The organism is Pontibacillus salicampi (genome assembly GCF_042434395.1).
In the GTDB taxonomy this organism is placed as follows: Bacteria; Bacillota; Bacilli; order Bacillales; family BH030062; genus Pontibacillus; species Pontibacillus salicampi.
Window position 1 is genome coordinate 1 of sequence record NZ_JBHLTP010000024.1, and the last position, 115,343, is coordinate 115,343.

Genomic DNA, 115,343 nt, shown 5'->3' on the forward strand with positions numbered 1-115,343 from the left:
ATCAAACTCTCCATAAGAGTTCGCCTAACATCATGTGAACATGATTACTGGCTAATGTTAAAAAATTAACAGGTTGTTTACAAGTTGTTTTGTTCAGTTTTCAAAGATCAAAAGCGTTTCAGCTTTTGCCGCTTAAATTAGCGACTTAATTATCTTATCATTTCTTTTTGTTAGCGTCAATGATTTTTTCTTGTTCATTTCGGCTCGGAAATGATGTCGTCTTTTGAAGCGACAAATACTAATATATCATCCCTGCCGTGTATCGTCAATAACTTTTTGTTATCTTTTTGGCTGAGTGTTATTTAGTGTGTCGCGTCTCTTAAAGCGACAATTAATAATTTACCATGTGCGGAAATCTTATGCAATACTTTTATTGAAATTTGTCGAGAAAAATTAAATATGGTACGCAAATTCACCTCTACAACCTATGTATATGACTAAGGAATGGTGCTGACCAGCAAACAAAAAGCCAGGCTATTTGTCAGCCAGGCTTTGCTTTATCATTATGAAACCACAAACAATTGAATCGCTACTAGCGCAGCTAGTCCTGGTATCCCTAATATCCCGGATACGATAGCTGTATAAGCGTTTATAGGAATATGCAGCCCTAGGGAAGCACCAAATACATTGAAGAAAAATAAGAATAAGACTCCGATCACCACTTTAATGGCACCGTTGGCTACAAATCGCATCGGTTTCATTGGTGCACCCGCAATTAACAAAAAGCTGATCAAGATTGTAATACCAATTATGACTGCAATAGAGACCACAGAAAAACCCCCTTTCATTTGCTTGTCCTTCTACTTCATTTATATGAACAAACAAACGGGGGCATACCTTTTTAATGGCTTAATATTGAACTTTAATGTTTCTCGCTCTAGCTTCCTTTAATAGGTAGAAATATTTCGCCTTTGCAATGGCTAAATCCCTCTGACCTGTCTCAGTCGTTTCAACACTGTGGTCCATGATTTTCTGCAGGGACATCCAATCTCTTTTTAATTGATAGATGTGATCGATTAGCTCTTGGTCATGGTAGAAATGTTTTTTCTTCTTTTTTTTATTCCTAAACATAAGAGGCTCCTTCTTTTACAAGTCTCTTCTTCCTTCTAAAGCCTTGGACAAGGTTACTTCATCGGCATACTCTAGATCTCCTCCAACCGGTAATCCGTGAGCAATTCTAGAAACTTTAATCCCAGCAGGCTTCACAAGGCGTGAAATATACATAGCTGTTGCTTCCCCTTCAATGTTTGGGTTAGTCGCTACGATCAATTCCTCTACCCCTTCATCCTTCAATCTATTTATCAGGCTGGATATGTTGATATCCTCAGGTCCAATTCCATCCATTGGGGATATGGCACCATGCAGGACATGATATTTTCCACTGAATTCTTTCATTTTCTCCATAGCGATCACGTCTTTCGGATCCTGTACCACACAAATCAAGGTGCTGTCCCGCTGATCATCCTGACAAATAGCACATGGATCCTGGTCGGTAATATGACCGCACACCGAGCAATGGGTTAATTCACGCTTAGCATTCACTAGCGATTTCGCAAAATCAAGAACATCATCTTCTTGCATTTCTAATACAAAAAACGCCAGGCGGGCCGCCGTTTTCGGGCCAATCCCTGGCAGTTTAGTAAAACTGTCAATCAATTTGGATATTGGTTCCGGGTAATACATGTTGTCTCCTCCTAAAAGAAAAGCAGCCTATAATCAAGGTGGCTTACAAGAATCGTCATTCACGCTTGTAAGCCACCTTTTATCATAAGTCATAGCTTCTCCGCATGAGGGAGAAGCATTGCAATTGTTTTATTTAAAACATTCCAGGCATGTTTAGCCCTTTCGTGAATTCACCCATCGTATCGTTTGTCTTGTCATCAATTTGCTTCAACACATCGTTGGTAGCCGCGATAATTAAATCTTGCAGCATATCCACATCATCAGGGTCTACTACATCCTCTTGTATTTCTACATCCGTAATTTCTTTTTTTCCATTCGCCACAACCTTGACCATGCCTCCGCCAGCTGTAGCTTCAAATGACATTTCATGTAATTCTTCTTGTGCTTTCGCCATCTTCTTTTGCATTTTCTGCATTTGCTTCATCATATTATTCATATTACCTTTCATGATAAAACTCCTCCTTTAATCTTCTTGTATTTCTAATAGGTCGTCGCCTACTAATTTACGTGCTTCCGCTATTAAAGGGTCTTCCTGGGGAGCTTCCTCCCCTTTTTCCCCCTCTTCATCCTGCTGCCGCTGCTTCACAAACTCTTCACGTAATTCTTGCCACTTATCTTCAGGGATTGGAATGATGGTAATATCCCTGCCCATAAATTCCGCTAATAGCTGTTGGATAATATGTTGATTTTCTAGAGCAAGCGAACAATGGATTTCGTATTTAAACGAAAGGACGATTGAGTTTTGAGAGGCAGCTCTCGGCTTACTATTCATTAGTCTGGCATGAGCCGGCGGGCTGGATTGTCGCAAGGAATCCATAAAATTCGCCCATTGGGACTGAATTTGCTTCAAATCCTGCTTGGACGCTTCGTCCATTACCCTTCTGATACGTTCATATGGAATTTTGTATTGATTCCGCCGCCCTGAACGTTGCGGCTTTTTCTGTTCAGTAGAGGAGGAACTGGGTTGAGCTGCCGGAGCTTGCTGAAGTTGGGTCAGCTTCTTCTCCAATTCCTCTACTTTATTCTTTAATTCCCGCACCGCTTCCGGTTCTATTTGGACGCTGGAGGGTGCTGCCGTTGCCTGTATATCACAAATGTTAAGCATAGCTATTTCAATGAACACCTTCGGGCTGTTGGTCCACTTCATTTCCTGCTGACATTGATTCAGAGTGGCAATAGTCTGCTGAATCCAGTCGGCAGTCAACTCCTGGCTCAACGCTTTAAAGGTATCATCGGGAATAGCCCGCTCCAGGATATCTTCAAGACCTGGAGCACTTTGATACAGTAGTAAATCCCGTAAGTAATAAATCAAGTCAAATATAAATCTACCTGGGTCTTTACCTTCTTGTATGAGCTCATCAACAAAACGAAGGGCTTGCTTGACTTCATTGTCGCGCAGTGCTTGAATAACATCTGCTAGCTTTTGTTGAGAGACAGAGCCTGTCACAGCCAGCACATCCTCAATCGTTACTTCCTCTTCGCTGTAGGAGATGGCTTGATCCAGCAGGCTTAAGGCATCACGCATTCCACCCTCTGCTGCTAGCGCTACTGCTTCTAACGCTTCGGTTGTCACGGACAGCTCTTCTCTTTCTATTATATATTGCATTCTTTCCACTAAAGAGCTTTGATTAATTCGCTTGAAGTCGAAGCGCTGACAACGGGAAATGATGGTTAATGGTATCTTGTGTGGTTCTGTTGTCGCTAATATAAAGATGACATGTTGCGGCGGTTCCTCCAACGTCTTTAACAGCGCATTAAAGGCACCAATAGACAGCATGTGTACTTCATCGACTATATATACTTTATACGATACAGCACTTGGTGCGTACTTCACCTTGTCTCGAATATCACGTATTTGCTCTACACCGTTGTTCGATGCTGCATCAATTTCAATCACGTCAGAGATCGACCCATCCTGAATGCCGAGACAAGCATCACACTCATTACACGGTTCTTTCACAGGTCTTCTTTCGCAGTTAACAGCCTTGGCAAATATCTTGGCCGCACTGGTTTTCCCTGTACCTCTTGGACCCGAGAACAAATAGGCATGCGAAAATTTATCTTGAACAATCGCATTCTGTAATGTACGGGTGATATGTGATTGTCCAACAACATCCGTGAAATTCCTTGGACGCCATACTCTATACAATGCCTGATAGCTCATTGTCCTCGTTCTCCTTTTTGGTTTCTTCCTCATTATACCTAAACAAAGATAGGGTTTTCAATGTAAAAAGCAAACGGATAGCTTCTATATTAGCACATGCATTATGAAATGGATTCGCATATAAAAAAACTCACCTTATAATAGATGAGTTTGTGTTTATGTAGTACGCCGTGCACCCGACTTCGATGAAATGGCCCCAAGCGTTACCCAATTTCATGGCTCGACCCAGGCTATCCCGCAACACATGGGGATGACCGCTTACTGCTGCTTCCTTCCGGACCTGACAGGGTTCGCGGGTCCTCATTGTGCGGGACCCGGGTGTCAACACCAATCCTTTGGGGCAGACCTTGAAACCACTTCACCTTGGCCGGGGATTCGGCCTCGCTATAGCGGATTGCGAGTACAGGGCACCGCTACCTCCCCGCTTAGCACGGCAAATTTGTTATCAAATTGTTATCACATAAGCTTGTACTGCTTTTTTAATGTGACATACTCTAGTATAGCGATTATATCGCTAAAATGCAATGGCAAATGACTGTAAATATATTACAACTATTATTTGTTTCGTTTCTTCTTTTCCCTCAACTGCTGGAAAAAGCTCGTGAGCATCGTAGAACAGCGTTCGTGCAGCACTTCAGGGATTACCTCCGCGCGATGATTAAAACGAGAATCCGTAAGCAGATTCATCAACGTTCCTGTGCAGCCAGCCTTTGGATCGTAGGCTCCGAATACAACCGTTGGAATACGGGATTGCAATATAGCACCGGCACACATGGGACATGGCTCTAACGTTACATACAAGACACAATCCTCCAAACGCCAGCTGCCAACGGCTTCATTGGCACGCTCAATAGCAATAAACTCTGCATGAGAGGACGCCTTTTGGGTGTGCTCTCTTTCATTATACCCTCTCGCTATAACCTTGTCTTCTTTTACGATTACAGCCCCAATAGGAACCTCTCCAATGGACTCTGCTTTCTTTGCTTCTTCTATAGCAAGACTCATGTAATATTCATGATTCATACGCCAACAACCCTTTTTCGAATGGAATGAACATGTTTAGAAAAACTAAACGAAGAAAGGAGGTCCTTCCATGCTACATCCTAAACACACTGCCATTATTATCGTTGATATTATAAATGATTTCAACTTTCCTCACGGAGAGATGCTCAAACAGCACACACAGCGCATCCTCCCAAATATCCTTCAGTTGAAGCAATATGCGAGGATTCATCATTTCCCTATCATTTACGTCAACGACCATTATGAGCTGTGGCAAGCCGATTTACAACGAATTTATCACAAATGCTGCAGTCCTTCCAACGAAGAGCTATTAAAGCCAATGATGCCAGACGTAGAAGCAAATGATTATTTTCTCATTAAACCGAAGCATTCCGGATTTCACCAAACAGCACTCCAGGCTTTATTAGCACACCTGCAGATCGAGCATGTCATTATCACAGGTATTGCTGGTAATATTTGCGTGCTATTTACCGCAAACGATGCATACATGCGGGAATACACCATCTCTGTTCCAGAAGACGGTATTGCCTCTAATAACGAGCAGGATAATGCGTATGCATTGAGGATGATGAACAACGTACTTAAAGCAGATATCACCCCTATCCAGTCGTTTTAAAACATACTTTCCTCCTTCTCCTCATATGTCTGTAGTAGTCAGGCATTTTTGAGAGGAGGGTTTGTCTTGCAAATTCATGTTGTACAGTCCGGAGAAAGCCTATATAGTATCGCCAATCAGTATAGTGTCCCTATGGACCAGCTAATAAGAGCAAATGAACTGGACGCCCCTAATAACCTAGTGGTTGGTCAGGCACTCGTTATCCCTATTGACGGACAATACTACTTCGTTCAGCAAGGGGACAGTCTTTATTCCATCGCTGGTTCATTTAATATCTCTACTCAGGAACTAGCGAACATTAACCAAATTTCGATGCAGCAAATGCTCCCAATAGGATTACGAATCTATATTCCACCAAAACCTAAAACCGAAGCTGCATTTAATGGATATGCAGAGTCCTATGGAGGAGAAGTATCCAAAGATTTAGAGGAGTATGTGACAGAGCATGCCCCTTCCCTTACGTACCTTGGACCATTTAGTTACCAAATAAATAATGACGGATCCTTAAAGCCTCCACCCCTTAATAATTATTTCACCATTGCTAAAGAGAACAATGTAGCCATGATGCTCGTTGTGACAAACATTAAAGGGGGAAGTTTCGACAAAGAACTAGGCAGGAAAGTAGTGACAGATGAAAAATTCCAGAACACCCTACTAAAGAACATTATCCAGACCGCCAAAGATAAAGGCTATACGGATGTTCATTTTGATTTTGAATTTCTCCCACAGGAAACGAGACAGAACTACAACCGATTCCTTAAGAAGGCAAAGAAGCAATTATCGGCTGCCGGGTTTCAGATGTCTACTGCATTAGCGCCAAAGAAAAGCGCTCAACAAAAGGGAGCCTGGTACACTGCACACGATTACAAAACCCATGGCGAGACAGCTGATTTCGTTGTACTGATGACCTATGAATGGGGATATAGTGGTGGCCCGCCAATGCCAGTATCTCCAATCGGACCGGTTCGGGACGTGGTCAATTACGCCTTGAGTGTCATGCCTGCCGATAAAATCTTCTTAGGACAGAACTTATATGGCTATGATTGGACACTGCCATATAAGAAAGGGGGAGACCCTGCAGAAGCCATTAGTCCGCAGACAGCTATAAAGCGTGCCCGAAAATATAATGTAGCTATTCAATATGACGAAGAAGCGGAAGCTCCGTTTTATACTTATACAGATGAAAAGGGGAAGAAGCATGAGGTATGGTTTGAAGATGCCCGCTCCATACAAGCCAAATTCGATCTAGTGAAGGAGCTTGGGCTAAAAGGAATCAGTTATTGGAAGCTTGGATTAAACTTCCCGCAAAACTGGGAGTTGTTAGAAAGTCAATTCAATGTGAATAAGCTGGTGTAATGATGCTCGCCCACTATCCACATCTCAGATAGTGGGTTTTTCCATGGCTATACATGTTTTCAGCTAAGAAGGAGAACGATAGGGGAAAAGGAAGTAGGAGGTTACGTGACATGAATGTAGTTTGGGAATCAGTGGTGATGGTGTTAACTGGCGTTTTCTTATTGAGAGTTGCTGGCCGAAAATCCATTTCCCAAATGTCTCTCGCGCAAACCGTTATTATGATATCAATCGGCTCCATCATCATCCAGCCAATCATCGAATCAAGCCTATGGAAAACCATGACAGCAGCATCTGTATTCATCCTGGTTCTGGTTATAATAGAGGGACTACAGTTGAAATTCAATGCGATCGAGGCGTTTATCACGGGCAAGGCTCGAATTGTAGTGGAAAATGGTGTCGTCAATCAAAAGGAGCTGGCTAAATTGCGCTTATCTGTAGATCAATTAGAAATGTTTCTACGGCAGCAGGGAATTACTTCCTTTGCTGATATTAAAACTGCCACAATCGAGCCGAACGGACAATTAGGCTATGAATTAGTAGACGATGCAAAGCCACTCACGCTTAGGGATCTAAAACGTATCCTGCACCCATCTGTAGTCAAGCAGGTTCCAGATCCTACACCTTCAGAGAAGGACGAGAACCTCTTTCGAGAAATAAACGAAATAGATTCCAACCCTTCCTCTACTTTAAAATAGCTAGGCGGGTACAAGAGATACTGTACGAATATGTGAGGGAGCTCCCTTCCACGCTTCCTCCCACCCTATCTCATTTATAGTTGATAGCATTACCAAACGATACGGTATGTGTAGTGTGACGGACTGCTGTAGCGGAAATGGGGATATACTCACCTTCTCCTCCTGTATATAATGAGCTATTAATCCTTCTGGCGCTTCTGGAAAAGCTTGACGAAACCCATTTTTAAACCACGATAACTCCCTATCTTTTGTCACTCCCGGTTGGTTCATGCAACAGTATAGAGACAAATCATCACAAAACTGAAGCATTTGAAAATGATAGTCTATCGCTTCGTTTGTAATTCCAACATCAAGCTTCGCACGCAAACGAGCCTGACGCTCTGATTCGTTTTTTAGAAACGTTTTGCTGGCAGTATCACTTGGAGAGTTAGGAAAGAAGGAACAATAGTGCATACTGCACAATAACGCGCTGTAGTCATCCTTCTCCTCTACTGCATCTACTCCCTCCTGATATCGCTTGACCTTCTCTTCCATCGGATAATCCATAAACGAAAAAGGCTGTCCTTTTTCCTCATTCCATACTGGATGCTGATCAAGTGGAATCCAGCCTCGATCATGATTAGCAACAGCATACTCAACGGATTCCTTTTGTTGAGGCAATGGCAAGGAAGCCTCTCCCCAGTTTTTCCCGATCACACCTGATGCGAGAGCATGTAAGTGCTGATCAAATAAAAGCAAACGGTCCTCTTCCTTCACAACAATCATACGTGTACCTCCTCTCTCTTTAGTAGTTCTCGTTTGATCCCGATAATTCCTCTACATATGTAAAACCCAACTCTCAAAGGAGCTGGGTTTACCATTTGTCTAGTTTGAAAGTAATTGTAGTGATTTATCAATGAAGGCTGGGATGTCATCTGGCTGACGGCTAGTTACTAGCTGGTCGCCACAGACCACGACTTCCTCATCACGGAAATCTGCTTTCGCATATTTCATATCTTCAGCGATAGAATGATAGCCTGTTGCCGTTCTACCCTCCAGGCGGTGAGCAGTAAGAAGCAATTGAGGACCATGACAAATAGCAAACACTGGCTTATTCTCATCCATGAAGTGTCTTGCTAAATCTACAAAACGCTGATCACCGCGCAGTTGATCAGGGGAGAACCCTCCAGGAATAAACAGTGCGTCAAATTCCTTCGGCTTTACATCATCAATGCTGCGGTCAATCGTTACTTTATCTTCTCCTTGCTTGCCAACAACTGTCTTACCGGCTTCCTTCTCAATGGTAACAACCTCGTGGCCTGCCTCGGTAAATTCTTTATGAGGCTTTGTATATTCTACATCTTCAAATAGATCTGTTAAAACGCAAGCGATTTTACTCATTGTGTCCAACTCTCCTTTGTTGATGATTTACAGTTACTGTCATTCCCGTTCTATATTCTATTAAACATTGTCTACCGGCAGTCAGGACATTCGAAACTGCTGAAAAATAGTATTATCCCCTTCTGGGTACAGCCTTTCTCCAGCAATCGTATTAAGAATCTTCACGTTTCGGTTTACGGAAAGTCCAAGATTATTCGCCCCAGTTGCGTGAGCATGTTCAATATCGGTAGTGGTAAAAATACGGTGATGACGGTTATCATGAAAGCCTATTGCGCAATCTTTCCCAATCCTGTAATGCTCATTCCCTTCCCATATAACCTCATTGCTGAAGCGGCGGAAGAACCAATCTGGAATATTAGGCTTGTATCCAGTAGCGAGAATTACTTTTTCTGTTGGATAGGTAAACGTGTCATCCGCTTGCCACTGGTGCAAGGTGAGCTCATACTGCTCCCTATGTTCTTTAATAGCTTTAAGCTCCGTCAATGGCTGAATGGTTATATTTGCTTCTTTTCCGGCTACAGATTTATGGTACAGCCAATCATAAATAGTACTTAATGTAGAGGGATCGACCCCATTCTGGAGTTTATCTAATTTAGGTAGCGTGTTCATCCGCTGCTCATACGTTAAAGAATGAAAATAGTCCACATAATCAGGGGAAAAATACTCCTGCGGCAGCTTGGCAGTATCCAGCTGAAAAATGCCAGCTGAGCGTGTAAACCAACTAATATGAAAATCTCGATCCTTCTCCTGTTCTGCTAACAGGTCCGCCACAATTTCTGCAGCACTCTGGCCAGAGCCAATAACCGTCACATGGTTGGATTCCACAATACGATGCTTTTCATATAAGTATCTACTAGTATGGACAATATCCCGAGAAGAAAGCTCTTCTGTTCCAGGGAATACAGTCGGGACACTGCCCGTACTCATGACAATATGACGAGCGTAATACTCCTTCGTCTCTTCTGTCTGCACATCTTCTACAGATACCCGATAATAGTTCATTCCATTCGTATCTACTTCTTCCACATCCACTACGCGGCGTTCAAAATAGAGCGTGTCCAGGTGGTTGGCTACCCATTTTAAATAATCATTATACTCCGGGCGTGGCACCTCTAGTTTTTGAAAAAAGAAGAACGGATACATCCGATTTGTTTTATGCAAATAATTCATGAATGTATAGGGATTCGTCGGATCAGCGAAGGATACTAAATCAGCAAGAAAGGGCACCTGTAAATCTGTCCCTTCTATTAACATCCCGGGATGCCATTCCAGCTCCTTCGTCTGATCAAAGAAAATGCCGTCCACTTGTTGCTGCTGATCTGCTAGCGCTGCTAACCCTAAATTAAATGGTCCGATTCCAATTCCGATAAAGTCATATATCTCTTTCGCCATCCTAAGCACTTCCTTCTTTATTAGCTCTTACTATCCTTCCCTTTAGAAAGGTGGAATAAAACGTATAGACGCCATCAGCGCCTACTTAATCGTTAAGCGCTGAAGGGTAAAGGGTTACTAGTTCAAAGGAGGACAGGAGCCTGCATGAAACAGCAAGACAGAACCATTACCACCAAAACGGAAGAACTAAAAAAAGAGCAGCATTGTAAGCTGCTCTTCAGGCTGTCCAAAAAGTATGGAAGGCGGTTCTGTTACAAATATAATAATCAGCGGTGCGTTTATTAGCTCGCTTTTCGCGATAGACGCCAAGCTTCCTATGGGAACTCGCCGCGAACAGACCTAACGACAATAAAAGTCCCTGATTCTATTCCATGCAAACAAAGTCCGCTTTTTTTGCTCATGGCAGCAGAAGAGGTTCAAACTCATTATTCGAAAGGTGTTGGCGAAACGGCGAGACTCCTATGGGACCAAAGGACTGATGAGACCCTACAGCGACCGAAGGGAGCGAGGAGACTCAGCGGACGCCCATGGAAAGCGAGTCGTTTCGCCAACACCGCCTCGATACACATAGAAGAACCGACGGGACTTTCTCGACACTCTGAAGTGCAGCATTGTAAGCTGCTCTTTCTGCCATCTTGCCTATACTAGCAAGGGCGTATTCTGTTGATAATGTTTATGCCGCTATCGTCACTGCAACCAGGATTTGGGACACGAACTGCACTAACGGCGGTAAAAGGAAGACTTAACTATAGAAAGCAAATGAGGGAGTGATGTCTTCCGAAGTGACCACCATTAAGACTTGTTCTACTCCTGAAGGTAAGCGGAATTTCTAATCATGAACGAGGCACTCTACAAGCAGCAGCCTTTCGTTACCCTCCCAAATCAGTTCCTTCAAAGGAGAACATCCATCCCCATCCTTCTTACATAAATCCGCTAACAATCCGTTTTAGAAAAAAACACCGTGTACGCGTACGCGGCTTCAAGTTGGCCACGTACGTCTATGCCATCTCATTGAGATCTTGCCCTTGCAGCTTTGCCAGTTCTTCTGCTAATAAATCCTCCAAGGTATATCGGTCTAATTCAGTAAAGAATGAAAGCAGCGCTTGATCTAATGCGTTGCGTAATTGGTAGGATGGCATGATGACATGTTCACTCGTATTTTCATCAAAGTCATCAATTAAAGTAAAATCCTCCTCCATATCCCGGATAACTTCCCCTATATTAATAGACTCTGGCGCTTTGCGAAGACGAATACCTCCGTTCCTACCGCGTACTGTTTCAATGATGCCTAGTTTGCCAAGCTGATAGACGATCTTACTCAAATGGTTTTGAGATATATTAAACACAGTCGAAATTTCCTTAATGGATGCCAGTTCCCCTTTGTTCAATGACCCTGTGTATATGAGAACTCTCAGTGCATAGTCTGTATACTTTTTTAAACGCATTTTTCTCACGCTCCTTCAAGACGTCACCTGTACAAATACTTTATAATCATAACAAAAAATAGTATAGCATACGAATTTAAATTGTTAACTAAATCGGCACACATTCATTACATATGTTGCTGAAGCACCTGTATAAACTACATATCATTAAGGTGTAATACGCATACATGTTTTAAAATATAATATTGCTACCTTTTAGTAGCTTCCTAATACAATGACGAACAGACGAAATCCTGTCGTCCGAGCTGCTATACTCGCTTTTATCTATGCATAGACTTGTTGGGATGACCTCATGTTCTGAATCCATTAATCTACTGTTTATGCAGCTGCACAGCATATGGAGCACCTAGAAATCATATACCCTGTTATGAGAAAAATAGACCATAAACCTCGAAGTTTACATATAAAACCTGCACATCACCCAATGTTTGCAGTTTGAATGGAAAAAGGCGCGGCAATAAATTAGGTTTCAGATACGATTGGTACACTATACAGACCCCTCACATTCCAAACACAGGAGAGGATGTCACTCCCGAAATTCACTATACAAATCACCTTCCCTCTATCATTACCTGAACTAACAAAAAAAGCTGCTGAGCAGCACTCAACAGCTTTAGTATATTATCTTATTCTTCTAGCGTAGAAACATCACCAGTCGGAAGGCCTAGCTCCCAGGATTTTAAGAGACGTCTCATGATTTTACCGCTACGCGTTTTTGGGATTTTATCTTTTACTTCTAGTTCACGTGGGGCTGCATGTGCGCTCAATCCTTTTTTCACGAACTGACGAATATCCTCTAGTAATTCTTCAGATTCCTCATAGCCTTCATTTAGTGTGATGAAAGCTTTAATAATTTCTCCACGCTCTGGATCTGGTTTCCCGATTACTCCCGCTTCTGCAACAGCAGCATGTTCGATTAGCTTACTCTCTACTTCGAACGGTCCTACTCGTTCCCCTGATGTGTTAATTACATCATCGAGTCGACCCTGGAACCAGAAATACCCTTCTTCATCGTAGTACGCACTGTCTCCAGAAATATACCAGCCATTCAAGAAATAGCTTTCAAATTTCTCTGGACGGTTCCAAATAGCACGCATCATAGAAGGCCATGGAGACTTAATAGCTAGATTCCCCATCTGGTTAGGCGGCAGTTCATTTCCTTCATTATCAATAATGGAAGCGACAATACCAGGGAACGGTTTCCCCATGGAGCCTGGCTTCATCTCCATTGCTGGATAGTTACAGATAAGCTGGGCACCTGTCTCTGTCATCCACCACGTATCATGAATACGCAGTTTAAAAGCGTCTAAGCCCCAGGCGATTACTTCTGGATTAAGCGGTTCTCCAACACTTGCAATATGACGCAGCTTGGAAATATCAAACGGCTCTACCGCTTCCTCCCCAGCACTCATTAGCTTCCGGAAGGCGGTTGGAGCGGAATACCAAACAGTCACTCCATAATCCTGCAATGCTTTATACCAATTCTCCGGGCTAAAACGACCGCCAACTATGACGTTCGTCACCCCATTGAGCCAGGGCCCAAAGATACCATAGCTAGTGCCTGTTACCCAGCCTGGATCTGCCGTGCACCAATACACATCATCCTGTTGTAAGTCCAGCACCCATTTAGATGTCTGATAGTGCTGAAGCATAGCGTTATGAACATGATAAACCCCTTTCGGCTTACCAGTTGATCCGGAGGTGTAGTGGAGAAGCATGCCATCCTCTAAGTCTACCCATTCCAAATCAAAGCTTTGGGAGGCTTGAGTCATCTCATTATGAAAATGGATAAAGCCTTCCTCTTGTACATCCGCATCGCCTACCAGGACAATTTGCTTTAATTGTGGTAACTCCTTATATGGTACTCTTTCTAAAAGCTCTGGAGTTGTCACAAGCATCGTTGCTTCACTATCCTCCAGACGGTCGCGTACTGCTTGCTCCATAAACGCTTCAAACAATGGACCAGCAATGGCACCAACCTTTAAAATACCAAAAAACGCGGCATAAAATTCAGGACTGCGCGGCATAAACAAGAAAACGCGGTCCCCTTTCTCAATACCTTTATCCTTTAACACATTAGCAAACTGATTACTGGATTGCTTCAAATCCGTAAATGTAATTCGTTCTTCTCGATCTGGAGATGTGAATAATAGTGCAGTTTGATCAGCTTTGTCCGGATTCTCTGCGTGGCGATCAATAGCCTCATACGCAATATTAACTTTACCTGTTTCAGACCAACTGAATGCCTGCTTCGCTTCCTCCCAGTCAAACTGTTGATAAGCTTTCTGGTAGTCCTGTAAATTAAAATTTCCTTCTCTGACTTCAATTTTCTGCATGTTCATTTGATCACCTCATCCCTAATTTGTAAACGATTACACCATTGCCGAAAAGAAAAGCTCCTATTTTTCTACACATGGAGCTTGCTGACTTTGACTTTAGGTAGCAGCTTGTCAGCTTCCTTTTTCTTATTAAAATATTTAAAAAATTTGGTTAATTACTATTGTAAGGTAGATTTATACATTTTTAAAGTGATAAGTATAGAGTTTCGGTTCAAATCCCTATATATCACATAAAGAAAAGGCGCTCCTATAGGCAGGAGCGCCGCTTTTGTTTATTGCTTATCTTTCTTGTATTCCATATACACTACTTGCGTAACAAGGAAATCCTCCATCCCATGCTTACCATCTGCACCACCTAGTCCAGACTTACGCATTCCTTGGTGATAGCCCTGAACTGCTTCAAAGTTTTCTCGGTTGATAAATGTTTCTCCAAATTTGAGTTCATTGACGATACGCATGGCCTCATTCATATCTTCCGTATAAACAGAGCTTGAAAGTCCATACTCTGTGTCGTTTCCTTTCTCAATAGCTTCATCCAGAGTTTTAAAAGTAGTAATAGGGATAACAGGGCCGAATATTTCTTCCTTAATGACCTTCATGTCATGGGTAACGCTAGATAGAATAGTAGGCTGATAGAAATAACCATTTTCCTTCTCTACTCGTTTCCCACCTGTAACAATGTTAGCTCCTTGCTGGACTGCTTCCTCTACCATCTGTTCTACTTCCTCGAGACGGTCTTGGCTAATAAGCGGACCGACATCTGCCTGCTGATTTTCCAGCGGATTATCGATTGTTAGACCTTCAAATTCCTGCTTAAGTCGATTAATGAGCTCCTCTTCTAAGTCTTCATGCACATACACCCGCTCCGCATTCGTACATGCCTGTCCATTGTTGGCGAGTCGAGATAGTTTTATGTTTTCTACCGCCGTCGCTAAATCGGCATTCTTTGTTACAATGGCAGGTGCTTTACCACCAAGCTCTAGATTAACCTTGGTAATGTTCTGCGCAGCTGCTTCCATTACTTTCGTACCAGCACCTACACTGCCTGTCATGGTAACCATATGAACCTTCTCATGAGAAGCCAGTGCGTTTCCTATCGTACCACCCGTACCTGTAATAAAGTTATAGACTCCGTTCGGGATATCCAAACTATCTATAATCTTCGTAAACTCTGCAGCAGTATTTGGAGTCTGCTGACTTGGCTTCAATACGATAGAGCATCCTGTTACAAGTGCTGTAGCAACTTTTCTAGCTAGTATAAAGACCGGGAAGTTCCATGGCACAATACCAGCGACTACCCCAATCGGCTTCTTATAAATAAAAATGTTCTCATTTGGGCGATCACTCGGCACAATTTCGCCCTCTATTCTACGTGCCCACTCTGACATGTAACGGAAATAATCTATTGCTAGATCTACCTCCCCGCTTGCCAGCTCATAATCCTTCCCTTGCTCTTCTTGAAGCAGCTGTATGAAGGTGTCCCTTTTTTCCTCTATTTTATCTCCCATAGCGCGTACAGCTTGCCCACGTTGAATATTCGGTACCTGCTCCCACTCCTTCTGTGCTTCAAAGGCAGCCTCAACCGCTTTGTTCACATCCTGCTCTGTTCCCTTTGGAGTGCGGGAAATGACCTGTTCTGTAGATGGGTTCACTATATCAATATATTCATTACCTGTTGATTCTACATATTCACCATTAATGTATAGCTTATGAGTTTCCATACGTTCTTCCTCCTTTGAATGGATCTCTTGCTTACGGTTACATCTGTTCCTCATTCGACAAATAGTGAAACGTACGAATAGGCTACACCTTACGTAAATTGACACATTATGTCGGCAGGACTATACTATGAAATGAAATATTAGCGTTGAACGTATCTGTACAACAAGAAAGGATGACGATAGATGGCAGGCCGTAACGAGGAAGACTTAAAGGATGTCACATTGCTAGGAAACCAAGGGACATCCTATAGCTTTGACTATGACCCAGACGTGTTAGAGACATTCGACAATCAGCATCCAAATCGCGATTATTTCGTTAAATTCAATTGCCCAGAATTTACGACATTATGCCCTAAGACGGGACAACCAGATTTTGCGACCATTTACATTAGCTACATCCCAGACGTGAAAATGGTCGAGAGTAAATCCCTTAAATTATACCTATTCAGCTTTCGTAACCACGGAGGCTTCCACGAGGACGCCGTGAACGTAATCATGAATGACCTCATTGAATTAATGGATCCACGTTATATCGAAGTATGGGGGAAATTCACTCCAAGAGGCGGCATTTCCATTGACCCGTGGTGTAACTACGGTAAGCCTGATACGAAATATGAACAAATGGCAGACCATCGCCTGATGAACCACGATTTATATCCTGAAAAAATCGATAATAGATAATAGAAAAGCGAAGCGCCACTTATCTGGCCTTCGCTTTTTGCTATACAAGGGACCCTCCCTTTTCACGATATTTCTTTATTCCCTCTGCTGCCCGATATGCTAATGCTCCGACTGTATCAGTAGGGTTAACACCGCCGTTATGAGCAAAGGCTGAAGCTCCCACTACAAAGAGATTTTCTGCCTGCCAATGCTGTAGATAATTGTTTACGACAGAATCCTCTGGGTCCTTCCCCATAATGGCGCCACCCGTATTATGAGTCGTTTGGTAGGGAACGATGCTGTAATCGCCAAGTGTTGGGGTTGGCACTGTCTTGGAAGCCCCCATTTTCTCCGATATTTCTGCTGTTTTCTTTGTCATGAATTGATGAAGCTTTCTGTCTTGATCTGTAAAATTGTAAGTCATCCGTAAAAGTGGTAATCCATAAGCATCTTTATAAGTAGGATCTAAATCGAGGAAATTTTCCCGATGGGGCAGAGAAGCACCTTGGGAGACTACAGTCAACGTCCGATTAAAATAGCGCAGGGAATTCCTCTTGAATTCCTTCCCCCATCTCGGAGAGTCAGGCGGCACCAGATTATTTGCAATGGGACGCTTCCCTGTTTGGGTCATCGAAATAACTCCTCCATGGAGAAAATCGACATTAGAATGGTCAAAATTATCACCATAATAATCATTAATCGAGGTGCCTAGCGCACCTGCTCCCATATAAGTATTAAATTGTTCCTCTTCGTAGAAGCCTGTCGATCCAGGGAGGATTTGATAGCAATAGCTGCGGCCGACGACACCTTTTCCAGTGTTCGGATTATAAGCCTCCCCAATTTGACTCATCAGCAAAAACTTCACATTGTTCATAACATAGGAGGTTAAAGCGACTACTTCAGCCGGCTGCACATATTCCTCCCTGCTCAGCACATCGACGTATTTCACACCCTTTACGCTTTCTCCGTCATACAATACCTCGGTGACATTAGCGTGGAATCGAATAGTGTACCTTTCTGTTTCTTGGGCAGCTGGTAGAACGGCCACTACAGGATCTGCCTTTGCTCCATACTCACAGCCAAACCGTTCACAATAAGCACAATACTGACATCCATTAATTTGCAAACCATACGGATTCTTATAAGGCTCTGATAAATTAGCTGAAGGAATACGATACGGCTTATATCCAAGCTCTTTAGTTGCCCTAGAAAACGTGTCTAACGCTTTCGTACTTTTCATTGGAGGAGTTGGATAAGGATTGCTTCTTTTCCCAGCGAGAGGATTCTCCTCCCCGGATATACCACAGGTCTTTTCAAATTGATCGTAATAAGGCTCTATCTCCTCATACGTCAGGCCCCAATCTTGGATAAAATAGCCTGGCTTAATTTTTTTCCTGCCGTATTTGTTTACGGTTTGGGTATATATTTCAAAATCATACGGAAAGAAGCGATACGTCTGCCCATTCCAATGGACACCCGCACCACCTACATTCTCTCCTAATAAGAACGAACCTAACTGACGCATAGGAAGGGCGCGCTGCTTCCGCGTATTACGAAACGTAATCGTCTCCTTCGACACATCCTGCATTAATTCATAACGAAAGGCGTAGCGTAATTCATCATGTCCATGCAAGTAATCTGCTGTCGAACGGTCCTTCCCTCGCTCTAATCCGACAACCTTCATTCCAGCCCGCGCCAGTTCAGCAGCTAAAATACCACCCGTCCAGCCGACACCAACTGTCACGACATCTACTTTCGGCAATGTTGTTACCATCTATCTCCCTCCCTATTTACTTGTTTAACATATTATGCAGACTCTGCGGCTCCATTTCGACAAAGGCTCGCTTATCAATATGCTTCCTATACGCCATTTGCGCACCAGGGTATTGCTTCATCCGCCAGCCTTCCATATCCCGATTACCTCCATATAACGGGTCAGCATAGGCACCCTCCAATGTTGCAGCCCGAAGCAGCTCAAAGAACTCCGCAGAGGAAGCACCCTTCATCGTCACCTTATTTCTCTCTAAGGCAAGTAATAGGTCGTCCTGCTGGTCTGCCGTCAAATCTTGAAAGCTACCGTTATAATCTTGCTGACTTATTTCTTTCATTATTCGAATACCCTGACGAAAAATCTCTCCTCGCGTCAATCGGGATTGAGCCCCTTGGGTTTGCTCTCCTTTATAAAAAGGACCCTGACGATACTCCCTGGCATTGTTCCCCCACGCCCCGGCAAGCTGATGATCGATAAAGAACGGAACGCCTAGCTTAATAGCACCTGGACCATGCTCATCCTCAGGAAAAATACGCTCCGTTCCCGCAGCAAGCACCCGAAAATCATCTCGATTCGTAAAGAACATAAAAGCATCGTGATAGCTGCCATCCAGTAGAGTGCCTTTCTTCCCCCTCTTTGGCTCCTCTAAAATCTGCATGGTAATGAGACTTGCTACCAAGCTGCCACCAACTACGCCACCTGCAGCATAGCCACTCTTTCTAAGAAACTCTCTTCTACTGAATGTTTCCTTCTCTACCATAATCGTCCCCTCCGGCCCTGTAGTTCCTACCATTATCTCCGATGCCAAAAACAGATATACCTGTTAGAGAAGGGAATAAAAAAAGCTCATGACGACTTTTCTCGTCATGAGCTTTCCAGATGTTGCGACAAATAACGACCCCGGCAGGATTCGAACCTGCGACACAAGGTTTAGGAAACCTATGCTCTATCCCCTGAGCTACGGGGCCACATTTTTTCACTTGCGATATATATTATAATAAAGCTTTCTCCTTTTGCAAAGTATAGAGATTAAAATAATTGTCCAAAACTGGAATTATTTACGGAGACGTTGAAATAATTTTCAGGATTTCTCCCAGTTACTTGGATCGGTCGATTATGATAGAATATAATTTGTCTGTCAGAACGTAGCACAATAGGACTGTTTATCATGAAGGAGGAGGAGAGATGGGACGAACGCCTTTTATTGCAGTAGAAGGACCAATCGGCGTAGGAAAAACATCCCTCGCAAAAAAATTAGCCTCCCAGTTTCAATATACGTTGTTAAAAGAAATTGTAGAAGAGAATCCTTTTCTCGGTAAGTTTTATGATGATATTGAAGAGTGGAGTTTTCAAACGGAAATGTTCTTCCTATGCAATCGCTATAAACAGTTACAAGATATAGATCAGAAATATCTTGCTAACGACCAAGCCGTTGTATCGGATTACCACATCTCCAAAAATTTAATTTTTGCTGAGCGTACTCTACAGGAAAAAGAGTACGAAAAGTACGTCCAGATTTATGATATTTTGACACAGGATATGCCAAGGCCTAATATGATTGTTTATCTACATGCAAGTCTCGATACTTTATTAGAGAGAATTCGCAAACGGGGCAGGGAAGTCGAACAAAATATTCAAGAGAGCTATCTGGAACAGCTCTCTCAGGACTATGAGCTCTTTATGAATAAATTCCAGCAGGATCACCCTGATATCCCAGTTATCCACTTTAATGGAGATCATTTAGACTTCATCAAACACCAAGACGACTTGGATTACATGATCCAAACGATACAGAATCACTTCGAAAAAGGGGAAGTTATCACATGAACCGACGAAACGAATATGGGATTCCAAATGATGCGGTCATTACTATCGCTGGAACAGTAGGAGTAGGGAAATCTACAATGACCAATGCTCTAGCGGATGCATTGAATTTCCGTACATCTCTCGAAAAAGTAGATAAAAACCCATATCTAGACAAATTCTATTACGATTTCGAGCGCTGGAGCTTCCATTTACAGGTTTATTTCCTTGCTGAGCGCTTTAAGGAACAAAAGAAAATCTTCGAATATGGCGGAGGGTTCATCCAAGACCGCTCTATATATGAGGATACAGGCATTTTCGCCAAGATGCATTACGAGAAAGGGACCATGAACGAAGTAGATTATAACACGTATAAGAGCTTATTCGACGCCATGGTTATGACCCCATATTTCCCTCATCCGGACCTGTTGATTTATCTAGAAGGCTCCTTCGATGACATTTATGGACGTATTAAAGAAAGAGGTCGCCCGATGGAGCAGCAGACTCCAATGGCTTATTGGGAAGAAATGTTTAACAGGTATGAGAACTGGATTGATGACTTCAATTCCTGCCCTGTTCTTCGAGTGAATATCGCAGATTATGACATTGTAAACGAGGAAAACTCAATTGAACCAATCCTAGAAAAAATCGGCCACTTTATTCAGCAGTCTCGTAAATGGAAATCTCGACAACTGACGTAACGGAAGGAAAAGGACGAAATCAGATGTGATTTCGTCCTTTTTATTTAGGAAAATTAATAATAATGTTCATTGGGCAATGTAGGGGTGCTGGAGGCTGTGTTATGGAGTTGGAATCTTATTGTGGTGTTTATAGGGGATTTGTATTTTAGGGGCTATCCTTACTATTTTTAAACGTAACCACTCCTTCCAGCATATAAAAAAAGCACCCTAATAGATAGGATGCTTTTTCGGCTCATATACAAAATCGTTAACAACGATTTTCAATCTCCAATTTTTACGCGCATAAAAAATGGCGGAGGAGGAGGGATTCGAACCCCCGCGGGGCGTTAACCCCCTGGCGGTTTTCAAGACCGCTCCCTTCAGCCGAACTTGGGTACTCCTCCGTAACGACAAATACTAATATATCAGTTATCTAGAATAGTGTCAACATAGTTCGACAAATTCTATACTTCTTTTATGTGTCGATTATCCTTACCGTGACACACACCAATGGGAAGTGTACCGGACATGCCTAAGAAAATCAAGAGCAGTACCTTTTATACTTTACAAAACACCTACCAGCATTTACTGGTAGGTGTCCGGGAACTCTATCCACTATTGAATGACGTCTTTTCCTCCCATGTATGGGCGCAGTACATTTGGGATAACAACAGAGCCATCTTCCTGCTGATAATTTTCTAAGATAGCTGCTACCGTACGTCCAATTGCAAGTCCAGAGCCATTCAATGTATGAACAAATTCTGGCTTACCTTGCTTATCCCGACGGAAGCGGATGCCCGCACGGCGTGCTTGGAAGTCTTCAAAGTTGGAGCAAGAAGAAATCTCACGATAGGTGTTGGAGCTTGGGATCCAAACCTCAATGTCATACTTCTTGGCAGCTGTGAAGCCAAGATCGCCAGTACACATGCTCATTACTCGGTAAGGAAGCTCCAGCAGCTGTAATACCTTTTCAGCATGACCCGTCAACTGCTCTAATACATCATAGGATTCCTCTGGCTTCACAAATTGTACTAGTTCGACTTTGTTAAATTGATGCTGACGAATTAAGCCGCGAGTATCTCTTCCAGCAGATCCTGCCTCAGAGCGATAATTCGTGCTGAAGGCTACATACTTTCTCGGCAGCTCCTCTCCATCGATAATTTCCTCCCGATGATAGTTAGTTACTGGTACTTCAGCTGTTGGCACAAGGAAATAATCCCAATCCTCAATTTTAAATGCGTCTTCTTCAAATTTCGGAAGCTGTCCAGTACCAGTCATGCTGCTGCGATTAACGATTTGAGGCGTAATCATTTCCTCATATCCATGCTCTTCTGCATGAAGGTCCATCATGAAGCTCATCAATGCTCTTTCTAAACGAGCACCAAGCTTCTTATAGAATGTAAAACGGCTGCCTGTTACCTTAGAGGCACGTTCAAAATCCAGAATGTCCAGCTGATCAGCAATGTCCCAATGGGCCTTTGGTTCAAAGGAGAATGCAGGGGCCTCTCCCCATGTACGGTCTAGGACATTATCCTCTTCATCTTCCCCAACTGGTACAGATTCATGAGGGATGTTCGGAATGGATAAAAGCAATGTTTCCAATTGCTCTTCTACCTCTTTCAGCTCCGTATCCAACGCTTTAACACGGTCTCCAACCTCACGCATTTCTGTAATCAGATGGTCCGCATCCTTTTTCTCCTTCTTCATTGCGGAGATTTGCTTAGACACTTCATTACGTTTCGCTTTCAGCTCCTCTGTTTCTCGAATTAGCTCTCTACGGCGTTCATCTAATTCTCCAAAGGTATCTAAATCGGATAAATCCTCTCCACGTTTTTGTAGCTTTTCTTTTACTTCTCCAAAATGGTTACGTAGGTATTTTAAGTCCAACATTTCCTTTTCCTCCTTATGATATTCCTTCTCTATGCAATAAAAAAACTCCCATCCCTACTATAAAAGTAGGGACGAGAGTTGTATATTCCCGCGATGCCACCCTGATTGGAGATACTAATTCTCCCGGCTTCATTCTCGATAACGGTGTGTGTACACCGGACATGCTTACTGTCGTTTCAGCATATCAGCTCAAGGATGGATTCACAATGTCCTTCACTGGTTTGCAGCAGACACCAGCTCTCTGGAAAGAAGGAGGGATTGTTACTAATTCCTTTCATCGCGTTTCATTGGTAGGTTTGTTCATTTAATATAGCTAATTTTCACTTAGGATGCAAGGGATTTCTTCGCTTCCTTCACCATCTTAACAAAATGACCAGTTAAACGATGGTCCTCCGTCAGCTCCGGATGGAAGGCACACACAAGGAACGTTCCTTCCTGTGCTGCTACAATCTTACCTTGATAGGTAGCAAGTACATCAACGCCAGCACCCACCTCTGCAATATAGGGTGCCCGGATAAACACAGCTTCATACCCGTCCGCTACGCCATTTATATCAAGGCTCGCTTCAAAACTCTCGCGTTGACGTCCAAAGGCATTACGCTCCACCGTCATATTCATTAAAGCAAGGTGCGACTGATTGGTCCCCTTGATATTAGCAGCAAGTAAAATAAGACCTGCACACGTACCAAAAACGGGTTTACCCGCCTTTGCAAATTGCTTCAGTGGTTCTAGGAAGTGATATTTATCAATTAATCGTCGCATCGTGGTACTCTCTCCACCAGGGATTATGAGACCATCCAGCTCCTCTAACTGATCCACTCGTTTCACAATAACGCCTTCAACACCGTTTGCCTCTAAAGAACGAACGTGTTCTCTAACCGCACCTTGTAATCCTAATACACCAACCTTCGTCATGATGCATTCTCCTTTAATGTCGAATAATGCGTGCTTATCATTACATGCTGCGATCTTGCATGCGGTCTTCTGCACTTAATGTAGACATTTCCATGCCTTTCATTGCTGTGCCTAAGCCTTTAGACAGTTCACCAATAAGCTTGTAATCATCATAGTGAGTTGTTGCTTCTACGATAGCACGAGCGAATTGCTTCGGATTATTGGATTTGAAAATACCAGAGCCAACAAATACACCGTCAGCACCAAGCTGCATCATTAGCGCAGCGTCTGCTGGAGTTGCAATACCACCTGCTGCAAAGTTAACGACTGGTAGACGACCCTCTTCTTTAATTTGCAGTAGCAGTTCGTATGGTGCGCCAATATTTTTAGCATAGGTCATCAGCTCGTCCTCCGACATGCTGACAACTTGACGGATTTGAGATTGTACTTCACGCATGTGGCGAACCGCTTCTACGATATTACCAGTACCAGGCTCCCCTTTTGTACGAAGCATGGAAGCACCTTCCCCGATACGGCGAGTTGCCTCTCCAAGGTCACGACATCCACAAACAAACGGAACTGTATAATCATTTTTCTTAATATGGAACACTTCATCAGCAGGAGTTAGTACTTCACTCTCATCGATGTAATCTACACCCATGGATTCTAGCACACGTGCCTCCACAACATGTCCAATACGAGCCTTAGCCATTACTGGAATAGAAACGGCATTCATCACTTCTTCGACGATAGATGGATCCGCCATACGAGCAACCCCGCCAGCTGCACGGATATCAGCTGGAACACGCTCTAATGCCATTACCGCAACCGCTCCCGCTTCTTCTGCAATCTTTGCTTGCTCGGCGTTCACAACGTCCATGATAACGCCACCCTTTTGCATTTCAGCCATTCCACGCTTCACACGATCTGTACCTGTTCTTGACACTATAATTCCTCCCTATCTCAATAGAAACATTCTATTATCCTCTTTATTTTTTGAAAATAAGAACATTTTTCTTCCTTGTCTATTGTATCGCATTCTTCTCGATCTGCCTACTCTAGAAAAACTGGGAATTTGGTGCAAAGAACCTAATAGATAGGTACGTATAACTAGTTGGTTTCTTGCTTATTCTCACCGGTTCTAGAACCAACCAGTTACAGTATCTACAACACTAGAGAAAATATCACTGAAGAAGCCGCCCACAGCCCGTAAAGATAGTACGAACCAATTCGCTTTCTCTACACTAGACTGCGTAACAACATCAACCGAATTACCTGCTGCACTACTGTCAGTAATATATCCTAAATCATCTTTGCTATGCTTGAGCTTCATGGTACCGATTTTTTCCCCTTTTTCTATCGGTGCCGTCAGCTTATCCTTCTTATTGAATTTAGATTCATCTAATTCATATTCAACGCTGTATTGATCCTCTGACCCTTTCTCAATGAGAGCCGTTAACGGTTCAGCTGTGGCAATATCAACGGTGTCTTCTTTCCCTTTGGTAACCTCTAACGTAGACTCATCCTTGATTTGATGGTTGGCAGGGTAAAGCTCTTTTTCTTCAAATTGGTTAAATCCGTAGTCCAATAGTTTACGAGTTTCGTCAAACCTAGCTTCTTTACTATCCGTCTTCATAACAACGCTGATGAAGCGCTGACCATTACGCTCTGCTGTTCCGGTAAAGCAAAATCCTGCAAGATCCGTCCAGCCTGTTTTCAATCCGTCCATTCCTTCATAGCTAAACGGTGCTAGCTGTCCAGGCATTCCTGGCAGCATCCAGTTCCAGTTTTGAATTTCCTGATCTTCAAACTTAGTCGTTGGGATGCTGGATATCTCAAGGGATTGAGGATAATCGTTAATGAGGTGATAAGCTAATAAGGCTGCAGAACGCGCAGAAAGTAAATTATCTGCATCAGCTTCTGTACCTTCCGGATGCTTACCGTTCAAGTCAGTATTCGATAGGCCTGTTGCATTCACAAATTTAGAATCAGGCAAGCCCATTTCCTCTGCCTTTTGGTTCATCATCTTAACAAATTCACCTTCAGAACCAGCTACTAATTCCGCTAGTGCAATCGTTGTTGCATTATCAGAATTAATGGCCATAGCTTCATATAGTTCACGTACAGTGTAGTCTTTTTGCTGCTTCAACCCAACACCAGAAAAACTAGTATTGGCAGATATACTATAAGGATAATCCGAGATTTGTGTTGTGGTATCCCAGCTGATTTTTCCTTTTTCAATGGCTTCCAGCACAAGATATTCGGTCATCATCTTGGTCATACTAGCCGGTGGAAGGGCGATATCCGCTTCCTTTTCAAATAAAACCTTGCCTGTTTTCGCATCTACTAAGATGGCAGATTTAGCTTCTACATCTACTGATTTTGCGGAAACTTCTGTTGGGTTCCCGACCATGGAAGTAAATGTAACAAGCAATAATGTGAGTACTAAAAACGCTGACTTAAATCTATGTTTCAACCCTCTTCAACCTCCAAAATTGTTTATGTACATGAGGTTATTTTATCACAGGAAAGCATGGAATAGAAACAAGACTTTCCACCTGTATGCAAACAAATGCACAGGGTTGAACCTTTGTTATAGAAAAGCTTTGTTCCTATATGTTCATGATATAAGTGTATTGCGTCCCTTATGTGGAAGAGTTGGATTGGTGATACTGTTGGCCCTTTACTTATATGTGAGGAAGGGTATGGTCTGAAAAACGCTCACTTTCCTGCTGCCCCACACGACGTGAGGGATGTTCGGTGTTGCTACACGATGTAGCAGTTGGATCAATCTACCATCAAGTTCGGTCTTTAACAGAGCAAAAAAACCTGGCTCCGGTTAGGGGAGCCAGGGTTCCTTCTTGATATAAGTGCTATGCATTATATAGAGTAGTTTGGTGCTTCTTTGGTCACCTGCACATCATGTGGGTGATTTTCCCGAAGTCCTGCATTGGTTATGCGGGTAAATTGTGACTCATTTCGGAACATGTCTAAACTCCGTGCTCCGCAATAGCCCATGCTGGCGCGAAGTCCACCGATTAGCTGGTGTACCGTATCAGAAAGTGGACCTTTGTAAGGGACTCTTCCCTCAATACCTTCTGGAACGAGCTTGTTCACTTTCTCTGTTTCCTGGAAGTAACGATCCTTTGAGCCTGATTGCATAGCTCCAACGGACCCCATGCCTCGATACACTTTAAAGCGACGTCCTTGGAAGATTTCCGTTTCTCCCGGACTCTCGGATACTCCTGCAAACAGGCTTCCCAGCATAACAGCATGCGCTCCAGCAGCAAGTGCTTTAGCAACATCCCCAGAGTATTTAATACCACCATCTGCGATAATAGGGATATTGTGCTTCTTCGCTTCCTCTGCACATTCATAGACAGCTGATATTTGAGGCACGCCTACTCCGGCTATGACACGGGTCGTACAAATGGATCCTGGTCCAATCCCTACCTTAACCACGTTAGCGCCTGCTTCAATCAAGTCACGGGTACCTTCAGGTGTAGCTACATTACCAGCTATGATATTTAATTCTTTATACTGAGCTCGAATCTTTGCTACTTGATCCATTACTCCTTGGGAGTGGCCGTGCGCTGTATCTATAACAATAGCGTCTACCCCTGCTTCGACAAGCTTGGCAATTCTTAGGTCTGCATCAGCCGTAACACCTACAGCAGCTCCTGCTAGCAGTCGTCCCTGAGCATCCTTAGCCGAGTTTGGAAATTCAATCACTTTCTCAATATCCTTGATGGTAATAAGACCCTTTAACATTCCATAATCGTCAACGAGTGGCAGCTTTTCAATCTTATGTGCCTGCAACAATTTTTCTGCTTCTTCTAAGGTAGTTCCAACTGGAGCTGTGACAAGGTCTGATGAGGTCATGACCTCGGAAATAAGAATGGAATAGTCTTGTATAAAGCGAAGATCTCGATTCGTAAGAATTCCCACTAGCTTTTGATCTGCTTCGTTGTCCACAATAGGTACGCCAGAAATACGATATTTTCCCATTAAATGTTCAGCATCATATACTTGATGCTCTGGTGTAAGGAAGAATGGGTTGGAAATAACCCCGCTTTCGCTTCGCTTGACGCGATCGACATGCTCTGCTTGTTCCTCAATGGACATGTTCTTATGAATAACCCCTAAACCGCCTTGACGAGCCATTGCAATGGCCATTTCCGCCTCTGTGACTGTATCCATACCTGCACTAATCAACGGCATATTCAGCTTGAGATGTTGGGATAGCTCTGTCTTCACCTGTACTTCCTTTGGCAATACGTCCGATTTAGCAGGTAACAGTAGTACATCATCAAACGTCAAGCTTTCCTTTGCAAACTTATCTTCACGCATGGAACCCCTCCTCATTTCTTCATCATGGATTTGTTACATTTGGGTAAACTAAGCCAAACCTGTTTGAATTTTATATATTTTTACTAACAATACGACAACAAAAGAGTATTTTCAACTGTTTTTAGGGGGTGAAAACGGCACCATGAATATACGAAATTTTCAGTCCATTTCGGAGTACCTACAGTCCGCTCCAATAGCACAATCCTTCCTTGCGTATTGCTACCGTGATTTACCTAAACAGGAAGGAGAAAAAAAGAGTTATGAAAATACCTATCGTTTTATGTACTACTTAGAACATAGCCAAACCTATTATGATCAAGCCAGACAGGCTCCGCTTATGATTCAGCCTGTCCTTTATTTTTATGGTATGGGGCAATTATTAAAAGCCTATTTGTTAACAGAATGCCCGGACTATCCCGAGAACAGCAGCGTGCTGGCCCACGGTGTATCTACACGCAAACGAAAGAAGCAGCAATACTCCTTTCTAGAGGATGAAGTGAAAATACAACAGAAAGGATTATTCCCTTCTGTCGCCAAACATTTGTTTCATGTGGAACAATTTCCAATGGAAAAGCTGCCGATGCACGATTTGTTAAATAGGATACCGGAGATGGAACCGTTGTTTCAGCTTTCAAAAGGAAAGAACAATACTTATTTTCTTGGTAAGGTAACAGCAACCGAGTGGTCCATTCCTAATACGATACTAGACGATTACAATTGGACACTATCTTACTTTGAGAAGGGTATGAAGCGAGCATCCTCCTTAATTCAAAGGATAGAAGAAAACTCAAATCATATCCGTATCTATTTAAATAAACCTTTAGATGATTTGAATCACCCGTTTTTTTATTATGATCACCATAATGAAGGATACGCTATTCCTCAAAATCGACAGCTTTTCCATCCGTTTCCTGAGATCCTATGTCATTATCTCATGCTGTATAATCTAAGCATGATTTGTCGTTATGAAACAGAATGGTGGGGTGAGCAGCTTCATTCCTTTTCCAGTGAAGATATAATCTTTATTAAGTCATTTCTCCGGATTACCGAACAGAAAATACCACTTCTCATTGCCCACGGATTTCATCAAAAGAGAACATAAAAACCGCCTGATTAAACCACAGGCGGTTTTTGGCGTTCATATATACTACAGTGTTACCATTTCTTCAATATAGAGCGTGGGATGCTCTTTCAGGTGAATAATGGCATTGTCACTTTGCAGCTTGATCATGGGCCTTGTAGGAAGACTTCCTTCCATGAAGATGATTTCTCCGATATCATTGTTCGATAACCGTACCAATGTACCCGTTGTAAAAGTAACCATACTGTTTATGAAGGCTTGTACGATAGTATGATCAAATTTCCCGAACTGGTCACTCATAAGCTCCTCCAGCACTTTAAACGGAGACTGCTTCGAGCGATACAGACGCTCTGATGTCATGGCATGGTACATGTCGGTAGCCGCAACGATTTTTCCGAAGGGGTGCAGCTTAGCATCATGCAAACCAATCGGATACCCACTGCCATCCATTCGTTCATGATGCTGCAACACGCCAAGCAGAACACCCTTTTTCAATACTGGTATATGCTCGAGAAGTCGATAGGAGTATGTAGGGTGCTTTTTCACCTCTTCAAACTCATCATTGGTCAGAGCGCCTTTTTTCGTAAGAATATGATTCTCTATCTTTGCCATTCCACAGTCACTTAGAAAACCAGTTAATCCTATCTGTATAACCTCTCCGTGACTGTATCCAAGCTTATCTGCAACTATGGAAGACAATAAGGCGACAGCTACACTATGGTGGTAGAAGTAATCGGATTTTGAGGAGAAGTGATGCAGCATAAATACCTCACTCTTATTTATTAATGCTTCCTCAATGAGGGGTACAATAACTTCTCGAACTTTGGTTATATCCACAAGCGATCCAGCCTGCCAATGCTTAAACATTGCCTTATAGTGCTGTACCGCATCTAGGTAATGGTCAGAGAAATAGCTATTGATGGTAGAGGCAGCACGCTCCTCATTTATTTGTTCTTCCTCTATTTCATGATTGGGTAGAAAGGAGTCCCCATCGGCTCGTTTATGGCTAATCTCTACCTCCTCCACTAAGAATTTCTGTAATACTTCAATATGTATTGGTTTTACGACTGTATTTTTTGGAATGATTGGCTGGTTGGTTTTCCCCATGACATCTTGAATGATCATACAACCTACCTCTAATTGCTTAGGATGGACTTTCATATACGCTTCCCCCGTATCTTTTGGTATCCCCTATGATAGCGTTCAAAAAAAAAGAGGATCACAATAACATGTGTATCCTCTTTTTCGTCTTACTCTTCTTCTGTTATATCTTGTTGTTCCGTTTCTACTGGTTCTTGAGTTTCTGTTGTGGCGATATCCTCTGCTTCCATAACATCTTCTTCCTCTTCGCTATTGATCTTAGCTACTGTTGCTACTTCTTCGTTCTCCTGAAGTTTAATGAGGCGTACTCCTTGCGTATTCCGACCAGTTTGAGAAATAGACTCTACGGCCATTCTGATTAATACGCCGCTTACGGTAATAATCATAACGTCCTCTTCCCCTGTTACTGGCTTAACGGCTACGACTTCCCCGTTCCTATCGGTTAAGTGGCAAGTGCGAATTCCTTTACCACCACGCCCGGTTATACGGTACTCCTCGGCAGGTGTACGCTTGCCGTATCCTTTAGTCGTAACGTTTAATACTTGAAGTCCATCCTCAATGATTTCCATGGAAACGACCTCATCGTCATCACGCAGGGAAATTCCCTTCACCCCAGTAGCTGTTCTTCCCATTGTCCGAACATCTTCTTCTGGGAAACGGATTAGATAGCCGCCTTTCGTACCAATCATGATATGCTTCGTACCATCTGTCAGACGTACAGAAATCAACTCATCATCATCTCTTAGGTTAAGAGCAATCAATCCGCCGCGGCGAATATTACTGAATTGGGATAGGGTGGTCCGCTTGGATATCCCTTGCTGGGTAGTAAAGAACAAGTACCAATCATCAGCAAAGTCCTCTACAGCGATGACGGCGTTAACCCATTCCCCTTTCTCTACTTCGAGCAGGTTGATGATGGGAATACCCTTTGCCGTCCGGCTGAATTCAGGAACCTCATATCCTTTAGCACGATACACCTTTCCTTTATTGGTAAAGAACAGTAATGTATTATGCGTCGAAGTAGATAAGAGGTGCTCCACGAAATCATCCTCATTCGTGCCCATGCCCTGAACACCTCGGCCGCCTCGGTGCTGAGAGCGATAGGTGGAGGCTGGCAAACGTTTAATGTACCCTTGATGGGTTAACGTTACAACAATGGTTTCCTCTGGAATGAGGTCTTCATCCTCAATCATATCTACCCCGCCTGTAATAATTTCTGTGCGACGAGTATCGTTAAAGCGTTCCTTAATTTCTAATAATTCTTCCCGGATAATTTCTAATACTTTTTCATTATCCGCAAGAATAGCCTTTAATTCAGCAATCAGCTTAACAAGCTCCTGATATTCGTTTTCAATTTTCTCACGCTCTAGTCCCGTTAAACGCTGTAAACGCATATCCAGGATAGCTTGAGCTTGTTTATCAGAAAGCTCAAATTTAGTCATGAGCCCTTCCTTCGCTACATCTGTCGTTTGAGACTCGCGAATAAGGGTAATAATTTCATCAATATGATCAAGCGCAATACGCAAGCCTTCGAGTATATGGGCTCTTGCTTCCGCTTTACGAAGCTCATATTCCGTTCTTCTACGGATAACGACCTTCTGGTGTTCCAGGTAGTGTTCAAGCGTCTGCTTCAGATTTAATACCTTTGGCTGACCATCCACTAGCGCAAGCATGTTAATACCAAAGGACGTTTGCAGAGCTGTCTGCTTGTAGAGATTGTTTAGGACTACGTTCGGATTTACATCGCGACGCAATTCGATCACTACTCGCATGCCATCACGGTCGGATTCATCACGAAGGTCAGTGATTCCATCAATCTTCTTATCTCGAACCAACTCGGCAATTTTCTCGATAAGCTTCGCTTTGTTTACCTGGAAAGGAAGCTCATCCACAATAATTCTCGTTTTACCGTTGGCTTGCTCTTCCATTTGCGTTTTAGCACGAACCGTTAAAGAGCCCTTCCCGGTTTCAAATGCCTTACGAATTCCGCTTCTACCAAGTATTTGACCACCTGTTGGGAAATCGGGCCCGTAAATATAGTCTGTCATGAGCTCGTCGATGGTAATATCGCCATCTTTACTAACAGCAAGGACAGCATCTATAACCTCTCCTAAATGGTGAGGCGGAATATTAGTTGCCATTCCAACAGCGATACCACTAGCTCCATTTACTAACAAATTCGGAAAACGGGCAGGTAGAACGAGAGGCTCTTTTTCTGTCCCGTCATAGTTATCGTCATAATCAATCGTATCTTTATTGATATCACGTAAAATTTCCATTGAAATTTTAGACATTCTTGCTTCGGTATAACGCATGGCTGCTGCTGCATCACCATCGACAGAACCGAAGTTACCATGTCCATCCACTAGCATATAGCGGAAGTTGAAATCCTGAGCCATACGTACCATCGAATCATATACGGCAGAATCACCGTGCGGGTGATACTTACCAATTACTTCTCCAACAATACGGGCGGATTTTTTATAGGCTTTGTCCGAATGCATACCTAAGTCATGCATAGCATACAAAATTCTTCTGTGCACAGGCTTCAGCCCATCTCGCACATCCGGGAGAGCACGAGATACGATAACACTCATGGCATAATCCATGAACGATGTCTTCATTTCCTGGCTTATATTTATTTCTTGTACCTGGGGACGTTGTTGATCCACCATAACGACCTCCTACTTCTAATGAGGGCCTGCTGATAGAGAATACTATATTCCTATCTAGCTACTCTATTAAATTTCGTTTCTGTTAACGTATGCACTAAATCCAAGGATGGACAACACCAATTAAGGTGCTATCCCTCTCTTATTTAAACGTCCAGATTCTTAACGTACTGAGCGTTATCCTGAATAAAGTTTCTTCGGGGCTCGACCTTATCACCCATAAGAATTTCGAAGATTTCATCCGCTTCCATTGCATCCTGCAACCCTACTTGTAGAAGCGTTCTGGATTCTGGGTTCATCGTCGTTTCCCATAATTGCTCTGGATTCATTTCTCCAAGACCCTTGTAACGCTGTAAGCTAGGCTTTGGAGAATTAGATAATTCCCCTAATTTCGCTTCCATCTCTTTATCGTTAAAAGCGTAATATTCTGCCTTACCTTGTTGAATTTTATATAAAGGTGGCTGCGCAATATACACATATCCATATTCCAATAACGGGCGCATATATCGGTAGAAGAAGGTTAATAATAGAGTTCGTATATGGGCACCGTCCACGTCGGCATCCGTCATGATAACAATTTTGTGATAACGAGCTTTGGAGATATCAAATTCCTCTCCAATACCAGTTCCAAGTGCCGTAATAATTGCTCGCACTTCATTGTTAGATAATATTTTATCGAGACGAGCCTTCTCCACATTAATGATTTTACCTCGTAAAGGAAGGATGGCCTGGAAATGTCGATCCCGGCCTTGCTTAGCAGAACCGCCTGCAGAGTCACCCTCTACTACATACAGCTCACTAATATTCGGATCCTTCGTAGCACAGTCAGCAAGCTTACCTGGCAAATTGGATACTTCCAGCGCATTTTTACGACGAGTAAGCTCTCTCGCTTTCTTAGCAGCAGCTCGGGCCCGAGATGCCATCAGCCCTTTTTCTACTATTTTCCTAGCTGTATCCGGATTCTCAAACATGAATTTGGAAAAACGCTCATTGAAAATATTGTCCGTGACGGTTCTTGCTTCACTATTCCCAAGCTTTGTCTTCGTCTGTCCCTCAAACTGAGGGTCGGGATGCTTGATGGAAATAATAGCTGTTAAGCCTTCTCGAACATCATCCCCAGTTAAATTAGGGTCGTTTTCTTTAAACATTTGATTACGGCGAGCATAATCATTAATAACACGCGTTAAAGCAGTCTTAAAGCCTGATTCATGGGTACCACCCTCATACGTATGAATGTTGTTAGCGAAAGAGTAAATATTACTAACAAATCCATCGTTATACTGAAGAGCTACCTCTACGCTGATATTTTCGCTTTCACTTTCAACATACACCGCTTCATGAAGAGGCTCACGGGTACGGTTCAAGTGCTCTACATAAGAAACAATTCCGCCTTCATAATAAAAATCACGCTTCTCATTTTCATTCTCGCGTTCATCTTTGATAGAAATTTGGAGACCCTTGTTAAGGAATGCCAATTCTCTTAGACGGTTAGCTAACGTTTCAAATTCAAATTCCTTTGTCTCTGTAAAGATTTCATCATCCGGTATGAAGTGAATACGAGTCCCAGTGACATCTGTTTCACCAATTACTTTCAAATCTTCGTTCGGAATTCCACGATGGTATTTCTGGTAATGAATCTGACCATCCAAATGAACGAACACCTCTAGTTCACTAGACAAGGCGTTTACAACAGAGGCTCCCACCCCGTGCAAGCCGCCGGATACTTTATACCCGCCGCCGCCAAACTTACCGCCGGCGTGCAGCACCGTCAAAATAACCTCAACAGCAGGACGATTGGCTTTCTTATGCATCCCTACTGGAATTCCACGGCCATTATCCGTAACCGTAATGCTGTTATCTGCCTCAATGGTTACCTCGATATGATCACAATAGCCAGCAAGTGCTTCATCAATACTGTTATCTACAATTTCCCACACCAAGTGGTGTAGACCCTTCTCGTTGGTAGAGCCAATGTACATACCAGGTCTTTTTCTTACAGCCTCGAGGCCTTCCAGGACTTGTATTTGACTTTCGTCATACGCTTGATTTTCCGTTAGTTTATCTTCCATAGTCATGCTCTCACCTACACTTCTTTCACCAGGTTTATTTTATCTAATCAACAAAACCTTCAGAGAAATCTTCCATTTTATTTAAGGTAGTCGTTATGTTCGCACGTTTCTTCAATGTGAGTACTGATAACGGGCTGAAATATATATAATCCTTCGTAATGACAATCGCTTTCGCCTCTTCATTCGGTGACTCTATCACTCTTTGGTTGTTTCGCTGGTTCACAATCATTTCTTCAACAATCGAGGAAGAAGATAATAATTCATAATCAATAATAGCAATAACATCATGTGATTCTATCACGTGATCTTCCCCTAGATGAATAAACAAACTGCCACCTCATTTCTCCTTGGTAACCTGACCCTCTGTTACATAAAATATATCCGCTTGCTGCAAGGTTTCGTGCTCAATCCCTTCCACACTCGTAGTGGACACAAAGGTTTGCACTTTTCCTTGAATGGTATGCAGTAAATGGGACTGTCTATAATCGTCCAACTCACTCAATACATCGTCTAACAACAAAATGGGATATTCTCCTACTTCGCTATGGATAAGCTCAATTTCAGCTAGTTTCAAAGACAGAGCTGTCGTACGTTGTTGGCCTTGAGATCCGTATGTTTGTACGTCCTTCCCGTTCACATAAAAGATCAAATCATCACGGTGAGGACCAACTAACGTGGTACCTCGCTCTATTTCTTTTTGTTCTACATCTCTGAATTTATCTTGAAATACCTTTACCATTGTGGACAAATCCATGCCTTCTGATACATCAAGGGAAGCATCATAAGCAATTTCAAGCTCTTCCAGATGCCTGCTAATTCCATCATGGATCGGCAAAGCCCATTGTCTCAGTAAATGTAGAAATTTAAAGCGTCGCTCCACGATGGTTGCAGCATGTTCAATCAGCTGCTCTGTTAATACTTGCAGCATGGTTCGATCTTTCTTGTCCTTTCGCTGATGCTCTTTCAGCAAATGATTCCTTTGCTTCAATATCTTCTGATACTGTCCTAAATGGTAAATGTATGCTGGTTGTATTTGACCGATTTCCATATCGATAAAACGACGACGAACCTGAGGACTCCCTTTAACCAGGTTTAAGTCTTCAGGCGCAAACATCACAACATTAAGCGCTCCAATATAGTCACTTAAACGCTTCTGTTCTAAATGATTTAATTTTGCCTTTTTGCCTTTATTGGAAACCACTATTTCTAGCGGGAATTTTCGTTTGCGTTTAAACACATTCCCTTTTATTTTACCATACTCTTCGTCCCACATGATAAGTTCTTTATCTCTAGGGGTACGGTGAGATTTGGAAAAAGCGAGCACATAAATAGCTTCCATCAAATTAGTTTTACCTTGGGCGTTCTCGCCAATAATTACATTCACCTTGTCATCGAATTGTAAATGGAGATCCTTATAGTTCCGATACTGTTTTAGTGCTATTTCTTCAATATGCATTGGGATTCCCCTTTAGTTCCTGATGGGAATTACTCTTCTTTCACGACTACATAGCTTCCGACATCTTCTATTTCAACGACATCTCCAATGAATAACTTTTTACCACGACGATTTTCCGGCTCTCCGTTAACAAATACTGGAACCTCAGACAAAAACCACTTTGCCATTCCGCCTGTTTCAATGACATTGGCTAACTGTAAAAATTGACCCAGCTGGATCATATCCGTTTCTATTTCAATACGTTCATGCATTATGTTCACCCTATACATATATTAATTGGCCTTCTATCTATTTTACTAAATAAAAGCTAAGAAGAAAAGCGCGCACCTGCTTGTCCTCTTCTAGATCCACATAAAAAAAGTGACAAGAGCATTAAAACCCTTGCCACACAGGTATTTTCTTTTACTAAATTAATAAGTTCGCACAGGTAAAATCAGCTGAAGAATTTGATCGTTATCAATCGGACGAATTAAGAACGGTCGCATCGCTCCGGTGAATTGAATATTCACTTTTTCCGTATCAATGACCTTCAGCGCATCCATCATATATTTTGCACTAAAGGAGATTTTTAACTCTTCGCCCTCTAATGATTCTGATGTCACTTCTTCCACTACTTTCCCGACCTCTGGTGAGTTACTCGAAATTTCAATGTGGTTGTCTGATTTTGTCGTTAGCTTAACGACACTATTGCGATTTTCCTTCGCCAGTAAAGAAGCACGATCAATTGACTGCAGCAATTCCTTTGTATCAATTTGCATAATTGTTTTACTTTGATCAGGAATTAATCGGGATGTTTCAGGATAATTCCCATCCAATAAGCGAGACAAGAAATATAGATGCTGTGTACGGAACAGAATCTGATTTTCTGTCACGCTAATCTCAATGGTCTCCTGGGAGTCATCAAGAATTTTATTAAGCTCTGTTAAGCTCTTCCCTGGAATGACCACGTTCTGGAACGACATGTTTTGAATTTGATCCTGCATCGGAATTTTTCTAGACGCTAAACGGTGACTATCAGTAGCTACAAAATATAAATCCTCGTTTTCCACCATCATGTTTACACCTGTCAAGATGGGGCGTGTTTCTGAGGTGGACACCGCGAATACGGTTTGTCGAATTAAGTCTTTTAATAGATCGATAGGCACTTCAAAGCTTTGCTCTGTTTTTAGTTGAGGTAGCTGTGGATATTCTTCAGCATCCTGGCCATTTAAATGGAATTCAGCACTACCAGAACGAATGCTGACGTTTAAATGATCATCCACTTCCAGCTCTACTGTTTGCTGTGGTAATTTCCGAACGATATCTGGGAAATACTTAGCTTGAAGCACGATACTTCCAGGACGAATATTTTCTACATACACAATTCCGTCCTCTTCTTTAGGGATAAAGGATTCAATGGACACATCCGAGTCACTACCAGTAAGCTTTACTCCATACTCTGTAGCTTCTACCTTCATCCCAGTCAAAATAGGAATCGTAGTACGAGAAGAAATAGCCTTCATTACATCTTGAACGCTGTCCATTAACTGATCCCGTTGTATTGTAAATTTCATTTGATAAAATCCTCCTAAATGGATGATATATATTTATTTATTATTATTTAAAAGGTCCGTAGTAGTAATATAGGCTGTGAATTTGTGTATAACTGGGTTAAACCCTAATGCTGTAAGGTTATCCACATGTGGATAGGGTGTGGGTAACTCTTGGGACATATGATAGGGTTATGCACAGGGGGAAAAACGGACCTATTGTGATTTTAACGTCTCTTTCAGCTCATCAATCTCCTTTTGAAGTTGATGATCCTCTCCTAATGCTTTAGAAATTTTCTCATGAGCATGAATGACGGTTGTATGGTCTCTACCTCCAAATTCCTCGCCAATTTTCGGCAGTGAGAAATCAGTCATTTCTCTTGATAGATACATAGCAATCTGTCTAGGATATGCGATAGTTTTCGTGCGTTTTTTCGCTGCAAAGTCTTCTATCTTAATGTTGTATTTTTCTGCGACAATCTCCTGTATCCCTTTAATAGTAATGATTTTCGGTTTAGAGCTTGGGATAATGTCCTTTAAAGCCTCAGCAGCCAGAGATGCATCAATATCGCGGTTGATCAAGGAAGAATAGGCGACAACACGTATAAGGGCACCTTCAAGCTCTCGTATATTGGTGTCGATTTGATTGGCGATATACAGCATCACTTCATTTGGAATGTCTAATCCTTCTGCTTTCGCTTTCTTTCTTAATATCGCGATTCTTGTCTCTAAATCTGGTGGGGTAATATCTGTTATTAATCCCCACTCAAAACGAGAACGAAGCCTGTCTTCCAGTGTCGGAATTTCCTTTGGTGGCCGATCGCTAGAAATGACGATTTGTTTGTTTTCTTCATGTAACGTGTTAAAGGTATGGAAGAATTCTTCTTGTGTTTGTTCTTTTCCGGCCAAGAACTGAATATCATCTATTAATAGCACGTCCACATTTCGATATTTATTGCGGAAATTCACTGCTTTGTTATCCCGAATAGAATTAATGAATTCGTTAGTGAATTTTTCAGAGGAAAGATAAACCACTTTAGCTGATGGATTATGATCCAACACATAATGGCCGATTGCGTGCATTAAGTGCGTCTTTCCAAGACCAACTCCACCATAGATAAATAGTGGATTATATGCTTTAGCTGGTGCTTCTGCCACTGCAAGAGAGGCTGCGTGGGCAAAACGGTTCCCAGAGCCGATAACGAAAGTGTCGAACGTGTACTTCGAATTCAACATACTTTGCGGTGATTCCTCTTGGTCATTATCTTTATTGTTGGAAGCTTTAATAGCAGGCTTCACATCATCTATTGATTCTTCCTTAGTCTCAGGAATAATAAATTTCGTTCTGAGCTGTGCGCCTGTTACTTCATGTAAGGTATCGGAAATTAATGTCGAATACCGACTCTCCAGCCAATCCCGAGCGAATTCATTTGGCGCTACGATAACGAGAGTATCTTCTGTAATAGAATCGGCTTTTGTACTCTTTAACCAGGTTTCAAAGCTAGGTTTGCTGATTTTTTCTTCTATTTTGCTCAGCGTATTCTCCCATAGCTCATTAATATTTTCCAAGCATTCTCACCCCTTTCTTCTATAGAAAAAACGCAATCTATTCATTACGCTTTCGCAACATGCTTCCTGCCTCTTATTTCAGGTGCCACAGCCCGCATAGAGGGGACTAGGAAACAAAAAACCTCACGTTCTTTCTCTCCTTGTAAGAATGAAACATTCCAGAAAAGAAAGATCCGGAGGTGATTGTACAACTTTTGTAGAAGTCTAATGTGTTTTCTATTTGTGGAAGGTTAACTGTTATAGTAACAGTATATCAGATAACTTATGACCAATATCCACACAGTTGTTGATAACTATGTAAACATAGGTGTTAATAAATATCCACAGGTTTTCCACAGAGTGTGGATAATATTGATTTGTATGATGAGTTATTCATTATTAAAACACAAATATAATACCAAATAAATACTAATAGCGCAACGGTTATTCGACAGTTATCCACATTGTCTACCGGTTGTAGATAAATATTATCCACAACACTATATTTTGTGATTAACTTGTCGATATGTGGTGTGGATAATAAAAAAATGACGAAAAAGTTATGCACAGGGTATGTTTATGACGAACTGTTCAAGGAAGGGCGGGAATACATTTGAAAAACAAGTTGACATTACGAGGGGTAATTTTTTATAATGAATTGGACTGTCTTTTGAGTATCGATTATTAAATTCCTCAGGGAGGTGTAAATAAATGAAACGTACATTTCAACCAAATAACCGTAAGCGCAAAAAGGTACATGGCTTCCGCGCACGTATGAGCAATGCTAAAGGTCGTCAAGTACTAAAGCGTCGTCGCCAAAAAGGAAGAAAAGTATTATCTGCATAGACCACTGAATAAGACTCAGTGGTCTTTTTTCTAGTTTTGGGGTAGACCGAAGAAGGTCGTCTAGGGAAACTGGAAAAAGGAACGAAGGCATTGTTTGTCCTTTAATGGAGTGAGGATCTAGCATGAAGAAACAAAATCGAATTAAAAAGAACGAGGAATTTCAGCACGTTTTTAAACACGGCCAATCATTTGCCAATCGACAGCTGGTGCTCTATTACTTAAAAAAAGAGGATCAAGAGCAATTTCGGATAGGACTGTCTGTAAGTAAAAGAATTGGAAATGCTGTTACTAGAAATCAAATTAAACGTTATCTACGCCAAGCTTTTCATGAGCTAGGTTCTTCCATGAACCCTTCATATGATATAGTAATTATTGCGCGTAAACCTACAAACCAAATGGACTTTTTTCAAATGAAGAAAAGCTTAACGCATGTATTGTCGAAAACCAATCTTCTGGTAAAATCGAATGTAAAATAACCACGAAGATTTCATATAGAACCTAGTGAGGGAAAAGTGGTAAAATACAGAGTGACTGTATGCTATGTACGGATTAGGTAATGTAAGGAGGAAACGACGTTGCGTAGGAAGATCCTTTTCTTATTTATGATGACAGGACTTCTCGTCGTGCTTTCAGGTTGTATGCAGATTGATGAGAACATAACATCTGAGAGTACAGGAATCTGGAATGAATATTTTGTTTATCCATTATCTCAGCTTATAAAATATTTTGCTGGAATCTTTAGTGAAAGCTATGGACTATCCATTGTTGTGGTAACGCTCATCATCCGTTTGATACTACTTCCATTGAACGTCAAACAGCTGAAGAGCTCCAAGGCGATGCAGGATTTACAGCCCCAGCTTCAAGAATTGAGAAGCAAATATAGTTCTAAAGACCAAAAGACACAGCAGCAATTACAGCAAGAAACCATGCAGCTGTTCCAAAAGAACGGTGTGAATCCACTAGCTGGCTGCTTGCCGATCTTATTTCAAATGCCGATTCTTATTGCGTTCTACCATGCTATTGTGAGAACACAAGAAATAGAAGCCCATAGCTTCCTATGGTTCGAATTGGGATCCCCAGACCCATTTTTCATCATGCCAGTAATTGCTGCAGTGACAACCTTTGCTCAGCAAAAATTGATGATGGCAGGTTCTGGTGCTGCAGCCCAAAACCCACAAATGACTATGATGCTTTATATCATGCCGATAATGATTGGTATCTTTGCATTGAACTTCCCAGCAGCCTTAGCGCTATACTGGGTGGTAGGTAACTTATTTATGGTTGCTCAAACCATTTTCATTCGTAAACCGATGATGCGAGATCCAAATGCAGGGGGAGCGAGTAAGTGAGACAAGTAACTGCTACTGGACAAACAGTTGAGGACGCGGTCCGATCAGCTTTAGAGCAGTTAAACACCTCGAGGGACCAAGTGAATGTAGAGATTATTGATGAAGGAAAAAAAGGATTTTTGGGTATTTTTGGAACAAAGCCAGCCATTGTGAAGGTTAGTGTATTGCATACTAATGAAGAAAATGCATCTACTCAAAAGGAAAGCCACAATCCGACGGAAGAGAAGGGACAAGCTCCTAAACAAGAAGAGCGAGTATCTTCTGAAATAGTGGAAGAACCTGTTGAGCCTGAACCTACAAAGGATACTCGGATCCAAAATGCTGTCGAAGAAACACAGCAATATATTAAAGAGGTTGCTGCTGGAATGGGCGCCGAAATAGAGGTGCGTGTTCATCCAGATGGGAAAGAAGTAACCTTTGAGCTGGTTGGAGATAAAATTGCCATGCTGATAGGGAAGCGGGGACAAACCTTGAATGCCTTACAGTATTTGTCGCAAATTGTCATCAATCGAGAAAGTGAAACGTATTTAACCGCTATAGTAGATGCGGAAGGGTATCGAGGCAGAAGAGAAGAGACTTTGAAAAGTCTAGCTCATCGCCTTGCCAGTAAAGCCATCCGTACGAAGAACGATGTAGCCCTGGAGGCTATGCCGTCCTATGAGCGGAAAATCATTCATAATGCTCTTCAAAATAACAAACAGATTACGACATATTCCGACGGGACAGAACCTCATCGTCATGTAGTAATCAAGCCAAAATAAAAGCCTGAAGACTAGCCGACTAGTCTTCAGGCTTTTTTACGTGTTACGAATAAAAGAGGGGTTATCTTAGATAAGCGCTCTTATGTGGGAGACTTGAATTCGAGATATCGGTGTTTCATTACGTGTTAATAGATAAATTTTGTAAGACGAGTTGACTGGGCTGGAATCACTCCGCTTTCCTGGGGCCCCACACGACGTGAGGTCGTTCACCGTTGCTACAGGATGTAGCGACTTTAGGTGAACTTCCTTAATTGAGCTTAGTCTCCTCAGTCGGCAAAGAACGCCGCCTTGCGGGGTTTCAGCTCATTCGTATTTCCACGGGAGTCATCGTGATTCCAGCCCAATCAACGCTAAATGAGATAGTCTATCTCTATATAGTAATACACCCAATATGCTTGAAAGAAGACCCTACGTTGAATAAAAGGAAAGTGATGGAAAATCAAACCTTATCAGTGATATGAAAGCATTTCTGTTCAATGGAAATATGGTAAGATTCCACATAAACATTAGAATTTTAGCAAAAAAGGCGGGTCCGTTTCTCCCAATACAGCAAAGGTATGGCCTGAAAAATGCGAGACTCCCACGGAAAAAGTTTACTCCATTTCATTCTGAGGAGGCTTGGCCATTCATCCGTAGAAAAGCGAGTGTTTTTCAGGCCATACCATTCTCTAATTAATGTAATGGACCCTTCTCCTACATAATATCTCTAAACCGAGTCTTCCATTATCTCCCCATTATATGGATCAACCTAACATCAAACATTGTTGTTACAGAATTGAAGATAAAGAACAAAAAATATTTAATGAGAAGGTGGAAAGAATAAAGCTGATTTGTGGATAAGAACGTGATAGAATGGTTGAGTGGAAAAATTGCCTTATCCACATGTGGATAAGGTTGAAACATGGTAACCATGCCCATACTAAGTAAAAAGCTTTTCAAACAAAATCAAGATATGCTAATCTAATAAGTTAGTGACTATATCATATTAAACCGTTGTGGATAACTATACAATCATCATCAGAAAGGGGTGAGAGCATGGATACAGATACAATTACGGCCATTTCTACTCCCGTCGGGGAGGGGGCCATTGCTATTGTGCGCCTAAGTGGACCAGAAGCAGTGGAGAAAGCAAACCTATTGTTTCACGGAAGGAATTTGGAACAGGTAGATTCCCATACAATGCATTATGGGAAATTGGTGGATCCAAAAACAGATGAGCTGATAGAAGAAGTCATGGTTTCTGTCATGCGTGCTCCCAAGACATTTACACGAGAAGATGTAGTGGAAATTAACTGTCACGGAGGGTTAGTTTCTGTGAATCGTGTCTTAGAATTAGTGTTGGATCAGCATGTTCGCTTAGCGGAGCCTGGTGAGTTTACGAAACGTGCTTTCTTAAATGGGCGAATTGACCTTTCTCAAGCAGAAGCGGTTATGGACTTAATTCGCGCTAAGACAGATCGTGCTATGAATGTGGCGTTAAAACAAATGGATGGGCGACTGTCTAAATTAATCCAGGAGTTACGTCAGGAATTGCTTGAGGCATTGGCTCAGGTGGAAGTGAATATTGATTATCCGGAATACGACGATGTAGAAGAAATGACGAACGAGGTCATGATTGAAAATACGCAAAAGGTCCATCGTCAAATTGGTGAGCTTTTACAAACGGCTAAACAGGGTAAGATATTAAGAGAGGGACTTGGCACAGCCATAGTTGGAAGACCGAACGTTGGGAAATCGTCCCTTATGAACGCATTAGTACATGAAAATAAAGCGATTGTTACCGAAATTCCAGGAACCACGAGGGACGTTATTGAGGAATATGTTAACGTTCGAGGAGTTCCTTTGCGGTTAATTGATACTGCCGGAATACGAGATACAGAGGATTTAGTGGAGAAAATCGGCGTAGAGCGTTCTCGTCAGGTATTGAATGAAGCTGATTTGATTCTTCTTGTACTGAATTATGGAGACGAATTGACGGAAGAAGATGAGAAATTGTTTGAGGCCGTTCAAGGGATGGATGTTATCGTTATTGTGAATAAGACAGACCTTCCACAGAAATTAGATATGGACCGTCTGCATCACATTGCGTCTGAGCATACCATTGTTAATACGGCAATTATTGAAGAACAAGGTATTGATAAACTAGAGTCCTCTATATCAGATATTTTCTTTGAGGGTGATATCGATACAGGAGATATGACGTATGTTTCTAATGTACGTCACGTGCAGCTGCTAAATCAGGCTAAAGAAGCTTTAGAGGATGCTATGCAAGGAATGGAAGTCGGTATGCCAATTGATATTGTACAAATAGATGTAAGAAGAACGTGGGAGATACTCGGTGAAATTGTCGGAGATTCCGTTAGCGATAGCTTACTCGACCAATTATTCTCTCAATTCTGCTTAGGGAAATAAACATGTAAAGGAGAGACTGTCATGTCAACATTTGATGCTGGGCGGTATGACGTAATTGTTATAGGTGCCGGCCATGCTGGTGTAGAAGCAGGTCTGGCTGCTGCAAGACGAGGTGCTAAAACGTTAATGCTTACGTTAAACCTCGATATGATTGCTTTTATGCCATGTAACCCATCCATTGGAGGACCAGCGAAAGGAATTGTTGTTCGGGAGATTGACGCACTTGGTGGAGAAATGGCGAAAACCATTGATAAGACGTACATCCAGATGCGTTTGTTGAATACTCGTAAAGGACCTGCAGTTCGTGCTCTTCGTGCGCAGGCTGATAAGCATTTATACGTTCAAGAGATGAAGCAAGTATTAGAAAATGAACCGAATCTGACGCTGCGTCAAGGTATGGTTAATAAATTGCTCGTAGAAGACAACAAGATCAAAGGGGTTGTAACGGAAACGAAAGCAGCCTATTATGCGGATAACGTTATTGTTACAACTGGTACCTTTATGCGCGGGAAAGTTCTAATTGGTGACCTAGCCTATGAGAGTGGTCCAAATAACCAGAGATCTTCCACGCATTTATCCGAAGAGCTGGAGCGCTTAGGATTGGAAATGGTTCGTTTTAAGACCGGTACCCCAATGCGTGTAAACAGTAAAACCATTGATTATTCCAAAACGGAAATTCAACCAGGGGACGATGTGCCTCGAGCATTCTCGTACGAAACAACAGAATATATTATGGACCAATTACCATGCTGGTTAACGTACACGAATGAGTTCACTCATAAAATTATCGATGATAACTTGAGTTCCTCCGCTATGTACTCTGGTATGGTAAAAGGAACCGGACCTCGTTATTGTCCTTCTGTGGAGGATAAAATTGTTCGCTTCCACGATAAGCCACGTCATCAGGTGTTCCTGGAGCCAGAAGGGCGTAATACAGAAGAGGTTTATGTACAAGGGTTATCCACTTCCTTACCTGAGCATGTGCAAAAGGAAATGATGGAAACCGTACCGGGCCTTGAGAAAGCAGAAATTATGCGTGCCGGCTATGCCATCGAGTATGATTCTGTTGTTCCAACTCAGCTATGGCCAACCCTTGAAACAAAGGCCATTGAAGGTCTATTTACAGCTGGTCAAATTAATGGCACATCAGGGTATGAAGAAGCATCCGCACAAGGCTTAATGGCAGGTATTAATGCTGCTTCGAAAGTCCTTGGAGCAGAGCCGGTTATTTTAGATCGATCTCAAGCCTATATTGGTGTACTCATCGATGACCTTGTCACCAAGGGAACTGATGAACCGTACCGTCTGTTAACCTCCCGTGCTGAGTATCGCCTGATTCTGCGTCATGATAACGCTGATTTACGTCTAACGAACATCGGGCATGAGATAGGATTAATTTCTGATGAACGCTTCGCTCGTTTTGAAGAGAAAAAGCGTCAAATAGAAGCAGAAATCAAGCGTTTAGAGGGCATTATACTGAAGCCTACAGAAGAAGTGCAGGCAGCAATTGAACAATCTGGTGGATCTGCATTGAAAGAGGCTATTCGTGCTTCTGATTTACTTCGTCGTCCTGAAATGAAATATGACGTCGTTTCTGAATTGACGCATCCGGAAGAGGAGCTGGCAGAAGACGTCAAAGAACAAGTAGAAATACAGATGAAATACTCTGGTTATATAGAGAAATCTAATCAACAGATTGAACGCATGAGAAAAATGGAAAACAAGAAGATCCCAGAAGATATTGATTATGACGATATTCACGGACTGGCATCAGAAGCCCGTGACCGATTAAAAGAAGTGCGTCCGTTGTCTGTAGGTCAGGCATCCAGAGTGTCTGGAGTTAACCCAGCCGATGTATCCATTCTTCTCGTGTATATTGAACAGGGGAAAATCGCTAAAGTATCTGGAGATGATGCGTAAGCAGAAAGGGTTGTATGGATGAATAAAGAAGCCTTCCGCAAAGCATTACAAGAACAAGGTATCGAATTAACCGACGAGCAAATGGAGCAATTCGATACCTACTTCCATACCCTTGTGGAATGGAATGAAAAAATGAACTTAACAGCCATAACCGAGGAAGAGGAAGTGTATCTTAAGCATTTTTATGATTCGATAACCGCTGCCTTTTATAAGGATTTCAACCAGGAATTAACCATCTGTGATGTAGGAGCTGGAGCAGGCTTCCCCAGCATCCCATTAAAAATTGTTTTTCCTAGCTTAAAGGTTACAATTGTAGATTCCCTAAAAAAACGAATTACGTTCCTCAATCATCTTGCTACTCAATTAGGGCTCACGGATGTTGCTTTCTATCATGACAGAGCAGAGAATTTCGGAAAGAATGAGAAATTCAGAGAGCAATATGATGTAGTAACAGCCAGAGCTGTGGCGAGAATGAGCGTGTTAAGCGAGCTGTGTCTTCCATTAACCAAAAAAGGCGGCACATTTCTTGTCATGAAAGCTGCTAAATTTCAGGAGGAAATGGAGGATGCTGCCTTCGCTATCCAATTTCTTGGCGGAGAAGTACAGAATTTGCATACATTCCATTTGCCACAGGAAGACAGTGAACGTAACATCGCAATCGTTGAAAAACGACGAAAAACACCTAAGAAATATCCTAGGAAAGCCGGTACTCCAAACAAGGACCCTATTGTCGGCTAGTATAGAAAGATCCTGTTACATCGTGTAGCAGGATTTCTTCATACATAAAGATTTCTCCAAAGCCCTTTCAAAACAGCACATGCAGAAGAAGGAATTTCCTATTTGAACAGAGAATATGTAATATCTAGGTTTACAAATAGGCCCATTCTTCTAGAAAAGATTTTATAGTGGTCCCTGCTATTTTTCCAGAAGATATGGTAGAATAGGAGAGAAATATATCGATAGTGAAGCGGTGGCGCGGTAGCAGTTCTGCTGCAGCGCTTTTTTGCACGTGATAAAAATACTCGCTGTAGAAAATACGGCAGGCGTATGAAGTAACGGAGGGGAAAGTTGATAAATAGAGCACACTCTGCCTCGAAACTTTCTTTTGTTCGATATGAATATGCCAACTAAGAGATAACCATTCGGTCGACTATATAAACACATAAAACGAGTTGTGACGTTTTATGGTTTCTTGATTAGACATTGTTTCACGTGAAACATTCTTTTCCAATGGCACATAAAAACGATACAAGAGTGTGAAAGCAGAAAAGGTGGTGTCAGTGTATGAAACACCCATTTAGCCGTTTATTTGGACTAGGGGATAAATCCGATGCTAAGGCGGAAGATCAGGACGAACAACAGCAGGAGCAGGAATATCATCCTGATGAAGTAGTACAAATACCGATTGAGCAAATTCAGCCAAACCGTTATCAGCCACGAACCTTTTTTAATGAAGAAAAAATAGAGGAATTAGCACAAACCATACATACTCATGGCATGATACAACCAATTGTCGTCAGAAAAATAGAAGATGATGAAGGGTATGAGCTAATTGCTGGGGAGAGAAGATGGCGCGCAGTTCATGTACTGGGATGGAAGGAAATCCCTGCCATACTTCGGGATATGGACGATACTCAAACAGCTTCTGTTGCTTTAATTGAGAATTTGCAAAGAGAAGAGCTATCTGTTGTGGAGGAAGCTGCAGCATATGCTAAGCTATTGGAAATTCATGGATTGACCCAGGAGGCATTGGCACAGCGTTTAGGGAAGAGCCAATCGACAATTGCCAATAAATTGCGTTTGTTAAAACTACCGGAATCCGTACGGCAGGCCATTATGGATAAACAAATCACCGAAAGACATGCACGAGCATTGATTGCCTTAAAGGAACAAGAAGCTCAGGAGAAATTACTCGAAGAAATTATCCAAAAAAGCTTAAATGTGAAACAAACCGAGCAACGTGTAGACAAGCTCCTTAACCAGGAAAAGGAAACGAAAAAGAAGAAGCCAAAGATGAAAGGGATTAGTAAAGATATGCGAATTGCGATGAATACGATTCGACAATCCGTTTCCATGGTTTCTGATACAGGCATTGACTTAGAAACAGACGAAGAAGATTATGATGAATACTATCAAATAACTATCAAGATTCCGAAAAACAAATCCTAGCATTCTCTACCCATCTTTATGTATTACATACGAGGTGGGTATTTTTTAAACTATTGTGAAACGAAGGATGAAAACGGTAACATTGTATGGAAAACTTTTGACGGATTTCTCTAAATTTTTCATCATTTTGATAAATAAATGATAGAATAATAGGTATAAGTTGACAGATAGAGGTAGGTGGCATCGTGGGCAAAGTTATTTCCGTGGCAAATCAAAAAGGCGGAGTGGGAAAAACAACAACAGCGGTGAATTTAAGTGCATGCTTAGCTTATTTTAATCATAAAGTTTTGCTTGTGGATATTGATCCGCAAGGAAATGCAACAAGTGGGGTAGGCATCGACAAAGCAGACATGGACCAATGTATATATGATGTGCTAGTCGAGGATATAGAGGCAAAGCATGTGACGGTTTCTACAATGGTAGAAAATCTGAAGGCCATTCCTGCTACGATACAATTAGCAGGAGCAGAAATTGAACTGGTTCCAACGATTTCAAGAGAAGTTCGATTAAAAAAAGCAATTGATTCTGTAAAAGATCAGTACGACTTTGTTATCATAGATTGTCCCCCTTCGTTGGGGCTCTTGACTATTAATGCATTAACGGCGTCAGATGCGGTACTAATACCAGTTCAGTGCGAGTATTACGCGTTGGAAGGATTAAGTCAGCTTCTTAATACTATCAGACTGGTACAGAAGCACCTTAATACGAGCTTAATGATTGAAGGAGTTCTTCTTACGATGCTGGATGCGAGAACCAATCTTGGTATTCAAGTCATTGAAGAGGTGAAGAAGTACTTCCAGGATAAAGTGTATCAATCTGTTATCCCTCGTAATGTTCGATTAGGGGAGGCGCCCAGTCATGGTCAGCCAATCATCCTATACGATCCAAAGTCCAGAGGGGCCGAAGTGTACTTAGAATTAGCAAAGGAAGTGATGGTGAATGGTCAGAGGGTTGGGTAAAGGAATCAATGCGCTTTTTCCCGAATTAGAAGCTGCTCAGGAAGAAAAGATACAGGAAGTAGCCGTTAAAGAGTGTCGTCCTAATCCTTATCAGCCAAGAAAGACATTTCAGTCTGAAGCAATCGAAGAACTAAAAGAATCTATTCTCCAGCATGGCATTTTACAACCCCTCATCGTACGAAAGAGTATTAAAGGATATGAAATAGTAGTCGGAGAGAGACGTTTCCGGGCAGCCCAGGAGGCTGGTTTAACGAGCATACCGGTTGTCGTGCGGGAATTGGATGAGACGAACATGATGGAGCTTGCGTTGTTGGAAAATCTTCAACGGGAGGACTTAACACCTGTAGAAGAGGCTACGGCCTATTCCAATTTGATGAAAGAGCTGGATATGACCCAAGAGCAATTAGCTAAACGTCTAGGGAAAAGTCGTCCCCATGTGGCAAATCTAGTACGGCTCCTAGCCTTGCCAGAAGCCGTTATTGCTCTTATCAATAATGGGGAATTATCCATGGGTCATGGGAGAACGCTGCTAGGATTAAAAAATAAAGAGCAGATTATGACCGTGGTGGAAAAGGTGCGTAAAGAAGGGTTGAATGTACGTCAAACGGAACAGCTTATCATTCAGATGAATGAAAAGAATCAGAAGAAGAAAAAACGAAAGCCCCAAAAGGATGTATTCCTTCAGGAAAGAGAAACAGTGTTACAGGAACGCTTAGGCACGGGAGTATCTATTCATAAAGGAAAGCGAAAGGGCAAAATCGAAATTGAATTCTTCTCTGATGAAGATTTAGAACGTATATTGCACCTATTTGAATAAACGGAGGACAAGCCTGGTTAGAAGCCAGGCTTTTTCCTTCTGTTTCACGTGAAACGGTTGGGTGAATGGAGGATGAGATGGTCTTATTTGGGGCATTGATGAATGGTGCAGGAATCCTAATTGGAACGTGTGTCGGTTTATTCTTTCATAACGTATCGGAGAAGATGAAGGAAACCATTATGAATGGTATTGGACTTGTCATACTGTTGATTGGCTTGCAGATGGCCGTTCAATCAGAGAATATTATCGTCCTTTTATTGAGCTTGTTGTTTGGAGCTATTATAGGGGAAAGGTGTCAAATAGAAGAGAGATTTGAGCAAATAGGAAAGTGGCTGGAGAACAGAATGGGTGCTCATCAGCAAACGAGCATTTCACGCGGCTTCATTACCGCCTCGCTCATCTTCGTGGTAGGAGCAATGGCAGTGGTGGGGGCTTTGGATAGTGGAATTAGAGGGGATCACGACATTCTGTTAACTAAGGCGATTATAGATGGATTTGTAGCTCTTGTGCTGACCACGACACTAGGGTTTGGCGTCGTGTTTTCTATTGTCCCTGTTCTCTTATACGAGGGCGGAATTGCTTTATTAGCCACGCAAATTGACAGATATATACCTGAAGCCTTTTTAGACGCATTTATTGTAGAAATGACCGCAACTGGTGGCCTGTTGATTGTGGCTATAGGGTTGAATGTATTACATATTACCAACATAAGGGTGGCTAATCTCTTACCCTCCTTGCTGTTAGTAGGACTCGTTCTCTACCTCACATCGTCCATAGGGTTGTAGTACAACAAACTCCCAAACCGTCTAGGCTTGGGAGTTTGTTTTTGTGTTTATTCCTTTACTGGTGTGAACCAATTCCATTTTTTCTGATCGTTTTCGGTTTTAGCAGCCGTTGCTTGTGCAGACAAGGCAAGCTGTCTGTCGAAAGCCTTTACTGTTTCAGCGACTTGTTTGGCCATCTGCATAACCGTGTGAAGTCTTGTGTTTTGTAATACAAAATATTCCATAAATCCACTCACATTTACAACCCCGGTAATATGAATATCTCCTACATCTGGAAGCTGCTTCTTTACAGCTAATCCAGGTTTAACCGGTCCATTTCCTAAAATAATATTTCCGACAGAGGAAACTTTTCCAAGGCAAGCGTCCACTCCAATAATATATGGGTTTTGATGGGCTTCTTGAATAGCCGCTAGTTTATCCACCAAATTGACTGCGTGTACAGGTTCATCAAGCGTTCCGTAAACGGAGATGTGTTTGAGGCTGCGCTCCTCTAATAGAGTTCCTATGAGAGGGCCGAGCGAGTCACCCGTCGATCGATCGGTACCGATACAGACAATAACAATTTCCCGGTTGGCAGGTACCCATTCCTTCAACGTTTCCGTTAAATGTAACCGTAGCTTTTCATCTTTATAATGATAGCGCTCTTCCTGCTTTTGAGAAAAAAGTCTCCTCTTTAGATTCATAGCTTTTCCTCCGTAGTCATAATGTTATTAGTATACAGCTGTTTTCGCCGATCTATACATAGCCGAAGAAAGAAGGTAGGAGGAAAAGGGATGATACGTGCTGGAATGAAATGGATGTTTTTAATTATTGGGACGATGATTGGGGCCGGATATGCCTCTGGTAGAGAGCTATGGCAGTTTTTTGGTCATGAAAGTGGACTTGCTATCCTGTTGTTTACTATTTTTTTTACGGTATCCTGCCATGTCATTTTGAGTATTAGCTACCACAAGCAATCCACCCACTACCTTCCTGTTCTTCAGACCATTGTAGGGAAAAAATTAACGCTGCTTTACGATGGGATGATTATTTTATATTTATTTACGACGACTGTTATTATGCTTGCTGGAAGCGGAGCAACCTGGCAAGCCTTCCATTTTTCGTATTGGGTAGGAATTGTGGCGATAGCTATCCCGCTCGTACTCGTGTTTGTGTGGGATATAAAAGGGATACTGTCCTTGAATGTTGTTATTCTGCCGCTCTTAATTGGCGGTCTTTTGTATGTGTTGATATTATTTTCAGTGCAACAGGAGCTGTCTATTTTCTCTCATTTGGAGGAGCAGCGAAATTGGCCTGCCTCCATTCCCTTCACCGCCTTAAATATCCTTCCACTTATAGCGGTGCTTGGTGCCATTGGCAATAAGCTTAATTCGAAAGGGGAAATATGGATTGCCAGTGTCGGAAGCGGCGTTTTGTTAGGCAGTATATCGTTTATTTATAACAATAGTCTCATTCAAATAGCAGATGATATATTACTGTATGAAATTCCCCTGTTCGCCATACTTAAACATTACCCATACGAGATGTTCCTGTTCATTTCCATGCTGTTATGGATTGCAATCTTCACGACTGCTGCCTCTGGGGTTCTCGGTTTGATTACACGCTTTCGCTCCAGGTTGACGGGACCGTTATGGCTATTAGCCTTTGGAACTGTTGTGCTCATGATTCCTTTAACCAGTATCGGTTTCTCAACATTAATTACCTTTCTCTACCCGTTATATGGCTTGTTAAATCTATATGTCTTGTCCTGCCTCTTGCTCTACCCGTTTTCAAATCGATACAAATCCTAGCTAAAACCTGTTACAATGGGTTATTATAGCAACGGTGACGGAGAGGTGGGATAGAGGTTTGGATTGGTTACAGCGAGAATTCGAGGATTTTTATGAATATATTACTGGACCGGAGCTTTGGGTGAACATTGGGCAAAAGATGTTAACCATTCTTCTTATTTTATTTCTGTCCGTTTTGGTCATTCGCGTCGGTAAGAAGGTTATTCAGAATATGTTTAACCGACGGAAGCGGGGACCGTTTCAAATTACAGCAAGACGAGAGAATACTCTGATTAAACTGTTGGAAAACACGCTGACCTACGCTGTTTATTTTGGTGCCGCAATCATGGTGCTGCAAAACGTCGGAATTGACGTATCAGCAATGCTTGCAGGGGCAGGGATTGCTGGGCTTGCCATAGGCTTTGGGGCTCAAAACCTTGTGAAAGATGTAATTACAGGGTTTTTTATCATTTTTGAGGATCAGTTTTCTGTGGGGGATTACATTCTTATTTCAGATAAGGAAGGCTTTGTAGAGGAAATCGGTCTTAGAACGACTAAAATTAAGCACTGGACAGGGAAGCTATTTATCATACCTAATGGAAGTATTGATGAAGTAACCAACTATTCTATTCATAACAGCATTGCTGTGGTCGATATCAGTATTGCCTATGAAGGAGATATCGCCAGGGCTGAGGAAGTCATTGAAGAGCTTCTTAAGGAGCTTCCGGCTCATCATGCTGAAATAACTGGTGTACCCGAGCTGCTGGGAGTGCAAAATCTTGGCTCCTCTGATGTAGTATTGAGGGTAATTGCCGAGACCGAGCCGATGATGCATTGGTATATAGCTCGTATAATTAGAAAAGAGCTGAAAAATAGATTGGACGAGCGTGGAATTGAAATTCCATTCCCGCGTCTCGTCATGTATAGCAGAAATGAGGAAGAGGATATAGAAATTCCAGAACGTTAGGGGAGGTAGCAGGAACCATGACAGAAAAAGAATATGGCTTAAACGATGTAGTACAAATGAAAAAGGCGCACCCTTGTGGGGAGAATCGCTGGAAAATCATACGCTTAGGAATGGACATAAGAATTAAGTGTGAAGGCTGTGGTCATAGTGTTCTAATCCCCCGCCGTCGCTTCGATAGTAAAATGAAGAAAGTGTTGGAAAAAGCGGATCAAGAATCTTAACCAAATAATGGGATGAAAAGAAAAAAACGTGTAACAGCAGAGAGCGAGCCTGCGATAATATTGTTTGGTACTAAAGAAACGAGAAAAACAAGGGAGACACATACCCTTGTTTTTCTTATTTAGATAGCTTGTCATTTTATAGTACAGTATCTATAATTGGAATGACTGTGATACGTTAAGATGAAGAGATAGACAGGAAATCCTTAAGGAGTGTAATAATATGTCACTTACAGCAGGAATTGTAGGTTTACCTAACGTAGGGAAATCAACACTATTTAATGCTATAACACAAGCTGGAGCGGAATCAGCTAACTATCCGTTTTGTACGATAGATCCAAACGTTGGTATCGTGGAGGTCCCAGATGCTCGTTTGCAAAAACTAACAGAGCTTGTGAATCCGAAAAAAACGATTCCAACAGCCTTTGAATTTACCGATATTGCAGGTATTGTTAAAGGTGCAAGTAAAGGAGAGGGACTAGGTAACCAATTCCTTTCCCACATTCGCCAGGTGGATGCAATATGTCATGTGGTACGAGGCTTTGATGACGATAACATCACGCACGTATCCGGAGGGGTGAACCCTATTGAGGACATTGAGACGATTAACCTGGAGCTTATACTAGCGGATCTTGAATCTGTTACAAAGCGTCTGGAGCGTGTACAAAAGCTCGTTCGTCAAAAGGACAAGGAAGCTTTAGCAGAGCATGCAGTTCTAGAGAAAATCAAAGAAGCTTTAGAAAATGAAACACCAGCCCGTGCCGTTGAGTTTACAGAGGAGCAGCAAAAGATTGTAAAAGGCCTGCACCTTTTAACATCTAAACCTATCCTTTATGTAGCTAATGTGGGAGAAGATGAGATAGCTGACCCGAGTGAAAACAAGTATGTACAGGCTATTGAGGAATACGCAGCTAATGAAGGAGCACAAGTGATTGTTGTTTGTGCCAAAATAGAATCTGAAATAGCTGAGCTTGAAGGGGAAGAGAAAGCAGAGTTCCTTGACGAGCTGGGTATTGAAGAATCAGGATTAGATCAACTAATCAAAGCAACCTACAATTTATTAGGGCTTGCAACGTACTTTACTGCAGGCGAACAAGAAGTAAGAGCGTGGACGTTCAAAGAAGGCATGACAGCTCCTCAGGCTGCTGGCATTATTCACAGTGACTTCGAACGAGGCTTTATCCGTGCTGAGACCGTAGCGTATGACGATTTAGTGAATGCTGGTAAAATGTCCGTAGCAAAAGAACAAGGCAACGTCCGTTTAGAGGGTAAAGAGTATCTTGTAAAAGATGGCGACGTCATTCATTTCCGATTTAATGTGTAGCGCATTAAGGTATCCTATTGTAATATGAAAGAAACTTTGATATAATACAACATTGTGAGTAATCAGAGCGAATTACTCCTTGCCCGAGAAGGGCCGTTAAGTCCAAAAGGAGGTGAAGACGGATGAGAAATTATGAAATTATGTACATCATCCGCCCTAACATTGATGAGGAATCTCAGAAATCAGTTATCGAGCGTTTCAATAACGTCCTAACTGAAAATGGTGCGGAGATTAAAGAAACAGAAGAAGTTGGCAAACGTCGTCTTGCATATGAAATCAACGATTTTCGTGATGGTTTCTATGTAGTTGTTAAATTCGACGGCGATCGTGAAGCGATCAATGAATTTGATCGTCTTGCTAAATATTCTGATGACATTATTCGTCATATCGCTGTACGCGAAGACGATCAATAAGGAGTGGTTCTGTGTTAAATCGTGTCGTTCTTGTCGGCAGATTAACTAAGGATCCTGATTTGCGCTATACACCAAACGGAGTAGCCGTTGCGAACTTTACTATTGCAGTAAATCGCCCTTTTACTAGTCAACAAGGTGGCAAGGATGCAGACTTCATTAACTGTGTAGTGTGGCGTCGAGCTGCCGAGAACCTTGCGAACTATATGAAAAAGGGGAACATGGTCGGTGTTGATGGACGCTTACAAAGCCGTAGCTTTGATAACCAGGAAGGCAAGAGAGTTTTTGTAACAGAAGTTGTAGCAGACAGCGTACAATTCCTAGAAACAAAAGGCTCTTCCGGTGGCGGAGCTCCACAACAGCAAGGATTCCAGCCAAACCAGAACCAAGGCAACTCTAACAACCAACAACAGACGCAAAATGACCCATTCGCAGATAATGGGGAACCTATAGATATTTCGGACGATGATTTACCATTCTAAACTAAATTGAAGGAGGTCATACACTATGGCTCGTCGTGGTCGCGCGAAGCGTAAAAAAGTGTGCTTTTTCACAGCGAACGGAATTACACACATCGATTATAAAGATGTTGATCTTTTAAAGCGTTTTGTATCAGAACGTGGAAAGATTCTTCCTCGCCGTGTAACAGGCACTTCTGCAAAATACCAGCGTAAATTAACAAGAGCAATCAAACGTGCACGTCAAATGGCTCTATTGCCTTACGTGAACGATTAATTTGCTCATTCTATTGAACGGAAAAGCACAGCACTCATGGCTGTGCTTTTTTCATACAATTTAGTAACATATAAAGGGAAAGAAAAGATAGATTCAGCAGGAAAAAAAGGATATTGTATAAAAGAAGTAGAATTGAACAGGAAGGCTCCATTTGGTATCTTTAATACGAGTACTTAAACTGGCAGCTAGATGTTAGAGGAGAGCAATGTAGCATGAAACAAACCAATCCATTACGTGAAGGGGTTATGTATGGGGGTATTTATCTCGTCTTGTTATGCTTGATTGCATTTGTACCAGGAATCGGGATACTGGGAACCATCATACTGCCTCTTCCGTTTTTACTGTTTGCGGCGAGATGGGATATCAGGATATCATTTGCTTTTTCCTTTCTCGTTATCGCATTATCTCTACTTGTCCTATACCCGGCGTTACCTATGGTAATGGTGGCTGTAACGGGCGGATTGGCGCTTGGTATAGCGCTGAAACAAGATAAATCGCCATACGAAGCCTGGGCCCAGGGTGCTGCTGGCTTTGTTGTGGGTATTTTACTGTTTTATGTATTGTCATTATGGTTATTCCAGGTAAACTGGATTACTCAGTTTAACCAGTATATGACGGAGTCTATGGAAACTTCTCGTCAGATGTTAGAATCAATAAGCGGAACTATATCTGAGGAACGAGTGCAACTATTAGAAGAGCAAGCTAATCAACTTTCCTTATTGCTCCCAAGCTTTATGGGGATATTCTCTATTGTGATAGCTTTTCTAACATTGTGGATTGGCTTTAAGGTGCATAATAAAGTATATAAGACTTCCTATGCATTTCCGCCGGTTAGGGAATTGACCTTACCGAAAGTGCTGCTGTGGTATCACTTGATTGCAGTCATAGCCACTTGGATTAATGCTGAATCAGGCACTATGTTATACGAAGCTACTCAGAATATATATACCTTGACTGGTTTCTTTATGACCCTGCAGGGCATTACGTTTATTTTTGCCTATGCGCATGCAAAAAAATTACCAAAGATATTTTCTATCATAGGTGTCATTGTAGGGGCGACATTGCTCGTTTATCCTATTATGATCTTAGGTATAATTGATTTGGGCTTTTCATTAAGGGAGCGTATAAAGAAGAACTAAGGTTCGACAATTAGTGTAGGAGATGACGGTCATGCCGAATTTCTTTAAAAAACCAAAATTGAGCAGTCACTTATGGGTAATCTATACGTTATCCTTAATCTTTTTAGCGCTTATTTTTTACTACGAGTGGAAGCTCGGCTTAATTATGACCGCATTTTTGGCTGCGTCGGTATATTATAGTGTTCGAACTGAACAATTTCTTATTAATGAGACAGAGGAATATATATCCACGCTGTCTCACCGGGTTAAGAAGGTAGGCGAAGAAGCATTAATGGAAATGCCTATCGGGATCGTACTGTTTAGTGAAGACTATAATATTGAGTGGGCTAATCCATATATGAATCGTTTTTATCAACAGGATACGCTGGTCGGGGAGTCTTTGAACGAAATAAATGATAAGATCATCCCGAGCATCAAGGAGGATAAAGAGGAAGTATGGATTGGTGTAGAAGGATATGAGCTGCAAACGGTGATTAAGAAACAAGAGCGGCTATTGTATCTGTTTGATCGAACGAAGCAAACACAGGTCCAAAACCTTTACCACAATGACCGAACGGTGATTGCCATCATATTTCTAGATAATTATGAAGAAATTACCCAGGCGATGGATGATACGGCTAAAAGTCATATTAACTCACAAGTGACGTCCATCCTAAATCAGTGGTCACAGGAATACGGGGTCTATTTAAAGCGATCTTCTCAGGATAAATTTTTCGCTGTCATGAATCAGCAAATATTATCTCGTTTGGAGAAGGCTAAATTCGATATTTTAGATGAGGTAAGAGAGCTTATTTCAGATAAAAATGTCCCTCTCACATTAAGCTTTGGTATAGGGGTGGGAGAAGCCACCTTACCAGAATTAGGGGAGTTAGCTCAATCCAGCCTGGACTTGGCGCTTGGAAGAGGCGGAGACCAGGTAGCTATTAAAGATGACACTGGAAAGGTGCGCTTTTATGGCGGAAAAACGAATCCGATGGAAAAACGGACAAGAGTTCGCGCCCGCGTCATCTCACATGCCTTAAAGGAATTAGTACAGGAGGCCGACAAGGTGCTTGTAATGGGGCATCAAAATCCGGATATGGACTCCATAGGAGCATGTATTGGGATACTGAAGGTAGCTCAGGCTAATGACAAGGATGGGTTCGTGGTATATGACCCAAATGAAATGAATACTGGAGTTCAGCGGCTCATGGAAGAAATACAGGACAACGATCAGTTGTATTCCTGGTTTGTATCGCCAGAAGAAGCACATGAAGTCGTTAGTAAGAATACGCTGCTCGTTGTAGTAGATACGCATAAACCTTCTCTCGTCATTGACGAGAAGCTGCTGAGTCGTACGGAGCATGTCGTGGTTATTGACCACCATAGAAGAGCAGAAGAGTTCATTAAGGACCCTACGCTTGTCTATATGGAACCATATGCCTCTTCCACTGCAGAGCTAGTAACAGAAATGTTAGAATATCAACCAAAGAAATTGAAGCTCAATATGCTAGAATCGACTGCTTTATTGGCAGGGATTATAGTAGATACGAAAAGCTTCACGCTCCGAACGGGATCTAGAACCTTTGATGCAGCCAGCTATTTACGCTCCAAAGGGGCAGACACCGTGCTTGTTCAGAAATTCATGAAAGAAGACCTTGATGTGTACATTAGGCGAAGTAAACTAATAGAAAAAGCCAATGTATATCGAGACGGCATTGCAATCGCTAAAGCAGATCCTGGCGAGGTATTTGGCCCTGTCATTATTGCGCAGGCTGCGGATACACTGCTGACGATGAGCGGTGTGGTCGCTTCATTTGTCATTTCTGAACGCTCTGATGGAAGGGTCGGAATTAGTGCCCGTTCCTTGGGAGATGTAAACGTGCAGGTTATTATGGAAAGCATGGATGGCGGCGGTCATCTTACCAATGCGGCAACTCAGTTATCCGATACTACCATTGAGGAAACAGAGGAGCAGTTGAAGCAGATTATAGATGAGTATTTAGAAGGAGGAAGTGAATAATGAAAGTAATTTTCACGACTGACGTAAAAGGAAAAGGGAAAAAAGGCGAAATAAAAAATGTATCAGAGGGATATGCTCGTAACTACCTTCTAAAAAATAACTTGGCTGTTGAAGCTACAAAGGGTAATGTAAAGGCTCAAGAAGCAAAGGATAAGAAGCAGGAAGAAATCGAGCAGGAAGAGTTAAACGAAGCAAAGCGTTTAAAAGAAACACTTGGGAATCTTACAGTGGAATTACAGGCTAAATCCGGAGATAAAGGAAGTCTATTTGGTTCTATTACGAGTAAGCACATTGCAGAGGAACTCAAGAGGGCACATGGAATCAAGATTGATAAACGTAAAATCGAAATGGATTCTCCCATTCGTACGCTTGGATATACAAATGTACCCGTTAAGCTCCACTCTGAGGTAACAGGGACAATCAAGGTACACGTTACGGAAAAATAACAGAAGCATCCTCTGCATAGGTAGAAGGAGGAAACGACGTTGAGTGACTTTATGAACGACCGTACACCGCCTCATAATATAGAAGCAGAACAGGCGGTGCTCGGTGCGATATTTTTAGAACCACAATCGATTGCAACAGCTTCAGAGGTACTAATGCCGGAGGATTTCTACAGGGCCAGTCACCAGCGTATATATGAAGCAATGCTCGACCTGTCGGAAAAAGGAGAGCCGATTGACTTAGTTACGACTACGACAGCGCTCTCGAACGTACAGACACTAGAGGAAATAGGTGGCGTATCCTACCTTAGTGATTTGGCGAACTCGGTTCCGACAGCTGCGAACATTGAGTACTATACACGCATTGTAGAAGAAAAGAGTATTCTTAGACGGCTCATTAAGACAGCCACTACTATCGTGACGAATGGTTTTGCCAGCGAGGACGACATAGAAGGGGTCTTAAATGATGCGGAGAAGTCTATTCTAGAGGTAGCCCAGCGGAAAAACACCGGTCGTTTTAAAAATATTAAAGACGTTCTCATTGAAGTCTATGATAATATAGAACAGCTGCATAATCGCGATGCTGATGTCACAGGGGTTCCAACTGGATTCAGAGACCTCGATAACATGACATCAGGCTTCCAAAAGAACGACCTTATCATAATTGCTGCCCGACCATCTGTTGGTAAAACAGCTTTTGCTTTAAACATCGCTCAAAACGTTGCCACTACTACAGGGGAAAACGTTGCGATTTTCTCCCTTGAGATGGGGGCTGAACAGCTTGTCATGCGTATGCTTTGCGCAGAAGGGAATATTGATGCGTCCGCACTGCGTACCGGCCATTTGGAAACAGAGGACTGGGGAAAGCTAACGATGGCAATGGGGAGCTTATCCAATGCCGGGGTATTTATTGATGATACACCAGGTATCCGAGTAAATGAAATTCGCTCCAAATGCCGCAGGCTAGCACAAGAGCATGGCCTTGGGATGATTTTAATAGATTACCTGCAGCTAATTCAGGGAAGCGGTAACTCTAAAGAGAACCGCCAGCAAGAAGTATCGGAAATCTCCCGAGCTTTAAAGGGGCTTGCCCGGGAACTAAATGTTCCATTAATAGCCTTATCTCAGCTTTCCCGTGGGGTGGAAGGCAGACAGGATAAGCGACCAATGATGTCCGATATCCGTGAATCAGGTAGTATTGAGCAGGATGCCGATATTGTAGGCTTCCTGTATAGAGATGACTACTATGACCAAGAGTCAGAACGACAGAATATCATTGAGATTATCCTCGCCAAGCAGCGTAACGGCCCCGTCGGCACGGTTGAGCTGGCATTTGTGAAGGAATATAACAAATTCGTAGATTTAGATCATCGATATGACGAGAGCGATATTCCTCCCGCATAACATATGCCCACACCACCTACTGCCTCCGTGTAGTAGGTTTTTTATTTGGATACAATAAAAATGTATAAGTAAAATAGCTGTGTTAAGGCCAATGTAGATGGTAGGTTGTTTCCTATAATGAAGAGATAGTGGAGGACTTGGATTCGAGATATAAGGGGCTAAACAGAAACATCGATAACAAACGATACTAGAGTCGCGTTATTTATCGAACAATAAATAAAAATAGTAAAATATCGTTCGTGTTTTTCGTTGACTTTTTCTGTATGTCCTGATAAGCTACAAATGTTGTCAATAAAAAGCTAATGTTTCAAATTAGGCGGAGGTGCCGTTGTATGTCATCAGTAGTAGTTGTTGGAACGCAATGGGGAGATGAAGGAAAAGGGAAAATTACAGACTTTCTATCTCGCCAGGCAGATGTTGTCGCTCGTTATCAAGGGGGAGACAATGCCGGCCATACGATCCAATTCAAAGGAGAAACGTATAAGCTTCACTTAATTCCATCAGGCATTTTTTACGATGATAAAGATTGCGTATTAGGGAATGGAATGGTGATTAACCCTAAATCATTGCTAAAAGAAATTCAATATCTACATGACCTTAACGTTGGTACGGATAACCTGCGCATTAGTAATCGCGCACAGGTTATTTTACCGTATCACATTAAACTAGATGAGTATCAGGAAGAAGAAAAGGGCGACCAGAAAATTGGTACAACGAAAAAGGGAATCGGTCCAGCATACATGGACAAGGTAGCTCGAGTAGGCATCCGGATTGCTGATTTATTGGATGCAGACACGTTCCGTACCAAGCTTCAGCAGAATGTTGCCGAGAAGAATAAATTGTTCAAGCATATTTATAATGGGGAAGAAATGTCGGTAGAAGACATGTTTAACGAGTATTTTGAATATGGCCAGCAATTGGCGAAGTATGTATGTGATGCTTCTAAGCTATTGAACGATGCTATTGATGCCAATCAGTCTGTCCTATTTGAGGGAGCTCAAGGCGTCATGCTTGATATCGACCAAGGTACGTATCCATTTGTAACATCGTCAAACCCTACAGCAGGGGGAGTTACGATTGGCGCAGGGGTTGGACCTACTAAGGTCCATCAAGTAGTAGGAGTATCAAAAGCATACACGACTCGTGTCGGCGATGGGCCTTTCCCTACGGAACTACACGACGAAATTGGCGATCAAATTAGAGAGGTTGGTCGTGAATACGGCACAACGACAGGTAGACCACGCCGTGTAGGCTGGTTTGACAGTGTAGTGGTTTCTCATGCGCGTCGTGTGAGCGGTCTAACCGCCCTGTCCCTTAACTCCATTGATGTGTTGACAGGTATTGATACACTAAAAATCTGTACGGCATATAAGTACGATGGAAAAGTGCTGGAGGAGCTTCCCGCTAATCTCAATATTTTATCTCAGTGTGAGCCTGTTTACGAAGAAATGCCAGGCTGGAGTGAGGATATTACAGGAGTTCGTCGCTTCGAGGATTTACCAGAAAATGCCCAGCATTATGTGAATCGTATTTCCGACTTAACGGGTATCCCCCTTGCAGTATTTTCAGTAGGACCAGACCGCGAGCAAACGAACATTATGAAAGATATATACCAAGCGTAATACAAAGCCTGCCATCGAAAAATGGCAGGCTTTTTTTAACTATGAGCGATGTTGATGTAGGATTGTAATCGATAGAATAGATGACGAGATAATTGCATACATATAGGTTTTTTATTAAATATCTATTGCCACTAAGGGGAAAAGATGGTACGATTAATATCGTTGTCTTGAACAACCTATACACTCTTTAAAAATTATATCATATGGCTCGGTAGCTCAGTCGGTAGAGCAACGGACTGAAAATCCGTGTGTCGGCGGTTCGATTCCGTCCCGAGCCATCTATTAAAGGAATTACCACTATGGTAATTCCTTTTTCTTTGTCGAAAAAAAGAGCTTTATGTCAAAGTTTGTGAAGTTTGTTACAAGATAGTGACAGTACACCTTCCTAAAAGACAAACCGCTACTGGGATTAGAGTGAAATACTGATTTTATAGGTAATGTATGGAAATATAGTGGGATCATGGTAGGTAAAAAGCAGTGTAATGTAAAGACACATTTGTAACATACATGAAACAAAAACACCTATAAAATGTAAGTAATAACGTTAATATATTGTAAAAATACACTTTTACACACTATATACTCTATTTTATTAGTGGTTGATTGGAAGGAATAATACAAGTTTGTTACATCGTGTCGAACCCTATTTATTTATGGCAAGAGGGTGTGATAGATTATTAAAGTGACAAAAAGGCAGACTTTTGAGTATTTACTAATAGAGAGAAATAAGTAAAAAAATAGGGAATATGGTAGGAGGATCTTAGCGTGTGGATGAAGAAGAAGACGACCTCAAACACATCCGCTGATACCCCAACACCAAACCGTACCTCTTTCTGGAAGAAGGTAGCGTTGACAACTTGTTTAGGGTTTGGCATTACATTTGGTTCTGTGTACGCTTCAAATATAGAGAACCAGATACCAACGGTGTATCACGTGTATGTAGATGGAGAACGTGTCGGAACAGTAGATGACGAGAAGACAGTACAATCTTATATGGACGAGCGACTAAACAGGGCCCAAAGCAACCATAAGGAAGTTGAAGTAACATTAGGTGAAGAAGTTACTTTTGTTCCAGAAAAGGTATTCAGACCTAATACGAACAATGAACAAGTAATGTCCTCGCTGGATGAAATGCTTTCTATTAAAGTAGATGCAGTTCAAATTCAAGTAGGTAATCAAGTAGTTGGCTATGCCGAGAACGAAGCAGAGGCGAAGCAGGCCATTGAAAACCTTAAAGAGCAATATGTTTCAAAGGATGTCCTTTCCCAATTAGAGGAAGACTCTAATACGGAAAAGAACATCGAGACAGGGGAGTCTACTATAGTAGACGTACAGCTCTCGGAAAAAGTTTCATATTCTAATGAAATCGTTACTCCAGACGAAGTACTTACTCCAAAAGAGATAGTACAAGTCTTTAAAAAGGGAACAGTTGAAGAGAAGGTACATACCGTTGAAGAAGGAGAGGTTCTTGGGGAAATCGCTAGTAAGTACGATTTGTCTACAGCCGAGCTGCTAGATCTTAACAGCGACCTTAAAGAAGACGGGATTATCAGTATCGGACAAGAAGTGAACGTAACAGATTACACTTCCTATCTCGATGTTATCGTCGTAGAGGAGAAGAAAGAAGAAACTACGATCGAGTACGAAACAGAAGTGAAGAAATCTGATGATATGTATAAAGGGAAAGAGAAAGTGAAGCAAGAGGGTCAAGACGGAAAGACAGAAACCCATTATAAGATTACAAAGAAGAATGGGAACGTTCAAAAAGAAGAAGTAGTAGAAGAAGAAGTGACGAAAGAACCGAAGAAGAAAATCGTTGTAAAAGGTACCAAGGTGATTCCTTCTAGAGGTACTGGAGACTTCTCATGGCCTGCAGTAGGTGGAGTGATTACTAGTAAGCAGGGGATGCGCTGGGGCTCCTATCACAAGGGAATTGATATAGCAGGAGTGAGTGATAGAACGATTAAGTCCACAGATAATGGTACTGTTACATCTGCCGGAGATGGAAGCGACGGATACGGAAAGAAAGTCGAAATTAGTCATAATAATGGTTATAAGACTATCTATGCCCATCTTTCCTCCATCACAGTTAAATCTGGTCAAACAGTCCAAAAGGGACAGAAAATCGGTGTAATGGGAACAACTGGGCATTCTACAGGCGTTCACCTCCACTTTGAAGTATATAAGAACGGTAACTTGCAAAATCCTTTAGATTACGTAAGATAATACACAGCCTCTAGCAAATGCTAGAGGTTTTTTTATAGCATTCATCCGTATTCGTGTGTTGCTTACCCTTTATAGAAGGAGACTCCCGTGCCAATACAAAGACGCAGCTTTTTTGTCGGGACATGGTGTAGTAGAATGTAGGGAGAAACTGTAATGTGTGTGATGATAAGACATTTTGTAAAAAATAAGTTAAAATAAAGAATTAAAGACACAGTAGATTCAATCCATGAATGCAAATTCCTTAATAAAGGATGGGATAAAGATGAGCCAAAAAATATTAGTTGTCGATGATGAAAAACCAATTGCTGATATACTGAAATTCAACTTAGAGAAAGAGGGCTATGAAGTGGTTTGTGCCTATGACGGGGACGAAGCCATTCAGTTAGCTAACCAGGAATACCCGAATTTAGTTCTTCTGGACATTATGCTTCCGAACAAGGATGGGATGGAAGTATGCCGAGAGGTTCGAAAAAATCATAGTATGCCGATTATTATGCTGACAGCCAAGGACTCCGAAATTGATAAGGTGCTTGGGCTGGAGCTTGGTGCGGATGATTACGTTACGAAGCCGTTTAACAATAGAGAGCTAATTGCTCGGGTGAAAGCGAATTTAAGACGTCATCAACAGCAGCCGGAAGAGGACAGTAAGGCGACCAATGATATTCGAATTGGCAAGCTAGTCATCCACCCGGATGCATATACCGTTACTAGAGATGGGGAACAGATTGAGTTAACCCATCGTGAATTTGAGCTGCTTCATTATTTAGCTCGCAATATTGGCCAAGTGATGACCCGAGAGCATTTACTAGAAACAGTATGGGGCTATGATTACTATGGTGATGTGCGTACTGTAGACGTAACCGTTCGTCGTTTGCGAGAAAAGATTGAGGAGAATCCAAGTACACCAATGTGGATTGTAACCCGTCGTGGTGTTGGATATTATTTAAGAACGCCTGAACAGGAGTAATTTTTATATGAAGAAGGTCGGCTTTTTTCAATCGATACGGTTTAAGTTAATTTTAACAATTATATTATTGCTCCTGTTTCCTATTCAGGTAATAGGGGCTTATTTTTCGCAGCAATTGGAAAGTGAATTGTTTAGCGAATTTCAACAATCCGTAGAGAAAAATATTCAATACTTAGACTATCAATTGGAGCAGGCATTTGCGAAGGAGAGGAAAGAGGGCGGTCCCACCTTGCAGGAGGACGTTCAATCCATTTTGGCGGATACGAACTTCTTAGAGGAAATTACCGATCTGCAGGTTATTAATAACAATAGTCGTATTATAGGGACGAATAACCCTTACGAAACGAATAATATCGGCAAGAAATCTACGGAAACAAGGGTAAAGCGTACCCTTCTGACAGGTACGAAGGATCAAACCATAGTACTTGATGAAGGAGAGCGTATGCTCATTATGACGTTTCCTATCTATACTCAAAACGACACCAACACGACTGACCAGGATGTCCCTCCATCAGGTGCTATTTATGTCAAAGCCCAGTTAGAAGGAGTATATGGACAGCTGCAAAATATTAATAAGATCTTCACGAATGGAACCATTCTTGGGATTTCTATTTCTGCCCTTTTGGGTATCGTTATTGCAAGAACCATCACTAAGCCGATTACAGAAATGGGCAGGCACGCTAAAGTGATGGGTACTGGAGATTTCTCTCAGAAGGTCAACGTGTATGGGCGCGATGAGATTGGGCAACTTGCCTCCTCCTTTAATGAGTTAAACGATAAGCTCAAGCTCTCCCAGGCTACGACAGAAGGAGAGCGGCGCAAGCTGAGTTCTGTTCTTGCCAATATGACAGAAGGGGTCATTGCAACGGACCATCGTGGGTGTATCATTTTAATGAACGAGCCTGCTTCACGTCTAATTGGAAAAAGCTTTGAATCTGTGCAGGGGCAATCCATGTTAGATGTACTGCACATTCATGACCGGCTGGAGGATATTTCCGAAATCCAGGATACTGGCTCCATTATCATTGATTTTAGCGAGGACAGTCAGCACTTATTACTGAAGGCCAGCTTCTCTATGGTCCAATATGAGAACGAAGAGATGAATGGCTTTATTACCGTGCTTAGTGACGTAACAGAGCAGGAGAAAATTGAGCGCGAGCGTCGAGAATTTGTTGCGAACGTATCTCACGAGCTGCGAACACCGCTGACGACCATGCGCAGTTATCTTGAAGCGCTGACAGATGGTGCGTGGGAGGATAAAGACATAGCCCCTCGCTTCCTGGACGTCACACAAAATGAAACGGAGCGTATGATTCGCCTCGTCAATGATTTACTGCAGTTATCCAAAATGGACAACAAGGATTATCAATTGTATAGAGAGCAAGTCGAATTCCGAAGGTTTTTCCACCATGTCATTGATCGGTTCGAATTTAACAAGGAGGATCATATTCAATTCCAAAGGAGTATTCCGGAGGATGATATGTTCGTCCACATCGACAAGGATAAAATGACGCAAGTGTTAGACAACATCATCTCCAATGCCATTAAATATTCTCCAGAGGGTGGCACCATTACCTTCCAGGCGATTCGACAGGAAAAACAGCAAAAGCTGCTTATTAAAATATCCGACCAGGGAATGGGAGTTCCGAAGGAGAATATGGAGAAGATTTTTGAACGATTTTATCGTGTTGATAAAGCACGCTCCAGAAAGCTTGGAGGAACAGGCTTAGGACTTGCGATCTCCCGAGAAATGATTGAAGCGCATGAAGGGAACATATGGGCTGAAAGTAAAGAGGGTACAGGGACTACTATACTCTTTACGCTTCCGCTCATGAAGGAAAAGCGGGGGGATGACTCGTGAGAACAGAAACGATTAAGACTATTGTGTTAACCATACTGGTCGCTACTAGTCTGCTCTTAACCTTTGCCATTTGGAATTACCAACCACAGCTTGATGTTCTTGAAGACGGTGATAACTATCTGAAGGGTGACACAAGGATTAGTGGGGAGCAGAAGTCCCTAAACACGCTTGTAAAGCCAAGTCAGGTTATTTTTCATGAGGGTGGGAGCACCTACGCTATGGACTCCTATAATACATCCATGGATATGTACACTACCTTTCAAGGATGGCGGCTTATTGATTTTCAATCGGTGTCTAAAAATAAAGTGAATAGAGAATCATCTGTAGAAATTATCTTCCCTACCTCGTTGCCACTGTCCATCTTAGTTAACACGTTAACAGTGAACGAGGACGAGGATGTTCCAAAATACATGGTGGACCGAATTTTTGTCGATATATCCTCGGCAAATTCAAACAACCACGTTCATTTTTATTCCGATGAAAATGAGCAGATGTATCAGGCTACGACCGAAAACATTAACCCTTATACAGAGTACTTGCCGTTAATTAATGATACGGGAAGTCACGTCGAGCATCTCTCCATTAATGAGAAACGAGAGAATCCTATCTATATTCCGGCGGGAGAAGTGAAGGTGCCGAAATTTTCCTTCTTCCGGGATGAGCTTGCTATAGAACCGATGGTAAACGTCCTGTTTAATGATCGGAATAAGGTACTGAAGAAGACCCCTACGAACGGGGAGTCCTATTATATTGACGATTACCGTCAATTAGCCATTAGCGAGCCAAATCGGTATATGCGCTTCACGTATAATTCCCCCTCTGAACAAGAGGCGTCAGAAACGATGACAAGAGCTGATGTTATTAAGGAGAGCCAAAGCTTTATCAACGATCATTACGGCTGGACCGATAACTATGTCATCAGTCATATGAACAGCACGGGAAGTACAGTCCAATATCGAATTCATCAAAACGGCTATCCTGTATTTAATGATGCCGGTCTGAGTGTGATGGAACAATCATGGAGAAATAAAGAGCTGTACAGCTATAACCGTTCTCTCGTTCAGTTTGATACGGAAATAGACAGTAATTCCCCTGCGGTGACACTCATGTCCGGTGCAGATGTGAAGCAACGGATGGAAAATAAAATAGAACAGTATCCTTTATTGGTAGAAGATATTAGGATTGGCTACACCATGATTCAGAAAGAGAATGAATATGAGGTCGTCTTTTCCCTCCAGCCAGCCTGGTATTACAAGACGGTCGGCGGTGGCTGGAAGCTGCTGAAGGAAAGTGAGCTCGTCAACAAAGGGGGCGTACAATAATGCAATGGGGACAGATAAAAACACTCTTTATTCTGTGCTTTTTGATTCTCGACATATTTTTGGCTCATCAGTTTATGCAAAAGCAGCAAGAATCAGAATACGCCCTTTTGGACAGTCCCAATTTCGAAGAGAGTCTAGAAGCAGCTAATATTACCGTCGGAGAACTACCGAAGGAAACCGTGAAGGAATCGTATATATCTGCTAAAAAGCACACGTTCACGCAAAGTGAGCTGGATGAAAATGATACGATATTAAACAATCAGGACATTACAAGACTCAAAAATGACCATGTGCTGGTTTCTACCTTTGACAAGCCTCTGGATGTAAATCTGGAATCGGCTAAGGATGTCATCGAAAGTACCGTAACGAGTAATGTCATGTTTGGGGATCGATATACCTTTTGGAACTACAATGAGGAAGAAGACGTACTTATTTTCTTTCAGAACTATCAAGATAAGCCGTTTTATTATAATGAAAACGCAATGATTATGGCAAAGGCTAATGAAGAGGGTCATATTACAGGATATGTACAAACGCTCGTCGATGATGTATCGGATACAGGCGAACCGAAAGAACTGATCAATCCTATGCAGGCTGTGGAAAAATTGTATAATCAAAATGAGCTGTTTGAAGGGGATAACGTAACAGGTATGTCGCTAGGCTATCATACATTATGGGCCCTTGAGGGTGCGCAGATTTTCTCACCAACGTGGAAGCTCGCTATTCAAAATGGAGAAGAATCTAGAAATCATTACGTCAATGGGGTAGAAGGTCAATTAATATCAACAGACCAGAGCAAATTTATCGAACAAGCGATTAAAAATCTATCAATAGAGCTAGAAGCAATTAGTGGAGAGGAGAAAGAATGAGTTTGCATTTTAGTGTCCTGGCATCAGGAAGTACGGGGAATGCCTTTTATGTAGGCACAGATAACCAACGATTATTAGTGGACGCCGGGTTGAGCGCAAAGCAGCTAGAGCGATTATTAGGGGAAGTCCACATTGATCCAACGAGTATTGATGGGATATTGGTTACGCATGAGCATAGTGACCATATTAAAGGGCTTGGTATTATGGCAAGACGGTACAACCTTCCTATCTACGCCAATGAAAAGACGTGGAAGGCGATGGACGGCCATATTGGTAAAGTAGCGACCGAGCAGAAATTTGATTTTCCAATGGCTTCCGTCCAAACCTTTGGCGATCTTGATGTAGAATCATTTGGCGTATCCCATGATGCTGCGGAGCCAATGTTCTATGTATTCCGTAATAACGGAAAAAAGGTAGCACTTGTGACAGACCTCGGCTATGTTTCGGAACGGATTAAGAAAACGGTGGAAGACGCTGATGCGTATATTTTTGAATCCAATCATGATGTAGAAATGCTTCGGATGGGACGTTATCCTTGGAACATTAAAAGGAGGATTCTTGGAGACAAAGGTCACGTCTCTAATGAAGACTGCGCTCTTGCTTTAACAGATATTATTGGAAATAATACGAAACGTATTTATTTAGCCCATTTAAGTCAAGATAATAACATGAAAGATCTGGCTAGAATGTCTGTGGGAAATATGTTGAAAGAACGCGATGTTCCTATAGGAGATTCCATAAACTTATATGATACGGATCCGGCTTCGGCGACTCCTATCTTTACTCCTTAAACGTTTTAGCCTGATCCAATTGAGGAACAGATAGTTAGTTAATCAACAAACATAGCTATTGTATTCTAGTGAAGGAAAGAGAAAGGATTGGTGAGGGCTATATGGGGTATTATGACGATCATACTTCATCACGCAATCAACATAAGAAACCTAGTTGGGTAATGCCAACGATAGTAGGATTGATTCTCGGCGCAGTACTTATTGTTTTAGCACTACCAGCATTAATACAATCCGACATTCTGCCTTATGATTTGGCTATTACGGATGAGGAAGCCAACCGAGAGAATGAGGAAGCAGCAGATGAAGATACGCCAACATCCCAAAGCGTAAATGTAGACGTTACGACTCAGGTAACGGAAGTGGTGGAAAACGTTCAGGATGCAGTTGTAGGCGTAGTGAAGGTTCAGCAGGGCGGAGCCTCTGGATTATTCTCAAATGAGGAACAGCAAGGCGGTACAGGCTCCGGTGTTATTTATAAGAAGGAAGGAAACAGCTCGTATGTGGTGACAAACCACCACGTTATTCAAAATGCCTCACAAATAGAGCTGGTGTTGATGGATGAAACGAGAGTGGAAGCGTCCTTGCTTGGCAGTGACCCTTATACGGATTTAGCTGTATTAGAAGTGAAGGACAAGGATATCGGTAAAGCAATCGAACTCGGCAGCTCAGAAAATGTTAAGGTGGGGGAGCCGGCTATTGCTATCGGTAACCCGTTAGGATTACGGTTTGCTGGATCGGTCACAAAAGGGATTATTAGCGGTACCCAGCGTGCGATACCACAGGATTTAAATGGAGACGGTCGCGTTGATTGGCAGGCAGAGGTTATTCAAACGGATGCAGCGATAAATCCTGGGAACAGCGGAGGGGCGCTTATTAATATTAAGGGGCAATTGATTGGAGTAAACTCCATGAAAATCGCTCAGTCTTCTGTCGAAGGAATCGGATTTGCCATTCCGATTGATGCAGCGAAACCTATTATCGATGATCTGGAGAAGGATGGAGAAGTTACCCGTCCATTCATGGGTATCGAGGCTTACTCTCTCGCCGAGCTTGCAAGCAATGATTGGAGAGGGACATTAAATCTTCCAAACGATGTAGAAGCAGGTGTGTTTATTAATGGTGTAGAGCCTAATTCACCGGCAGCCCAGGCTGGTCTTCAGCAGTACGATGTTATTACCAAGCTTGATGGGGAACCGGTAACAAACATTGTCGACTTGCGTAAGCATCTGTACGAGAAAACACAAGTAGGCGATACCATGAGTGTTACGTTTTATCGTGAAGGGGAACAACAAGCAACAGAATTGAAGCTAACATCGCAATAAGAATAGGGAGAGCAGAGGGATGTCCCTCTGCTCTTTTGTGCGAGGGATGGAAAGGAGGAGCCGATTATGAAATTATATGTTTGTCAGGAGCACATAGAGAAAGCATTAGACGTTGTTGTGGATGAATACGAAACGTTTCCGGTAATGGAAGAAGTGAATAATGAGATATCCACAACCTGTGAATACTGTGGGGAGCGTTCTGCATATATGGTGGCGAACGCAGGTTCTAACACCAAATAAGGGAAAGTGATTGTGAATATGTGGATAACTTTGTGTATAACCTGTTCACAAGGATGGTTTCGTTGTGAATATAACAGTGTGTACAGAAGTTGTGGATAATTCATTTTTGTGCATGTGTATGTATAAGCCAATGAAGGGGCTATGGAATAAATGTAGGCCAAACAAAAAGGTAGAAGGTCACCTGATATAGTTAGGTGTCTTCTACCTTTTATATTTCTATAGTAATTGGTTTTCTTGTTTAGCCACATATATTAGCCAGATTATACTTACTCGTTTCCGTCATTCGTTTTTAGTTCTTCCCCGTTCTTGCCGGTAAATCTTAATCCCCACCCTGTTAGCGCAGAAATCAGCATCACCAATAACAGGAACCAGCCCTGGAATACATATGGGAAGATTTCAGTTGGCCCTGCGATCGGCAGGAATGGAAAATCCTCTTTAGCTCCTTTAATGGTTGCCCAGGCTAGTAATACACCACCACTCCACGGGAAGATATACCCTAAGGAAGAGGAAACGGTATCAAGAAAGTTTGCTCTTCGATAGGGATGAATATTAAATTCCTTCCCTAGCTTGCGAACAAATGGACCTGCAGTAATTTCAGCAGCAGTATTGATAGTAATAAAAACGTTTAAAAATGCTACAATTCCGAAAATGGAAAGCTCAGCTCTTCGTACTACACCTTTAATTAGTTTCAAGAAGAAGTTCTTGATTGCCTCCATTGTCCCTGCAACTTCCATTAAATGAGCTGCAGCAAGGATGAAGAGAATTAGGATGGCCATGTTGAAATATCCACCGATACCATTCATCAGTGCACCGCCAATTGCTGCCTCTCCAGCATCATCCCGGTAAATTCGAATCACCTTTGTAAGAGGTGTGCCTGTTAGGAGAATGACGCCAATGGACGCTACAATACCAAGGGTTAAGGAGGTCAGCAGATGACGTCCGGATAGCGCTAAATATAACACTAAAGCAAACGGGATAAGCATAATCAGACCTGCTGGAGATACCTGACTTTGTAATTGGGAAAGCGCCTCTGGGTTTGCCACGCCTTCACCGCCCCCGCCGATAACAATAAACAAAATAAGAGCCGGAATTGCTGCTGCAATCGAATATTTAAATCGAGAACGAACAACTCCCGGGACATCAGCCTCCTGAGTCGTAGCCGAAACTATGGTAGTATCAGATACCGGTGCAAGGTTGTCTCCAAATACCGCCCCGCTCAAAATTGCAGCCAGTAATACGACGGGATCAGCACCTAAAATAACCCCGGCTGGATACATGAGAATACCAAAGGTAGCAACGGTGCCATAGCCTGTACCAACAGCAGTAGAGAAAACAGCCGCTAGTAAGAAGGTCAACCCAACAATCAGCCCGCCCTCGAGTCCGGTTTGAAACCCAAACCAAATGAGTCCGTCTACCAAGCCGCCAGCAGCTAACAGCTTGGCAAACATACCAGCCCAGAACCAGGCTATTACGGCAATAACCCCAATAGGCTGTGCCATACCTGCAACTAGTGCTTGTGCATAATCCTTCCATAACGATTTACAGAAGAATAATCCAATAGCCACGCCAATGACCATCCCAAGCACTAATGCTTCTTCAGTCACTAATTTCATTACACTTAAGGTAATCGCCCAAATAATGAAAAATACAAGGGGAATGGTCGCTGCAAAAGGCCCACCATAAAAATCGAGGTGTGATACATCCTTTTGGCCAACTGCTTCAGACGCTTCCTGTTTCTGTTGTTTTTCTTGTTCATCCATCGTTTTCCCTCCTGAAATACATACTAGGGTGAAGCATTATAACCTACATTGTATTGCTTTCTCCCTTGCTATACAAGGTAGAAAATGGTACCTCCATCATTCATTCTTTCTTAGCAGCACCGGTCTGCTGCGCTGCTTCCATGACAGCCTTTCGAATGGCTGGGACAATATTTTCATTGAAGACACTTGGAATAATGTAATCCTCATTCAGCTCTTCCTCTTTAATAACAGAAGCAATAGCCTTTGCCGCAGCTAGCTTCATTTCCTCATTGATATCACTTGCTCGAGCATCTAACGCTCCACGGAAGATTCCAGGAAAGCATAAAACATTGTTCACCTGATTAGGATAATCGCTTCTGCCCGTTGCCATTATCCTGGCATATGGACCTGCTTCTTCTGGAGTAATCTCTGGATGGGGATTTGCTAATGCAAATAAGATAGGGTCCTTGGCCATGCTCTTCACTTGCTCCTGCTTTACAATGCCTGGTGCCGAAACACCGATAAATATATCTGCGTTACACAACACATCGGCTAAAGAACCAGATTCTTGATGAGGGTTAGTTCGTTGGGCGATATCGTTCCAGCTAGCATTGTCATAAGAACTGGAGCGAATTAATGCTCCATCCACATCTACACCGATAATATTGGCTGCACCTGCTGTTAACAGCATATTGGTGATGGCGATACCCGCAGCACCAATACCACACACTACAATTTTACATGCAGCTAGCTCTTTATCGACTATCTTTAAGGCATTCAATAACCCCGCTAAAGCAACGATGGCAGTGCCATGTTGATCATCGTGGAAAACAGGAATATCCAGCTGCTCCTTGAGCTTCTGTTCAATGTCAAAGCAAGCTGGTGAAGCGATATCCTCCAGATTAATACCGCCAAAGGTTGGACTGAGAGACGTGATAAGCTTAACAGTTTCCTCCGGAGTGGACTGCGGATGAATACAAATGGGGAATGCATCCACCCCTGCAAACTGTTTGAACAGCATCGCCTTTCCTTCCATAACGGGCATGGCAGCCTCTGGTTTTATCGTACCGAGACCGAGCACCGCCGTGCCATCGGATATGACAGCTACCGTATTTTTCTTAATGGTGAACTGAGAAGCTAACGTCACGTCTTCATCAATGGCTTCACACACCCGGGCTACTTCAGGCGTGTACACCCGAGACAGCTCTTCTCTATTATCAATCTGTACCTTAGAGGATATCGCAATCTTCCCTCCCTTGTGAACCAGAAAAGTACGGTCAGAGGTGTGCTTGATAGCGACACCAGGAAGATTATCTACTGATTGGATAATCCGATGCTGCTTAGCTTCATCGTTAATATTAATGGAAATATCACGAACGGTTATCCCTTGTCCCTCTTTAATAACATCAATCGCGACAATATCGCCTCCAGCATCGCTGACGATAGTAGCAATTTCCCCGAAGGTAGCCTGATCCTTCTGTATTTCCAGACGCAATACAATACTCATCGTTGATTTAGACATAGCTTAGTGCTCCCTTTGTAATCAGAATTATGATGTTAGAATCCCACAATCTGATTGGAATTATGAGAACTTGCTTCTGTATTACATAATAAACCTCCATTCAACGCACATTATGGATACTAATGACACGTAACGGAGGAATGATCATGACCGTTGAAGAGCATAAAGTTGAGGCGGATATAGCTACCCATAATCAAAATCCCTATGAGATAGTTCAGTCGCTTATCAAGGACTCTGTAGATACACTAGGATTAGAAGAGAGTATCTATCATATCCTGAAAAAGCCAATGAGAGTGTTAGAAGTGGCCATTCCCATTCGTAAGGATAACGGAGAGATTGTAAATTATACAGGGTATAGATCCCAGCATTTAGATATTCTAGGACCGACAAAGGGAGGGATCCGCTTCCATCCTGATGTTACCCTGGATGAGGTGAAGGCCTTAAGCATCTGGATGTCGATGAAATCCGCCATATTAGAGCTGCCGCTCGGAGGAGGAAAGGGCGGAGTCATCGTCAACCCGAAGGAGCTGAACAGTCGTGAATTAGAAGAACTAAGCAGGAGCTATATTCGAAAAATCACGCCTATTATCGGACCAAAAAAGGATATACCAGCACCCGATATGAATACAACACCGGAAATGATGGCCTGGATGATTGATGAATACGATAAGCTCGAAGGATATAACATCCCTGGTCTCATTACCGGAAAGCCTATTATTATCGGTGGCTCCCAGGGGAGGCTCGAAGCTACAGGTCGTGGGGTAATGATTACGATTCGAGAAGCGGCGAATGCCATCGATTTAGATTTATCCAGAGCGACAGCTGCCATCCAAGGCTTTGGAAATGTCGGAAGCGCAACAGCTCACTTTTTGCACGAATGTGGCGTGAAAATCGTAGCGATAACCGATGCATCAGGAGGTATTTATCACAAAGAAGGGTTAAATATCAAAGAGCTGCTTGAATTTGTAGTGGATGGGAATGTAATTGCTGATTATTCCCATTGCCAACCAATTTCTAATGAAGAAATGTTTGCTCTACCAATTGATATACTCGTTCCAGCAGCTATCGAAAATCAGATTACAGCCGAAAATGCTCCGACCATTCAGGCGAAAATAGTCGCGGAAGCAGCTAACGGCCCATCCACCCCAGAAGGAAATGATATTTTGGAAGAGAAGGGAACCTTCATCATTCCGGATATACTCTGTAATGCCGGCGGTGTCACCGTATCGTATTTTGAATGGGTACAAAACACCATGAACTATTATTGGAAGGAAGAAAAAGTGAACAAGGAGCTAGAGGAACGAATGATCGCAGGCTTTCAACGCGTATTTACGATGGGAAGAGAGAAGGGATGCGGGATGAGAAAGGCTGCCTATATGGTCGCCATCAAGCAGCTTGTCCTCGCCTTACAAGCAAGAGGCTGGTGTCAAAACGGGGACTTATCCAAAATGTAAACAAACAAGGAAGCCATTCCAACAGGAAGCTTCCTTTTATTAAGTCTATAAAGAGTGCTAGGCAAGCGGCTTACGGTTTTAGTATCATAAGGATAAACAAAATAAGTCCAAGTGAAGAAGCAGCATTCATCCACGCATTCATACTAAGAAGTAGCTGATGCTGTGGAGCAGGCAGATCTTCTGCGCCTTGATTATCAGCATGATGCACCCAAAAGTGCAGCTTTGCTGAACGAGGCGACACCAGCGTAACCATAATAACCTGAACGGCCAGATATAACACTAACGATCCAAACAACCAAAGCTGCATAAATGAACCATAATCACCAATCAACACGAGCAACAAACCGCTCACGACCGCAATCGTACCGCCGATTTTCGGAAAATACTCCAGCCGCTTCAGCAAAGCAAGCGACGCTCTTAGCTGCTCCGGAGACTGATGAGGACGAATGAGCACATGCGCATAATACGTAGGACCAATCCCAATAATCCCCGACAACACATGAACAAGCACAAAGAACGATAGCACAAATAACCTCCCCTTCCGCGCTCCATATCCACACCATACATACCTATGAAGCGAGAAGGAGAAATAACACAACGAAAAAGGGGAACAGCCTCATGAAAATAACAATCGTATCCGTAGGAAAACTAAAGGAAAAATACCTCAAACAAGGCATCGACGAATACATCAAACGCCTAGGCCCCTACGCCACCATCGACATTCAGGAGGTATCCGACGAAAAAGCACCAGAAAACCTGAGCCAAGCCCAAATGGAGGAGGTCAAACAAAAAGAGGGCGAACGAATCTTAAGCAAAATCGGACAAGACACCTACGTCATCACCCTCGAGATCGAAGGAAAACACATCACCTCCGAAAAACTAGCCGACCACCTCGACCAGCTAGCCACCTACGGCAAAAGCAAAATCGCCTTCATCATCGGCGGCTCCCTCGGCATTAGCCACGATGTCCAGAAGCGGTCTGACTTTGCCTTAAGCTTTTCAAAAATGACATTCCCTCACCAAATGATGAGGCTGATGCTATTGGAGCAGGTGTACCGGGCATTTCGGATTAATCGGGGGGAACCGTATCATAAGTGATGGTAAAGCAATATATTGAAGTAAGTATAAACAATAATCAAATAAGCAAATTGATTAATAGCTAGTGGTGAGGAAAAATATATAAGTGAGCGGATTTAAATAAAAATAGGAGGAGGAATAGAGGGTTGGGTTTAAATAGAGAAATATATAGTAAATCAGAAAACAAGAATAATCCATATGTACGTGCTGCATTATTCGAAATTTATGAAGGTAAATGTTTTTATGAGAAAACACCTATTAGGTATAGAGAGATGACAATTGATCATATTATTCCAGAAAGTTATAAGGATAAACCTGATCAACTGAAAAGAAAGTTAAATGAGAGCGGGTTACCAGAAGACTTTGATATAAATTGTCTTTATAATCTTGTCCCTACACATGGTAGTTACAATTATAAAAAAAATAATGATGTTTATCCGACATCATGGATTGTACATAGCATATATAGCGAGACCTCTAAAAAAGCAAATAAGATAAGTGATAAGATAAGTGAATTAAAAAGGAATTATAAGTTTGATAAAGATTTAGCATCTTTAAGCACATATATTGATAAATTTGAAAGTGAAAAACAACTTGAAATAATTTATAATACTTTATCAGGTGAAGGGGAATTTAATGTAGAACGGCAAGTCTATTCCGGTCAAGAAAATTTAATATATAAAAGGTCATTACCTAACGTCAAGATGAATGGACATGTACCTAATTTCCCCAATAATAAAGGGAGTTGTTTAATTACATTTAATAGCCTGCGCTTAAGAGATTGTATGATTACTTTAAATCATAACCAAATTTTAGAAGTTCTTCTAGATGGCTATAAAACACCATTAGATTTAAATTTAAGAAATTTTATTATTAAGGATAGGAATAGTTATTTTGTTCAATTAGGTAATACAAGAGTGCCATTAGATCAACCTATTTTAGAGCAACTATGCGAGATAATTGACGACTTTGCTGATATCTATATGAAAAAATTAAGGGAGAATCGGGACTTTTTTCGTAAGGATATTTTTCCTCACTCTCCGAATTCTAATGAAGTCAAATTATTAAAAGTTAGTATCCAATTATGGCAGCAAATTATGAATTATGTAAATAAGTATGATTACGAGAATGGAGATACTTCAGACCATATTTTCGATGCGACGGCTTCATTTATTAAGATACATTCAAAGGATAATAATAAATTATACGATGAAGGTCATCATGCATTTTTAATCCCTGAACAAGAAAAGCAAAGTTACATAATTCATTCAAATAATGATGTATGGATTACTTGGACTGATGACTTTTTCCTTTCAAGGGAAAATAAGAAAGAAAACTACTCGTGTAAGAGGTTTTGGTCTCCAGAATTTACATATAATTGGTTAGTAGATGAGTTAATTCCTAAAGTTATTTATGATAATTATATTAATTCGAGAAAAGATAAATTGTTTATTAAAAATAAAACAATTACTTTTGAAGAGTTTCAAAAAGAACTAGATATAAGTTCAGCGATTAAGTATAAACCAGATTATATTAAAAGAACTGATAAAAATAATACATTCTATTTCTATATAGATAAATTACAGAGATTTTATGGAAGGAATCAATATAAGGGATTTTATAGTAAATCAGAGTTAAAAGGACTATATGAAGTATTTCAACAATTATTATCTGATTCAGATATTGATGATTTACATTACATTTCAAAGAATTTACCATTTACTAAGAGTATCTCAAAAAGTGATATTTTGAAGGAAACAATTGTTTATAAAAATAGTTTAATTGATAATGTAGTTGATTCCTTTACAATTGATCTCGTTTTAAGAAATATTGTGGTTATAGTACGTGATTTGAATATTAATTTGTCTGAAGAATTCATAGATGAACAACTGGAAAAATTAAATCCTTTTATAAACCGTATGGAAGAGAGTTTTATTCAGCATGGTTTAAGTTATTACAATATATAATTAGTCCCTTCTTGATATAATGTATATATACCATTGTATAAGGTTTTACTACTAAGGCATGACACCGAAAGTGGCTATTAGGAGATAAAATCTGTTAATAAGGTCTTTAATAAAAAAATAAATGTTAAGGGAAACCAGAAGGATAGTTAGAAGATAACTTTCTGGTTTTCTTCTGTAGATGTTTAACAGCTAATAAAACATGCAGAACCGTACCATAAATAATCACTGGTGCTGCGATACTTGTAATGGCTCTTACAATACAAAGATAATTTCAAACTTTATCGTTTGACTATCTATACGACATTGTAAAATAAGTGAAAAACACTCCCCCCATAAAAAAACTGGATCACGACTCCACTGTGATCCAGCTTTTTATGTTTATTCCCTATTCTTGTTTAAAATCAATAACCATCCGTCCCTGAATTTTCCCTTGCTCCATCTCTTCAAATACATCTTGTACGTCATGTAAGCAGCGAGTTTGGACAACGGGTACGACCTTACCTTCTGCACCGAATTGGAAGGCTTCTTCTAAATCTCTGCGAGTGCCCACTAAGGAGCCGAGGACTTCAATTCCATCCAGTACGAGTCGTGGAATACTTAAATCCATGGTGTCGGATGGTAAGCCTACTGCAACTACCTTGCCGCAGGCACGAACCGCATGGACGGCTGAGTTAAAGGCTGCTTTAGAGACGGCAGTAACAACTGCGGCATGAGCTCCCCCGAGCTGTTCTTGGATAACCTCCTCCGCATCCCCTTGTGTAAGAGGGTTGATGGTTATATCAGCACCGATTTCTTTGGCTAATGATAATTTATCGTCATTTATGTCTACAGCAATTACATTGGCATTAAACACGTTTTTCGCATATTGGATAGCAAGGTTCCCTAATCCACCACAACCATATACGACAATCCATTGACCGGCTTTAATGTCAGAGACCTTGATGGCTTTATAGGTAGTGACCCCAGCGCATGTGATACTGCTCGCTTGTGCTGGATTGAGTCCCTCAGGTACTTTCACTGCATAATCAGCCGTTACGATGCATTGTTCTGCCATTCCTCCATCAACACTATATCCGGCATTCTGAACGTTTCGGCAATATGTTTCTCTGCCTGTTGTACAATACTCGCATCTTCCGCAGGCTTGGAACATCCAGGCAATACTGACTCGATCGCCAACCTTCAAGCTAGTAACATCATCCGCTACCTGAGAAACGACACCTATACCTTCATGTCCGAGAACGCGACCGTCCACCTGGCCAAAGTCGCCGGCTGCTACGTGTAGGTCCGTATGACATACGCCACAGTATTCTACATCTACTAAAGCTTCTCCGGATTTCAAAGGACGTACTTCTTTTTCAACGATCTCAACGTTTGATTTTGCTTTTGGATTAACAACAACTGCTCTCATCGTGTGATTTCCCCTTTACCAGTCTATGATTCAAAAGTTTTTTTCGCCTTCTTACCAATTTCTAGTGGTTGGCTATTATGAATTTATTATAACGCCAATACGTAAACTATACATTGTGAAATGTTGAACAAATTTTGAATTTTAGTTTCCTTTTTGGTGTTGGGGGAGAGCATAGAAAAAAAAGAGAAAAGCACTAACGGCTTTTCTCTCTAGAAAATATAGTATAGGCTTTACTTAAGAAATAGAAAATCCTTCCTCTTCCTTAACGCCATTGTTCTCTGTAAACTCATCAAGTAAAGCACGTGCTTCCTTCGTAGATTCTGTGCTCATTAGTCGATTTCTTAAGTCACTCGCTCCTCGGAATCCTCGTACGTAAATCTTAAAGAAGCGGCGAAGCGGTTTGAAGAGACGCGGCTCTAGCTCCTCTGAATATTTATCATGAAGGTCGAGCTGGAGGCGCAGGAGATCGAGCAGCTCTTCACTGTTATGCTCTTTCTTCTCCTTTTCGAAAGCGAACGGGTTATGGAAAATCCCTCGTCCAATCATCACTCCGTCTACTCCGTATTTTTCGACGAGCTCAAGCCCCTTTTGACGATCAGGGATGTCTCCATTAATGGTAAGAAGCGTATCAGGAGCCACTTCGTCACGAAGCTTCTTAATTTCCGGAATCAGCTCCCAGTGCGCATCGACCTCACTCATTTCCTTTTTCGTGCGGAGGTGGATGGAAAGGTTGACGATATCTTGTTCCAAGAGGTGCTTCAGCCAGTCGTGCCATTCCTCCACGTCGGTATAACCTAGACGGGTTTTCACACTTACAGGCAGGCCGCCTGCTTTGGCTTCTTGAATGATTTCCGCTGCTACATCGGGACGACGGATTAGACCGCAGCCTTTTCCTTTCGTTGCGATATTAGCCGCAGGACACCCCATATTAATATCGACTCCACGATATCCCATCTCCGCCATTCCGATACTCATTTGTCGGAAGTATTCCGGTTTATCTCCCCAAATATGGGCGACAATCGGTTGTTCGTCCTCCGTGAACGTCAGACGTCCTCGTAGGTTGTCTTTTCCTTTCGGATGGCAGTAGCTTTCCGTATTCGTAAATTCGGTAAAGAACACGTCAGGTCTAGCTGCTTCACTTACGACATGACGAAAAACGACATCTGTCACGGCTTCCATCGGTGCAAGAACAAAAAACGGCCGTGGCAATTCATGCCAAAAATTATCTTTCATACTATATCTGAACCCTTTCCTAAGGGAAATCAAGTTCCCCAAATTAAAAGTTAACATGCTTCTTTCTGATCCATAACTAGATTGGATTTCACTATTATATACTTTAATAGTATCAAGTGAAAAGTGCAAGGGGAGCACTCTCAAGTACCAATATATGCATGCTCACCATTTATAATCAAGCAGCCAGGCAGTAACATACAAGTGGTGAGGGATAGAGGTATATGTATATCATTTCAAAACGATTGTCTGTACATAACTTCCTCGTCCAGTGAGGAGGGGAAGGCATACATGGCTTTGTAGAAGGTCAATAGGGGGGATGTAAGGTGTGGAGGAGAATAAAATAAAAAGTCTACCTAATATAAGAAATTACTAGGTAGTCTCGAAAACATTTTTATTGGTCAAATAGTACTTCCATATCGCTAAAATGGACTGGAATGTAAAGGTGATTATAAAGGTTATTTGTTACGTTTTGGTTTAGCGTAGGTAGGAATCATCAATATCCCTACAATAAATGAAATGAATGACAGCCTGCGTATTACATCGTAATATTCACTTAGTTCGAACAGATACATGTTCATTACCATCATCGTTGCTCCTAGAATTGTCAGTATTATTCCTATTGGTTGTCTAGACAAAATAGTCACCTCCACCTCAGACATCGAAATTTATTTCTCGATTTGAATTCTAACATAAAATATGGTAATTAATTTGTTTAAACCTTCAAATAGGACTTGGGAAATAGAATGAATGACATATCAACAATATAAGGTATCATCAACTGTGTTCATATTAGGTCAAAAGACATTATATCAGTGGTTGATCACTTAAATAAAAAAAAGCTTCCCCACAAAGGAAGCTTTCTCTCACTTAAACCAGCCCTTTTCCTTAAACCGAGATATTGCTTCAATACGATTCCCGACCTCTAGCTTATCTAAGATAACGGATATATAGTTTCGAACAGTACCTGGAGTGATATAGAGCTCTTTAGAGATGTCTTTCGTGTTTTTCCCTTCGGACATAAGCTGAATAACTTGTTTTTCTCGATCCGTTAATGGGTTTTCGTGGCCATAGGCTAAATCAATAAGCTCAGGTGCGAAGATGCGCTGGCCGTCCATGATTTTTTTAATGGAGGTGGCCAGGTCTTCAATCGGACTGTCCTTTAATAAATAACCGCTGACGCCTGCTTTTTGAGCGCGTTCGAAGTAGCCTGCGCGGGCGAAGGTAGTGAGAATAATGATTTTGCAAGGAGTATCCTTTAGTTCTTCGGCAGCGTCCAGCCCGCTTTTCAGTGGCATTTCAATGTCCATAATGCATACGTCTGGCTGATACTGGTGGACTAAGGTACAAGCTTCTTCGCCATTGGTTGCTTGACCGACTACCTCCATGTCTTCCTCGAGGTCGAGTAAGGTTCCAAGCGCACCTAGCAGCATGCGCTGGTCTTCTGCAATAACTATCCGAATCACACTTATTCCTCCCTTTGCTCCTGTTTAATGACGTTTGGTACACGAATCGTCAGGATGGTTCCGTTGTTAGAGACGATATCCAGGCTGCCGTTTACGAATTCGAGTCGTTCTCGCATTCCTTGCAGGCCATGTCCCTGAAAAGAGCCTTTGTTTTCCCCGATTCCTTTCCCGTTATCAGTGACCACGATTGATACGTCTGTCTGGGTCTGATGAAGATTGATGTGACAAGTGGTAGCGTTACTATGCTTCACTATATTAGTGGCAGCTTCCTTTAAGCACATACTTAACACATTTTCTACTAATAAAGGTGTATTGTTCAGCTGTACATCTCCGTCGAAATGAAATTCCATTTCAGCTGCTTCAATGATTTGCTGGACCCGAACTAATTCGTCCTCGAGCTTGGCCCCTCTCATATTCGACACCATTTCTCGTACTTCCTTTAAGGCTGTTCGAGCGGTTTGACTAATATCCTCTACTTCTTTTATTGCGGATTGTGGTTTGACTGCTATTAATTTTCCTGCCAGGTCGCTTTTCAGGCTGATCATGGAAAGCTTTTGTCCAAGCGTATCGTGCAAATCACGAGCAATTCGTTCTCGCTCTTCAATGACCTTTAATTGGGATATCTTTTCGTTAGCATCCTCTAATTCTCCTTCTAATCGCTGCTGCTTTTGGCGATATCGTATCGTGAATGGCAGCAGAATGACGCCGATAATGCTAATAATAATAAACGGCAGCTGCGGGAATAGGGATTCATTCTGTATAAAGAATATCACTGTAATTGCTGCAAGGGTTGTAGTGAGATGAACGATATATAGGGAAAGAAACCCTGCTTTGTTTCGAATGGTTCCGATAAAAAAGGCTAAAAATAAGGCGAAGTAAATGTAACCAAATAGAATCGTCATGGATAAACTAATCGCCATCTTTATACTTATCCAAACATATACTAATCGATTATGAGAAATGAACGACAATCGATAGGCTACGAAAAATATTAGAATCATAACGATCCCAAAAATGATCTCCAGTACGGATGAGGATCGAAATATAAAAAAGAAAGGCAGTAAGCAAAAAATAATCCATATATAAGAGCTTAAACCTGTATTATTAGGGATGATTTGATACCAATGTTTCATGGAAGCCTCCACTCTGGTTTGTGTATCGTTTTTCTTTATAGTAGCATTTGTGGCTTTATAACAAAACAAACACCCATCCTGAACATAGAATGGATGCTTGCAATGTTATTTCTCTTGCATGCTCGGACTGTGACCGTGAATGAGTCGTTTGGCACGAGCAATTGCTTCTGAGTTGTTTAACAGTGGCTTTACCTCTTTAAAGGTAACGAACGTTTTATTCTTTTCGTCATACAGTCGAAATCGAATCGATTCCAAGCTAGAGGATAACGTTATGGTAGTTACTTTTTGTAGTGGTGGTGTTGATTCGTGTGCTTCCTCTAAGTTGTAATTCGGAACCCTTGGGCTTAGGTGGTGGACGTGATGGTAGCCGATACTGCCAGACACCCATTGTAGGATTTTAGGTAGCTTATAATAGGAACTTCCCTCTACGGCAGCTTTGACAAAATCCCATTCCTCTTCATATTCAAAGTAGGAATCTTCAAATTGATGCTGTACATAGAACAACCATATCCCAAGAATACCTGAGGTGTATAGGATTGGAATTTGGATGAACAACAGAGTTTCCCAGCCTAGTGTCCAAATGATTATCGTGTGTATGAGTACAACGGCGATATTAGTCCCATAGGTATTCCAGCGCTCTTTCCGCTTAATGTTCTTGTCATTAAAGCGGTTCGAAATAAGGAATAAGAGGATAGGACCTAATCCAAACATAACGAAGGGATTACGATACAAGCGATACGCCAGGCGCTGCCAGAAAGAAGATGCTAGATATTCATCTACTGTCATAACCCAGATGTCTCCTGTGCCTCTTTTATCGAGGTTTCCACTTGTGGCGTGGTGGATAGAGTGCTCACGCTTCCACTTTTCGAAGGGGAAGTGCGTAATAATACCAGTAATATTACCGGTTATTCGATTGGCTTTTTTATTCTTAAAGAAGGATTGGTGGGTACAATCGTGAAAAATAATGAAGATGCGTACGACGAATCCTCCAGCAATCATAGCCAAAGGGATTGTTAACCAAACGGATATAGCTAAGCTTTGATAAGCAAGAAACCAGAGAAAAAAGAAGGGCACTAACGTATTAATCAGTTGGCGTACTCCTGCTGTTGTGTCTGGTTTTGCAAAGGATGCTACACTCTTTTTTAGTTCTTTTTGTTTTTGTTTATCCATACTTGTACTCCTTTAGTTAGCCAGTTCGTAAAAAATCGTACCCTTATCTTATCCGATTAGAGAAAAGGTTATAAGACATAAACGTCAGGTAGTCTATATGACATTTATCATATATGTTGATGAAAATGGTGGATAAAGCTAGGTAAATTGGGTGCTGATGGATACAAGAGGGTGGTGTTGGTAAATATTAGAAATGAATAGCCGAGGGACGAACAACTAGGAGAAATGTCACCGCTTACCTAAAAATTTTATTATCATTTTTATAGGAATAAGTCTTTTCATGTGCTACAATCCTCTAGTGCGAATATATATCAGTTAAATTTTTTGACAATTCGAATGATTTTGCTAGTAAGGAGATGTAGTATGAACAACGGTCAAGCACTTATACAAGAACCGATGGCGATATTCGCTTACCTCGTCGCTATTGTCGGAATAGTATTTATGCTATCAACAGTGGATAATAAGGGGCTGCAGAAATTCTTCCGCTATTTACCCCCGTTGATTTGGATGTACTTCCTGCCGATGATATCTACGACAATAGGGATTATCCCACAAAGTTCTGATTTATATAGTTTCTTAAGTACATATATGCTGCCAGCAGGACTTCTGCTTTTAATGATTAGTACGAACGTGCCTGCTACATTCAAATTGGGCGGTAAGGCTGTGCTCGTATTTCTAGCCGGTACCATTGGGGTTGTCATTGGTGGTCCGCTTTCCTTTGCGTTATTCCAAGGTATCCTTCCTGAGGAGGCTTGGCGTGGTGTTGGCGCACTTGCGGGAAGCTGGATAGGTGGGTCTGCCAATATGGGCGCGATGATTGAAGCCTTCAATACACCAGAGGATATTCTAAGCCCGGTTATCCTAACTGATACGTTAGTAGGGATTAGCTGGATGGGTGTCATGATTGCCCTGGCTAACTACCAAGAGCGTTTTAACAAATGGAATGGCGCGGACAACTCTACTATTAAACGAGTAAATGAGGATATTGCTACAGATATTCAACAACATGCGAAGCCTCTTCAGCTTCCGCAGTTATTTGCAATCATTGCCCTTGGGTTTGCTGGGTCTTATCTCATTCGAATATTTGCAGATCAGTCCTTTATTCCAAAGACGGACGTGATGAGCACCTCCACCTGGACGTTCATTATCATTACTGCTGTTGGAATCGCTCTTTCCTTCACAAAGGTTCGTAATCTAGAGTATTATGGCGCCAGTAAAATAGGGTACTTAGGCATTTATTTATTCCTAACAGCTATAGGCTCACAGGCCAACCTAATGGATATCGTTCAGGCACCACAATTTATCCTTATGGGAATGGTGTGGCTTGCTATCCATATAATTTGTATTTTTGCAGCCGCCAGACTGTTGAAAGCACCGCTGTTCTTCGTAGCAGTAGGATCACAGGGTAACATTGGCGGAACAAGCTCTGCGCCAATTGTTGCTTCTGTATTCCAGCCAGCACTTGCTCCTGTTGGTCTCTTAATGGGGATTCTCGGAAATATTGTCGGCACCTATGCTGCATTACTATGCGGCCAACTCGCTCGCATGATTGCAGGCGGTTAATCGTTTAAATGAAAAAAGACTACTCTTCCAAGATAGGAAGGGTAGTCTTTTTTGTTTTCTCATCCACCTGAATCAGCTGTATTTTTATCCTTTGCATCCTATAATGTAAGCTGCGCTCCTATTACTAGAGCCTAGGTTATACTGGGACATTGATTTATACTGATTGGGCAGTGTTCGAGATGATTTCTTGTTCTACTAGCATTCTTCTGGATTCTTCGTCTGCTGGGTGGTAGCCTTTTTCAATTAGTTCTTTAATATGAATTTTGTTATAGATAAATGCAAAAACAATATCAGCAATAATACCGCCTATCCCAAACGTAAAGGAGCCAAGTACAGCTGCTGTTATAAACATGATTGCTGCCCATTTCAAATCTCCGCGGAATAATGCTGGAAAAAAGCCAAATAGAAGCGTTGTCCAGCTAAAGCCACACTTCACACGTTTGGTAATACCGCCATCGTTTGTCAAAGTTACCTTCATCTTGTCACATCCTAGATTGATAGTTAAAAAGGCATCCTATGCCAGGAACCATTTTTACCATGACAATATTACCATTAAAAGCTAATTATGTTAATTTATTTTTTTTATCATTTCATGTAAGCGCTATCTATTATTATGTTATGATATCCTCAAATCTGCTAATCTTCTAACTATTTCCAACTTACAGCATCAAAAGTCAGACTTATCTATCTTTGTAGCATTTCATGCTGGCAGGTCTATTCTATGAGTAAGAGAGGGGTATTAGATGTCGACTTATGGGAATCAGGTGCAGTTCAATGTGTATAGCACGATGCACAATCCAGATCCAGAAAGGCTTCCGAAGGTGTATGAGGAATGGGAAGAGCAGGCTCGTAAGGTATTGGCGGATGGGCCTTATTATTACGTAGCTGGTGGAGCTGGCGGAGAACAGACGATGCGAGATAATGTCTGTGCTTTTAAGGATTGGAAGATCGTACCGAGAATGCTTCGTAATGTGGAAGAGCGGGACATGTCCATAGAGTTATTTGGTAGGAAATACGCGTCTCCTTTATTAGTAGCACCAATTGGGGTCCAATCTATTATTCATCCTGATGGTGATGTTGGAACAGCTAAAGCAGCTGCGTCCCTTCATATTCCATATATTACGAGCTCAGCTTCCTCTCAAACGATGGAGGAGATAGCGGGGAATATCGATGCTTCTCCTAAATGGTTTCAGCTATATTGGAATAGGGATAGAGAGGTTACGAAAAGCTTCGTACGGCGGGCGGAAGCAGCTGGGTACGAAGCGATTGTAGTTACGCTGGATACTCCAATGATGGCTTGGAGAGAAAGGGATTTACAAAATGTGTACCTTCCTTTTCTACAAGGGGAAGGAATCGCTAACTATTTATCCGATCCCGCTTTTCGTAATGCATTGAGTGTGCCGCCTGAGGAGGATCCAAAAGGGGCTATTGCTCATTGGAGTAAAACGTTTGGAAATCCTGGTTTGACGTGGGAGGATATTGCCTTTTTACGAGAATTCACTAATCTGCCTATTCTATTAAAAGGCATTCTTCACCCAGAGGATGCGGCTTTAGCTGTAGAGTATAAAGTGGACGGTATTATTGTTTCCAACCACGGAGGTCGACAGGTGGATGGAGCTATTAGTGCGATAGAGGCTCTTCCTGGTGTATGTGAAGCTGTCCAGGGCAGAATATCTGTGCTAATGGATAGCGGCATCCGCAGAGGATCAGATGTTATTAAGGCGCTTGCTTTAGGAGCAGATGCAGTATTGGTTGGAAGACCGTGTATGTATGGCCTTGCCGTTGCAGGAGAACGAGGTGTATATGAAATATTACAAAATATGCTCGCAGATCTTGATATTACACTGGCATTAACAGGCTGCACCTCTGTTGGAGAGCTACAGGAATCGATGCTACAACAAATCACACCATAAAGGAAAAGCCAGAAAGGAAATGGTCCTTCTGGCTTTTTTCATTCCAGGTAGTTCATAACCTTTTTACTTCTCCCAAGCATTCTTTCCGTCTACAATAAAAGTAATAGAAAGCAATCGGCTTAAGGGGGAAGCTTTGGTGGTACATGTAGTTTGGTTGAAGCGAGATTTAAGGCTCCATGATCATAAACCGCTTGTAGAAGCATTGCGATATGGGGAGCCCATTTTACCTTTGTATGTAGCTGAACCTTCCATTTGGCAGGGAGGTGACTTATCCGAGCGACATTTCCATTTTGTGAAGGAAAGTTTGTCTGATTTACAGCACTCCTATGATGAGCGAGGAGGTAATCTGTTTGTAGCCATAGGCGAAATGGAGGACATGCTGAACATCTTGGAGGATGCTTTCGGAGATTTTACTATACATGTTCACGAAGAATATGGAACAGAGCAAACGAGGAATCGAAACGTACGGGTTTCTCGGTGGATGGAGGAGAAAGGGCTCTCCTTTATTGAATATCCTTCACTCGGAATACAGCAAGATACGAAGAAGTCCTTCAGGCAAAATTGGAGCGCTTATATGAAGGAAGAGCAGCTGCCTGTTCCAGAGAGAATTCACACAGTAGAGGAAGAGGACGTCCCATCCATCCTTTCCTCTAAAGTGGACAAGCTCAATCGATTATCCCCTAGCGGTACACGTATCAAATACGGTCAGCAGGGTGGGGAGTCGTTGGCTTTGGATGATTTACAAACCTTTTTGGAGGAGCGGTGCAGCCGGTATGAGACGGACCTGTCCAATCCTTTAGCTTCGTTTAATACCTGTAGCAGGCTGTCAGCGTACTTAGCGTGGGGGAATATTTCTATGCGACACGTGGTGCAGCGGACAAATGCTGCCATGACTGAGGATGGCAATCATACCAAGCAGCTAAAGGCATTTCGATCTCGTTTGTACTGGCATGGGCAATGTATGAAACAGCTCATGGAATATCCATCCCTTCCGACTAGTTCGGTTCAAAAAGAACTGGATGCTGTACGTAAAGAGTGGGAGGAAGAGACGTTTGAGCGGTGGTGCAAGGGAGAAACAGGAATCCCGATGATTGATGCAGCTATGCGCTCTCTCCTTAAAACGGGCTGGTTAAACGCTCGTTCAAGGGCTATGCTAGTATCTTTTATTTGCAATACGCTGCTCATGGATTGGAGGAGGCCTGCCCATTACCTAGCTCAACAGTTCTTAGATTACGAGCCTGCTATTCATTATAGCGAGATGCAGCGGCTAGCAGGTACGTTTGGGGAAGCAGAAGCGAGAATATATAATCCCATTCAGGAAGGCAAAAAGCATGATCCAGATGGTGCCTTTGTGCGTCGTTACGTACCTGTGTTAAAGGATGTGCCGAATAAATATGTGCATGAGCCTTGGAAATACGATGGTTTCTTTCACCTTCATTATGTAGAACCTGTCGTAGATGTGAAGAATGTAAATAAAGTCGCGAAACAAGTATTAAATAAGATGGATGGAAGGTCAAGAAGAGCCAAAGGAAATCAGCACAAGACAGAGAGGCGAGAGAAAGACGGGACGGAGCAGCTTTCATTTGGTTTATTGGAAGGAAGCGATGAGGAGGAGCAATCATGAAGAAAGAGGACCAGGTAAAGCTTTTTGATAAACAGGCGAAGCGGTACGCAAAGCGCAACTCACAGCATTCCTTTGATAAAACGTTAAGAGAGCAGCTGTTTCAGCATATATCAGGGGATATCTTAGAGGTATCAGTTGGAACAGGAACTAATTTTCCGTACTACCATCAGGCCGACTCCATCACGGCAGTTGATTTTAGTGAACGCATGCTGGAATATGCGAAGCTGGCAGCGGAAGAGAATGACCTGCCGGTGGAGCTCCACTTAGGGGACGTGGAACAAATGGATTTCCCTAGGAATCAATTTGATTGTGTCGTTTCGACGCTTTCTTTGTGCTCCTACCCTAATCCCGAACATGTGCTTAGCCAATTATCGAAATGGTGTAAGGAAGAGGGAAGCATTCTGTTATTAGAGCATGGTATGAGCTCTAATGCCCTGTACCGTTGGCTGCAGAACAGAGTGAATACATTTGTGAAAAAACGAGGGGGCTGCCACATGAATCGAGACATTATCGGGCTAGTAGAGGCAGCGCCTATGACTATTGATGATGCAGAGCATAGGAAGCTTGGTACAGTTCATCTTCTGTGGTGTACACCCAACCATAAGTAAGAGGGGGAGGCCTCTTTTCCCTAAGAGCCTCCCCTCTTACTTATTTACGGGTAGATACAGGGTCTAACTGTTTCTCCTTTACAGGCTTAAGCTTCATCTTCACTCGCATAGGTGTTACATCCATTCTGACGTTAATAGCGGCATAGCTTTCCTCTCCGTTTATTTTGCCCCAATAGCCTTTCGTCTCTTCCGTTTCAGTAAAGGTCACAGAAAATCCTTTTCCCCTTTTGTCACTAGTCAGGTTGAATCCTATGCCAGTTACTTCTTTAGAATCGCTATCTACAAGATCATAGGTGAGTGCTGTTTGAAGGGCATTACTTGCAAATATATCTGTATGAGTTGATGAAGCGGGATAGTAAGGGGATGTAATATATGATTTTTTCTCGTGTATGTCGTAAGTGTTTTCATCATAGTGATAGGTATCACCCGTTTCTAGATAACTAACCCGTACATTTCTCATAGCGAGAGGGAAATCTTTAGATGCTGTAGCATGACGCAGGTCGAAAATGGAGACCCCACTAGTCCCTTTCACCTCTATTGTACGGGACCCATAGTCGACTACCATCGCAGTATCTTCGTCTACTCCATAAGCTTCCTCCACACCAGTTTCTAACGCTCCAACCAGAAGACGGCCGAAACGACCTCGTTCTAAAAAGTGCTGGTCTACCAGTCCTTTTTCAAGAAAGCCTATTCCATCGGTTATAAAAACTCTGTTGTCTTCTGCATTACCATACGTGTCCTTATAGCTAACGCCATCAGAAAGGGCTCCTAGACTGCTTCCTGCTCCAATCATAGAAGAACTCATGATGGCAGCTCCAGCACTAGACCCGCCTAAAGTGGCTCCGTTTCTGTGAATATCTCTGATCGCACTGAGCGCTCGGGTATCTTCTTGATCGTTCGTTCGTAAGGTGGAAGTATAGTTCAATTGATTGCCTCCTACAAACCAAATGGCATCGTAGGAATGAATAGTACTGCTCACTGCTTTTTTAGTGGCGTTATCCTTCCACTTAGATTCATCCTCTTTCGTAGATGGGTCATCGTGAAGGGCAATTGGTATAATCTCCACGTTCTCTTCCTGTACTCCATAGGATAGGAAGTCATTCTTATAGGAAGAAGCGCTTTCTATTGGAGTGGAACTCGCTGTTGGCATAATACCAATTCGCAAGCTGTTTCGAGTCTTATCCCTGTTCTCCTCAGCCGAGGTTAAAAAGGCTTCATATACTTCTTTGTTATCTGGACTTAATGCTCCGCCAACGATGACAAGATGTCCTTTTGGTTGAGATGAAGAAGAATCAGCCGCTCCAGAATCAGGTATCAACGACACAAAGAGCATAACCACCATAACCCCAAAACTGACAGATCCCAATAAAATATTGCGCATGGAAAGCTTCCTATGTTTCATGTGAATCATCTCCTTTTTGTTATTAGCTCTGTTTAAGACCAATGCTGATAATAGATGGTTCCATATTATAAAGAAACAGTGGGAGACTTGGATTCGAGAGAATTTTTATTAGAAAAGACTCGACTTCAAGTCTTCCACATACGAGGACGCTATACAGAAAATATCTAGCATGAACAGAGCCTTCTCTATGAGAAAATCTCAGTAATATATGAATTAAAGAGACTTTCCTCTTTGTCATGCAAAAACAATGCCAATTCTAGAATGCTTAATTATAAGGGTTTCTGGTGAATTAAATGGTAAATAAGGACATAATTGGTTGTTTTAAAGCACCCTTTTCCAATCAATTGTCCTGATACGTTGTTCTTTTACAAGAAGAGCTAAAGGAGCTTGTCGATTCAGTAAGGAAATGTCGCGAAACACCCTCATCTTGTCATGTTAATAGAAGTATTCACTAGTTTTGTAGAAACGATTGATTATTCTGAAAATACCCGTATATTAATAGTTACACGAAATTATTCATTACATTTTCCTGAGGGAGGACAAGTTTCATGAAGATTCAATCTGTTTGGTATTCTATGTTAACGGTATTGTTTTCATTTGTTCCTAATGTTAAGAAGAGCGTTATCCTACTTCATGAGAACATACATAGAGTAGCACTGGATGCTACGGCGGTGGTGACAGGCACTGGAATCAATAGATGGCACGAACCGGAGGTAGAACCGGTCATGGAGCAAGCCTCTATGGAACCATTTCATCCATTCATTGGATTTCTTAATAGATGGAAGATGAGTAAGATTAGAAGTTTAGAACGATGGGGGAAAGAACGGCAAGGATTACGAATGATTGTGATGGGATCGGCGGAAACGGAAAATGCATGGCGGTTCCAAAACAAAGTGGGCTGGTTTGCTAGAGAGGTAGTTCCGAAAGATGCGGTGTTTGAGGCTGGCTGGTATTGGGATACGAGTTAGAGACTATGCACATGACGTATATGAAATAGAGAAAAAAATAGAAATGTCGAGCAAGGATGAAAGGGATAGCTTACCTAAGGAGAGAATCTGTGTGCAGGTGCATGTGGATAGCTCATTTAAATAAAAGAAATAAGTCTATCCCAAAGGGGAGTACGGGTAGTCCGAATGACGATTACGGAAATATTGTCAGTGGAGGGATGCGTATAAGCTCAACCACAGCATTTTATGATAGAAGAAGAGGAGGGGGTAAAACGAACAGAATACCTGAGGTTGGCAGGCCTCGATTACATCATTCGATATTTGCCGATAAGGGTTCTAATTCCTGGTAGAACCCTTATCGACCCTTTTTTACGATGCGCTTATTTCTGATCGGTCTTTTTTAGTTGAAATGGGTTCTTTTTTTGGGTTTTCTTTAAAAGTTTGCGAGCTTCTTTTTTTGTATTCATACCTATACACCGCCTACCATAAAATACGTTTCTATTAGGGTGGACAAAAATATCATTTCCTATACATACTTCTAGTAACTGTTTCATAGAGTCTAGTATAGACCAGGTTAAAGAAGGTGTAGGAATGAGAGAATATAGTAAACATGATATTTTGGGTCAGATGCTTCATATCCCCCGTGTTCATATGCATAGACATAAAAGGAAAGCATTCTATCAAACGATATTGGCTTCTTTGTCTAACAGTATTGATGTAACCGTTGCGGTTCCTTCTTTCGTATATGTAAGAGCACATATTCTGTGTGAGTATATTGAGGAGGAGTATGAGCTCTCGTTCACAGTGAATCAGCTAATCTGGCTTTTGTATAAGGAGTTCACGTCTCAATACTACAAGCGTAAGGATATTTGGAAGCTGTACCAATATATTTCCAATGCAGATTCCTCTCTTATTGAGGTGTACCACTATGGGAAGCTGGTGGATACGCACAAGCATTACCAGCCTCATGAAACCAAAACCATTCATTTAAGAGTGAACAAAAAGGAAGTACGGAACGGTGAAGCGCTGCTTGCTGAAATAGATGCTATTTATCCTAACCACATTATGTTTGAGGATATGATAGGGCAGCTGCTCATTAATTTTATGGAAATGACTACTACTCATTCATCTAGTGATCAGGTACACACACTGGTGAAAAAGGCAAACAAATACCTGTGAAGGATTGGTGAGTTTCATATGATAGATAAATCTACTGCACCTGAAACGGAAGGGAAGCAGGGAAAAAGGCTGGTTCCTTTAGTAAGAATTGGAGTCTACCTTAAGAATCGTATCGAGCTGTTATGCATGTTAGCGGCTTTATGCTTGACGGCCGTTGTTATTTCTCCGGTCATTCAATCCGTTTTATCCTATTTATATGGTGCAAGGATAATGGTTTACGTTATCAGTATCCCAGTTATGCTTATAGCGATGTATTATATACAACAGAAATGGTGTAAGTGGATAGCGGCTTTGGCTCTCCTGTTATGTGTAACAGCATTGTATGGTGATGTTTTTTCCATATTTAGTGCTCTTTCTTTATCCAATTGGGTAGCCTCTGATCAAACGACAACAACTATGATGGCTTGTGCATCTTTAGCATATACTAGCTTTATTGTTTTGTTATATTTTATGTGGAATAAAGTAATAGAAAAGGAATATATCAAAGCTTTACGCAATCATGTTGATCAAAAGATACGAAGAGAAGCTAATCTATAGCCGTTCGTTGGTTAACATAGCATCCTCTTCCTGAGAACCGGTAGCCTCTTTCACAAAGTCTGGATTATCGTATATTATTTTACCAATGTATAAATACCCCGCCATAACCGGTATGGTCAATCCCCAGTTTAACAGCTGCCGTAATACGATCCCCTTATCAAACGCCTCTACACCGTATTGTGAAATGAGCCAGGCCTTAATACTGGCTAAGATGATATTCTGTAACGCAAATGCGACAACAATCCAATTAAAGATAGGAAATAGCCGTTTGTGGAAAAATAATTTTTTATTGGTGCTTCGATCGTATCCCTGTAATTCCGTAAAATCGAGAGCGAAATATAAAGAGATTGGTTTTTTGAACGGTATAGTAAGAAGAAATAAAAGTGCAACAGCGTAAGAATAATAGACGTTATTCCATAGTAACCGTATGGCTGAGCCGGATAACACGTCCACTAATGTTCCGACGATTAGATTGGAAATCATGAATATGCCAAACACATTAACCTTTTTTAGTTCCTTAAATCGATAGATGGTATAAAAAATACCAGGAACAGAAGATAAGAGCATGGCATAGTAATCACCAATCATATCTCGCATTATATGCCAGATTGCGAGAGGAAATGCGACATAGAAAATGAGGTCAAGGACCACAAATTTGTTATTGTTCTTCAAAGTATCTACCACCTTTTTCCTTTACCATCATAGTACGTTCATTATAACGTATAGTTGCTAAAGTGGTGGTTTTTTTTGAACTCTATTTTTTTAGCAATTATTGCGTAGGAAATAATCCTAGGAGTATGAGAGAATATTAGTAGTATCTACGTGAAGGAGGAAGGATTGTTGAAGCAAATTATACAGGCTAACAAGGATCGATACATACAAGAATTGCAGGATTTCCTACGTATTCCGAGTATTTCTGCCATGGGGGAGCATCAAGACGATGTTAGAGCTGCAGCTGAATGGCTCGCAAACGCATTAGAGGGGATAGGCATGGAAAACGTGGAAATAGTGGAAACGAAGCGTCATCCTATTGTCTATGCAGATTGGTTACATGCAGAGGGTCAACCGACTGTGCTTGTATATGGACACTACGATGTGCAGCCGGCAGATCCAGTGGAGCTGTGGGATACTCCTGCTTTTGAGCCCGTAATTCGCAATCACAAGCTGTATGCTCGTGGTGCTACGGATGACAAGGGACAGCTCTTTTTGCATATAAAAGCATTGGAGACGTTAATGGAGCAATACGGCAAGCTTCCAGTGAATGTTAAATTCTGTGTGGAGGGGGAGGAGGAGATAGCCAGTCCTAATCTTCCACCATTTATTGAAGAGCATAAAGAGAAACTAGCAGCAGACGCAGTTCTCATTTCCGATACATCCTTTATTGAGGAAGGACAGCCAGCTATATGCACCTCTTTGCGCGGTGCGTTGGCCATGGAATTATCGGTGGAAACGGCTAATTCTGATCTGCATTCTGGTGTATATGGTGGTGGAGTGCCAAATGCGGTTCATAGTCTTGTAAAGCTATTAGACTCCTTTCATGATGACCAGGGTAAAATAGCAGTAGAAGGGTTTTATGAAGGCGTTCCAGAGCCGACGGAGGCATTGAAGGAAGAAGTCGCCAGCATTCCATTTCGTAAGGAGAAAACGAAGAAAGACCTTGCATTAGAGGAATACTTTGGAGAAGAAGGGTTTACCTTCCAGGAACGGACTGGTATCCGGCCAACGCTTGAAATAAATGGAGTCACAGGTGGCTTTCAGGGAGAGGGTATTAAAACTATTGTTCCTTCAAAGGCCAGCGCCAAAATCAGCTGCCGCTTAGTTGGAGAGCAAAATCCACAGAAAATATTTGAAGACATTAACCGACACATAGAGGCATACAAACCTGTGGGCGCCCGACTTTCGTTGCAGCAATCGGTGACAGCCAACCCTGTCACCCTTGATTCCAGTAATACTATGATACAAAAAGCAGCAGATGCATATGAGAAGGTGTATGGTGTTCGTCCGCTGTATCCAAAGGAAGGTGGATCGATTCCCATTGTCGAGGTCTTCTCGCGTGTATTACAATCACCTGTCGTATTAATGGGCTTTGGGCTGCCATCAGAGAACCTGCACGCACCGAATGAGCATTTCCACTTAGATAATTACTTGAACGGGATGGAAACGGTAGGAGAGTATTTGCTGTCATTGAACAAAGAATCATAGCTCTCCTATCAGCCTGCAGAAAACTGCTGTTTTTCTGCAGGCTTTTTTCATACCAAGAAAAATACTATCTTATCATTAAAGTCATATATTGCTTACTCTAGTAAAGAAGAAATATGGATAATTGGTGAACAAAACCCTTCTCAATGTGGTAGAAAGGACCCCCTTAAACAACACTCCTCTCCAAAACATTCTCATATATGAGTATATTCGACAAAATACCCTATAATTTTTCAGAAATTTGCGAAGAAAATAAATTGTTCATTGCTGTAAGGTTTTTTATAATGAAAGTATCTAGTAGTTTTTGTACAAAATTTGATACAAAGTAAGGAGTTGTCCATGTGGTAGTTAATACAGCATTTGAACATGATGTGTATTTGTTTCATCAAGGAAATCTTCGCTACAGCTATAAGATGCTAGGTGCCCACCCTGCATCAGAGGACGGGGTAGAGGGTGTCCGATTTGCAGTTTGGGCTCCTAATGCCGTGCAGGTAAGTGTTGTCGGTGACTTTAATCAATGGGACGGAAGAGAGCACCCTATGACAAAGCTGAACGACAACGGTATCTGGTACACATTCATACCAAATCTGGAAAAAGGTACGATGTATAAGTACGAAATCCTGACCAAACATGGTCATCTGTCTTTGAAAGCAGATCCTTACGCTTTCTCTAATGAATTGCGTCCTAACACAGCTTCTGTTGTGTATCCTCTTGAGCAATATGAGTGGAGTGACGACGAATGGATGAAGCAAAGGGAATCTACTAATGTATATGAATCTCCCATGTCTATCTATGAATTGCATCTAGGTTCTTGGAAATTCATCGAGGAGGAAGTGTTTTATACATATAGAGAATATGCAGATATGGTTATTCCATATGTTAAAGACTTAGGATATACCCATATTGAGCTTCTCCCGTTAACAGAGCATCCATTTGATCGCTCCTGGGGCTATCAGGCGACAGGATACTACGGTGTCACGTCCAGATATGGCACACCGGATGATTTCCGTTATTTTGTAGACAAATGTCACAATTATGGAATCGGTGTCATATTAGATTGGGTACCTGGTCATTTCTGTAAGGATCAGCATGGGTTAAGACGATTCGATGGAGAACCATTGTACGAATATGACAATCCAGCCAAAGCAGAGAAAACACAGTGGGGAACCTTAACGTTTGATTTTGGCAGGAATGAAGTACAAAGCTTTTTGATTTCTAACGCTATATATTGGTTGAAGGAATATCACTTAGATGGCTTACGAGTAGATGCCGTTGCCAGCATGATTTACCTCGACTTCGGGAAAGAAGGCGGCGATTGGGAACCGAATCAATATGGAGGCCGAGAGAATTTAGAGGCAGTAGATTTTATCAAAAAGATGAATGAGGCTATTTTTGAAGAGTGTCCTAATGTATTAATGATGGCTGAAGAGTCCACTTCCTGGCCACTAGTAAGCGCCCCTACTTATATTGGCGGTCTGGGATTTAACTATAAATGGAACATGGGTTGGATGAATGACATGTTGAAATACATGGAGATGGATCCAATTCACCGCAAATATCACCACAATCTTATTACCTTTTCCATGTTTTACGCTTTTTCAGAAAATTTTGTTCTGCCGATATCCCATGATGAAGTAGTACATGGGAAGAAGTCATTACTTAATAAAATGCCAGGCGATTATTGGCAGAAGTTTGCTAACCTTAGAGCATTCCTTGCATTCATGTTCGCTCACCCCGGTAAGAAATTATTGTTCATGGGCTCTGAGTTTGGTCAATTTGACGAATGGAAGGACCTGGAGGATTTGGATTGGGAGCTGTTGGAGTATGACTCTCACGCTTCTACGCTGAATTATGTAAGACAGCTGCATCAGTTTTATAGAGACATGCCTTCCCTTTGGGAGATGGATCACGAGCATGAGGGATTTGAATGGATCGATCCACATAATTACGAGCAGAGCATAGTATCCTTTGTACGTAATAGTAAATCATTTACAGACCAATTAGTTATTGTCTGTAATTTCACCCCGGAGGTGTATCACAACTATAAAGTGGGTGTTCCCATGGATGGAACCTATGAGGAAATATTCTCGAGTGATTCCGAGCATTTTGGTGGCTCAGGCCAAAGGAATGGAGCTCCGATGACTACCATTCCTGAACCTTGGCAAGGTAGAGATCAACATATCCAGATGACCATCCCACCTTTAGCCGTGAGTTTCTTAAAACGAACTTCTTCATCATCATAAAGGAGGAAAATGGATGTTACAAAAAGAATGTGTTGCAATGCTTTTAGCGGGTGGACAAGGCACAAGGTTGAAATCTCTGACCAAGAAAATTGCCAAGCCGGCAGTTTATTTTGGCGGGAAGTATCGAATTATTGATTTTCCCTTGAGTAATTGTACAAATTCAGGAATAGATACAGTAGGGGTGCTGACCCAATATGAACCGTTAATTTTAAACGATTATATTGGAATAGGGTCACCGTGGGATCTGGATAGAAAATATGGCGGTGTATCGGTACTTCCCCCATTTATGCAGTCAGATGGAGGGGACTGGTATTCTGGAACGGCGAATGCTATATACCGAAACCTGCAATTTCTTGATCAGTATAACCCAGAGCATGTACTGGTTTTGTCCGGAGATCACATATACAAAATGGACTATGAGGAAATGCTTGATTACCATAAAGAAGCTAACGCAGACGTAACTATCTCTGTCATTGAAGTACCGTGGCATGAAGCGAGTCGATTCGGTATTATGAATACAGATGACAGTGGGAAGATTATTGATTTTGAAGAAAAGCCGGCCTATCCTTCTAGCAATCTTGCATCCATGGGAGTTTACATTTTTAAATGGGACTTACTGAAGCAATATTTACTGGAAGACAACGAAAATTCTCAATCCTCCCATGATTTTGGGAAAGATATTATCCCGAAATTTTTGAATAATAAGAAAAATCTCATGGCTTATACATTTGCAGGGTACTGGAAGGATGTTGGAACGGTGGATAGTTTATGGGAAGCTAACATGGACTTATTGAGTGAATCCCCAGAGTTAAATTTGAATGACTACTCCTGGCAAATTTATTCGAAAAACCCAAATCAGCCAGCTCAATATATTTCCCCAAGAGCATCTGTCCGGAATGCGTTGATTAATGAAGGGTGCAGAATATACGGAACCATTGATACTTCCGTCGTCTTTTATGGCGTTACGGTAGAAGAAGGTTCAATAGTGAAAGATTCTGTCATCATGCCGAATGTGAAAATCGGTAAGAACGTACAAATCTACCGTTCGCTCATAGCAGAAGGCAGTGTAATAGAAGATAACGCCGTCATCGGGAATCCTGCTTCAGAAAGTGATATTACCCTTCACGCTGAGGAAGGAAGCTTTATGGCGGAGAGTTATGCTATATCTAATTAACAGGGAGGACACTATGGATCGTATTGCTGGCATTATAAACTTAGATCATGAACAGGATTTATTAGACGAACTAACCTATTTTCGTTGTGGAGCAGCAGTTCCATTTGCGGGAAGATATCGGATGATAGATTTCGCGATATCCAATATGACTAATTCGAGAATAGAATCCATTGCTGTTTTCGCTCGTCGCAAGTATCGCTCCTTGCTCGATCATCTAGAGCAAGGAAAAGCATGGGATCTTGATCGAAAGCGAGGCGGGCTGTTTGTATTACCTCCAGATTGGAATGACCCAACAGATATTTCAAGAGGAGACCTACAGCATTTCCACAATAATATGGATTTTATTAATCGCGCCTATGCCGATTATATTTTAGTAAGCGGGTCCCAGCATGTATGTAACATTAACTTCCAGGAGGTGCTTGAAGAGCATAAAGCCTCTGGAGCAAACGTAACGGTTATTTATAAAAAGGTAAACGAGCTGCTGCCGGAGCATGCTTTGGCTCAGAAGCTCACTATTGATGAAGACAATCGGGTGTCGGATATACACAATGACCATAAAAGTAAAGACGTCTTTATGGATATGTATATACTGCACAAACAATATTTACTGGAATTGATTGAAGACGGGATTGCTCATGGCTGCTCTCACCTTTTTGCCGAGGGAATTAAGGCCAAGCTGCCAGACGTGCATATGCATGCTTATGAATATAAAGGAGTTCATGCACTTGTGAACTCTGTGGAGAGTTACTTCCGTAATAGCAGAGCATTGTTGGATCCAGAGAAGCATGATGATTTGTTTAAGGAAGATTTTCCGATTTATACAAAGGTGAAAAACGAAGCTCCGTCGAAGTATTTACAAGATTCCAATGTAAAAAATACGTTAGTTGCTAATGGATGTATCATTCAAGGTGATGTAGAGGATAGCATTCTTTTCCGAGGTGTGAAGATAGGGAAAGGGGCCGTTATTAAAAATTCCATTATTATGCAGCGCTGTGAGATAGCCGATCATGCGGTGCTCGACAACGTCATCATTGATAAGGATTGTCGTATTTCAGAAGGACGTACCTTAATTGGAGCGCCGGAAAAGCCGTTTGTGCTGGCTAAACGAAAAACAATGTAAGACTTGTATAAGGGCTGTCAGACCAAGCATATCGGCAGCCCTTTTTCATTCATATAACATTTCTTTTAAAGGAGTGGAGAAAGTGAAAGTACTAATGATAGGTTCAGAATGTACGCCCTTTATTAAAACTGGTGGTCTAGCAGATGTTCTTGGTTCGCTGCCTGCTGAGCTAAGAGATCAAGGGGTAGAGGTACGAGTGGTATTGCCAAAATACGAGAATATGAGTGATGAATGGAAAGACCAATTGACGCTATTACATATACTGAATGTGCAGATGGGATGGCGCAATCAGTACGCAGGAATAGAGTATATAGAGCATGATGGGATTACATTTTATTTCGTAGATAACGAGTATTACTTCAAACGCTCTAATCTGTATGGATTCGGTGATGAAGCAGAGCGCTTTGTCTTTTTTAATCGGGCTGTAATGAATTTGGTGAATGAAATGGAATGGATTCCAAATGTGCTGCACTGTCATGATTGGCAGGCTGGTTTGATTCCTGTATTTCTGCATACGCATTATGCAGACAATCCTAAGTTTTCCCATATGAAGACGATATTCACCATTCACAATTTAAAATACCAAGGAATTTATCCGCAATCCGTATTACATGACTTAATGGACCTCGATGAGGGTATAATGACTGAAGACGGACTGGAGTTCTTCGGCAACATTAATTTCATGAAGGGTGCTTTGAATTACGCTGATTACATCACGACTGTAAGTGAGACATATGCTAAAGAGATTCAAACACCGTATTATGGAGAGAATTTAGATGGGGTTTTGCGTAAAAGAGATCAGGATCTGACTGGAATCGTGAACGGCATTAATGTGAAAGACTATAACCCTTTAAAAGATGCGGCCTTGGCCTATCCTTACCGCAGCTCGCTTACGAAGAAAGCACAAAATAAAATGTGGCTGCAAGAGAGGCTGGGATTGCCTGTACAGAAGGATGTACCGATGATTGGAATTGTTTCCCGTTTAGTGGAGCAAAAAGGGTTTGACCTTATTGGTAGAATTCTAGATGATCTATTGTACAACGATGATGTTCAGGTAGTCGTACTCGGTACGGGAGAATACCATTATGAGCAAATGCTGCTCTGGTCTCAGGATCGAAATCCGACAAAAATGTCTACTAATATTACGTTCTCTGATGATTTATCCAGACAGATTTATGCAGCTAGTGACATGTTCCTCATGCCCTCCAGATTTGAGCCATGTGGAATAGGACAACTATTAGCCTTACGCTATTTAGCTGTACCTATCGTAAGGGAAACTGGCGGTTTAGTAGATACCGTAAAGCCCTACGATGAAATAACAGAAGAGGGCAATGGGTTTACGTTTGATCATTACAATGCGCATGACATGTTATATACCATAAGAAGAGCAATTGATATGTACCATGACACCCCTTCATGGAAGCAGTTAGTGAAGAACATAATCCAGAGTCAATTCTCATGGGAGCATTCCGCTATACAATATAAAGAATTGTATGAAGCAGTTCAACAAGAGACTGTACTGAAGTAGTGGAGTGTGGATTGGAGGCTATGGAATGTTCAGCGATAAGAAGGAATTTAAGCAAGCATTTTCTAGGAAACTACGAACTGAACTAGGCAAGGAAGTCCATGTAGCTACGGATTTGGATGCATACCGATCCCTTTCGTCGCTGGTACAAGACGAAATCTTGGAGTCATGGAAGGAGAACTACGAGCAGAAGCATGCTCAAGCTCCTAAACAAATGTACTATTTTTCAATGGAATTTCTAATGGGACGTCTACTAGGTAATAACCTATTAAATATGCAGGTGCTAGAGATGGTAGAGGAAGGTCTGAACGAATTAGGCTTCTCGCTATCTAAAATAGAAGATAACGAAACAGATGCAGGGTTAGGAAATGGTGGATTAGGCCGACTCGCTGCTTGTTTTCTTGATTCTCTCGCTTCCCTTGGGATGGCTGGACATGGTATGGGGCTTCGGTATAGGTATGGTATGTTTGACCAGAGGATTGTAAAGGGTCATCAAGTAGAAGTGCCGGATTTATGGCTTAATCATGGCTTCGCATGGGAAGTAAGAAGACCGGAAGAAGCGATTGAAGTAACCTTTGGAGGGTATGTGAATTCTAAGAAAGGGAAGGATGGTAATCTTCATTTCTCTCATCAGGGCTATGAAACACTGCGAGCGGTCCCTTACGACGTACCGGTAGTCGGGTACGAAGGGGAAACCATCAATACACTGAGGCTTTGGTCTGCTGAACCGAGTGAACAGGACATCCTTCATCTTGCAGCTAAATACGATGACTATCATAATATGCTCCACCATCAACGAAAACTGGAGTCTATTTCTGATTTCCTTTATCCTGATGACTCCACTGAGGAAGGAAAGCAGCTACGGTTAAAGCAAGAGTATTTTCTTGTATCCGCAGGAGTTCAGCATGCGGTTAGACAATTTGAGCAACAAGACCTGCCTTATCAAGAGCTTCCGAAGAAATTTGCCTTCCACATCAACGATACACATCCTGCCCTTGTAATACCAGAATTAATGCGCATTTTATTAGATGAAAAGCAATTAGGCTGGAAGGAAGCGTGGGATATTACCACTGCTGCAGTCTCTTATACCAACCATACTACTCTTAGTGAAGCACTGGAAACGTGGCCAGTTGATATGGTCCGTAATTTAATGCCCCGGATATGTATGATTATTGAAGAAATCAATGAACGCTTTTGTAAATCCTTGTGGAAATCCTATCCTGAGGACTTTGAGCGTATTGCCCATCTAGCTATTGTAGCGGATGGACAGGTAAAAATGGCCCACTTGTCTGTAGTAGGAAGCCACAGTGTGAATGGAGTTGCTAACCTTCACACAGAAATATTAAAGAAGCGCGAAATGAAGGTTTTCTATGAAACCTTTCCTGAGAAGTTTAACAATAAGACAAACGGCATTACCCACCGCAGATGGCTAATGCATGCTAATAAGCCATTATCCCATATTATATCGGAGGCCATCGGTAGTGGATGGAAGGAGAACCCTGCTGAGCTGAAGCAATTAATGCAGTTCCGGGATGACAGTGTAATGCTTGATAGCATTCATCGCGTCAAACAGCAAAACAAGGAACATTTTTCTGATTGGCTATATAAAGACTGCGGTATTCTAGTAGATCCTGAATCACTGTTTGATGTCCACATTAAGCGCCTGCACGGCTATAAACGGCAATTGTTAAATGCTCTGCATATCTTACATTTATACAATGAAATTAAATCTAATCGGGATTTTGATTTAACACCTAGAACGTTTTTCTTTGGAGCAAAGGCAGCACCGGGGTATTATTTTGCAAAGAAGGTAATCAAGCTTATTAATACGATTGCTGATGTAGTGAATCATGATCCAGATGTTCAGGATAAGCTGAAGGTCGTTTTCCTCGAGAATTACTCCGTATCCTTGGCGGAGAAGATTATTCCTGCAGCCAATATTAGTGAACAAATCTCTACTGCTAGTAAGGAAGCATCCGGTACGGGCAACATGAAGCTCATGATGAATGGTGCTGTCACGGTTGGAACGATGGATGGAGCGAACATCGAGATTTATGAGCAGGTAGGCGAAGAGAATATTTATACCTTTGGACTGCGTCCGGAGGAAGTATTGAAAATATATCAGGATGGAGGATACCTATCCAAAGACGTGTACGAGCAAGAGGAACGTGTACGTAAGGCGGTCGATCAGCTGGTGCATTACAGCCCAATAACGAAAGGTGATAAAGAGTTTAGGGATATTTATGATGCACTTCTGCTCCATAATGATGAGTATTTCGTGTTAAAGGATATGCCTGATTACATCCGAGCTCAGCAGAAAATAAGTGAAGATTATCAACAAACAAGACAGTGGAGTCAGAAGAGTTTAGCCAATATTGCCCAATCAGGCTTGTTTTCTAGTGATCGTACTATTAAGGAATATGCTGATGATATATGGGGACTCGCATCCCTTAAAACGTTAACCTAAATAAAGGAGGGGTCCTGTGAAGCAGCAAGACATGTATCATAACAGCTTTGAGAAGAAATACCGTAATCCTTTTGGAGCGGCACCGAAAGGATCACATGTAGCCCTGCTCCTTGATATTCATCAACGGCATCAAATCCATCAAGTACTCCTGCATTACATTTATGATCGTACCAATGAAGAAGTAAAGGCAGAGATGACATTTTCTCAAGAAGTCAACCAGTATAACAGTTATGTTGTAGAGCTTGAGATGCCAGAGGAGCCCCAGCTAATTTGGTATTATTTTGAAATTCAAACAGAGGAAGGCAGTTTGTTTTATGGGCGAATAGGTGTAGAAGAGAGTGGAGAAGGGCGTTTATATGACCATGTCCCACCTTCCTGGCAAATTACTGTGTATGATGCAGAATACGACACCCCTTCATGGTGGAAGAATGCGATTATGTATCAAATATTCCCCGATCGCTTTCATGTTGGAGGGACAGTCGAGCCTAAGCTGGCCCCTCCGACTAGTCTTATGCATTCCCATTGGGAGAACGATCCTATTTATATTCGTAATGAGAGCGGAGATGTAGTCAGGTGGGATTTCTTTGGCGGCAATCTTCAGGGTATCACGGAGAAATTAGATTATATCCAATCTCTGGGTGTAACGGTCTTGTATGTAAACCCGATCTTTGAAGCGGAGAGTAATCATCGGTACGATACAGGTGACTATCATAAAATTGACCGATTGCTCGGTTCAAAAGAGGATTTTGAAAAACTGGTGTCCGAAGCGAAGAAACGCAATATGGAAGTGATGCTCGACGGTGTATTTAGTCACACTGGTAGTAATAGTATTTATTTTAATAGGAAAGGCCAGTACGATTCCTTAGGTGCTTATCAGTCAAAGCAGTCACCGTATTATGATTGGTACACTTTTTATGATTTTCCTAATGAATATGAGGCATGGTGGGGGATTGGCACCTTACCAACGCTTAATAAAGAGAATGAAAGCTATCAACGCTTTTTAGTGCATGATGAAGATAGTGTCATTCAACACTGGCAGCGTAGAGGGATAAATCATTGGCGTTTAGATGTCGCAGATGAACTGACAGATGACCTCATAAGGCAAATTTATACGCAATTAAAGCAGCATAATAAAGATAGCGTCCTCCTAGGAGAAGTGTGGGAAGATGCTTCCAATAAAACGGCCTATGGCATGAGGAGAGATTATTTCCTTGGAGGAGTACTCGATTCAGTGATGAATTATCCTCTAAGACGACTCATGCTCGATTTTGTAAAAGGGGATATTGACTCCTTATTTCTGCAGCGTAGAGTTCTTACCCTTGCTGAACACTATCCGAAGCCTTATTTTTATGGATTAATGAACTTGTTATCAAGCCATGACGTAGCAAGAGCTTGGACCATGGTTCAGTCCTTCCTTCCTCAGGATATAGGAGGACCGAATGTAGATCGCATTATTCGAAAGCAAATTAAAGGGCTGAGTTTATGGTTATATACCTTTCCTGGAGTCCCGTCCCTTTACTACGGTGATGAAGCTGGAGTAACGGGGGAGGATGATCCAGATAACCGGAAACCATACCCATGGGGCAGAGAAGACGAGGACTTGCTCGAGTGGTATAGAAGGATTGGGGAATGGAGAACGGCTCACCCTGTTCTACGCACCGGCTCTCTGATTACCCATGCCCCGGACAAAGAAGTGTTTGGCTTTGAGCGATTTATCCATAACGGTACAGATGAATTTGGTAATAAGGCAGAAAATGAGCATATGTTATTCCTGTTTAACCGCCATTTAAAGGAAGAGCGTGTTGTTGCCCTTCCTATTCGTAAAGGGGAATGGGAGCATATGACGAATGGCGAAATCATTCGAACTAGAAAAGGAAAGCTGACACTCACGCTAGAGCCAGGGGAAAGTATTTTGTTAAAACACAATTCATCTTAATGGCAACACTACCCTCAAGGTGAACTCAAACTTGAGGGTTTTTCTGCATCATTAGGAAGCGTTTACATATAGCCGGGACAATGGTACCATGGAAGGGATAATGCACAATGGATTACATCGTATAATGACTTCTGTAGAGGTGAAGCATATGAAAGAAAAGCTGTGGCTTGTTATGATCGTTATCGTGTTTGTTTTAGCTGGATGTACGAATACCCCTCAGTCTGACGCCGAGAGTAAGAAAATGACCCTCCATTCTCCCTCTTCCATGGAAAAATCTCAGATACACTATGCTACAATATCTACTGCAACTTTGTCTGCCATCGGAGATGTACTTATTCATGATACAGTTTATAATGATGCCAAAACAGACCAGGGCTACAATTTCACCCCTATTTTCCAGGGTGTTAAATCCCATCTGGAACAAGCTGATATTACTGTGGCTAACTCGGAAAGTATTATCGGTGGAACCGAGATTGGGGTTTCTTCCTATCCGACCTTCAACAGCCCTACAGAGGTAGGCGATGCAATGAAGAAGGTGGGGGTAGATGTGGTGTCTATGGCAAATAACCATACACTGGACCAAGGCATAATAGGTATTCAAAATGCCATAGAACACTGGGACCGGCTTGGAGTTGCTTATGCAGGAGCTGCTTTATCAGAGGACGAAGCTAAGAACATCTGCACGGTTACCAAGCATGATATTACCTTCTCTTTTCTCTCGTTTACATACGGAACAAACGGAATTCCAACACCAACCGGACAGGACTTTCTAGTTAATCGAATAGACAGAGACAAGATTACCTCAGACATCTCCCGAGCCAAAAAAATATCAGATGTGGTCGTACTCAGCCTTCATTTTGGAAATGAGTACGAACGAATGCCGAGTGCTGAACAACGCGAATTGGCTCACTTTGCAGCTGAGCAGGGAGCGGATATTATCCTCGGGCACCATCCTCATGTACTCCAGCCGCCAGAATGGGTGCAGACAAGTGATAATCGACAAGCATTTGTGGCCTATTCCTTGGGCAATTTTCTTTCTGGTCAAGAAAACCTCTATCGGCGAATCGGTGGAATTATGAATATTAAGGTGGAAAAACAAACGACAGCCTTGGGGTCATCCATTTCAATAGCCAAGCCTTCCTTCGTTCCAACCTATGTTACATCTGAACGAGCAGGAAACTACGCTATTAAACCGTTGAAAGAAATCAATGACACCTACTACCAACATATAAAACAGCATATGAGAACATGGATACCAGACTTGAGCTTCGCTTATTAAGGAGATCCATAAAAAAAGAGCGGGGGATTCCCGCTCTTTTATAGTTCATACTTCTTTTCATTCTTTTTAGGTACTAGTAATATCTCGTTGTTTTGATTGTCTAACTGCCATTTGTCCTGAGCTTTATCATACACGAACGTCAAGACGACTGTAAAAATACCAAGCCCATCCTCCCTGTTGCTATACAGTGAAGTAGCGTCGTCAGTATTTTTTATATGGTATTCCGCATTTACTTTTAGCTCATAATGACCCTTACCTTCATTCCAGCTTGGCTTTTGAATGGTGGTCATATCATAATAAGCAAAGGCAGGCTCCCCTTCTAATGGATCCTTTTCCTGTTTGCGCTCCGAAATTTCCTTTTCTAATTCTGTAATATAGTTTTCTGTCACATCGTCTTTCACTTCAGAGGAATCAAAGGTTTGTAAAGCAGTCAATCTCTGCTTTAGGACGGTGTTGGCCTTTTCCATCATGGCTGCTTTTGTTTTTTCTTCTAGAGGAGAAAACTCTTCAAAGCTTTCCTTATCCTCCTCAATGGGCATAGGTTCACTTGCCACAACCCCCCATGGAAATTCCTTTTCTATATGCATGGTCATCTTCCCGTCTGTTCGAAGCGGACCTACTTCTGTTGAATCTTCATCGTTCAACACTACATCTGTTTTCTCTTCATTTATGTATAGGGATGTTTCTTTATAAGGGGCTACCATAAATACCGACTCTAACGGAAAGTCAAATTCTATGACTTCCTGCTCCATTTCCATTTGGTAAAGCGTAACCTCTTTGCTTTCTTTAATGGCAGATACATTGCTTGGCGTAGTATTTTTCACCTCATATGTTCCAGGTCCTAAAGGCCCATAGGTGAGCTTCTCTCCGTTCTTCTCACTTGGCTTTATTTCCTCGTCGTCAATCGTTATGGTACTATCCCCTGTCGCTGCTTTAACGACTAGCAGCGCTGGTGAAATAAGCAATTGATAGTCCTTAAAAAACACATACTTGTTGCCATCCTCTTGTAAATTAAAAAAACCATAGCTGTAGCCAGGCACAGGACTGACTTCCGTATCTGCTGCCTCTAATTTGGTTGCACGCTCTGAAAGGACAGAGAGGAGTGAATCTAATTTGCGGGGGTTTTCCTGGAAGAAGGTAATGAGGCGATCTGCTTCCTTTTTCGTGAAATCCCAATTATCAGCAGATGAATCCACTAAATCAACAAGCTTCTGACTATCCTCGTTACGAATGGCATCCTCGAGCTGATCGACCTGAGATTGTGCTGCAGATGCAGAGCTGACATACCCAGAAAGCTGAACGATTAAGACTATACCTAACACTCCTGCTATAACAAGAGACCATAATTTTTTAGACTTCACACTTTCCCCTCCATTTCTAAGAAAACTGTACTATAGTTTCCCTGAATATGGTAGGGAACTATTGTATTAGGAAAAAAGTTCCCTTTTTTAGGTTTTACAAACCAAATATTTACTTAATGATGGGTTTTTGTTAAGTTTTTCAGGGTAAAGAAAGAAATATGACGGATTTAGTACAATTTAAGAATTTTGACTTATTGCAAGAAGAACAGATGAGATGGAAAGGAAAGAGTGTGCATGAAGAAGGTTAGTTTAGTCGTACTGGAAAAAGACCCAACCTACATGGAGTTCATCTCCCACTATATTCGCACTACTGAGATGAAAGATAAGATTGACCTTAAAATGTTCACAGAACCGTCCTCTTTTAAGCGGTTCATGACCAACCACCCGGAAGTAAATATAACCCTCATGTCAGAGGAGCTGTTGGAGGATTGGGAGCTAGACTGGGTACAGAATGTTTGTGATATGGTGGTGCTTCTACAAGAAAAAGTCGTACATAGACCAGCATATCGAACGCAATTTAAATTCCAGCCTGCAGATCAGCTACTATCAGCCGTCTTGTCTCATTTCTTTGATGAGTATGGAACACACATAACGAAAGGGAACCATAAAACAAAGGTGCTCAGTGTATATTCACCTATGGGCGGTGTTGGGAAAACCACTCTATCGGTAAATGCAAGCAGACATCTGGCTCTTTTAGGGTATAAGGTGTTCTATTTTAACTTGGAACTCTTCAACAGCACGTCTTTGTTTTTCCAATCTCCAGAAGACGAATACACTCAGCAGCTATTTTATTACGCCAAGTCTAAGCCCGACGTATTACCCTCCAAGTTACATCACTTAATTAAGCAAGATGCTTATAACCAGGTAGATTATTTTGATTTAGCAGTTAATCCCGAGGAAATGGAAGCATGGACTGGGGAAGAATTTAGAGTAGTGTTGCAGGCTTTATTGCAATCTGGACATTATGATTTTATTGTCCTTGATTTAGATACGTCCATAAAAAATTTCACAAAAGAAGCAATTAAGGTTTGCGATTCTGTATTATGGGTATTAACTAATGATGTAAAAACATTCCATAAATCGCATTATTTCCTATCCTATTTCGACAAACTAATGGACGCAGAGCTGGATATTAGGGAGAAAACCTTCTTTTTGATGAATGGGTATGTTGGTAACCTTCCCAAAGAGTACGAGCGCTTCGATGTACCCGTACACGTTCAGCTCCCAAAGGTAGATGAATGGGAATACCTAACTTCTGGACGAGACGTCACGACGAAAAGCATACTTCCTAAACACTTTATTCAACTCCTTGTAGAAGATGATGTAAGGGATGGTGTCAAGCTTGGTTGAAGACCATGTGGTAAAGCAGTTAATTTTAGATCTACGTGAAACATTAGATTTAATGCATTCTATTCCTAATGAGGAGCTTATCGAATACATAGAGCAAGCTGTGTTCCAATACGCTCAGGATAACTATTTGCGGTCTGATCAGATGGAGTGGCTGGTGGAAAGGATTTTTAATGCTTTTCGAGGATACGATGTCCTCCAGCCTCTCATCGATGATGAAACCATCACGGAAATCATGGTGAATAACCATAAAGAAATTTTTATTGAACGTCATGGAGAAACGACAAAAATGCCAACAGCTTTTGAAAGTGAACAGAAGCTAGAGGACATTATCCAAGCCATCGTGTCGAAGGTGGACCGGGTCGTTAATGAATCCTCACCAATTGTGGATGCCCGGTTACAGGACGGCTCTCGTGTCAATGTCGTTTTACCTCCTATTGCGCTAGCTGGACCAGTCATGACTATTCGTAAGTTCCCTGCCAAGCCGTTGACCATTGAGGATATGATATCCTTTGGGTCTATTTCCGAAGAAGCTGCTGACTTTCTAAAAAGCCTTGTTCAGTCACAGTATAATATCTTTATTGGTGGAGGAACGGGATCTGGGAAAACGACCTTCCTTAATGTGCTGTCGAATTTCGTTCCTGAGCAAGAGCGGATTATTACGATTGAAGACTCGGCAGAGCTTCAAATACATAATGTTCCGAACCTGGTCAGTATGGAAACTAGAAATGCTAACACAGAAGGTAAAGGGGAAATAAACATCCGTGACTTAATCAAGACCTCGCTCCGTATGCGTCCCAATCGGATTATTGTCGGAGAGGTGCGTGGAGCTGAGGCGCTAGATATGCTTCAAGCCATGAATACAGGTCACGATGGGTCCATTTCTACCGGCCACGCAAACTCCACCAAGGATATGCTTAGTCGTCTGGAAACAATGGTTCTAAGCGGTGCGAGTTTACCGGTAGAAGTAATCCGAAAGCAGATCAGCTCGGCAATTGATATTATGATTCACCTTGCCAGGCTTAGGGACCATTCCAGGAAGGTAGTCGCCATTAGTGAGATGATAGGCGTAGAAAATGGTGAAATACAGCTGAATCCACTATTTGAATTCGAAGAAGAAGGGGAGCAGGAGGATGGCACTATCATTGGAACATTAAAGCCTACAGGCAACCCTCTTCACAATAAAACCAAGTTAGACTTAGCAGGCGTATCCCTCGCACAATAGACAGAAATGAGGTGAAAGCATGACGGATATTCTGTTGATCTTTATGTTAGTAGGCCTTGTTGGCGCATATGTATTTCTTGTTTCCAAGCGAAAACGTTCTGAACAACAGCAGCAGGATGACCAGGTGAAGGCAGAAGAAGAAAAGCAACGCAAGAAGGAAAAACGATTTGCGGCAATCTATTATTCTATCGACAAGATTAAACAAAAGGAAGATGAATATAGCGGTCACCTGATTGATTATTCCAAGTATAAGCTAAACAAGAAAGAATTTATCCTCTACGGTGGCGGCGCTTGTATCGTCCTTGCCTTACTTGGTCAACTATTTTATGAAAGCTGGATTATGGCTATTCTACTTGGCTTTCTAGGGCTAGTGTACCCGTATCTCCAAAAGAAAAAACTATTACAAAAAAGAAAAGATAAGCTAAGTGTGCAATTTAAGGAGGCTATTGCTAGTTTATCCTCCTCGTTGGCTGCAGGCAGATCGATTGAAAATAGTTTTATAGAAGTAGTAAATGATCTGAAATTACTATACCCTGATCCGAATACATATATTATCCACGA

At 41.9% G+C, this 115,343-nt stretch carries 100 protein-coding genes, 3 tRNA genes, 1 other RNA gene and 1 other annotated feature (1 of these 105 running past the window's edge); of the genes, 60 read left to right on the forward strand and 44 right to left on the reverse strand.

Features of this window, described 5'->3' with window-relative positions; translation table 11 throughout:
• Positions 1 to 503: 503 nt before the first annotated feature.
• The 7 genes from ACFFGV_RS20165 to tadA all read right to left on the reverse strand — a co-directional run bounded on the left by ACFFGV_RS20165 (position 504) and on the right by tadA (position 4,870).
• The gene (locus tag ACFFGV_RS20165) at positions 504 to 770 is read right to left on the reverse strand and encodes a pro-sigmaK processing inhibitor BofA family protein (protein WP_377351749.1); all 267 of its coding nucleotides are present in this window, start codon (positions 768 to 770) and stop codon (positions 504 to 506) included.
• Positions 771 to 849: 79 nt separating this feature from the next.
• Positions 850 to 1,071 carry a YaaL family protein gene (locus ACFFGV_RS20170; protein ID WP_377351751.1) on the reverse strand — a complete coding sequence of 74 codons (222 nt, stop codon included), beginning with the start codon at positions 1,069 to 1,071 and terminating at the stop codon, positions 850 to 852.
• A 15-nt stretch (positions 1,072 to 1,086) separates the two neighbouring features.
• The gene (recR, locus tag ACFFGV_RS20175) at positions 1,087 to 1,683 is read right to left on the reverse strand and encodes a recombination mediator RecR (protein ID WP_377351753.1); all 597 of its coding nucleotides are present in this window, start codon (positions 1,681 to 1,683) and stop codon (positions 1,087 to 1,089) included.
• A 133-nt stretch (positions 1,684 to 1,816) separates the two neighbouring features.
• On the reverse strand, positions 1,817 to 2,131 hold the full coding sequence (locus ACFFGV_RS20180) for a YbaB/EbfC family nucleoid-associated protein (protein WP_377351755.1): 315 nt from the start codon (positions 2,129 to 2,131) through the stop codon (positions 1,817 to 1,819).
• A gap of 15 nt (positions 2,132 to 2,146) precedes the next feature.
• On the reverse strand, positions 2,147 to 3,847 hold the full coding sequence (gene dnaX / locus ACFFGV_RS20185; RefSeq protein WP_377351757.1) for a DNA polymerase III subunit gamma/tau: 1,701 nt from the start codon (positions 3,845 to 3,847) through the stop codon (positions 2,147 to 2,149).
• A 168-nt stretch (positions 3,848 to 4,015) separates the two neighbouring features.
• Positions 4,016 to 4,281, reverse strand: an RNA gene (ffs, locus tag ACFFGV_RS20190) — signal recognition particle sRNA large type.
• A 121-nt stretch (positions 4,282 to 4,402) separates the two neighbouring features.
• Positions 4,403 to 4,870, reverse strand: coding sequence for a tRNA adenosine(34) deaminase TadA (gene tadA, locus ACFFGV_RS20195; RefSeq protein WP_377351759.1), 468 nt, complete (start codon positions 4,868 to 4,870; stop codon positions 4,403 to 4,405).
• A gap of 70 nt (positions 4,871 to 4,940) precedes the next feature.
• Between tadA and ACFFGV_RS20200 the strand changes: the two genes are divergently transcribed.
• The 3 genes from ACFFGV_RS20200 to ACFFGV_RS20210 all read left to right on the forward strand — a co-directional run bounded on the left by ACFFGV_RS20200 (position 4,941) and on the right by ACFFGV_RS20210 (position 7,537).
• Positions 4,941 to 5,486, forward strand: coding sequence for a cysteine hydrolase family protein (locus tag ACFFGV_RS20200; protein WP_377351761.1), 546 nt, complete (start codon positions 4,941 to 4,943; stop codon positions 5,484 to 5,486).
• Between the two features lie 66 nt (positions 5,487 to 5,552).
• Positions 5,553 to 6,842, forward strand: coding sequence for a LysM peptidoglycan-binding domain-containing protein (locus ACFFGV_RS20205; protein ID WP_377351763.1), 1,290 nt, complete (start codon positions 5,553 to 5,555; stop codon positions 6,840 to 6,842).
• Positions 6,843 to 6,952: 110 nt separating this feature from the next.
• Complete coding sequence (locus tag ACFFGV_RS20210) at positions 6,953 to 7,537, forward strand: DUF421 domain-containing protein (protein WP_377351765.1); 585 nt, start codon at positions 6,953 to 6,955, stop codon at positions 7,535 to 7,537.
• Here the strand turns inward: ACFFGV_RS20210 and ACFFGV_RS20215 are convergent, their stop codons facing one another.
• The 6 genes from ACFFGV_RS20215 to aldA all read right to left on the reverse strand — a co-directional run bounded on the left by ACFFGV_RS20215 (position 7,538) and on the right by aldA (position 15,814).
• Complete coding sequence (locus ACFFGV_RS20215) at positions 7,538 to 8,302, reverse strand: DUF3891 family protein (RefSeq protein ID WP_377351767.1); 765 nt, start codon at positions 8,300 to 8,302, stop codon at positions 7,538 to 7,540.
• A gap of 99 nt (positions 8,303 to 8,401) precedes the next feature.
• On the reverse strand, positions 8,402 to 8,917 hold the full coding sequence (locus ACFFGV_RS20220) for a type 1 glutamine amidotransferase domain-containing protein (protein WP_377351769.1): 516 nt from the start codon (positions 8,915 to 8,917) through the stop codon (positions 8,402 to 8,404).
• A gap of 81 nt (positions 8,918 to 8,998) precedes the next feature.
• Positions 8,999 to 10,309: a lysine N(6)-hydroxylase/L-ornithine N(5)-oxygenase family protein gene (locus ACFFGV_RS20225; protein ID WP_377351771.1), complete on the reverse strand. Its 1,311-nt coding sequence runs from the start codon at positions 10,307 to 10,309 to the stop codon at positions 8,999 to 9,001.
• A 998-nt stretch (positions 10,310 to 11,307) separates the two neighbouring features.
• A complete protein-coding gene (locus tag ACFFGV_RS20230) occupies positions 11,308 to 11,754 on the reverse strand; it encodes an Rrf2 family transcriptional regulator (protein ID WP_377351773.1) in 447 nt (148 codons plus the stop codon).
• A 626-nt stretch (positions 11,755 to 12,380) separates the two neighbouring features.
• Entirely contained in the window at positions 12,381 to 14,096 is a 1,716-nt protein-coding gene (gene acsA, locus ACFFGV_RS20235) for an acetate--CoA ligase (RefSeq protein ID WP_377351775.1), read from the reverse strand.
• Between the two features lie 269 nt (positions 14,097 to 14,365).
• Entirely contained in the window at positions 14,366 to 15,814 is a 1,449-nt protein-coding gene (aldA, locus tag ACFFGV_RS20240) for an aldehyde dehydrogenase (protein ID WP_377351777.1), read from the reverse strand.
• Between the two features lie 183 nt (positions 15,815 to 15,997).
• Between aldA and queF the strand changes: the two genes are divergently transcribed.
• Positions 15,998 to 16,495 carry a preQ(1) synthase gene (gene queF, locus ACFFGV_RS20245; RefSeq protein ID WP_377351779.1) on the forward strand — a complete coding sequence of 166 codons (498 nt, stop codon included), beginning with the start codon at positions 15,998 to 16,000 and terminating at the stop codon, positions 16,493 to 16,495.
• A 40-nt stretch (positions 16,496 to 16,535) separates the two neighbouring features.
• Here queF and ACFFGV_RS20250 read toward each other — a convergent pair whose 3' ends face one another.
• The 3 genes from ACFFGV_RS20250 to ACFFGV_RS20260 form a co-directional block, all read right to left on the reverse strand.
• A complete protein-coding gene (locus tag ACFFGV_RS20250) occupies positions 16,536 to 18,248 on the reverse strand; it encodes a GMC family oxidoreductase (protein ID WP_377351781.1) in 1,713 nt (570 codons plus the stop codon).
• A 16-nt stretch (positions 18,249 to 18,264) separates the two neighbouring features.
• Positions 18,265 to 19,053, reverse strand: coding sequence for a gluconate 2-dehydrogenase subunit 3 family protein (locus ACFFGV_RS20255; RefSeq protein ID WP_377351784.1), 789 nt, complete (start codon positions 19,051 to 19,053; stop codon positions 18,265 to 18,267).
• Positions 19,054 to 19,140: 87 nt separating this feature from the next.
• Positions 19,141 to 19,213, reverse strand: a tRNA-Arg gene (locus tag ACFFGV_RS20260).
• Between the two features lie 217 nt (positions 19,214 to 19,430).
• Here ACFFGV_RS20260 and ACFFGV_RS20265 point away from each other — a divergent pair.
• Positions 19,431 to 20,072 (forward strand): deoxynucleoside kinase, encoded by a 642-nt coding sequence (locus ACFFGV_RS20265; protein ID WP_377351786.1) that lies wholly within the window; start codon positions 19,431 to 19,433, stop codon positions 20,070 to 20,072.
• Positions 20,069 to 20,749, forward strand: coding sequence for a deoxynucleoside kinase (locus ACFFGV_RS20270; RefSeq protein ID WP_377351788.1), 681 nt, complete (start codon positions 20,069 to 20,071; stop codon positions 20,747 to 20,749). The genes ACFFGV_RS20265 and ACFFGV_RS20270 overlap by 4 nt, the downstream gene beginning before the upstream one ends.
• A 290-nt stretch (positions 20,750 to 21,039) precedes the next feature.
• Here ACFFGV_RS20270 and ACFFGV_RS20275 read toward each other — a convergent pair.
• The 6 genes from ACFFGV_RS20275 to guaB form a co-directional block, all read right to left on the reverse strand.
• Positions 21,040 to 21,132 (reverse strand) — tRNA-Ser (locus tag ACFFGV_RS20275).
• Between the two features lie 211 nt (positions 21,133 to 21,343).
• Complete coding sequence (serS, locus tag ACFFGV_RS20280; RefSeq protein ID WP_377351790.1) at positions 21,344 to 22,618, reverse strand: serine--tRNA ligase; 1,275 nt, start codon at positions 22,616 to 22,618, stop codon at positions 21,344 to 21,346.
• A gap of 64 nt (positions 22,619 to 22,682) precedes the next feature.
• Positions 22,683 to 22,905: a binding site (T-box leader), on the reverse strand.
• A 37-nt stretch (positions 22,906 to 22,942) separates the two neighbouring features.
• Positions 22,943 to 23,533 (reverse strand): pyridoxal 5'-phosphate synthase glutaminase subunit PdxT, encoded by a 591-nt coding sequence (gene pdxT / locus ACFFGV_RS20285; RefSeq protein ID WP_377351792.1) that lies wholly within the window; start codon positions 23,531 to 23,533, stop codon positions 22,943 to 22,945.
• A 40-nt stretch (positions 23,534 to 23,573) separates the two neighbouring features.
• Complete coding sequence (gene pdxS / locus ACFFGV_RS20290; protein ID WP_377351794.1) at positions 23,574 to 24,458, reverse strand: pyridoxal 5'-phosphate synthase lyase subunit PdxS; 885 nt, start codon at positions 24,456 to 24,458, stop codon at positions 23,574 to 23,576.
• Positions 24,459 to 24,653: 195 nt separating this feature from the next.
• Positions 24,654 to 25,988 carry a serine hydrolase gene (locus ACFFGV_RS20295; protein ID WP_377351796.1) on the reverse strand — a complete coding sequence of 445 codons (1,335 nt, stop codon included), beginning with the start codon at positions 25,986 to 25,988 and terminating at the stop codon, positions 24,654 to 24,656.
• Between the two features lie 404 nt (positions 25,989 to 26,392).
• On the reverse strand, positions 26,393 to 27,862 hold the full coding sequence (gene guaB / locus ACFFGV_RS20300) for an IMP dehydrogenase (RefSeq protein ID WP_377351797.1): 1,470 nt from the start codon (positions 27,860 to 27,862) through the stop codon (positions 26,393 to 26,395).
• A gap of 142 nt (positions 27,863 to 28,004) precedes the next feature.
• Here guaB and ACFFGV_RS20305 point away from each other — a divergent pair, with 142 nt between their 5' ends.
• Positions 28,005 to 28,964: a YaaC family protein gene (locus ACFFGV_RS20305; RefSeq protein WP_377351798.1), complete on the forward strand. Its 960-nt coding sequence runs from the start codon at positions 28,005 to 28,007 to the stop codon at positions 28,962 to 28,964.
• A gap of 45 nt (positions 28,965 to 29,009) precedes the next feature.
• Here the strand turns inward: ACFFGV_RS20305 and ACFFGV_RS20310 are convergent, their stop codons facing one another.
• The 8 genes from ACFFGV_RS20310 to dnaA all read right to left on the reverse strand — a co-directional run bounded on the left by ACFFGV_RS20310 (position 29,010) and on the right by dnaA (position 39,339).
• A complete protein-coding gene (locus ACFFGV_RS20310; RefSeq protein WP_377351799.1) occupies positions 29,010 to 30,104 on the reverse strand; it encodes an HD-GYP domain-containing protein in 1,095 nt (364 codons plus the stop codon).
• 89 nt (positions 30,105 to 30,193) lie between these two features.
• The gene (gene gyrA, locus ACFFGV_RS20315) at positions 30,194 to 32,719 is read right to left on the reverse strand and encodes a DNA gyrase subunit A (protein ID WP_377351800.1); all 2,526 of its coding nucleotides are present in this window, start codon (positions 32,717 to 32,719) and stop codon (positions 30,194 to 30,196) included.
• A 143-nt stretch (positions 32,720 to 32,862) separates the two neighbouring features.
• Positions 32,863 to 34,791 carry a DNA topoisomerase (ATP-hydrolyzing) subunit B gene (gene gyrB, locus ACFFGV_RS20320; RefSeq protein WP_377351801.1) on the reverse strand — a complete coding sequence of 643 codons (1,929 nt, stop codon included), beginning with the start codon at positions 34,789 to 34,791 and terminating at the stop codon, positions 32,863 to 32,865.
• Positions 34,792 to 34,828: 37 nt separating this feature from the next.
• Entirely contained in the window at positions 34,829 to 35,113 is a 285-nt protein-coding gene (gene remB, locus ACFFGV_RS20325; RefSeq protein ID WP_377351802.1) for an extracellular matrix regulator RemB, read from the reverse strand.
• A 9-nt stretch (positions 35,114 to 35,122) separates the two neighbouring features.
• Entirely contained in the window at positions 35,123 to 36,241 is a 1,119-nt protein-coding gene (gene recF, locus ACFFGV_RS20330) for a DNA replication/repair protein RecF (RefSeq protein ID WP_377351803.1), read from the reverse strand.
• A 29-nt stretch (positions 36,242 to 36,270) separates the two neighbouring features.
• Positions 36,271 to 36,492, reverse strand: a complete 222-nt coding sequence (yaaA, locus tag ACFFGV_RS20335) for a S4 domain-containing protein YaaA (RefSeq protein WP_377351804.1) — start codon at positions 36,490 to 36,492, stop codon at positions 36,271 to 36,273.
• Positions 36,493 to 36,651: 159 nt separating this feature from the next.
• The gene (gene dnaN / locus ACFFGV_RS20340) at positions 36,652 to 37,794 is read right to left on the reverse strand and encodes a DNA polymerase III subunit beta (RefSeq protein ID WP_377351805.1); all 1,143 of its coding nucleotides are present in this window, start codon (positions 37,792 to 37,794) and stop codon (positions 36,652 to 36,654) included.
• 192 nt (positions 37,795 to 37,986) lie between these two features.
• The gene (dnaA, locus tag ACFFGV_RS20345; RefSeq protein ID WP_377351806.1) at positions 37,987 to 39,339 is read right to left on the reverse strand and encodes a chromosomal replication initiator protein DnaA; all 1,353 of its coding nucleotides are present in this window, start codon (positions 39,337 to 39,339) and stop codon (positions 37,987 to 37,989) included.
• A 690-nt stretch (positions 39,340 to 40,029) separates the two neighbouring features.
• Here dnaA and rpmH point away from each other — a divergent pair.
• The 11 genes from rpmH (at position 40,030) to ACFFGV_RS20400 (ending at position 51,336) form a co-directional block, all read left to right on the forward strand.
• Positions 40,030 to 40,164, forward strand: a complete 135-nt coding sequence (gene rpmH, locus ACFFGV_RS20350) for a 50S ribosomal protein L34 (protein WP_377351807.1) — start codon at positions 40,030 to 40,032, stop codon at positions 40,162 to 40,164.
• Positions 40,165 to 40,286: 122 nt separating this feature from the next.
• Entirely contained in the window at positions 40,287 to 40,640 is a 354-nt protein-coding gene (gene rnpA / locus ACFFGV_RS20355; RefSeq protein ID WP_377351808.1) for a ribonuclease P protein component, read from the forward strand.
• Between the two features lie 99 nt (positions 40,641 to 40,739).
• Positions 40,740 to 41,513 (forward strand): YidC family membrane integrase SpoIIIJ, encoded by a 774-nt coding sequence (gene spoIIIJ, locus ACFFGV_RS20360; protein WP_377351809.1) that lies wholly within the window; start codon positions 40,740 to 40,742, stop codon positions 41,511 to 41,513.
• Complete coding sequence (jag, locus tag ACFFGV_RS20365) at positions 41,510 to 42,274, forward strand: RNA-binding cell elongation regulator Jag/EloR (RefSeq protein WP_377351810.1); 765 nt, start codon at positions 41,510 to 41,512, stop codon at positions 42,272 to 42,274. The genes spoIIIJ and jag overlap by 4 nt, the downstream gene beginning before the upstream one ends.
• 1,035 nt (positions 42,275 to 43,309) lie before the next feature.
• Entirely contained in the window at positions 43,310 to 44,686 is a 1,377-nt protein-coding gene (gene mnmE, locus ACFFGV_RS20370; protein WP_377351811.1) for a tRNA uridine-5-carboxymethylaminomethyl(34) synthesis GTPase MnmE, read from the forward strand.
• 21 nt (positions 44,687 to 44,707) lie between these two features.
• Entirely contained in the window at positions 44,708 to 46,606 is a 1,899-nt protein-coding gene (mnmG, locus tag ACFFGV_RS20375) for a tRNA uridine-5-carboxymethylaminomethyl(34) synthesis enzyme MnmG (protein WP_377351812.1), read from the forward strand.
• 18 nt (positions 46,607 to 46,624) lie between these two features.
• Positions 46,625 to 47,344 (forward strand): 16S rRNA (guanine(527)-N(7))-methyltransferase RsmG, encoded by a 720-nt coding sequence (rsmG, locus tag ACFFGV_RS20380; RefSeq protein ID WP_377351813.1) that lies wholly within the window; start codon positions 46,625 to 46,627, stop codon positions 47,342 to 47,344.
• Between the two features lie 546 nt (positions 47,345 to 47,890).
• A complete protein-coding gene (gene noc / locus ACFFGV_RS20385) occupies positions 47,891 to 48,775 on the forward strand; it encodes a nucleoid occlusion protein (RefSeq protein ID WP_377351814.1) in 885 nt (294 codons plus the stop codon).
• Positions 48,776 to 48,960: 185 nt separating this feature from the next.
• On the forward strand, positions 48,961 to 49,734 hold the full coding sequence (locus tag ACFFGV_RS20390; RefSeq protein WP_377351815.1) for a ParA family protein: 774 nt from the start codon (positions 48,961 to 48,963) through the stop codon (positions 49,732 to 49,734).
• Positions 49,715 to 50,551 (forward strand): ParB/RepB/Spo0J family partition protein, encoded by an 837-nt coding sequence (locus ACFFGV_RS20395; RefSeq protein ID WP_377351816.1) that lies wholly within the window; start codon positions 49,715 to 49,717, stop codon positions 50,549 to 50,551. Before ACFFGV_RS20390 ends, ACFFGV_RS20395 begins: the two co-directional genes overlap by 20 nt.
• Before the next feature lie 77 nt (positions 50,552 to 50,628).
• On the forward strand, positions 50,629 to 51,336 hold the full coding sequence (locus ACFFGV_RS20400) for a DUF554 domain-containing protein (protein ID WP_377351817.1): 708 nt from the start codon (positions 50,629 to 50,631) through the stop codon (positions 51,334 to 51,336).
• 47 nt (positions 51,337 to 51,383) lie between these two features.
• Here the strand turns inward: ACFFGV_RS20400 and yyaC are convergent, their stop codons facing one another.
• Complete coding sequence (yyaC, locus tag ACFFGV_RS20405) at positions 51,384 to 52,019, reverse strand: spore protease YyaC (RefSeq protein WP_377351818.1); 636 nt, start codon at positions 52,017 to 52,019, stop codon at positions 51,384 to 51,386.
• 90 nt (positions 52,020 to 52,109) lie between these two features.
• On the opposite strand from yyaC, the gene ACFFGV_RS20410 reads away from it, so the two are divergent.
• The 21 genes from ACFFGV_RS20410 to ACFFGV_RS20510 all read left to right on the forward strand — a co-directional run bounded on the left by ACFFGV_RS20410 (position 52,110) and on the right by ACFFGV_RS20510 (position 72,967).
• The gene (locus ACFFGV_RS20410) at positions 52,110 to 53,126 is read left to right on the forward strand and encodes a YkvI family membrane protein (protein WP_377351819.1); all 1,017 of its coding nucleotides are present in this window, start codon (positions 52,110 to 52,112) and stop codon (positions 53,124 to 53,126) included.
• 58 nt (positions 53,127 to 53,184) lie between these two features.
• Entirely contained in the window at positions 53,185 to 54,072 is an 888-nt protein-coding gene (locus ACFFGV_RS20415; protein WP_377351820.1) for a mechanosensitive ion channel family protein, read from the forward strand.
• 17 nt (positions 54,073 to 54,089) lie between these two features.
• Positions 54,090 to 54,293, forward strand: coding sequence for a DUF951 domain-containing protein (locus tag ACFFGV_RS20420; RefSeq protein ID WP_377351821.1), 204 nt, complete (start codon positions 54,090 to 54,092; stop codon positions 54,291 to 54,293).
• A gap of 220 nt (positions 54,294 to 54,513) precedes the next feature.
• Positions 54,514 to 55,614, forward strand: a complete 1,101-nt coding sequence (gene ychF / locus ACFFGV_RS20425; protein ID WP_377351822.1) for a redox-regulated ATPase YchF — start codon at positions 54,514 to 54,516, stop codon at positions 55,612 to 55,614.
• 122 nt (positions 55,615 to 55,736) lie between these two features.
• The gene (rpsF, locus tag ACFFGV_RS20430; protein WP_377351823.1) at positions 55,737 to 56,027 is read left to right on the forward strand and encodes a 30S ribosomal protein S6; all 291 of its coding nucleotides are present in this window, start codon (positions 55,737 to 55,739) and stop codon (positions 56,025 to 56,027) included.
• Positions 56,028 to 56,038: 11 nt separating this feature from the next.
• Positions 56,039 to 56,506 (forward strand): single-stranded DNA-binding protein, encoded by a 468-nt coding sequence (gene ssb / locus ACFFGV_RS20435; protein WP_377351824.1) that lies wholly within the window; start codon positions 56,039 to 56,041, stop codon positions 56,504 to 56,506.
• Positions 56,507 to 56,531: 25 nt separating this feature from the next.
• Entirely contained in the window at positions 56,532 to 56,759 is a 228-nt protein-coding gene (gene rpsR, locus ACFFGV_RS20440) for a 30S ribosomal protein S18 (RefSeq protein ID WP_377351825.1), read from the forward strand.
• 212 nt (positions 56,760 to 56,971) lie between these two features.
• Positions 56,972 to 57,898, forward strand: coding sequence for a YybS family protein (locus ACFFGV_RS20445; RefSeq protein WP_377351826.1), 927 nt, complete (start codon positions 56,972 to 56,974; stop codon positions 57,896 to 57,898).
• 31 nt (positions 57,899 to 57,929) lie between these two features.
• The gene (locus ACFFGV_RS20450) at positions 57,930 to 59,900 is read left to right on the forward strand and encodes a DHH family phosphoesterase (RefSeq protein ID WP_377351827.1); all 1,971 of its coding nucleotides are present in this window, start codon (positions 57,930 to 57,932) and stop codon (positions 59,898 to 59,900) included.
• Positions 59,900 to 60,346, forward strand: a complete 447-nt coding sequence (gene rplI / locus ACFFGV_RS20455; protein WP_377351828.1) for a 50S ribosomal protein L9 — start codon at positions 59,900 to 59,902, stop codon at positions 60,344 to 60,346. Before ACFFGV_RS20450 ends, rplI begins: the two co-directional genes overlap by 1 nt.
• A 39-nt stretch (positions 60,347 to 60,385) precedes the next feature.
• Positions 60,386 to 61,747 carry a replicative DNA helicase gene (gene dnaB, locus ACFFGV_RS20460; protein WP_377351829.1) on the forward strand — a complete coding sequence of 454 codons (1,362 nt, stop codon included), beginning with the start codon at positions 60,386 to 60,388 and terminating at the stop codon, positions 61,745 to 61,747.
• 332 nt (positions 61,748 to 62,079) lie between these two features.
• Positions 62,080 to 63,369, forward strand: a complete 1,290-nt coding sequence (locus ACFFGV_RS20465; RefSeq protein ID WP_377351830.1) for an adenylosuccinate synthase — start codon at positions 62,080 to 62,082, stop codon at positions 63,367 to 63,369.
• A gap of 205 nt (positions 63,370 to 63,574) precedes the next feature.
• Positions 63,575 to 63,647, forward strand: a tRNA-Phe gene (locus tag ACFFGV_RS20470).
• 493 nt (positions 63,648 to 64,140) lie between these two features.
• A complete protein-coding gene (locus tag ACFFGV_RS20475) occupies positions 64,141 to 65,595 on the forward strand; it encodes a peptidoglycan DD-metalloendopeptidase family protein (protein ID WP_377351904.1) in 1,455 nt (484 codons plus the stop codon).
• A gap of 262 nt (positions 65,596 to 65,857) precedes the next feature.
• Positions 65,858 to 66,562, forward strand: a complete 705-nt coding sequence (yycF, locus tag ACFFGV_RS20480; RefSeq protein WP_377351831.1) for a response regulator YycF — start codon at positions 65,858 to 65,860, stop codon at positions 66,560 to 66,562.
• A gap of 7 nt (positions 66,563 to 66,569) precedes the next feature.
• Entirely contained in the window at positions 66,570 to 68,423 is a 1,854-nt protein-coding gene (gene walK, locus ACFFGV_RS20485; protein WP_377351832.1) for a cell wall metabolism sensor histidine kinase WalK, read from the forward strand.
• Positions 68,420 to 69,745 (forward strand): YycH family regulatory protein, encoded by a 1,326-nt coding sequence (locus ACFFGV_RS20490; protein WP_377351833.1) that lies wholly within the window; start codon positions 68,420 to 68,422, stop codon positions 69,743 to 69,745. Before walK ends, ACFFGV_RS20490 begins: the two co-directional genes overlap by 4 nt.
• On the forward strand, positions 69,745 to 70,614 hold the full coding sequence (locus tag ACFFGV_RS20495) for a two-component system regulatory protein YycI (RefSeq protein WP_377351834.1): 870 nt from the start codon (positions 69,745 to 69,747) through the stop codon (positions 70,612 to 70,614). The genes ACFFGV_RS20490 and ACFFGV_RS20495 overlap by 1 nt, the downstream gene beginning before the upstream one ends.
• Entirely contained in the window at positions 70,611 to 71,405 is a 795-nt protein-coding gene (locus tag ACFFGV_RS20500) for an MBL fold metallo-hydrolase (protein ID WP_377351835.1), read from the forward strand. The genes ACFFGV_RS20495 and ACFFGV_RS20500 overlap by 4 nt, the downstream gene beginning before the upstream one ends.
• 101 nt (positions 71,406 to 71,506) lie before the next feature.
• Positions 71,507 to 72,727, forward strand: coding sequence for a S1C family serine protease (locus ACFFGV_RS20505; RefSeq protein WP_377351836.1), 1,221 nt, complete (start codon positions 71,507 to 71,509; stop codon positions 72,725 to 72,727).
• 66 nt (positions 72,728 to 72,793) lie between these two features.
• The gene (locus ACFFGV_RS20510; RefSeq protein WP_377351837.1) at positions 72,794 to 72,967 is read left to right on the forward strand and encodes a CxxH/CxxC protein; all 174 of its coding nucleotides are present in this window, start codon (positions 72,794 to 72,796) and stop codon (positions 72,965 to 72,967) included.
• Positions 72,968 to 73,233: 266 nt separating this feature from the next.
• Here ACFFGV_RS20510 and ACFFGV_RS20515 read toward each other — a convergent pair whose 3' ends face one another.
• A complete protein-coding gene (locus tag ACFFGV_RS20515; RefSeq protein WP_377351838.1) occupies positions 73,234 to 74,727 on the reverse strand; it encodes a Na+/H+ antiporter NhaC family protein in 1,494 nt (497 codons plus the stop codon).
• A gap of 100 nt (positions 74,728 to 74,827) precedes the next feature.
• Positions 74,828 to 76,228, reverse strand: coding sequence for an NAD-dependent malic enzyme (locus ACFFGV_RS20520; RefSeq protein ID WP_377351839.1), 1,401 nt, complete (start codon positions 76,226 to 76,228; stop codon positions 74,828 to 74,830).
• Between the two features lie 146 nt (positions 76,229 to 76,374).
• Here ACFFGV_RS20520 and ACFFGV_RS20525 point away from each other — a divergent pair, with 146 nt between their 5' ends.
• A complete protein-coding gene (locus ACFFGV_RS20525) occupies positions 76,375 to 77,682 on the forward strand; it encodes a Glu/Leu/Phe/Val family dehydrogenase (RefSeq protein ID WP_377351840.1) in 1,308 nt (435 codons plus the stop codon).
• Between the two features lie 70 nt (positions 77,683 to 77,752).
• On the opposite strand, the gene ACFFGV_RS20530 is transcribed toward ACFFGV_RS20525, so the two are convergent.
• Complete coding sequence (locus ACFFGV_RS20530) at positions 77,753 to 78,208, reverse strand: DUF2269 family protein (RefSeq protein WP_377351841.1); 456 nt, start codon at positions 78,206 to 78,208, stop codon at positions 77,753 to 77,755.
• Between the two features lie 92 nt (positions 78,209 to 78,300).
• Between ACFFGV_RS20530 and rlmH the strand changes: the two genes are divergently transcribed.
• Together rlmH and ACFFGV_RS20540 are read left to right on the forward strand one after the other, a co-directional pair.
• Positions 78,301 to 78,780 (forward strand): 23S rRNA (pseudouridine(1915)-N(3))-methyltransferase RlmH, encoded by a 480-nt coding sequence (gene rlmH, locus ACFFGV_RS20535; protein ID WP_377351842.1) that lies wholly within the window; start codon positions 78,301 to 78,303, stop codon positions 78,778 to 78,780.
• A gap of 125 nt (positions 78,781 to 78,905) precedes the next feature.
• Positions 78,906 to 80,726, forward strand: a complete 1,821-nt coding sequence (locus ACFFGV_RS20540; RefSeq protein WP_377351843.1) for an HNH endonuclease — start codon at positions 78,906 to 78,908, stop codon at positions 80,724 to 80,726.
• 385 nt (positions 80,727 to 81,111) lie between these two features.
• Here the strand turns inward: ACFFGV_RS20540 and adhP are convergent, their stop codons facing one another.
• The 6 genes from adhP to desA form a co-directional block, all read right to left on the reverse strand.
• Positions 81,112 to 82,134 carry an alcohol dehydrogenase AdhP gene (gene adhP, locus ACFFGV_RS20545; protein ID WP_377351844.1) on the reverse strand — a complete coding sequence of 341 codons (1,023 nt, stop codon included), beginning with the start codon at positions 82,132 to 82,134 and terminating at the stop codon, positions 81,112 to 81,114.
• A 234-nt stretch (positions 82,135 to 82,368) separates the two neighbouring features.
• Positions 82,369 to 83,367 (reverse strand): tRNA dihydrouridine synthase, encoded by a 999-nt coding sequence (locus tag ACFFGV_RS20550; protein WP_377351845.1) that lies wholly within the window; start codon positions 83,365 to 83,367, stop codon positions 82,369 to 82,371.
• A 455-nt stretch (positions 83,368 to 83,822) separates the two neighbouring features.
• Positions 83,823 to 84,002 (reverse strand): hypothetical protein, encoded by a 180-nt coding sequence (locus tag ACFFGV_RS20555; protein ID WP_377351846.1) that lies wholly within the window; start codon positions 84,000 to 84,002, stop codon positions 83,823 to 83,825.
• Positions 84,003 to 84,230: 228 nt separating this feature from the next.
• Positions 84,231 to 84,830 carry a response regulator gene (locus tag ACFFGV_RS20560; RefSeq protein ID WP_377351847.1) on the reverse strand — a complete coding sequence of 200 codons (600 nt, stop codon included), beginning with the start codon at positions 84,828 to 84,830 and terminating at the stop codon, positions 84,231 to 84,233.
• Positions 84,831 to 84,832: 2 nt separating this feature from the next.
• On the reverse strand, positions 84,833 to 85,963 hold the full coding sequence (locus ACFFGV_RS20565) for a sensor histidine kinase (RefSeq protein WP_377351848.1): 1,131 nt from the start codon (positions 85,961 to 85,963) through the stop codon (positions 84,833 to 84,835).
• Between the two features lie 105 nt (positions 85,964 to 86,068).
• Positions 86,069 to 87,133: a Delta(5) desaturase DesA gene (gene desA / locus ACFFGV_RS20570; RefSeq protein ID WP_377351849.1), complete on the reverse strand. Its 1,065-nt coding sequence runs from the start codon at positions 87,131 to 87,133 to the stop codon at positions 86,069 to 86,071.
• 363 nt (positions 87,134 to 87,496) lie between these two features.
• On the opposite strand from desA, the gene ACFFGV_RS20575 reads away from it, so the two are divergent.
• The gene (locus tag ACFFGV_RS20575; protein WP_377351850.1) at positions 87,497 to 88,696 is read left to right on the forward strand and encodes a DUF819 family protein; all 1,200 of its coding nucleotides are present in this window, start codon (positions 87,497 to 87,499) and stop codon (positions 88,694 to 88,696) included.
• Between the two features lie 154 nt (positions 88,697 to 88,850).
• On the opposite strand, the gene ACFFGV_RS20580 is transcribed toward ACFFGV_RS20575, so the two are convergent.
• Entirely contained in the window at positions 88,851 to 89,174 is a 324-nt protein-coding gene (locus ACFFGV_RS20580) for a DUF2628 domain-containing protein (protein WP_377351851.1), read from the reverse strand.
• A 265-nt stretch (positions 89,175 to 89,439) separates the two neighbouring features.
• On the opposite strand from ACFFGV_RS20580, the gene ACFFGV_RS20585 reads away from it, so the two are divergent.
• The 3 genes from ACFFGV_RS20585 (at position 89,440) to ACFFGV_RS20595 (ending at position 92,841) form a co-directional block, all read left to right on the forward strand.
• A complete protein-coding gene (locus ACFFGV_RS20585) occupies positions 89,440 to 90,609 on the forward strand; it encodes a lactate 2-monooxygenase (RefSeq protein ID WP_377351852.1) in 1,170 nt (389 codons plus the stop codon).
• Positions 90,610 to 90,745: 136 nt separating this feature from the next.
• On the forward strand, positions 90,746 to 92,233 hold the full coding sequence (locus ACFFGV_RS20590) for an FAD-binding domain-containing protein (RefSeq protein ID WP_377351853.1): 1,488 nt from the start codon (positions 90,746 to 90,748) through the stop codon (positions 92,231 to 92,233).
• Positions 92,230 to 92,841: a class I SAM-dependent methyltransferase gene (locus tag ACFFGV_RS20595; RefSeq protein WP_377351854.1), complete on the forward strand. Its 612-nt coding sequence runs from the start codon at positions 92,230 to 92,232 to the stop codon at positions 92,839 to 92,841. The genes ACFFGV_RS20590 and ACFFGV_RS20595 overlap by 4 nt, the downstream gene beginning before the upstream one ends.
• A gap of 40 nt (positions 92,842 to 92,881) precedes the next feature.
• Here ACFFGV_RS20595 and ACFFGV_RS20600 read toward each other — a convergent pair whose 3' ends face one another.
• The gene (locus tag ACFFGV_RS20600) at positions 92,882 to 94,243 is read right to left on the reverse strand and encodes a cyanophycinase (RefSeq protein WP_377351855.1); all 1,362 of its coding nucleotides are present in this window, start codon (positions 94,241 to 94,243) and stop codon (positions 92,882 to 92,884) included.
• 548 nt (positions 94,244 to 94,791) lie between these two features.
• On the opposite strand from ACFFGV_RS20600, the gene ACFFGV_RS20605 reads away from it, so the two are divergent.
• From ACFFGV_RS20605 to ACFFGV_RS20615, 3 genes are all read left to right on the forward strand, one after another.
• Positions 94,792 to 95,211 carry a hypothetical protein gene (locus ACFFGV_RS20605; protein WP_377351856.1) on the forward strand — a complete coding sequence of 140 codons (420 nt, stop codon included), beginning with the start codon at positions 94,792 to 94,794 and terminating at the stop codon, positions 95,209 to 95,211.
• A gap of 570 nt (positions 95,212 to 95,781) precedes the next feature.
• A complete protein-coding gene (locus ACFFGV_RS20610) occupies positions 95,782 to 96,369 on the forward strand; it encodes a hypothetical protein (RefSeq protein WP_377351857.1) in 588 nt (195 codons plus the stop codon).
• 18 nt (positions 96,370 to 96,387) lie between these two features.
• Positions 96,388 to 96,906 carry a hypothetical protein gene (locus ACFFGV_RS20615; RefSeq protein ID WP_377351858.1) on the forward strand — a complete coding sequence of 173 codons (519 nt, stop codon included), beginning with the start codon at positions 96,388 to 96,390 and terminating at the stop codon, positions 96,904 to 96,906.
• Here the strand turns inward: ACFFGV_RS20615 and ACFFGV_RS20620 are convergent.
• Positions 96,901 to 97,578 (reverse strand): VC0807 family protein, encoded by a 678-nt coding sequence (locus tag ACFFGV_RS20620; RefSeq protein ID WP_377351859.1) that lies wholly within the window; start codon positions 97,576 to 97,578, stop codon positions 96,901 to 96,903. The genes ACFFGV_RS20615 and ACFFGV_RS20620 overlap by 6 nt on opposite strands.
• Positions 97,579 to 97,746: 168 nt before the next feature.
• Here ACFFGV_RS20620 and ACFFGV_RS20625 point away from each other — a divergent pair, with 168 nt between their 5' ends.
• The 8 genes from ACFFGV_RS20625 (at position 97,747) to ACFFGV_RS20660 (ending at position 110,849) form a co-directional block, all read left to right on the forward strand.
• Positions 97,747 to 99,108, forward strand: a complete 1,362-nt coding sequence (locus ACFFGV_RS20625) for a dipeptidase (protein ID WP_377351860.1) — start codon at positions 97,747 to 97,749, stop codon at positions 99,106 to 99,108.
• Between the two features lie 338 nt (positions 99,109 to 99,446).
• Positions 99,447 to 101,348, forward strand: coding sequence for a 1,4-alpha-glucan branching protein GlgB (glgB, locus tag ACFFGV_RS20630; protein ID WP_377351861.1), 1,902 nt, complete (start codon positions 99,447 to 99,449; stop codon positions 101,346 to 101,348).
• A gap of 13 nt (positions 101,349 to 101,361) precedes the next feature.
• Positions 101,362 to 102,522 (forward strand): glucose-1-phosphate adenylyltransferase, encoded by a 1,161-nt coding sequence (locus ACFFGV_RS20635; protein ID WP_377351862.1) that lies wholly within the window; start codon positions 101,362 to 101,364, stop codon positions 102,520 to 102,522.
• Between the two features lie 13 nt (positions 102,523 to 102,535).
• Positions 102,536 to 103,642, forward strand: coding sequence for a glucose-1-phosphate adenylyltransferase subunit GlgD (glgD, locus tag ACFFGV_RS20640; protein ID WP_377351863.1), 1,107 nt, complete (start codon positions 102,536 to 102,538; stop codon positions 103,640 to 103,642).
• A gap of 82 nt (positions 103,643 to 103,724) precedes the next feature.
• On the forward strand, positions 103,725 to 105,170 hold the full coding sequence (glgA, locus tag ACFFGV_RS20645; RefSeq protein ID WP_377351864.1) for a glycogen synthase GlgA: 1,446 nt from the start codon (positions 103,725 to 103,727) through the stop codon (positions 105,168 to 105,170).
• 25 nt (positions 105,171 to 105,195) lie between these two features.
• On the forward strand, positions 105,196 to 107,634 hold the full coding sequence (locus ACFFGV_RS20650; RefSeq protein WP_377351865.1) for a glycogen/starch/alpha-glucan phosphorylase: 2,439 nt from the start codon (positions 105,196 to 105,198) through the stop codon (positions 107,632 to 107,634).
• A 16-nt stretch (positions 107,635 to 107,650) separates the two neighbouring features.
• The gene (locus ACFFGV_RS20655) at positions 107,651 to 109,570 is read left to right on the forward strand and encodes a glycoside hydrolase family 13 protein (RefSeq protein WP_377351866.1); all 1,920 of its coding nucleotides are present in this window, start codon (positions 107,651 to 107,653) and stop codon (positions 109,568 to 109,570) included.
• A gap of 148 nt (positions 109,571 to 109,718) precedes the next feature.
• Positions 109,719 to 110,849 (forward strand): CapA family protein, encoded by a 1,131-nt coding sequence (locus ACFFGV_RS20660; protein WP_377351867.1) that lies wholly within the window; start codon positions 109,719 to 109,721, stop codon positions 110,847 to 110,849.
• 38 nt (positions 110,850 to 110,887) lie between these two features.
• Here the strand turns inward: ACFFGV_RS20660 and ACFFGV_RS20665 are convergent, their stop codons facing one another.
• A complete protein-coding gene (locus tag ACFFGV_RS20665) occupies positions 110,888 to 112,210 on the reverse strand; it encodes a TcaA second domain-containing protein (protein WP_377351868.1) in 1,323 nt (440 codons plus the stop codon).
• Positions 112,211 to 112,444: 234 nt separating this feature from the next.
• On the opposite strand from ACFFGV_RS20665, the gene ACFFGV_RS20670 reads away from it, so the two are divergent.
• The 3 genes in view from ACFFGV_RS20670 to ACFFGV_RS20680 are tightly spaced (at most 19 nt apart) and all read left to right on the forward strand, a layout consistent with a single transcriptional unit that may run on beyond the window.
• Positions 112,445 to 113,560: an AAA family ATPase gene (locus ACFFGV_RS20670; RefSeq protein ID WP_377351869.1), complete on the forward strand. Its 1,116-nt coding sequence runs from the start codon at positions 112,445 to 112,447 to the stop codon at positions 113,558 to 113,560.
• On the forward strand, positions 113,541 to 114,782 hold the full coding sequence (locus ACFFGV_RS20675) for a TadA family conjugal transfer-associated ATPase (RefSeq protein WP_377351870.1): 1,242 nt from the start codon (positions 113,541 to 113,543) through the stop codon (positions 114,780 to 114,782). The genes ACFFGV_RS20670 and ACFFGV_RS20675 overlap by 20 nt, the downstream gene beginning before the upstream one ends.
• A gap of 19 nt (positions 114,783 to 114,801) precedes the next feature.
• Positions 114,802 to 115,343, forward strand: partial view of a type II secretion system F family protein gene (locus ACFFGV_RS20680; RefSeq protein WP_377351871.1) — the 5' portion only. 415 nt of this gene lie beyond the right edge of the window; only the first 542 of its 957 coding nucleotides appear in the window; its start codon is at positions 114,802 to 114,804; its stop codon lies beyond the right edge, outside the window.

Bases quoted from the DNA above. Each gene is read 5' to 3' on its own strand.
- pdxT (WP_377351792.1), bottom strand. From the start codon at position 23,533: ATGACGAAGGTTGGTGTATTAGGATTACAAGGTGCGGTTAGAGAACAC.
- ACFFGV_RS20230 (WP_377351773.1), bottom strand. From the start codon at position 11,754: ATGCGTTTAAAAAAGTATACAGACTATGCACTGAGAGTTCTCATATAC.
- adhP (WP_377351844.1), bottom strand. From the start codon at position 82,134: ATGAGAGCAGTTGTTGTTAATCCAAAAGCAAAATCAAACGTTGAGATC.
- ACFFGV_RS20395 (WP_377351816.1), top strand. From the start codon at position 49,715: ATGGTCAGAGGGTTGGGTAAAGGAATCAATGCGCTTTTTCCCGAATTA.
- rpmH (WP_377351807.1), top strand. From the start codon at position 40,030: ATGAAACGTACATTTCAACCAAATAACCGTAAGCGCAAAAAGGTACAT.
- ACFFGV_RS20215 (WP_377351767.1), bottom strand. From the start codon at position 8,302: ATGATTGTTGTGAAGGAAGAGGACCGTTTGCTTTTATTTGATCAGCAC.
- recF (WP_377351803.1), bottom strand. From the start codon at position 36,241: ATGCATATTGAAGAAATAGCACTAAAACAGTATCGGAACTATAAGGAT.
- dnaX (WP_377351757.1), bottom strand. From the start codon at position 3,847: ATGAGCTATCAGGCATTGTATAGAGTATGGCGTCCAAGGAATTTCACG.
- ACFFGV_RS20505 (WP_377351836.1), top strand. From the start codon at position 71,507: ATGGGGTATTATGACGATCATACTTCATCACGCAATCAACATAAGAAA.
- ACFFGV_RS20270 (WP_377351788.1), top strand. From the start codon at position 20,069: ATGAACCGACGAAACGAATATGGGATTCCAAATGATGCGGTCATTACT.
- yaaA (WP_377351804.1), bottom strand. From the start codon at position 36,492: ATGCATGAACGTATTGAAATAGAAACGGATATGATCCAGCTGGGTCAA.
- ACFFGV_RS20420 (WP_377351821.1), top strand. From the start codon at position 54,090: ATGACAGAAAAAGAATATGGCTTAAACGATGTAGTACAAATGAAAAAG.
- ACFFGV_RS20550 (WP_377351845.1), bottom strand. From the start codon at position 83,367: ATGAAAGATAATTTTTGGCATGAATTGCCACGGCCGTTTTTTGTTCTT.
- recR (WP_377351753.1), bottom strand. From the start codon at position 1,683: ATGTATTACCCGGAACCAATATCCAAATTGATTGACAGTTTTACTAAA.
- ACFFGV_RS20565 (WP_377351848.1), bottom strand. From the start codon at position 85,963: ATGAAACATTGGTATCAAATCATCCCTAATAATACAGGTTTAAGCTCT.
- ACFFGV_RS20210 (WP_377351765.1), top strand. From the start codon at position 6,953: ATGAATGTAGTTTGGGAATCAGTGGTGATGGTGTTAACTGGCGTTTTC.
- gyrB (WP_377351801.1), bottom strand. From the start codon at position 34,791: ATGACTATGGAAGATAAACTAACGGAAAATCAAGCGTATGACGAAAGT.
- ACFFGV_RS20265 (WP_377351786.1), top strand. From the start codon at position 19,431: ATGGGACGAACGCCTTTTATTGCAGTAGAAGGACCAATCGGCGTAGGA.
- ACFFGV_RS20180 (WP_377351755.1), bottom strand. From the start codon at position 2,131: ATGAAAGGTAATATGAATAATATGATGAAGCAAATGCAGAAAATGCAA.
- ACFFGV_RS20450 (WP_377351827.1), top strand. From the start codon at position 57,930: ATGCCGAATTTCTTTAAAAAACCAAAATTGAGCAGTCACTTATGGGTA.
- ACFFGV_RS20615 (WP_377351858.1), top strand. From the start codon at position 96,388: ATGATAGATAAATCTACTGCACCTGAAACGGAAGGGAAGCAGGGAAAA.
- ACFFGV_RS20250 (WP_377351781.1), bottom strand. From the start codon at position 18,248: ATGGTAACAACATTGCCGAAAGTAGATGTCGTGACAGTTGGTGTCGGC.
- walK (WP_377351832.1), top strand. From the start codon at position 66,570: ATGAAGAAGGTCGGCTTTTTTCAATCGATACGGTTTAAGTTAATTTTA.
- ACFFGV_RS20595 (WP_377351854.1), top strand. From the start codon at position 92,230: ATGAAGAAAGAGGACCAGGTAAAGCTTTTTGATAAACAGGCGAAGCGG.
- ACFFGV_RS20660 (WP_377351867.1), top strand. From the start codon at position 109,719: ATGAAAGAAAAGCTGTGGCTTGTTATGATCGTTATCGTGTTTGTTTTA.
- ACFFGV_RS20610 (WP_377351857.1), top strand. From the start codon at position 95,782: ATGAGAGAATATAGTAAACATGATATTTTGGGTCAGATGCTTCATATC.
- ACFFGV_RS20520 (WP_377351839.1), bottom strand. From the start codon at position 76,228: ATGTCTAAATCAACGATGAGTATTGTATTGCGTCTGGAAATACAGAAG.
- ACFFGV_RS20600 (WP_377351855.1), bottom strand. From the start codon at position 94,243: ATGAAACATAGGAAGCTTTCCATGCGCAATATTTTATTGGGATCTGTC.
- tadA (WP_377351759.1), bottom strand. From the start codon at position 4,870: ATGAATCATGAATATTACATGAGTCTTGCTATAGAAGAAGCAAAGAAA.
- rsmG (WP_377351813.1), top strand. From the start codon at position 46,625: ATGAATAAAGAAGCCTTCCGCAAAGCATTACAAGAACAAGGTATCGAA.
- rpsF (WP_377351823.1), top strand. From the start codon at position 55,737: ATGAGAAATTATGAAATTATGTACATCATCCGCCCTAACATTGATGAG.
- yycF (WP_377351831.1), top strand. From the start codon at position 65,858: ATGAGCCAAAAAATATTAGTTGTCGATGATGAAAAACCAATTGCTGAT.
- desA (WP_377351849.1), bottom strand. From the start codon at position 87,133: ATGGATAAACAAAAACAAAAAGAACTAAAAAAGAGTGTAGCATCCTTT.
- glgD (WP_377351863.1), top strand. From the start codon at position 102,536: ATGGATCGTATTGCTGGCATTATAAACTTAGATCATGAACAGGATTTA.
- ACFFGV_RS20225 (WP_377351771.1), bottom strand. From the start codon at position 10,309: ATGGCGAAAGAGATATATGACTTTATCGGAATTGGAATCGGACCATTT.
- rlmH (WP_377351842.1), top strand. From the start codon at position 78,301: ATGAAAATAACAATCGTATCCGTAGGAAAACTAAAGGAAAAATACCTC.
- aldA (WP_377351777.1), bottom strand. From the start codon at position 15,814: ATGGAAACTCATAAGCTATACATTAATGGTGAATATGTAGAATCAACA.
- ACFFGV_RS20500 (WP_377351835.1), top strand. From the start codon at position 70,611: ATGAGTTTGCATTTTAGTGTCCTGGCATCAGGAAGTACGGGGAATGCC.
- ACFFGV_RS20675 (WP_377351870.1), top strand. From the start codon at position 113,541: ATGGTGTCAAGCTTGGTTGAAGACCATGTGGTAAAGCAGTTAATTTTA.
- ACFFGV_RS20495 (WP_377351834.1), top strand. From the start codon at position 69,745: ATGCAATGGGGACAGATAAAAACACTCTTTATTCTGTGCTTTTTGATT.
- ACFFGV_RS20170 (WP_377351751.1), bottom strand. From the start codon at position 1,071: ATGTTTAGGAATAAAAAAAAGAAGAAAAAACATTTCTACCATGACCAA.
- rnpA (WP_377351808.1), top strand. From the start codon at position 40,287: ATGAAGAAACAAAATCGAATTAAAAAGAACGAGGAATTTCAGCACGTT.
- ACFFGV_RS20200 (WP_377351761.1), top strand. From the start codon at position 4,941: ATGCTACATCCTAAACACACTGCCATTATTATCGTTGATATTATAAAT.
- rplI (WP_377351828.1), top strand. From the start codon at position 59,900: ATGAAAGTAATTTTCACGACTGACGTAAAAGGAAAAGGGAAAAAAGGC.
- queF (WP_377351779.1), top strand. From the start codon at position 15,998: ATGGCAGGCCGTAACGAGGAAGACTTAAAGGATGTCACATTGCTAGGA.
- ACFFGV_RS20220 (WP_377351769.1), bottom strand. From the start codon at position 8,917: ATGAGTAAAATCGCTTGCGTTTTAACAGATCTATTTGAAGATGTAGAA.
- acsA (WP_377351775.1), bottom strand. From the start codon at position 14,096: ATGAACATGCAGAAAATTGAAGTCAGAGAAGGAAATTTTAATTTACAG.
- dnaN (WP_377351805.1), bottom strand. From the start codon at position 37,794: ATGAAATTTACAATACAACGGGATCAGTTAATGGACAGCGTTCAAGAT.
- ACFFGV_RS20305 (WP_377351798.1), top strand. From the start codon at position 28,005: ATGAATATACGAAATTTTCAGTCCATTTCGGAGTACCTACAGTCCGCT.
- gyrA (WP_377351800.1), bottom strand. From the start codon at position 32,719: ATGGTGGATCAACAACGTCCCCAGGTACAAGAAATAAATATAAGCCAG.
- ychF (WP_377351822.1), top strand. From the start codon at position 54,514: ATGTCACTTACAGCAGGAATTGTAGGTTTACCTAACGTAGGGAAATCA.
- ACFFGV_RS20510 (WP_377351837.1), top strand. From the start codon at position 72,794: ATGAAATTATATGTTTGTCAGGAGCACATAGAGAAAGCATTAGACGTT.
- yyaC (WP_377351818.1), bottom strand. From the start codon at position 52,019: ATGAATCTAAAGAGGAGACTTTTTTCTCAAAAGCAGGAAGAGCGCTAT.
- ACFFGV_RS20575 (WP_377351850.1), top strand. From the start codon at position 87,497: ATGAACAACGGTCAAGCACTTATACAAGAACCGATGGCGATATTCGCT.
- noc (WP_377351814.1), top strand. From the start codon at position 47,891: ATGAAACACCCATTTAGCCGTTTATTTGGACTAGGGGATAAATCCGAT.
- serS (WP_377351790.1), bottom strand. From the start codon at position 22,618: ATGTTGGACTTAAAATACCTACGTAACCATTTTGGAGAAGTAAAAGAA.
- ACFFGV_RS20525 (WP_377351840.1), top strand. From the start codon at position 76,375: ATGACCGTTGAAGAGCATAAAGTTGAGGCGGATATAGCTACCCATAAT.
- ACFFGV_RS20605 (WP_377351856.1), top strand. From the start codon at position 94,792: ATGAAGATTCAATCTGTTTGGTATTCTATGTTAACGGTATTGTTTTCA.
- ACFFGV_RS20445 (WP_377351826.1), top strand. From the start codon at position 56,972: ATGAAACAAACCAATCCATTACGTGAAGGGGTTATGTATGGGGGTATT.
- ACFFGV_RS20515 (WP_377351838.1), bottom strand. From the start codon at position 74,727: ATGGATGAACAAGAAAAACAACAGAAACAGGAAGCGTCTGAAGCAGTT.
- guaB (WP_377351797.1), bottom strand. From the start codon at position 27,862: ATGCGTGAAGATAAGTTTGCAAAGGAAAGCTTGACGTTTGATGATGTA.
- ACFFGV_RS20650 (WP_377351865.1), top strand. From the start codon at position 105,196: ATGTTCAGCGATAAGAAGGAATTTAAGCAAGCATTTTCTAGGAAACTA.
- ACFFGV_RS20410 (WP_377351819.1), top strand. From the start codon at position 52,110: ATGATACGTGCTGGAATGAAATGGATGTTTTTAATTATTGGGACGATG.
- ACFFGV_RS20475 (WP_377351904.1), top strand. From the start codon at position 64,141: ATGAAGAAGAAGACGACCTCAAACACATCCGCTGATACCCCAACACCA.
- ACFFGV_RS20635 (WP_377351862.1), top strand. From the start codon at position 101,362: ATGTTACAAAAAGAATGTGTTGCAATGCTTTTAGCGGGTGGACAAGGC.
- ACFFGV_RS20580 (WP_377351851.1), bottom strand. From the start codon at position 89,174: ATGAAGGTAACTTTGACAAACGATGGCGGTATTACCAAACGTGTGAAG.
- ACFFGV_RS20670 (WP_377351869.1), top strand. From the start codon at position 112,445: ATGAAGAAGGTTAGTTTAGTCGTACTGGAAAAAGACCCAACCTACATG.
- ACFFGV_RS20465 (WP_377351830.1), top strand. From the start codon at position 62,080: ATGTCATCAGTAGTAGTTGTTGGAACGCAATGGGGAGATGAAGGAAAA.
- ACFFGV_RS20310 (WP_377351799.1), bottom strand. From the start codon at position 30,104: ATGAAAGTCCATCCTAAGCAATTAGAGGTAGGTTGTATGATCATTCAA.
- mnmE (WP_377351811.1), top strand. From the start codon at position 43,310: ATGGATACAGATACAATTACGGCCATTTCTACTCCCGTCGGGGAGGGG.
- rpsR (WP_377351825.1), top strand. From the start codon at position 56,532: ATGGCTCGTCGTGGTCGCGCGAAGCGTAAAAAAGTGTGCTTTTTCACA.
- ACFFGV_RS20400 (WP_377351817.1), top strand. From the start codon at position 50,629: ATGGTCTTATTTGGGGCATTGATGAATGGTGCAGGAATCCTAATTGGA.
- mnmG (WP_377351812.1), top strand. From the start codon at position 44,708: ATGTCAACATTTGATGCTGGGCGGTATGACGTAATTGTTATAGGTGCC.
- ACFFGV_RS20585 (WP_377351852.1), top strand. From the start codon at position 89,440: ATGTCGACTTATGGGAATCAGGTGCAGTTCAATGTGTATAGCACGATG.